At 35.4% G+C, this 115,343-nt stretch carries 104 protein-coding genes and 1 other annotated feature (2 of these 105 cut by a window edge); of the genes, 18 read left to right on the top strand and 86 right to left on the bottom strand.

Annotated elements, in window-relative coordinates:
- Together IGJ02_RS07695 and IGJ02_RS07690 are read left to right on the top strand one after the other, a co-directional pair.
- Nucleotides 1-35 carry the end of a hypothetical protein gene (locus IGJ02_RS07695; protein ID WP_430603954.1) on the top strand. Its footprint begins 289 nt before the window's first position, so 35 of the gene's 324 nt are visible here — the last part of the coding sequence; the start codon falls outside the window, past its left edge; it ends in the stop codon at nucleotides 33-35.
- A 227-nt stretch (nucleotides 36-262) separates the two neighbouring features.
- Entirely contained in the window at nucleotides 263-1,735 is a 1,473-nt protein-coding gene (locus IGJ02_RS07690) for a helix-turn-helix domain-containing protein (RefSeq protein ID WP_430603952.1), read from the top strand.
- Between the two features lie 178 nt (nucleotides 1,736-1,913).
- Here the strand turns inward: IGJ02_RS07690 and IGJ02_RS07685 are convergent, their stop codons facing one another.
- From IGJ02_RS07685 to gdhA, 3 genes are all read right to left on the bottom strand, one after another.
- Nucleotides 1,914-4,208: an Ig-like domain-containing protein gene (locus tag IGJ02_RS07685; RefSeq protein WP_430603950.1), complete on the bottom strand. Its 2,295-nt coding sequence runs from the start codon at nucleotides 4,206-4,208 to the stop codon at nucleotides 1,914-1,916.
- A gap of 394 nt (nucleotides 4,209-4,602) precedes the next feature.
- Nucleotides 4,603-5,952 carry a glucose-6-phosphate isomerase gene (locus tag IGJ02_RS07680; protein WP_010761252.1) on the bottom strand — a complete coding sequence of 450 codons (1,350 nt, stop codon included), beginning with the start codon at nucleotides 5,950-5,952 and terminating at the stop codon, nucleotides 4,603-4,605.
- Between the two features lie 236 nt (nucleotides 5,953-6,188).
- Entirely contained in the window at nucleotides 6,189-7,535 is a 1,347-nt protein-coding gene (gene gdhA / locus IGJ02_RS07675) for an NADP-specific glutamate dehydrogenase (RefSeq protein WP_010761251.1), read from the bottom strand.
- A 138-nt stretch (nucleotides 7,536-7,673) separates the two neighbouring features.
- Between gdhA and IGJ02_RS07670 the strand changes: the two genes are divergently transcribed.
- A complete protein-coding gene (locus IGJ02_RS07670; RefSeq protein WP_430603949.1) occupies nucleotides 7,674-8,963 on the top strand; it encodes an NAD(P)/FAD-dependent oxidoreductase in 1,290 nt (429 codons plus the stop codon).
- A gap of 172 nt (nucleotides 8,964-9,135) precedes the next feature.
- Nucleotides 9,136-9,561: a hypothetical protein gene (locus IGJ02_RS07665; RefSeq protein WP_430603947.1), complete on the top strand. Its 426-nt coding sequence runs from the start codon at nucleotides 9,136-9,138 to the stop codon at nucleotides 9,559-9,561.
- Nucleotides 9,562-9,661: 100 nt separating this feature from the next.
- On the opposite strand, the gene IGJ02_RS07660 is transcribed toward IGJ02_RS07665, so the two are convergent.
- The 11 genes from IGJ02_RS07660 to IGJ02_RS07610 all read right to left on the bottom strand — a co-directional run bounded on the left by IGJ02_RS07660 (nucleotide 9,662) and on the right by IGJ02_RS07610 (nucleotide 22,588).
- The gene (locus IGJ02_RS07660; protein ID WP_010761248.1) at nucleotides 9,662-10,357 is read right to left on the bottom strand and encodes a response regulator transcription factor; all 696 of its coding nucleotides are present in this window, start codon (nucleotides 10,355-10,357) and stop codon (nucleotides 9,662-9,664) included.
- Between the two features lie 55 nt (nucleotides 10,358-10,412).
- Nucleotides 10,413-11,525, bottom strand: a complete 1,113-nt coding sequence (locus IGJ02_RS07655; RefSeq protein WP_430603946.1) for a DUF916 and DUF3324 domain-containing protein — start codon at nucleotides 11,523-11,525, stop codon at nucleotides 10,413-10,415.
- 150 nt (nucleotides 11,526-11,675) lie between these two features.
- The gene (locus tag IGJ02_RS07650; protein ID WP_430603944.1) at nucleotides 11,676-14,036 is read right to left on the bottom strand and encodes an Ig-like domain-containing protein; all 2,361 of its coding nucleotides are present in this window, start codon (nucleotides 14,034-14,036) and stop codon (nucleotides 11,676-11,678) included.
- Nucleotides 14,037-14,153: 117 nt separating this feature from the next.
- Nucleotides 14,154-16,514, bottom strand: coding sequence for an Ig-like domain-containing protein (locus IGJ02_RS07645; RefSeq protein ID WP_430603942.1), 2,361 nt, complete (start codon nucleotides 16,512-16,514; stop codon nucleotides 14,154-14,156).
- Nucleotides 16,515-16,529: 15 nt separating this feature from the next.
- Nucleotides 16,530-16,940: an LPXTG cell wall anchor domain-containing protein gene (locus IGJ02_RS07640; RefSeq protein WP_010761243.1), complete on the bottom strand. Its 411-nt coding sequence runs from the start codon at nucleotides 16,938-16,940 to the stop codon at nucleotides 16,530-16,532.
- Between the two features lie 213 nt (nucleotides 16,941-17,153).
- A complete protein-coding gene (locus IGJ02_RS07635) occupies nucleotides 17,154-17,966 on the bottom strand; it encodes a WxL domain-containing protein (protein ID WP_010761242.1) in 813 nt (270 codons plus the stop codon).
- A gap of 54 nt (nucleotides 17,967-18,020) precedes the next feature.
- A complete protein-coding gene (locus IGJ02_RS07630; RefSeq protein WP_010761241.1) occupies nucleotides 18,021-18,836 on the bottom strand; it encodes a WxL domain-containing protein in 816 nt (271 codons plus the stop codon).
- Nucleotides 18,837-18,857: 21 nt separating this feature from the next.
- Nucleotides 18,858-19,592, bottom strand: a complete 735-nt coding sequence (locus IGJ02_RS07625) for a WxL domain-containing protein (RefSeq protein ID WP_430603941.1) — start codon at nucleotides 19,590-19,592, stop codon at nucleotides 18,858-18,860.
- A 17-nt stretch (nucleotides 19,593-19,609) separates the two neighbouring features.
- Nucleotides 19,610-21,988 (bottom strand): Ig-like domain-containing protein, encoded by a 2,379-nt coding sequence (locus tag IGJ02_RS07620; protein WP_430603939.1) that lies wholly within the window; start codon nucleotides 21,986-21,988, stop codon nucleotides 19,610-19,612.
- 238 nt (nucleotides 21,989-22,226) lie between these two features.
- Nucleotides 22,227-22,352, bottom strand: a complete 126-nt coding sequence (locus IGJ02_RS07615) for an LPXTG cell wall anchor domain-containing protein (protein WP_430603938.1) — start codon at nucleotides 22,350-22,352, stop codon at nucleotides 22,227-22,229.
- Nucleotides 22,349-22,588, bottom strand: coding sequence for a hypothetical protein (locus tag IGJ02_RS07610; RefSeq protein WP_430603935.1), 240 nt, complete (start codon nucleotides 22,586-22,588; stop codon nucleotides 22,349-22,351). Before IGJ02_RS07610 ends, IGJ02_RS07615 begins: the two co-directional genes overlap by 4 nt.
- 362 nt (nucleotides 22,589-22,950) lie before the next feature.
- Here IGJ02_RS07610 and IGJ02_RS07605 point away from each other — a divergent pair, with 362 nt between their 5' ends.
- Complete coding sequence (locus IGJ02_RS07605; protein WP_430603933.1) at nucleotides 22,951-24,423, top strand: helix-turn-helix domain-containing protein; 1,473 nt, start codon at nucleotides 22,951-22,953, stop codon at nucleotides 24,421-24,423.
- 82 nt (nucleotides 24,424-24,505) lie between these two features.
- On the opposite strand, the gene IGJ02_RS07600 is transcribed toward IGJ02_RS07605, so the two are convergent.
- On the bottom strand, nucleotides 24,506-25,900 hold the full coding sequence (locus IGJ02_RS07600; RefSeq protein WP_430603932.1) for a 6-phospho-beta-glucosidase: 1,395 nt from the start codon (nucleotides 25,898-25,900) through the stop codon (nucleotides 24,506-24,508).
- Between the two features lie 155 nt (nucleotides 25,901-26,055).
- On the opposite strand from IGJ02_RS07600, the gene IGJ02_RS07595 reads away from it, so the two are divergent.
- Nucleotides 26,056-27,051, top strand: a complete 996-nt coding sequence (locus tag IGJ02_RS07595) for a LacI family DNA-binding transcriptional regulator (protein WP_430603930.1) — start codon at nucleotides 26,056-26,058, stop codon at nucleotides 27,049-27,051.
- Nucleotides 27,052-27,084: 33 nt separating this feature from the next.
- On the opposite strand, the gene IGJ02_RS07590 is transcribed toward IGJ02_RS07595, so the two are convergent.
- The 22 genes from IGJ02_RS07590 to IGJ02_RS07485 all read right to left on the bottom strand — a co-directional run bounded on the left by IGJ02_RS07590 (nucleotide 27,085) and on the right by IGJ02_RS07485 (nucleotide 55,579).
- A complete protein-coding gene (locus IGJ02_RS07590) occupies nucleotides 27,085-28,344 on the bottom strand; it encodes an ABC transporter permease (RefSeq protein ID WP_430603928.1) in 1,260 nt (419 codons plus the stop codon).
- Complete coding sequence (locus IGJ02_RS07585; protein WP_010761232.1) at nucleotides 28,337-29,236, bottom strand: ABC transporter ATP-binding protein; 900 nt, start codon at nucleotides 29,234-29,236, stop codon at nucleotides 28,337-28,339. The genes IGJ02_RS07590 and IGJ02_RS07585 overlap by 8 nt, the downstream gene beginning before the upstream one ends.
- A gap of 250 nt (nucleotides 29,237-29,486) precedes the next feature.
- Complete coding sequence (gene uvrC, locus IGJ02_RS07580; protein ID WP_430603926.1) at nucleotides 29,487-31,289, bottom strand: excinuclease ABC subunit UvrC; 1,803 nt, start codon at nucleotides 31,287-31,289, stop codon at nucleotides 29,487-29,489.
- A 101-nt stretch (nucleotides 31,290-31,390) separates the two neighbouring features.
- The gene (trxA, locus tag IGJ02_RS07575) at nucleotides 31,391-31,705 is read right to left on the bottom strand and encodes a thioredoxin (RefSeq protein WP_430603924.1); all 315 of its coding nucleotides are present in this window, start codon (nucleotides 31,703-31,705) and stop codon (nucleotides 31,391-31,393) included.
- Between the two features lie 89 nt (nucleotides 31,706-31,794).
- Nucleotides 31,795-34,161, bottom strand: a complete 2,367-nt coding sequence (locus IGJ02_RS07570) for an endonuclease MutS2 (RefSeq protein WP_430603922.1) — start codon at nucleotides 34,159-34,161, stop codon at nucleotides 31,795-31,797.
- Between the two features lie 73 nt (nucleotides 34,162-34,234).
- Nucleotides 34,235-34,783 carry a CvpA family protein gene (locus IGJ02_RS07565; protein WP_010761228.1) on the bottom strand — a complete coding sequence of 183 codons (549 nt, stop codon included), beginning with the start codon at nucleotides 34,781-34,783 and terminating at the stop codon, nucleotides 34,235-34,237.
- Nucleotides 34,784-34,800: 17 nt separating this feature from the next.
- On the bottom strand, nucleotides 34,801-35,244 hold the full coding sequence (gene zapA, locus IGJ02_RS07560; protein ID WP_010761227.1) for a cell division protein ZapA: 444 nt from the start codon (nucleotides 35,242-35,244) through the stop codon (nucleotides 34,801-34,803).
- A 252-nt stretch (nucleotides 35,245-35,496) separates the two neighbouring features.
- Nucleotides 35,497-39,849, bottom strand: coding sequence for a PolC-type DNA polymerase III (locus IGJ02_RS07555; protein ID WP_010761226.1), 4,353 nt, complete (start codon nucleotides 39,847-39,849; stop codon nucleotides 35,497-35,499).
- A 314-nt stretch (nucleotides 39,850-40,163) separates the two neighbouring features.
- A complete protein-coding gene (locus tag IGJ02_RS07550) occupies nucleotides 40,164-41,876 on the bottom strand; it encodes a proline--tRNA ligase (protein WP_430603921.1) in 1,713 nt (570 codons plus the stop codon).
- A 75-nt stretch (nucleotides 41,877-41,951) separates the two neighbouring features.
- On the bottom strand, nucleotides 41,952-43,220 hold the full coding sequence (gene rseP / locus IGJ02_RS07545; protein WP_010761224.1) for an RIP metalloprotease RseP: 1,269 nt from the start codon (nucleotides 43,218-43,220) through the stop codon (nucleotides 41,952-41,954).
- Entirely contained in the window at nucleotides 43,217-44,377 is a 1,161-nt protein-coding gene (locus IGJ02_RS07540) for a 1-deoxy-D-xylulose-5-phosphate reductoisomerase (RefSeq protein WP_430603919.1), read from the bottom strand. Before IGJ02_RS07540 ends, rseP begins: the two co-directional genes overlap by 4 nt.
- A 58-nt stretch (nucleotides 44,378-44,435) precedes the next feature.
- Nucleotides 44,436-45,236, bottom strand: a complete 801-nt coding sequence (locus IGJ02_RS07535; RefSeq protein ID WP_010761222.1) for a phosphatidate cytidylyltransferase — start codon at nucleotides 45,234-45,236, stop codon at nucleotides 44,436-44,438.
- The gene (locus IGJ02_RS07530; protein WP_430603917.1) at nucleotides 45,233-46,036 is read right to left on the bottom strand and encodes an isoprenyl transferase; all 804 of its coding nucleotides are present in this window, start codon (nucleotides 46,034-46,036) and stop codon (nucleotides 45,233-45,235) included. The genes IGJ02_RS07535 and IGJ02_RS07530 overlap by 4 nt, the downstream gene beginning before the upstream one ends.
- Nucleotides 46,037-46,307: 271 nt before the next feature.
- Nucleotides 46,308-47,879 (bottom strand): PASTA domain-containing protein, encoded by a 1,572-nt coding sequence (locus IGJ02_RS07525; protein WP_430603915.1) that lies wholly within the window; start codon nucleotides 47,877-47,879, stop codon nucleotides 46,308-46,310.
- Nucleotides 47,872-48,546: an ABC transporter ATP-binding protein gene (locus tag IGJ02_RS07520; protein WP_010761219.1), complete on the bottom strand. Its 675-nt coding sequence runs from the start codon at nucleotides 48,544-48,546 to the stop codon at nucleotides 47,872-47,874. The genes IGJ02_RS07525 and IGJ02_RS07520 overlap by 8 nt, the downstream gene beginning before the upstream one ends.
- Before the next feature lie 12 nt (nucleotides 48,547-48,558).
- Nucleotides 48,559-50,028: an ABC transporter permease gene (locus IGJ02_RS07515; RefSeq protein ID WP_430603913.1), complete on the bottom strand. Its 1,470-nt coding sequence runs from the start codon at nucleotides 50,026-50,028 to the stop codon at nucleotides 48,559-48,561.
- Between the two features lie 229 nt (nucleotides 50,029-50,257).
- Complete coding sequence (gene frr / locus IGJ02_RS07510) at nucleotides 50,258-50,815, bottom strand: ribosome recycling factor (RefSeq protein ID WP_010761217.1); 558 nt, start codon at nucleotides 50,813-50,815, stop codon at nucleotides 50,258-50,260.
- 3 nt (nucleotides 50,816-50,818) lie between these two features.
- Complete coding sequence (gene pyrH, locus IGJ02_RS07505) at nucleotides 50,819-51,541, bottom strand: UMP kinase (protein WP_010761216.1); 723 nt, start codon at nucleotides 51,539-51,541, stop codon at nucleotides 50,819-50,821.
- Between the two features lie 135 nt (nucleotides 51,542-51,676).
- Nucleotides 51,677-52,558, bottom strand: coding sequence for a translation elongation factor Ts (tsf, locus tag IGJ02_RS07500; protein WP_010761215.1), 882 nt, complete (start codon nucleotides 52,556-52,558; stop codon nucleotides 51,677-51,679).
- A 305-nt stretch (nucleotides 52,559-52,863) separates the two neighbouring features.
- On the bottom strand, nucleotides 52,864-53,652 hold the full coding sequence (rpsB, locus tag IGJ02_RS07495; RefSeq protein ID WP_010761214.1) for a 30S ribosomal protein S2: 789 nt from the start codon (nucleotides 53,650-53,652) through the stop codon (nucleotides 52,864-52,866).
- Nucleotides 53,653-53,846: 194 nt separating this feature from the next.
- Nucleotides 53,847-54,602 (bottom strand): carbonic anhydrase, encoded by a 756-nt coding sequence (locus tag IGJ02_RS07490; RefSeq protein WP_430603911.1) that lies wholly within the window; start codon nucleotides 54,600-54,602, stop codon nucleotides 53,847-53,849.
- A gap of 203 nt (nucleotides 54,603-54,805) precedes the next feature.
- Nucleotides 54,806-55,579 (bottom strand): TrmH family RNA methyltransferase, encoded by a 774-nt coding sequence (locus tag IGJ02_RS07485; protein WP_430603910.1) that lies wholly within the window; start codon nucleotides 55,577-55,579, stop codon nucleotides 54,806-54,808.
- Between the two features lie 120 nt (nucleotides 55,580-55,699).
- On the opposite strand from IGJ02_RS07485, the gene IGJ02_RS07480 reads away from it, so the two are divergent.
- Nucleotides 55,700-55,975: an acylphosphatase gene (locus IGJ02_RS07480; protein ID WP_010761211.1), complete on the top strand. Its 276-nt coding sequence runs from the start codon at nucleotides 55,700-55,702 to the stop codon at nucleotides 55,973-55,975.
- A gap of 119 nt (nucleotides 55,976-56,094) precedes the next feature.
- Nucleotides 56,095-57,024, top strand: a complete 930-nt coding sequence (yidC, locus tag IGJ02_RS07475) for a membrane protein insertase YidC (RefSeq protein WP_010761210.1) — start codon at nucleotides 56,095-56,097, stop codon at nucleotides 57,022-57,024.
- A 46-nt stretch (nucleotides 57,025-57,070) separates the two neighbouring features.
- Here the strand turns inward: yidC and IGJ02_RS07470 are convergent, their stop codons facing one another.
- The 18 genes from IGJ02_RS07470 to IGJ02_RS07385 all read right to left on the bottom strand — a co-directional run bounded on the left by IGJ02_RS07470 (nucleotide 57,071) and on the right by IGJ02_RS07385 (nucleotide 75,837).
- Nucleotides 57,071-57,643 (bottom strand): TetR/AcrR family transcriptional regulator, encoded by a 573-nt coding sequence (locus tag IGJ02_RS07470; RefSeq protein ID WP_430603909.1) that lies wholly within the window; start codon nucleotides 57,641-57,643, stop codon nucleotides 57,071-57,073.
- A gap of 62 nt (nucleotides 57,644-57,705) precedes the next feature.
- Nucleotides 57,706-58,512: a hypothetical protein gene (locus IGJ02_RS07465; protein ID WP_010761208.1), complete on the bottom strand. Its 807-nt coding sequence runs from the start codon at nucleotides 58,510-58,512 to the stop codon at nucleotides 57,706-57,708.
- Nucleotides 58,513-58,525: 13 nt separating this feature from the next.
- Entirely contained in the window at nucleotides 58,526-59,299 is a 774-nt protein-coding gene (locus tag IGJ02_RS07460; RefSeq protein WP_010761207.1) for a DUF1295 domain-containing protein, read from the bottom strand.
- Nucleotides 59,296-61,110, bottom strand: coding sequence for a DegV family protein (locus tag IGJ02_RS07455; protein ID WP_430603907.1), 1,815 nt, complete (start codon nucleotides 61,108-61,110; stop codon nucleotides 59,296-59,298). The genes IGJ02_RS07460 and IGJ02_RS07455 overlap by 4 nt, the downstream gene beginning before the upstream one ends.
- Before the next feature lie 7 nt (nucleotides 61,111-61,117).
- Nucleotides 61,118-61,522 (bottom strand): DUF2177 family protein, encoded by a 405-nt coding sequence (locus tag IGJ02_RS07450; protein WP_430603905.1) that lies wholly within the window; start codon nucleotides 61,520-61,522, stop codon nucleotides 61,118-61,120.
- 181 nt (nucleotides 61,523-61,703) lie between these two features.
- Nucleotides 61,704-63,785, bottom strand: coding sequence for a glycine--tRNA ligase subunit beta (gene glyS / locus IGJ02_RS07445; RefSeq protein WP_430603903.1), 2,082 nt, complete (start codon nucleotides 63,783-63,785; stop codon nucleotides 61,704-61,706).
- A 1-nt stretch (nucleotide 63,786) separates the two neighbouring features.
- The gene (glyQ, locus tag IGJ02_RS07440) at nucleotides 63,787-64,695 is read right to left on the bottom strand and encodes a glycine--tRNA ligase subunit alpha (RefSeq protein ID WP_010761203.1); all 909 of its coding nucleotides are present in this window, start codon (nucleotides 64,693-64,695) and stop codon (nucleotides 63,787-63,789) included.
- A 162-nt stretch (nucleotides 64,696-64,857) separates the two neighbouring features.
- Nucleotides 64,858-65,025, bottom strand: a binding site (T-box leader).
- Nucleotides 65,026-65,075: 50 nt separating this feature from the next.
- Nucleotides 65,076-65,792, bottom strand: a complete 717-nt coding sequence (locus IGJ02_RS07435) for an AAA family ATPase (protein ID WP_430603901.1) — start codon at nucleotides 65,790-65,792, stop codon at nucleotides 65,076-65,078.
- Between the two features lie 4 nt (nucleotides 65,793-65,796).
- Complete coding sequence (gene recO / locus IGJ02_RS07430; RefSeq protein ID WP_430603900.1) at nucleotides 65,797-66,582, bottom strand: DNA repair protein RecO; 786 nt, start codon at nucleotides 66,580-66,582, stop codon at nucleotides 65,797-65,799.
- A gap of 93 nt (nucleotides 66,583-66,675) precedes the next feature.
- Nucleotides 66,676-67,578: a GTPase Era gene (era, locus tag IGJ02_RS07425; protein WP_010761200.1), complete on the bottom strand. Its 903-nt coding sequence runs from the start codon at nucleotides 67,576-67,578 to the stop codon at nucleotides 66,676-66,678.
- Nucleotides 67,579-67,590: 12 nt separating this feature from the next.
- The gene (locus IGJ02_RS07420) at nucleotides 67,591-67,992 is read right to left on the bottom strand and encodes a diacylglycerol kinase family protein (protein WP_430604087.1); all 402 of its coding nucleotides are present in this window, start codon (nucleotides 67,990-67,992) and stop codon (nucleotides 67,591-67,593) included.
- Nucleotides 67,976-68,452 carry an rRNA maturation RNase YbeY gene (gene ybeY / locus IGJ02_RS07415; protein WP_010761198.1) on the bottom strand — a complete coding sequence of 159 codons (477 nt, stop codon included), beginning with the start codon at nucleotides 68,450-68,452 and terminating at the stop codon, nucleotides 67,976-67,978. Before ybeY ends, IGJ02_RS07420 begins: the two co-directional genes overlap by 17 nt.
- Nucleotides 68,452-70,650 (bottom strand): HD family phosphohydrolase, encoded by a 2,199-nt coding sequence (locus tag IGJ02_RS07410; protein WP_010761197.1) that lies wholly within the window; start codon nucleotides 70,648-70,650, stop codon nucleotides 68,452-68,454. Before IGJ02_RS07410 ends, ybeY begins: the two co-directional genes overlap by 1 nt.
- A 33-nt stretch (nucleotides 70,651-70,683) precedes the next feature.
- Nucleotides 70,684-71,652, bottom strand: coding sequence for a PhoH family protein (locus IGJ02_RS07405; RefSeq protein ID WP_430603899.1), 969 nt, complete (start codon nucleotides 71,650-71,652; stop codon nucleotides 70,684-70,686).
- A 225-nt stretch (nucleotides 71,653-71,877) separates the two neighbouring features.
- Nucleotides 71,878-74,385, bottom strand: coding sequence for a hypothetical protein (locus IGJ02_RS07400; protein ID WP_430603897.1), 2,508 nt, complete (start codon nucleotides 74,383-74,385; stop codon nucleotides 71,878-71,880).
- 166 nt (nucleotides 74,386-74,551) lie between these two features.
- Nucleotides 74,552-75,001, bottom strand: coding sequence for a GatB/YqeY domain-containing protein (locus tag IGJ02_RS07395; protein ID WP_010761194.1), 450 nt, complete (start codon nucleotides 74,999-75,001; stop codon nucleotides 74,552-74,554).
- 25 nt (nucleotides 75,002-75,026) lie between these two features.
- Nucleotides 75,027-75,203 (bottom strand): 30S ribosomal protein S21, encoded by a 177-nt coding sequence (rpsU, locus tag IGJ02_RS07390; RefSeq protein WP_002356740.1) that lies wholly within the window; start codon nucleotides 75,201-75,203, stop codon nucleotides 75,027-75,029.
- A 208-nt stretch (nucleotides 75,204-75,411) separates the two neighbouring features.
- Entirely contained in the window at nucleotides 75,412-75,837 is a 426-nt protein-coding gene (locus tag IGJ02_RS07385; protein WP_430603896.1) for a Fur family transcriptional regulator, read from the bottom strand.
- A gap of 100 nt (nucleotides 75,838-75,937) precedes the next feature.
- Between IGJ02_RS07385 and IGJ02_RS07380 the strand changes: the two genes are divergently transcribed.
- Nucleotides 75,938-76,795, top strand: a complete 858-nt coding sequence (locus IGJ02_RS07380) for a pyruvate, water dikinase regulatory protein (RefSeq protein WP_010761192.1) — start codon at nucleotides 75,938-75,940, stop codon at nucleotides 76,793-76,795.
- Between the two features lie 53 nt (nucleotides 76,796-76,848).
- On the opposite strand, the gene thrB is transcribed toward IGJ02_RS07380, so the two are convergent.
- The 8 genes from thrB to IGJ02_RS07340 form a co-directional block, all read right to left on the bottom strand.
- Nucleotides 76,849-77,712 carry a homoserine kinase gene (gene thrB, locus IGJ02_RS07375; RefSeq protein WP_430603893.1) on the bottom strand — a complete coding sequence of 288 codons (864 nt, stop codon included), beginning with the start codon at nucleotides 77,710-77,712 and terminating at the stop codon, nucleotides 76,849-76,851.
- Entirely contained in the window at nucleotides 77,709-78,767 is a 1,059-nt protein-coding gene (thrC, locus tag IGJ02_RS07370) for a threonine synthase (RefSeq protein ID WP_430603891.1), read from the bottom strand. Before thrC ends, thrB begins: the two co-directional genes overlap by 4 nt.
- A gap of 3 nt (nucleotides 78,768-78,770) precedes the next feature.
- Nucleotides 78,771-80,060 carry a homoserine dehydrogenase gene (locus IGJ02_RS07365; protein ID WP_010761189.1) on the bottom strand — a complete coding sequence of 430 codons (1,290 nt, stop codon included), beginning with the start codon at nucleotides 80,058-80,060 and terminating at the stop codon, nucleotides 78,771-78,773.
- Nucleotides 80,061-80,193: 133 nt separating this feature from the next.
- On the bottom strand, nucleotides 80,194-80,499 hold the full coding sequence (locus IGJ02_RS07360; RefSeq protein ID WP_010761188.1) for an ArsR/SmtB family transcription factor: 306 nt from the start codon (nucleotides 80,497-80,499) through the stop codon (nucleotides 80,194-80,196).
- Nucleotides 80,500-80,631: 132 nt separating this feature from the next.
- Complete coding sequence (gene proC, locus IGJ02_RS07355; protein ID WP_010761187.1) at nucleotides 80,632-81,408, bottom strand: pyrroline-5-carboxylate reductase; 777 nt, start codon at nucleotides 81,406-81,408, stop codon at nucleotides 80,632-80,634.
- 78 nt (nucleotides 81,409-81,486) lie between these two features.
- On the bottom strand, nucleotides 81,487-83,211 hold the full coding sequence (locus tag IGJ02_RS07350; RefSeq protein ID WP_430603889.1) for a phospho-sugar mutase: 1,725 nt from the start codon (nucleotides 83,209-83,211) through the stop codon (nucleotides 81,487-81,489).
- Between the two features lie 115 nt (nucleotides 83,212-83,326).
- A complete protein-coding gene (locus IGJ02_RS07345; protein WP_010761185.1) occupies nucleotides 83,327-84,052 on the bottom strand; it encodes a nitroreductase family protein in 726 nt (241 codons plus the stop codon).
- Between the two features lie 29 nt (nucleotides 84,053-84,081).
- Nucleotides 84,082-85,524 carry a PLP-dependent aminotransferase family protein gene (locus IGJ02_RS07340; RefSeq protein WP_430603887.1) on the bottom strand — a complete coding sequence of 481 codons (1,443 nt, stop codon included), beginning with the start codon at nucleotides 85,522-85,524 and terminating at the stop codon, nucleotides 84,082-84,084.
- A gap of 310 nt (nucleotides 85,525-85,834) precedes the next feature.
- On the opposite strand from IGJ02_RS07340, the gene thiD reads away from it, so the two are divergent.
- Together thiD and IGJ02_RS07330 are read left to right on the top strand one after the other, a co-directional pair.
- Nucleotides 85,835-86,659 (top strand): bifunctional hydroxymethylpyrimidine kinase/phosphomethylpyrimidine kinase, encoded by an 825-nt coding sequence (thiD, locus tag IGJ02_RS07335; RefSeq protein WP_430603885.1) that lies wholly within the window; start codon nucleotides 85,835-85,837, stop codon nucleotides 86,657-86,659.
- 11 nt (nucleotides 86,660-86,670) lie between these two features.
- Entirely contained in the window at nucleotides 86,671-87,219 is a 549-nt protein-coding gene (locus IGJ02_RS07330; RefSeq protein ID WP_430603884.1) for an ECF transporter S component, read from the top strand.
- A 59-nt stretch (nucleotides 87,220-87,278) separates the two neighbouring features.
- Here IGJ02_RS07330 and IGJ02_RS07325 read toward each other — a convergent pair whose 3' ends face one another.
- From IGJ02_RS07325 to IGJ02_RS07300, 6 genes are all read right to left on the bottom strand, one after another.
- Nucleotides 87,279-88,253, bottom strand: coding sequence for a permease prefix domain 1-containing protein (locus IGJ02_RS07325; protein ID WP_430603883.1), 975 nt, complete (start codon nucleotides 88,251-88,253; stop codon nucleotides 87,279-87,281).
- Complete coding sequence (locus IGJ02_RS07320; protein WP_010761180.1) at nucleotides 88,253-88,582, bottom strand: PadR family transcriptional regulator; 330 nt, start codon at nucleotides 88,580-88,582, stop codon at nucleotides 88,253-88,255. Before IGJ02_RS07320 ends, IGJ02_RS07325 begins: the two co-directional genes overlap by 1 nt.
- A 138-nt stretch (nucleotides 88,583-88,720) precedes the next feature.
- Complete coding sequence (gene guaC / locus IGJ02_RS07315) at nucleotides 88,721-89,698, bottom strand: GMP reductase (RefSeq protein WP_010761179.1); 978 nt, start codon at nucleotides 89,696-89,698, stop codon at nucleotides 88,721-88,723.
- A 194-nt stretch (nucleotides 89,699-89,892) separates the two neighbouring features.
- Nucleotides 89,893-91,263 (bottom strand): uracil-xanthine permease family protein, encoded by a 1,371-nt coding sequence (locus IGJ02_RS07310; RefSeq protein WP_430603882.1) that lies wholly within the window; start codon nucleotides 91,261-91,263, stop codon nucleotides 89,893-89,895.
- 1 nt (nucleotide 91,264) lies between these two features.
- Nucleotides 91,265-92,641 carry a guanine deaminase gene (gene guaD / locus IGJ02_RS07305; protein ID WP_430603881.1) on the bottom strand — a complete coding sequence of 459 codons (1,377 nt, stop codon included), beginning with the start codon at nucleotides 92,639-92,641 and terminating at the stop codon, nucleotides 91,265-91,267.
- A gap of 276 nt (nucleotides 92,642-92,917) precedes the next feature.
- Nucleotides 92,918-93,190, bottom strand: a complete 273-nt coding sequence (locus tag IGJ02_RS07300; RefSeq protein WP_430603879.1) for a hypothetical protein — start codon at nucleotides 93,188-93,190, stop codon at nucleotides 92,918-92,920.
- 206 nt (nucleotides 93,191-93,396) lie between these two features.
- On the opposite strand from IGJ02_RS07300, the gene IGJ02_RS07295 reads away from it, so the two are divergent.
- Nucleotides 93,397-94,023 (top strand): MBL fold metallo-hydrolase, encoded by a 627-nt coding sequence (locus IGJ02_RS07295; protein WP_010761175.1) that lies wholly within the window; start codon nucleotides 93,397-93,399, stop codon nucleotides 94,021-94,023.
- A gap of 48 nt (nucleotides 94,024-94,071) precedes the next feature.
- On the top strand, nucleotides 94,072-94,773 hold the full coding sequence (locus IGJ02_RS07290; protein ID WP_010761174.1) for a histidine phosphatase family protein: 702 nt from the start codon (nucleotides 94,072-94,074) through the stop codon (nucleotides 94,771-94,773).
- Nucleotides 94,774-94,859: 86 nt separating this feature from the next.
- Here IGJ02_RS07290 and IGJ02_RS07285 read toward each other — a convergent pair whose 3' ends face one another.
- The 5 genes from IGJ02_RS07285 to IGJ02_RS07265 all read right to left on the bottom strand — a co-directional run bounded on the left by IGJ02_RS07285 (nucleotide 94,860) and on the right by IGJ02_RS07265 (nucleotide 100,065).
- Nucleotides 94,860-95,717 carry a MurR/RpiR family transcriptional regulator gene (locus IGJ02_RS07285; protein WP_430603878.1) on the bottom strand — a complete coding sequence of 286 codons (858 nt, stop codon included), beginning with the start codon at nucleotides 95,715-95,717 and terminating at the stop codon, nucleotides 94,860-94,862.
- Nucleotides 95,718-95,925: 208 nt separating this feature from the next.
- Nucleotides 95,926-97,371: a PTS transporter subunit EIIC gene (locus IGJ02_RS07280; protein ID WP_430603876.1), complete on the bottom strand. Its 1,446-nt coding sequence runs from the start codon at nucleotides 97,369-97,371 to the stop codon at nucleotides 95,926-95,928.
- Nucleotides 97,372-97,394: 23 nt separating this feature from the next.
- Complete coding sequence (murQ, locus tag IGJ02_RS07275) at nucleotides 97,395-98,282, bottom strand: N-acetylmuramic acid 6-phosphate etherase (protein WP_430603875.1); 888 nt, start codon at nucleotides 98,280-98,282, stop codon at nucleotides 97,395-97,397.
- A 1-nt stretch (nucleotide 98,283) separates the two neighbouring features.
- Nucleotides 98,284-99,348, bottom strand: coding sequence for a DUF871 domain-containing protein (locus IGJ02_RS07270; RefSeq protein ID WP_430604085.1), 1,065 nt, complete (start codon nucleotides 99,346-99,348; stop codon nucleotides 98,284-98,286).
- Between the two features lie 225 nt (nucleotides 99,349-99,573).
- Nucleotides 99,574-100,065 carry a PTS sugar transporter subunit IIA gene (locus tag IGJ02_RS07265; RefSeq protein ID WP_010761169.1) on the bottom strand — a complete coding sequence of 164 codons (492 nt, stop codon included), beginning with the start codon at nucleotides 100,063-100,065 and terminating at the stop codon, nucleotides 99,574-99,576.
- Between the two features lie 180 nt (nucleotides 100,066-100,245).
- Between IGJ02_RS07265 and IGJ02_RS07260 the strand changes: the two genes are divergently transcribed.
- Together IGJ02_RS07260 and IGJ02_RS07255 are read left to right on the top strand one after the other, a co-directional pair.
- A complete protein-coding gene (locus IGJ02_RS07260; protein WP_010761168.1) occupies nucleotides 100,246-101,076 on the top strand; it encodes an undecaprenyl-diphosphate phosphatase in 831 nt (276 codons plus the stop codon).
- Between the two features lie 279 nt (nucleotides 101,077-101,355).
- Complete coding sequence (locus IGJ02_RS07255) at nucleotides 101,356-103,269, top strand: heavy metal translocating P-type ATPase (protein ID WP_430603873.1); 1,914 nt, start codon at nucleotides 101,356-101,358, stop codon at nucleotides 103,267-103,269.
- A gap of 186 nt (nucleotides 103,270-103,455) precedes the next feature.
- Here the strand turns inward: IGJ02_RS07255 and IGJ02_RS07250 are convergent, their stop codons facing one another.
- From IGJ02_RS07250 to IGJ02_RS07240, 3 genes are all read right to left on the bottom strand, one after another.
- On the bottom strand, nucleotides 103,456-104,094 hold the full coding sequence (locus tag IGJ02_RS07250) for an HD domain-containing protein (RefSeq protein ID WP_430603872.1): 639 nt from the start codon (nucleotides 104,092-104,094) through the stop codon (nucleotides 103,456-103,458).
- Between the two features lie 71 nt (nucleotides 104,095-104,165).
- Nucleotides 104,166-104,789 carry a DUF47 domain-containing protein gene (locus IGJ02_RS07245; protein ID WP_010761165.1) on the bottom strand — a complete coding sequence of 208 codons (624 nt, stop codon included), beginning with the start codon at nucleotides 104,787-104,789 and terminating at the stop codon, nucleotides 104,166-104,168.
- 12 nt (nucleotides 104,790-104,801) lie between these two features.
- Complete coding sequence (locus tag IGJ02_RS07240; protein WP_143140010.1) at nucleotides 104,802-105,779, bottom strand: inorganic phosphate transporter; 978 nt, start codon at nucleotides 105,777-105,779, stop codon at nucleotides 104,802-104,804.
- A 279-nt stretch (nucleotides 105,780-106,058) separates the two neighbouring features.
- Between IGJ02_RS07240 and rpsT the strand changes: the two genes are divergently transcribed.
- Nucleotides 106,059-106,313, top strand: a complete 255-nt coding sequence (gene rpsT / locus IGJ02_RS07235; protein WP_010761163.1) for a 30S ribosomal protein S20 — start codon at nucleotides 106,059-106,061, stop codon at nucleotides 106,311-106,313.
- Between the two features lie 175 nt (nucleotides 106,314-106,488).
- Here rpsT and holA read toward each other — a convergent pair whose 3' ends face one another.
- From holA to IGJ02_RS07215, 4 genes are all read right to left on the bottom strand, one after another.
- Nucleotides 106,489-107,520, bottom strand: coding sequence for a DNA polymerase III subunit delta (gene holA / locus IGJ02_RS07230; protein WP_430603871.1), 1,032 nt, complete (start codon nucleotides 107,518-107,520; stop codon nucleotides 106,489-106,491).
- A 49-nt stretch (nucleotides 107,521-107,569) separates the two neighbouring features.
- The gene (locus tag IGJ02_RS07225) at nucleotides 107,570-109,846 is read right to left on the bottom strand and encodes a DNA internalization-related competence protein ComEC/Rec2 (RefSeq protein WP_430604084.1); all 2,277 of its coding nucleotides are present in this window, start codon (nucleotides 109,844-109,846) and stop codon (nucleotides 107,570-107,572) included.
- A 28-nt stretch (nucleotides 109,847-109,874) separates the two neighbouring features.
- A complete protein-coding gene (locus IGJ02_RS07220; RefSeq protein ID WP_430603869.1) occupies nucleotides 109,875-110,384 on the bottom strand; it encodes a ComE operon protein 2 in 510 nt (169 codons plus the stop codon).
- 168 nt (nucleotides 110,385-110,552) lie between these two features.
- Nucleotides 110,553-111,176: a helix-hairpin-helix domain-containing protein gene (locus IGJ02_RS07215; RefSeq protein ID WP_430603867.1), complete on the bottom strand. Its 624-nt coding sequence runs from the start codon at nucleotides 111,174-111,176 to the stop codon at nucleotides 110,553-110,555.
- Nucleotides 111,177-111,274: 98 nt separating this feature from the next.
- Here IGJ02_RS07215 and IGJ02_RS07210 point away from each other — a divergent pair, with 98 nt between their 5' ends.
- Nucleotides 111,275-111,799 (top strand): sigma-70 family RNA polymerase sigma factor, encoded by a 525-nt coding sequence (locus IGJ02_RS07210; protein WP_430603866.1) that lies wholly within the window; start codon nucleotides 111,275-111,277, stop codon nucleotides 111,797-111,799.
- A gap of 69 nt (nucleotides 111,800-111,868) precedes the next feature.
- Entirely contained in the window at nucleotides 111,869-112,690 is an 822-nt protein-coding gene (locus IGJ02_RS07205; RefSeq protein ID WP_430603864.1) for a PH domain-containing protein, read from the top strand.
- Between the two features lie 48 nt (nucleotides 112,691-112,738).
- Here IGJ02_RS07205 and IGJ02_RS07200 read toward each other — a convergent pair whose 3' ends face one another.
- From IGJ02_RS07200 to IGJ02_RS07180, 5 genes are all read right to left on the bottom strand, one after another.
- The gene (locus IGJ02_RS07200; RefSeq protein WP_430603863.1) at nucleotides 112,739-113,800 is read right to left on the bottom strand and encodes a SepM family pheromone-processing serine protease; all 1,062 of its coding nucleotides are present in this window, start codon (nucleotides 113,798-113,800) and stop codon (nucleotides 112,739-112,741) included.
- Complete coding sequence (gene coaD / locus IGJ02_RS07195) at nucleotides 113,790-114,293, bottom strand: pantetheine-phosphate adenylyltransferase (protein ID WP_430603862.1); 504 nt, start codon at nucleotides 114,291-114,293, stop codon at nucleotides 113,790-113,792. The genes IGJ02_RS07200 and coaD overlap by 11 nt, the downstream gene beginning before the upstream one ends.
- Nucleotides 114,286-114,849: a 16S rRNA (guanine(966)-N(2))-methyltransferase RsmD gene (gene rsmD, locus IGJ02_RS07190; protein WP_430603861.1), complete on the bottom strand. Its 564-nt coding sequence runs from the start codon at nucleotides 114,847-114,849 to the stop codon at nucleotides 114,286-114,288. The genes coaD and rsmD overlap by 8 nt, the downstream gene beginning before the upstream one ends.
- Before the next feature lie 111 nt (nucleotides 114,850-114,960).
- A complete protein-coding gene (locus IGJ02_RS07185) occupies nucleotides 114,961-115,311 on the bottom strand; it encodes a YlbG family protein (RefSeq protein WP_010761153.1) in 351 nt (116 codons plus the stop codon).
- A protein-coding gene (locus IGJ02_RS07180; protein ID WP_010761152.1) for a YlbF family regulator crosses the window boundary here: on the bottom strand, nucleotides 115,301-115,343 show its 3' portion. The gene runs 389 nt beyond the window's last position; only the last 43 of its 432 coding nucleotides appear in the window; the start codon falls outside the window, past its right edge — the gene reads right to left on this strand; its stop codon occupies nucleotides 115,301-115,303. The genes IGJ02_RS07185 and IGJ02_RS07180 overlap by 11 nt, the downstream gene beginning before the upstream one ends.

The raw sequence follows: 115,343 nt of genomic DNA, 5'->3' as shown, positions 1-115,343 counted from the left end.
TTTTACCTTATCCCAAAGACAACAAGTTTGAGTAAAAAATGGAACTAACGAGTATCAAGAATAAGTCTATACTGATTTCTATATTAAAGAGCTTGAAGAATAACTATTTTAGTTATTTCCCAAGCTCTTATTTTTTGAAAATAACTAAACTTATTTGTATTAAAAAAATAAATAATTTTAGTTATATGTGATAATACCCATTAAATTTGACTTTAAATCATTCTATTTCTATAATTTGGAAAAAGGTAACAGGAGTGATGAAATGGATATCTTATTAAATGAAAAAAGTAAAAAAAAAATCCAACTTTTTACGGAATTATTATATAGAGAGAATGAAGAAATATCTTTTTCCTATTTACAAAATTTCCTTGGTGTGTCCTTAAGTACCTTAAAACGATATTTCCAAGAACTATCAACTGATATTAAGAATAATAAATCCTTTACACAAATAGTATTAATACGTAATGTTGGAGGGTATGTCATTCAAAATCATTCAGCACATGCCATGGATTACCTTATTATTCAATTACGTCTAAGTTATTTTGAATCATCCTTACAATTTAAAATTATTTTAGAACTTCTTTTAAATCATTATAATTCTGTAGAAGATCTAGCTGAAAAATTATATATAAGTCCTCCTCACCTGTATAAAAATATTAATATTTTAAATATTGAACTAGAAAGATATCCTTTAAAAATTGTTTTCCATCCTACTACTAATTTCCAAGGAAAAGAAAAATACGTCCGTATGCTAAATTTTTATTTTTTTTGGAGTGTATATCGAGGAATTGCATGGCCATATGATTTTAAAAATATGAAAGACTTCTCGGCCAACGTTGACTTTGGAGAATTACAGAAAAACTACTCCGACTCAGTAATCAAACGTTTGGAGTTCATGGTTGGTCTTTTTATGGTCAGGCGACAAGACCACCCCATTCGTTTGCCCAAAAAAATTAAAGAGCTATCAAAACACTTTGCTACTACAAATGCCATTTCAAAACTTGTAGAGCCATTCCTAGTCACTGAGGATGAGATCTTATTTTTTAATTTACTAGCTAGATGTTATATTGCTGAAATTGATACACTACAAGATAAATATAGACTATATGATTCATTTCCGAGAAGCTTGCCTTTAATCAGCGCTTGTGACTTATTAATTGAAGAATATGAAAAATACTTTTATGGGGATTTTTCTATGAATAAGGAGCAAAAAACAACTGTCTTCTATTATTTGTTAATCGGGATGATTCAAGCAACTTATTTTTCAATTAGTCCTGTACAGTTTTTTAGAACTTCATTTACACAAAATACGCATACAAAACTTTCTATTAAGGATAATCCAAGAATTAATAATTTTTGTAAGAAGTTTCGAGAAGATCACCCAGACTTTCCAGTGCCTGCTCATTCTGATTTTGGCTTATGTATTTTGTTAACCATTTTAACAGAAACATTCTTATGTCCTTCTTTGTCTGTTTATATACAGTATTCTAAAAACAATTTAGGCACAGTCTATATAAAGAATAAATTACACATGCTTTTCAATCCAAGAGCTATTCACTATATTGATTGCTTCGAAGAGGCCGATCTTGTAATCATCGATTGCTTCGAACCACGTGTTAAAAAAAGCAAACAGAAAATTTTTTACATTTCAGATGTTTATAATGAACAAACCTGGCATGAGCTATTCACTTGTATTCAACTTTTATTTTTTAAAGCCAAATCAACTTTTTATTAATGTTTAACTCCTGTAGAAATGAACAGTATAAAAATCTATAACTATGTAAAATAATTTCTTTATTTAGATTTCAAGCCAGTGATAAAAACTGAAAATCAGTTTTATCGCTGGCTCCTCTATTTTATTGCTTGTTAGACCTCATTAACGCAACTAAATACAATTATACTGAGTCATGCTATTAAGGTGCGTTTTCTATTATCCAGATAATATTTGACGAATATTCTTTATTAGCAAGTACTGTTCCTGGTAGAACATTTAGTAAAATTTGTTGTTTTTCTGATTGACCTAACGGTAATGAAATTTGTCCATTTACCGCATTTTTATTGTAGTAAAATTCAGCAGTCTTTTCATCACTCAAGTGTTCTCTCATTTGTTTGCCCGAAGAATCTGTTGTTTGAAGTACTAACGTACTGGCTGTCTGATCACCTTGTTCCGATTGTAACGGCCGGCTTAGTTTCGTAACAATCCGCCAATTTTCCGTTACATACCGTGTGTCTTCAATTGTTAGGTTTAAGGTTTCTTCGGTCGGAACTAATCGTTCTTCCGAATTAATGGTCTGCTCCCCAAATGAGATATTCGCATCTACATGACTAAAGCCTAAAGCCCCCTCTAGTAATGTTGCTGTCATGGTTTTCTTAAGTGTTCCAATACTAAAAGTGATGTTATACACTCCTGGTTTCTTCATTATCGTTCCTTGATTAATCATAAGCTGATCAGTTTTATTTTCTCCGGTTTTGACATCCCAAAGTTCAGCTTTTGCATATTTTAATAAAAATTTTGGTTGTTCCTCTACTTTATCCGGAAAATCAATTGCTGCAGTTGAAAAATCTTCAGCACGAAATATATAATTGTTATCCGAAATGGTTTGAGAATCTTTTACAAAAAACAACACTTTAATAATTGTTTTATTTTTGGCCTTATCTGTGAATGTAATCTCTCCTTGAGACCCACCTACTTTAGAAATATCAGGTTGCTTGGTTAGGGCAACTTCTACCGAATCTGCCCCGGCATTATCATAAAGTTCTTTGTACATCTTAGAAATTTCTGGTAACGGATCCCCTAATTCTAGAAATTGATTGACTGCTTCGGCTTTTGGTGGAGTGGTATCTGCGACAGATTGGACCAGAGACTTTTCACTAGTATTCCCAGCAGCATCAGTAGCTGTAACGTAATAGCTTTTGTATGGTACCAAAGGTTGGTTTGTTGTTGGAATACTTAATGAATACGTATCATCTGCATTTGCTTTCCCTTCTAAAAACAAACTGTTTGTTTCGTTATCATAGATTTTGACCGTTGAATTCTTTTCTGCATTACCTGAAAATACGGTGCTTATGTCTTTTAGTTCGTTCAGACTTGGTTGCTCTGGTGGAATTTCATCTAAAACTGAAACTACTTTAGAAACAACTTTACCATGAATTGTACTTAAAATTGTTATCTTTTCTCCATAGGTAAAATAGCTTCCAGTTGGAAGAGCATAACTAAAATCCCCCTGATCATCTGCTTGAATATGGTATTTGGTAGCATCGCCTATTACCGGTGAAGCAATCTTCGCAGCAGGTATTTCTGTACTACCAGAAAATTTTAGAAAAGCATTGGGATATGTTTTACCGATGATTGTATTACTGTGATGATCTTCATGATCTGTTACCAATTTTTCTGGCGTTAAGCTTAGATTTACAGCATCTAAAAGCGATTGAGCTTTCTTTAAATTATTATCAAAGGTATCAGATTCAGTTGTTGAAAATGCGTCCTTAAGCTCATCGAATTTTGCACGTAACTCATCTATGCTTTTTTGCGTTACCTTTAGCTTAAGCGCTGTTTGAGTATCATCCGTAAATAAATCATTAATCAATGAAGTAAACTCATTTAATTCTTCTGTAGCATCATATACAGTTTGTCTTGTAAAAGTAACATTTCCAGTACCTTTTCCATATGGTTTTAAATCACCATAATGATAGAGACTTATTTTACTTTGAGTAGATCCTGCTTTAAAAAAGATACTAATACTTTTTTTGCCATCCATTGTAAAACGACCTAAAGGCTTTTCATTATTATTGATTTTTACCCCTGTCTCCATCCCTTCTAAAGTACTACTTACATTTATATCCGCCTTGAAAACATAGTAGTTGCCGGGAGTAGTTTGAACTGTCTGTTCAACATATATTGTTTCCTTTTCTCTTTGAGATTTTTTTAATGAAATCACACTATTTCCTAATGTAATCATTCCGTAACCGACATCTTTTACTATTATATCCTTTTCGGTCGCTAATTTGCCCATTGTAGATGTATTTCCACGGTATGTGTAGTAACCATACCAATCTTCTGGTGATAATAAATTGGTAGGATTGGCTTTTATACTACTACTAGCTTTTATTTCGTTTGTTTTTTTTAGAATGAACTGACTAATGAGCCCCCCAACTAACACTAGAAACAATAAAATTAGAACTATCATTTTCTTTTTTTTAATTTCCACCCACTCCTCATTCTTTTTTCAAAAATACGAAAAATGATATAATTTACATTTTGTTTGCAAATCAATAATTTCATTCTACATGGCTTATTTATAAAATCATAATCCATTTTTGATTCATATATTGTTCACAATGAGAGACTAACACATATACTACTATTAGATTAAAATACACATAGGTTTATCATCTATTGTCAAAAAATAACAATAGAAATTTTTCAACAACAAAAAGAACGAAACAAAACGTAAAATCAGTTTTGTTTCGTTCTCTAAATTTTACTATATGGAAAAGTATCAGCTACTGTTCACTTCTTCTATTGTAGCTAATTTTAGACGCTTAAACAATGAAAGTTGACTACTTATTAAAGTAGCACTATGGTCTCAATTTAAAGCTATCTCATAGACGTGCATTTAATTCTTTTGCTAAGTCTTCAAAACCAGGTTTGCCAAGTAGGGCAAACATGTTCTTTTTGTATGCTTCCACACCTTCTTGGTCAAATGGGTTCACGCCATTTAAATATCCAGAAATTCCAACAGCAATTTCAAAGAAGTACATAACATAACCCATTGAATAAGCATCCATTGCAGGAATTTTCACGATCATATTTGGTACACCACCATCTGTATGAGCAAGCAAAGTACCTTCAAAAGCTTTTGTATTTACAAAGTCAATTTCTTTCCCTTGTAAATAGCCCAATCCATCTAAATCTTCAGCAAGTTCAGGAATAGACAAAACATGACGCGGAGTGTCAACTTTAACGACTGTTTCAAACAAGTTACGCATACCATCTTGAACGTATTGTCCCATTGAGTGTAAGTCAGTAGAAAAGTCAGCTGCCGCTGGGAAAATACCTTTTTGATCTTTTCCTTCTGATTCACCAAATAGTTGTTTCCACCACTCAGAGAAGTAATGCATTCCTGGTTCATAGTTGATCAACATTTCTGTTGTCTTACCTTTACGGTATAAAATATTTCTTAATGCAGCATATTGGTATGCTTGATTTTTGTTTAAATCAGTTGTTGCAGCATACTCTTTACGCGCGTCATTCGCACCCGTCATTAAAGCATCGATATCGCCACCGCTAACAGCGATCGGTAATAAACCAACTGGAGTTAGGACTGTGAAACGTCCGCCAACATCATCAGGAATCACAAATGTTTCCCAACCTTCAGCATCTGCTTCCACTTTAACGGCGCCTTTAGCACGGTCAGTTGTAGCATAAATACGTTTATTTGCTTCTTCTTTGCCATATTTTTTAATCAATAATTCTTTAAATACTCTAAATGCAATTGCAGGTTCAGTTGTCGTACCTGATTTAGAGATCACATTTACTGAGAAGTCACGATCACCAATAACATTGATTAAATCAGCTAAATAAGTTGAGCTGATACTATTTCCAGCAAAGAAAATTTGCGGTGTTTTTCTTTCGTCTGCTGGTAATAAGTTATTAAATGAATGATGTAAAAATTCAATCGCTGCTCTCGCACCTAAGTAAGAACCACCAATACCAATTACAACTAATATTTCTGAATCAGATTGGATTTTTTCAGCCGCTTTTTTAATGCGGGCAAATTCATCTTTATCATAATTTTCTGGTAAATCGATCCAACCAGTAAAATCACTTCCAGCTCCAGTTCCTTCTCTTAATGCTTTGTCGACTGCAGTCACTTGTGCCTGCATGTATTCCAATTCATGATCAGCAACAAATGGTGCCAAATTGGAATAATCAAATTGAATGTGTGACATTCCTTCTCCTCCTTGAAATTAAACTTAGTACATACTCTACTTTACGTTCTTTTGATGCTTTTTTCAAGCAAATTATAACTGAGTGTACCAATTTTTATTTTAATACACTTAAACAAACCCAATTATACCACAAATCAAAATATTATTTAGGTCTAGCAATTATCCGATATGAAAAAACATCAAAAAATAAAGAATGATTAAGACAAAAATCATCTTTATTTTTTGATGTTTTTGGACTAGACCAACCCTTGGCTTAGCATAGCTCGCGCAACTTTTTCAAATCCTGCAATATTTGCTCCTAAGACAAAATTGTTCGCAGCATCATATTTATTTGCTGTATCACGACATGTTTCATAAATATTTTTCATAATATCATCCAACATACCATCGACTTTTTCAAATGACCAAGATAATCGCTCAGAGTTTTGGCTCATTTCTAACGCAGAAACCGCCACTCCACCAGCATTTGCCGCTTTTCCTGGACAATATAATACACCAGCTTTGTCAAGTACCGCTACTGCTTCTAAAGTACAAGGCATATTAGCTCCTTCAGCAACGACTTTTCCACCATTTTTCACTAAAAGTTCAGCTTGTTTTTCATTGATCTCATTTTGAGTGGCACATGGTAAAGCGATATCGTAAGCAACTTCAAAATCCCAAACGGATTGACCATCATAATACGTAGCATCTGAATGAGTTTCTACATATTTAGAAATACGTTCACGATTTTTCTCTTTTAATTCTTTAACTAATTCAACATCGATACCTTTCGGGTCGTAAATAAACCCAGTTGAATCAGAACAAGTTAGAACCGTTGCACCCAATTCTTTCGCCTTTTCCATTGCATAAATCGATACATTGCCGCTACCTGAAACAACAACTTTTTTTCCTTTGAATGAGTCATTTGAGTCATTCAAGAGATGTTTAACGAAGTAAACACAGCCATATCCAGTAGCTTCAGTTCTAGCCTCGCTCCCCCAATAACCTAAAGGTTTACCAGTTAGAACACCTGCATCATAGTTTCTCAAACGCTTATACATACCGAATAAGTAGCCGATCTCTCTTGCACCTACACCGATATCTCCAGCTGGCACATCTGTGCTTGGTCCAATATGTTTTTGTAACTCTGTCATGAAACTTTGACAAAAGCGCATCACTTCAGCATCTGATTTACCTTTAGGATCAAAGTCACTTCCGCCTTTTCCCCCACCAATTGGCAAACCGGTTAGGCTGTTTTTAAATATTTGCTCAAACGCTAAAAATTTCATCACACTTAAGTTCACGCTAGGATGAAAACGCAGGCCACCTTTATAAGGACCAATTGCAGAGTTATACTGCACTCGATAACCACGATTGACTTGCCAGTTGCCTTTGTCATCTTGCCACGGTACTCTAAATTGTAAGATTCTTTCTGGTTCAATCAGGACTCCTAAAATATTGGCTTCAATGAATGCAGGATTTTCTTTCAAAAATACTTCAACCGTTGGTAAAAATTCGTCGACAGCTTGCAAGTATTCTACTTGCCCCCGATCATTTTCATGAATCTTCTTTTGAATCTCTTCCACGTACTGTTTTGCTTCCATCTAATCACCCTCTCATCGTTATAATCCTATTTTAACTTAAATTCAGAAAATTTCCACAACTTTTTACTGTAAATTGAAAAAAACTTAGAAATATTTTTCAAAATTGTGTTAAACTACCATTGAACTGGAGGAGAATTTATGAAATTATTTGATGTTATTGTCGTCGGAGCAGGTACTAGCGGTATGATGGCAGCGATTGCCGCGGCGAAAGCGGGAAGTAATACCTTATTAATAGAAAAAAATAAACGCGTAGGTAAAAAACTTTTGATGACAGGTGGTGGTCGTTGTAATGTGACGAATAATCGTCCTGCAGATGAAATCATTGCGCATATACCAGGAAATGGAAAGTTTTTATATAGCGCCTTTTCACAGTTTAATAATTACGATATCATGGAGTTTTTTGAATCGAATGGAACTCATCTAAAAGAAGAAGATCACGGACGAATGTTTCCTGTGACCGACCGCTCAAAAACAATTGTCGAAACTTTATTCAATCAATTGGAACAACTTGGCGTAACGATATATACAGAAGCAAAAGTTGAAAAGGTACTACATAAGGATGAACAAGTCATCGGAGTCGCTTTAGAGCACGAAAAAATATATGCACCTTGTGTCATTTTGACAACTGGTGGACGTACCTATCCTTCCACAGGATCGACAGGTGACGGCTATAAACTTGCTAAACGATTAGGTCATACTATTAGCCCTTTATATGCAACTGAGTCTCCAATCATTTCTAATGACGATTTTATTACAGAAAAAACGTTACAAGGCCTTTCCTTACAGGACGTTGCACTTTCAGTTTTAAATAGTAAAGGGAAAGTAATTGTAACGCATCAGATGGATCTCCTTTTTACCCACTTTGGCGTTTCGGGTCCAGCTGCTTTGAGGTGTTCAAGTTTTATTAATCAAGAATTAGTTAAAAATGAGCAAAAATCAGTTACTTTACAACTGGATATCTTTCCTCAAAAAACAGCATTTGACCTAAAAAAAGAAATAAAGAGAAGACTTTTTGATCAACCCGAAAAATCACTAAAAAATGCTTTGAAAAATCTTGTTGCTGAACGTTTGTTAGATTTTGTCTTAAACGAAACTTCCCTTTCAGACTGTCAATCAAAACAAGTTTCGGAACAACAAATTGATGCTTTAGTCCAACACTTAAAGTCTTTTGAAATAAATGCAACAAAAACACTTCCCATAGAAAAGTCTTTTGTAACAGGTGGTGGAATTTCATTGAAAGAAATCCAACCCAAAACAATGGAAAGCAAAATAGTTAATGGTTTATTCTTTGCAGGAGAGTTACTTGATATCAATGGCTATACCGGTGGTTACAATGTTACTGCAGCTTTTGTCACTGGACATGTTGCAGGAACTCATGCCGCTAGCGTAGCCGACTATACTTATTTGCCAACTATAGATCAAGAATAAATAACTTTCTTATTATAAATGAATGAACAATCCAAGAATTGTATTCGTTCATTTTTTATCCTGCTAAAGTAGCTACGACTTTAGCAGGATAAAAATAGTAGAAAAAATAAGGCTTTTGAACGATTCTATCTTCTTCTAAATTATGTAAAAATAGTTTTAGGAGGTGATTATAATGAAGATTAGTTTAAAACGGAAAACCACATGGGGATGCGTACGTCATTTTGTTATTTATAAAAATGGCGTTAAACAAGGAAAGCTTTTTAACAATATTGTAACTGAAATTGATGTTGAAATCGGTGATATTCTTGATTTTAGAGAAAGCTTTTTCTATTTTTCTCAAAAAATAAATGTAACTTCGGAAACAAAAGAAATCATTATTGCCAACTCAAAACAAATCAGGCACTTATTCTCATTATGTATCATTTTATTTTTATCACTCTCTCTGCTTAGTCTTTCTATTGCATCTTTAAATTTATTCTTATTTACTGAAATTTCTTCTTTCCTTTTTTTAAACCTACTATTTCGTTATCATTCCTATCGTTTTAGCATTGAACCTTCTAATTCACTGAATGAACTTTCAGTAAGCGAATTAGGTTAAAAATACAAAAGTATCTGAGGTATAACTCTTTGAGTTATACCTCAGATACTTTTGATTCTTAATAAACAGTTATCCAATAAAATGCCGAGCACTCATAGACTTATACTTCTTTTTCAGAAAAAGAAGTATCTAAAATATAACCAATCGAACGTATTGTTTTCACTTGAACGGGCGAATTTTTTACATCAGCGAATTTCTTTCTCACATGAGAAACTAAATTACATACTCGATTTTTTTGAACTCCACTACTACTTTTAGACCAAACACCTTTGTAAATGTCTTCATACGTAACAGTTTGGTTCATATTTTTATACAAAATCGTCAATGCGATAAATTCTTGTCTTGTCAAATCAACTTCTTGATTTTTATTGACTAATACACATGATTTCTCTGGTATTATTTCGAAAGAAGATTTATTTTCACGTTTTTTAACTGTTTCTTTTTTTAAACGCTTCAAAATATTTTTCACAATCAAGTCCATCTCATCTGCTTCTTCAGTGAAAATACCATCTGCTCCTAATTTTAAATAAACCATACGGGAAGTAAAAACCATTTGATCCTCATCTGCAAGAATAAGAATGTAAATATCAGAGATTTTTCTTATTTCTAACAGTCCTTCACATATGTTTGTAAAATTAAGTTCTTTGCTTTCTTCTATTATAAGAATATCTAGTTCACCTAAATCATCGAAACAAATCTTATCCATTAATTCAAGTGAGCATTGCTGATCTAAATCCAATGTTTTATAGTAGTTATTTTGAGGGGTTCTTAATGAAAAATAACCTATCTTGTACATACACATTTCTCCTATATATTAAATTTGAAAATGCTCAATAAATTGCTTTATATAACTATTTCTTTTTATTATTACGCTTCTTATCGCCCTTTTTAGCTATAGATTTTTTTTTATTTTTCTTACTAGCTTGAGCTTTTAATTTTCTTCTTTTTTGCCGTCTTTTTTTACTGATATACTGACTTAATACAAAGGTAATGATTATTAATAATACTGCGCCACCTACACCGGCGATAATGTACCATTTTGTATGGTCAACTTCCAATTCAACTGCTTGTTCATTCAATTTTTCGGCTTCTTTTTTATCGATTTCAAAATCTTTAGACCATTTCCAGTCTTCTCCTGCACTATTCACTTTCATATGCAATGTATACTTTCCTGGTTTAAACTCTTGATTGGCCCAACTAATACCAAAATCAAAATTTGAATTAGGCGCCATTCGTACTCCAGGGTTACTCTGCTCAAATAAGTTTTCGTCCTTACCTTTTTTAGTGACACGCACATCAACTTTCATATCTTGTATAATCATAGGCTTCGTATTTTGAATATTGGCCTTTAAAACATTTCTATAATTGACCTGAGAGGGTTGAATCTTTCCTAATTTAAAATCTGGTTTAACTACATTATCATTTTCTCTAATTGATACACCAATAGCAAATGCAAAACGGTTCTTGATTTGTACTCCCGAACTATTCTGCTCTTCTTTTGTTTTATTTTCTTTTTCAGTGAAATGAAGTCCACCCAATACGATACCGTCTAATTCTTCATCAGGCATAGTTACCTTAACCTTTAATGTTTTTGAACTTTTGGCTGGAATCGTTATTTCTTTTTCTAATTCAGAGATTACTGAAAACGGTGCTTTTAGCGTTTTGTCTAACTTGGGATCTGAGTTGCTATAATCCACAATCCCATTATCGTTAGTAATAGCTGTATTGGCATGATTTTCTACTGTCACTTCTTCGTCTAAAGGATTGTTCATTAGAACTTCTAATTCTTGAACTTGACCTGGTTTCATTCTTAAATCAAAATAAGTTTTTGTTTTGTCAATTTGATTTTCAGGGATAACTGCTGTCACAGAAAAATTCATTTTTCCTTCTTCCGCAGAAGCTTTTATGGGAGCCACCCCTATCATTATAATCAAAAATAAAAGTGAGATTATTCGCTTATACATTACTAATTTCTCCTAACTTTCTTATGTTTGAATCTATGTTATTACTTTTTATGTAAGAATCAATTGGCACAAGCTCCTAAAGCTGTACCAATTGTTTACAATGTTGGCTAGATACCATTCCCTTATTCTTTCATTTTTTGTTTCTGTTTTTTATGGCGCATTCTCGAGTGTCCATACTATTTGAGTGGAGTATTCTTTACCTGATTGAACACTACCAGGAATGACATTCAACATCACTTCTTTGCCTTTCTCTTTCGTAAAGTCTACTTGAATGAGACCATTGTTTAACTTACTTGGTTCATACATTGGTGTATTTAGCTCGTTTAGTTTCTTATCCACAACTTTACCCGCTTCATACGAGCGATAGATTAATCTACTAGCTGAAGTCAGACCGTCTTTCGTCTTCAACGGATGAGCCACCTTTGCCAATAAACGCCATTTGTTCAGTTTAAACCGAGTATCATTTATAGACAGGCTCAACTTCTTTTCTGAAGGGACAAACTGCTCTTTCGATGCAATTGTTTGAGTGCCAAATGTTAATGTGTCCATTGTTTGATCAAACGCCAAACTTCCCTCTAGCAGCGTTACTTTAAATACTCTTGTCAAACTTCCAATCGTAACCGTGATCGAATACACGCCTGGTTCTTTTTTTAAGCTTCCTTGATTATAGACAAGTTTGTCGTTGATCAGTTCACCTTTCCCTAAGTCCCAAGCCTCGACCGCGCCATGTTTTAAAATAAACGCCTTTTGTTCTGCCGCCGTTTCCGGTAAATCAATCGCTAAGGCTGAAAAATCATCGGCTTTCAGTAGGTTATTACTATCCATCGCCGTTAATTTATCTTTTACTGTGATCGGCACAACAACAACGAGTGAATTTTTTGCTTTATCGGTCAATGTGATCTCAGCTGTCTTATATCCTGTCTTAGAAAGATCAGGAGTTTTGGTTAATTTGATGGTTAAGTCGGCCGTTCCAGCGTTATCTGAAATGTTTGTAAGCATTTTATCTATGGCTGGCAGCTTATCCCCTAGCGTTAATGCTTGTTTCACAGCCTCTGCTTTAGGGGCTGTGGTATCTACTACAACTTGGGAATCAGAGGCAACACTGACATTTCCAGCAGCATCGGTTGCGGTAACGTAATACGTTTTATAAGGAACCAGTGGTTTTTTAACTTCCGGTATAACCAATGAAAACTGACCATCCGTTCCGACTGTTCCTGTTAGGAATACAGTGTCATCCGATTTATCATACATCGTGACCGTAGTGCCTGCCTCCGCTGTGCCAGAGATCGTTCCCGCTTGGTCTTTGATTGTATTCAGCTTCGGTTTCTCTGGTGGTACGTCATCTTTCACTTGTCGTGTTTGAGAAGTGGTTTTCCCTCTTAGCATACTGGTCACCGTGACCTTCTCATTCCATTTAAAATACGTTCCTTCTGGCAGTGAGTAACTGAAGTTTCCTTCCCCATCTGCTCGTATCTGATATTTTTTTGAATCATCCGCAACTTCTGAGCTTAAGGTTCCTACTGGAAAGGCACTGCTTCCCGAAAAGTGGATAAAGGAATTAGGATAGGTTTTCCCTTTAATGGTATGACTTAGTTCGTTTTTCGGATCATTGACTAATTCAGTTGGAATGGTCAAGCTCATTGTGATTTTGTCCAGCAATGCTTGAGCTTTGGTAAGTTCCGTCGATAGTTCCTTTTTAGTCGTTGCATTAAGAATCGTTTCAATCGATTTTTTTACTTTATCAATTTTCGCTTGTGTCGCCGATAATTTTAATTCTGTATGTGTCTTATCTGTGAACAAGTCTTCAAGACCTTCATTTGATTCTGGAATTCCTTGACTCAAATCTACAACCGATAACTTCCGATAGTTAACAGCATTATTATTAGTCTCTTGATTTACAGTAAAAGTAACGGCCATTTCTTTTGTTGTGGCTTTAACGATGTGTCTAACCTCAATAATATTATTTGACCGATCATCAGTATCCTTATAGGTTGGAAAAACGGAAATGGGATTATCTACATCTGTATTTGATACCCAATTTAATGCATAAGTTGATTTACTAGCTCTCTCACCCTGCATCTCTGTAGAAAGTTGATAATAATGTCCTGGAATTGTTGGAAAGGTGCTCCTTACGTGGGCCTTTTGAATGTTATATTGAGTACTTATTCTCTCTAACCTTAAAGAAGAAGGCTTAACAGTAGCTGTTGCGACACCTGACACAATGGCGTTGTTGTTCACGCCATTCCAATCCGTACTCACGATCCATTTAGAACTAAAAACAGTATTGATGAAAGCTTGCCACTTACCTTTATTTAACAAATCGTATTTTGAAAGAATCGTTTGATCAGTTATTTCAGGAGGATTTGTCTCGGCTCTAGTTTGATTGTTGATTCCTCTAGGTTGTTCTTCAGCTTTCAAAACGACCTTTGTTTCTATATTAAGAGCAACAAAAATCACTAGACTACTTAGTAAAACTGTTGCTATAAGGAAAGAATATTTTTTCTTTTTCATTTTCTCATTTCCTATTCATCAGTATTTTTAGTAACTATCCTATAAAATTTAAAGATGAGTAACATGAAAATAATCAGTAACAGCAGCATGCCTAAACATTACTTTTCCTAACTCTCTTTATGGCCCATTCTCAAGTGTCCATACTATTTGAGTGGAGTATTCTTTATCAGATTGAACACTTCCAGGAAGGACATTCAACATCACTTCTTTGCTTTTCTCTTTCGTAAAGTCTACTTGAATGACACCATTGTTTAACTTACTTGGTTCATACATTGGTGTATTTAACTCGTTTAATTTCTTATCTACAACTTTACCCGCTTCATACGAGCGATAGATTAAACTACTAGCTGAAGTCAGACCGTCTTTCGTCTTCAACGGATGAGCCACCTTTGCCAATAAACGCCATTTGTTCAGTTTAAATCGAGTGTCATTTATAGACAGGCTCAACTTCTTTTTTGAAGGGACAAACTGCTCTTTCGATGCAATTGTTTGAGTGCCAAATGTTAATGTGTCCATTGTTTGATCAAACGCCAAACTTCCCTCTAGGAGCGTTACTTTGAATACTCTTGTCAAACTTCCAATCGTAACGGTGATCGAATACACACCAGGTTCTTTTTTTAAACTTCCTTGATTATAGACAAGTTTGTCGTTGATCAGTTCACCTTTTCCTAAGTCCCAAGCCTCGACCACGCCATGTTTTAAAATAAACGCCTTTTGTTCTGCCGCCGTTTCCGGTAAATCAATCGCTAAGGCTGAAAAATCATCGGCTTTCAGTAAGTTGTTACTATCCATCGCCGTTAATTTATCTTTTACTGTAATCGGCACAACAACAACGAGTGAATTTTTTGCTTTATCAGTCAATGTGATTTCAGCTGTCTTATATCCTGTCTTAGAAAGATCAGGAGTTTTCGTTAGTTCCATCGTTAAATCAGCCGTTCCAGCGTTATCTGAAATGTTTGTAAGCATTTTATCTATGGCTGGCAACTTATCGCCCAGCGTTAACGCTTGTTTCACCGCTTCTGCTTTAGGGGCTGTGGTATCTACTACAACTTGGTCATCCGAGGCATCACTGACATTCCCTGCGGCATCGGTTGCGGTAACATAATACGTTTTGTACGGAACCAACGGCTTTTTAGCTTCTGGTACAACCAATGAAAATTGACCATCCGCTCCGGCTGTTCCTGTTAGGAATACAGTGTCATCCGATTTATCATACATCGTGACCGTAGCGTCCGCTTCTGACTCACCAGAAATCGTTCCCGCTTGGTCTTTGATTGTATTCAGCTTCGGTTTCTCTGGTGGTACGTCATCTTTCACTTGTCGTGTTTGAGAAGTGGTTTTCCCTCGTAACATACTAGTCACCGTGACCTTCTCATTCCACTTAAAATACTTTCCTTCAGGTAGTGAGTAACTAAAATTACCTTCCTCATCCGCTCGTATCTGGTATTTTTTTGAATCATCCGCTACTTCCGAGCTTAAGATTCCTGCTGGAAAGGCACTGCTTCCAGAAAAATGGACAAAGGAATTGGGATAGGTCTTTCCTTTAATGGTATGACTTAGTTCATTTTTCGGATCATTGACTAATTCAGTTGGTATGGTCAAGCTCATTGTGATTTTGTCCAGCAATGCTTGAGCTTTGGTAAGTTCCGTCGATAGTTCCGTTTGGGTCGTTGCATTGACGATCGTCTCAATCGATTTTTTTACTTTATCAATTTTCGCTTGTGTCGCCGATAATTTTAATTTTGTATGTGTCTTATCTGTGAACAAGTCTTCAAGACCTTCATTTGATTCTGTTATTCCTTGATTCAAATCTACAACCGATAACTTCCGATAGTTAACAGCATTACGGGTACTCTCTGAATCTGCAGTAAAAGTAACAGCCATTTCTTTTGTTGTGGCCTTAACGATGTGTCTAACGTCAATAATATTATTAGATCGATTATCAATATCCTTATAGGTTGGAAAAACGGAAACGGGATTATTTATATCTGTATTTGATACCCAATTTAATGCATAAGTTGATGTATCAGCGTTTTCACCCTGCATCTCTGTAGAAAGTTGATAATAATGTCCTGGAATTGTTGGAAAAGTGCACGTTACGTGGGCCTTTAGAATGAAGTATTGAGAACCTCCTCTCTCTAGACTTAAAGAAGAAGGCTGAATAGCGGCTTTTGCGACACCTGATACAATATCTTTTTTGTCCACGCCATTCCACTCCTTCTTCTCGGACCAATTATAATCAAAAATACTATTGACGAAAGCTTGCCACTTACCTTTATTTAACAAATCATATTTCAAAAGAATCGTTTGATCAGTTATTTCAGGCGGTTCTGTCTCGGCTCTAGTTTGACTGTTTATTTCACTATTCTTTTCTTCTGCTTTCAAAACAGACTTCATTTCTATCTTAAGAGTAACAAGAATCACAAGACTACTTAGTAAAACTGTTACTATAAAGAAAGAATATTTTTTCTTTTTCATTTACTCATCACCTCTTTATCGGTATTTTTTAGTAACTACCTTATAAACTTTAAAGATGAGTAACACGAAAACGATCATTAACAGTAGTATACCCAACCCCATTAATAGAGTATTGCTTTGGGTGCCCGTACTAGGCAACAAACCAGACTTAGCTGTTTTTCTTCTACTCGTTTCTGGTAATTCCTCCATTTTATTTGACGTACCACTATTTGACGTACTGGTTTTCGTCTGGCTACTTTCTGATGTTTTATCTGTGCCACTCGGTACTGTTGTACTCGAACTAGAATCACCGCTAACAGATACATCACTATTAAAAGTTAAGCCGATTTCAGTATCATAGTTTACCGCTTCTGCTACTTTAGAAAACTGAAATAATGGTAGTGTTATAAATATAATGCTTAGCAAAATAAAATATTTTTTTTTCATAGTCCTTCTCCTTAGCTTACCTGTAAACAAATCAGCTATGATGCTTTCTTCGTTTTGTTTAAGCTGAAATTCCGTTTATCTATCAAGCTCCATAAACAGCTACTTCCACATCTTGTATAATTACAGGTTATGTACTTTAACTGTTGATTTTATGTAAAAAACAATTATTGCAGCAACTATCGGCCGCTGCAATAATTGATTACACCAAATTGTTTAGTTGCCTGCTGGAGGCGTTGTTGGTGTTGTTGACAAAGTCCAAGTTATTGTAGACTTATATTCTTCTTTTGCATCTTTCTTAGAGTCTGCAGGGACACTAAGCGTAACGTTAGGGTTTCTGTCAGTAGCTGTTAAACTAGCTGGTGTACCATTATTAAATACTGCTGCCCATGAACCCATTCCTTGATCTTTTTTAGCTACAATAAATGGCTTAGCTTCTGAAGTCAACGTGATTTCTGTATTCAAGGTAGATGGCTTAAAGTCTTTTCCATCAACTGGTTTTACTGCGGATGAAAATTCTGAATGACCTAAAGTTAAAGTAGCTTTTAAATCTGCATTTTTATCTACTACAGTTCCATTAAATGGAGTAGCTGAGACTGTCAATTCCCACCCATCATTTGTACCTCTATTATCTGTAACTTGTACATAATGCGGAACATATTTTGATTGCACAGGCTCTGTCACTTTACCAGTTTCGTCTAATAAATTAACTTTTGGATACAATGGATGATATTTTGCTGCATTCCCTGACATCATTACAGTTCCAAACTTAAAGTTCGGTGCAAAATCAACTCTTAAAGGACCTTTAGTCCCAACTGAACCTTCACCAGTTTCTGGCTTGATTCCATTACCATCAGGGTCCATTGGATCAATCGTATTTCCTTCGTTACTAGCATCTTCGGATTCTGATTGAAATTTAACTGTTGCGTCAGTTGTAGGCGCTGCAACTTGATCAGCGAACGCTGGTGATGCGGCTCCTAAAATAAATGTACTGATTAATAATGCAGATGTGATTGTTGTCTTTTTCATAGTAAACTTCCTCTTTCCTTTTTTAAACTTTTTTATTATTTGTTTATTCCCCTATTAAGGTGTAACTTCTGGTGTAACTTCTGATTTTTCTGGAGCATCCACTAATGTCCATGTTAATACCGTTTTATAAGCTACATTTGCTAATTTTGCAGTATCACCAGGGATAGTTAAAGAAACACTTTTTTCTGCTTGTTCATTAGTATCTCCCAATGAATAGTGCCAAGTTCCCATTCCCTTACCAGCAGCTGCATTCACAACTGTTACAGCTGCTGCACCTGGAGTAAGTTTTTGTTTAATACCTAGTGGAGCAAATTCTGATCCTTTTTGCGTAGACTTCAATGTAGGATTATCTAATGTAAGTTGTGCACCTGTAAGTTCTGTAACTTTATTATTTGCATCTTTGGCTTGGAATTGTGTATCTTGTTTAAGTTGCAACTGCCAACCTGCATTTGTTCCGCGGTTATCTGTAACTTGAACATAGTTTGGCACTTTTTTTGGTTCTACAATATCTTTTAACTTAAGTTCTGCTAATTTTGCATGATAAGTAGTTGTATTACCAGATACTTTAACAGCGCCAAAATTAAGCTTTGTAATATAGTCAATCGTTAAAGGACCAACCATTCCAGTTTCTCCTTCACCAGGCTTTTCAATTTCTTCACCACCAGGTCCAACGGGCGGTGTTACTTCTGTTTCATTTTGTTCGAATGAAATTTCTGCTTCCGAGTGTACTGGAGATTGAATCGTCACTGGCGGTTTAACTTCGTTTCCTCCAGTCTCTGTTTCTGCAAAAGCGGGTAATGTTCCTAGTAATAAACTAGCAAATGTTACTACACCTGTAGTAGTCAATACTGTATTCTTTTTCGATATCATGTTTTTTTCTCCTTTGAGTTTTTATATTGGTGTATCAATCAACTCCCAAGTTAAGGAAGTTGTATAGTTACCTTTCTTTTTTTCGGCCGACCCAGGAACTCTGACTTGTATGCTTTTTTTGCTTTCTTCTTTATCTTTACCAAACATAATCATCCATGTTCCTTTCCCCGTGGTTTCAGTTGACCGAGATACTTCTGTTGGTTCCATACTATCAGGATCCAATCGAACACTTTCTATGGCAATGGGTTCTTTTCCATTGTTTGGCGAAAATAGCGTAATATTGTTTAGTGATATTTCCGCACCTTTTAGTATATGTGTTCCATTTTTGAGTTGGCCATTTTGTTTGACTGTTAAACGCCATCCAGCATCTTTGCCTCGATTGTCAGTCAATTGTAGAAAATTAGGAACTTCTTCTTCCGAGCCATCTGCCTTTTTTTTAATCTTTGTTAGTTTTGCATAATAAGTATCATTTTCCTTTGATCCCTCATGTTCTCCAAAAATAACATGAGGAGCAAAATCAACACTTAGTGGACCCGATGTTCCTGGTTGAACAGGTATCGGTGAAACAATTTCAGTTGACTCATCAGGTTCTCTAGGATCTATAGGAGGGGTAATATCCGTATTCTCGGTATAAAAAATTTCTGCTTCCGATTTATTTCCTATACTGCTATCAGCAAAAACGGATGGCGTTTCAATACTGATCCCCCCCAGCAGTATAGACAGTAACACAATAAATTTTCTTCTTGTCTTTTTCATTTTTTCCTCCCCTCTCATTACGGTCCATTCTCAAGTGTCCAAACTATTTGAGTAGAATATTCCTTGTCTGATTGAACACTTCCAGGCAGAACATTCAACACCACTTCTTTGTTTTTCTCTTTCGTAAAGTCCACTTGAATGAGACCATTGTTTAATTTACTCGGTTCATACATCGGCGTATTTAACTCGTTTAGTTTCGTATCAACCACCTCATCTGTTTCATACGAGCGATAGACTAAACCACTAGCTGAAATCAGACCGTCTTTTGTTTGCAGTGGCTGGTCCACCTTTGCTAGTAAACGCCATTTATCTACATTAAACCGAGTATCATTTATAGACAGGCTCAACTTCTTTTCTGAAGGGACAAACTGCTCTTTCGATGCAATTGTTTGAGTGCCAAATGTTAATGTGTCCATTGTTTGATCAAACGCCAAACTTCCCTCTAGGAGCGTTACTTTGAATACTCTTGTCAAACTTCCAATCTTAACCGTGATCGAATACACGCCTGGTTCTTTTTTTAAGCTTCCTTGATTATAGACAAGTTTGTCGTTGATCAGTTCACCTTTCCCTAAGTCCCAAGCCTCGACCGCGCCATGTTTTAAAATAAACGCTTTTTGTTCTGCCGCCGTTTCCGGTAAATCAATCGCTAAGGCTGAAAAATCATCGGCTTTCAGTAAGTTGTTACTATCCATCGCCGTTAATTTATCTTTTACTGTGATCGGCACAACGACAACGAGTGAATTTTTTGCTTTATCAGTCAATGTGATTTCAGCTGTCTTATATCCTGTCTTAGAAAGATCAGGAGTTTTCGTTAGTTCCATCGTTAAATCAGCCGTTCCAGCGTTATCTGAAATGTTTGTAAGCATTTTATCTATGGCTGGCAACTTATCGCCCAGCGTTAACGCTTGTTTCACCGCTTCTGCTTTAGGGGCTGTGGTATCTACTACAACTTGGTCATCCGAGGCATCACTGACATTCCCTGCGGCATCGGTTGCGGTAACGTAATACGTTTTATAAGGAACAAGTGGTTTTTTAGCTTCCGGTATAACCAATGAAAACTGGCCATCCGTTCCGGCTGTTCCTGTTAGGAATACAGTGTCATCCGATTTATCATACATCGTGACCGTAGTGCCTGCCTCCGCTGCGCCAGAGATCGTTCCCGCTTGGTCTTTGATTGTATTCAACTTCGGTTTCTCTGGTGGGACTAGGTCTTTCACTTCTCGAGTTTGAGAAGTGGTTTTCCCTCTTAACATACTGGTCACCGTAACCTTCTCATCTTCTTTAAAGTACTTCCCTTCTGGCAATGAATAGCTGAAATTTCCTTCCCCATCTGCTCGAATTTGGTATTTTTTTAAATCATCCGCTACTTCCGAGCTTAAGGTTCCTACTGGAAAAGCACTACTTCCCGAAAAATGGACAAAGGAATTTGGATAGGTTTTTCCTTTAATGGTATGACTTAGTTCGTTTTTCGGATCATTGACTAATTCAGTTGGAATCGTCAAACTCATCGTAATTTTGTCCAGCAACGCTTGGGCTTTAGCAAGCTCTGTAAATAGTTCCTTTTTAGTCGCTGTATTCAGAATCGTTTCAATTGATTCTTTTACTTTATCAATTTCCGCTTGCGTCGATGATAGTTTTAATTCTGTATGCGTCGTATCTGTGAATAAAGCTTCAAGACCTTTAATTGATTCTCCAATTCCTTGATCTAAATCAACGAGGGATAGAGCCCAATTATCCAAGACTGATTTCGATCCGCTTAGACCCGAAAGGCTAAAAACAAGCGTCATTTCTTTGGTCGTTGCCTTAACAGTTTTTCTGATCGTTGTACCAATATTATCAGGACGTTTTTTTAATTCGCTGTAGTCTGAATAAACAGAGACCGGATTATTTACATCTGAATTTGATAGCCAATCTAAGGCATAGATTACTTCTTTACCCATTTCAGACGATGAACGCATTGTAGTTGAAAGTTGATAATAGTGTCCAGGAATTGTACTAATTGTAGTTTTTACAAGAGCAGACCAATCATGAGCACCACTGTTAGAACGAATCTCTACCCTACTACTTGCCGCATATGCATATATCAGATCATTCCCCCGTTCATCCTTAACAAGAGAAGTAGACGGTGTTCCATTCCAAGTACTGTTTAAACTCCAAGGTTCATCCTTAGACTTAGTATACCCTTCGAAATCTTTTATCAAATTGTACTTTGAGAGAATAGTTTGGTCTGTTATTGCTGGAGGAGATTCTTCTACTCTCGTTTGATAGTTGGCATTTTTCTTGTTTTCTTCTGCTTTCAAAACTGTTTTTACTTCCGTCTTTAAATTAAAGAAAATTGTAAAGACCGCAACCCCCATAATAAGTACTGAGAGAAAATACCATTTCTTTTTATTCATTATTTTTCCTCCTACTTTTTTTGCAATAGCTTATCGCATTATAGGATTTAAAACTGAGCATTTTTCTATTTATCTTCCCCTTTTCATTATTCTAGACAAATTTAACCTGAACTAATCCAGTTCCTATTTTTCTTGGATCATATTCATTTTTTACTTTTGTCTATTCCAGTTTTCAGAAAAAGAAATTAGATATATGCGCTTAATAAAACTGTTTAGACTGGTAACAGATACCATTTTTTTATTCTTCAACCATGAATAAACCTGTTAAAATTAGACAGCCCAAAATTAGGTATAAAAGATTCTTTATCGTTCCAGTATTAGGTAAAAACCTATCTAACCCAGACTTAGTTATTTTTTGTATCACTGTCTCTGGAAGTTCTTTCTTATTACTTGGTGGTTATTAGTACTAATCTGTGATGTTTCACTTGTGCTGCTTTCGATTTTTGAACTTGAAGTGGAATCACTTCCAGTAGCTACATCAGTATTAAAAGTCAAACCAATTTCTGTATCATAGTTTGCCGCTTCGGAAACCTTAGAAAACTGAAACAACGATATCACTATAAAAATGATACTTAGGAAAATCAAACCCTTTTTTTTCATAGCTCCCCCCTTTTACTCCCCGACATTCCCAACTCAAAAACATAATAAATAAATTTAAAAGATATTATTTATAGATATTAAATGCAATTCGGAGATTTCGATTAATTTTTTTCTCTTTCGTATTACTTTATTATCATAAAACATAAAGTTTTCTTTTGAAAATCCAAAACTGAACACATTTCAGTTCTTTTTTAGATAAAATAACATTCATTCCGTTCTATTAATAACAAAATCAAGATTTATGTTAATAAAAAATAACAAATATAAAACAAATACAAATGATTTTATTGCACCTGTAATTGACTTTGCTTTTTTTCTACTCTATAATTCCACGGAAAACTACTGGAAAAGGACGTACATGAATGGAATTTTTTTTAAATGATAAAAACAAGAAAAAATTAGAACTTTTTAAAGAATTAATTTTTAAAGATAGTGAAAAGGTTTCTTTCACTTACCTCCAACATTACTTAGATATCTCTTTAAGCACATTGAAGCGATATTTTAATGAATTAGAATCTGATATTCAAAAAAATGAAGATTTAAAAATGATTGATTTTGAAAGAAGCACCGGCAGCTTTCAATTAAACAATCATTCCCATTTTAAAATTGATTATCTAATAGTACATTTACGACTTCATTACTTAAATGAGTCTTTACAGTTTAAAATCATTTCTAGTATTCTTACCCGAAGTTATCTAACAGCAGATGAACTTGCGGATGATTTATTTGTAAGTATTCCTTATTTATACAAACAAATAAATGCTTTAAATGAACAACTTAAAAGTTTTCATATAAAAGTAGTTTTTCATTCAAATGAAAATTTATGTGGTGAAGAAAAGCAAATGAGAATGTTTTGTTTTTATTTTTACTGGAACGCCTATCGAGGTACTATTATTCCTTTTGAATTTGAACTTAGTTGTGTGTTCACCAGTCCAGAACTGATAGAAAGCTTGGAGAAACGCTACCCATCTTCTGTTATCAAACGAATAAAATTAATGTTAGGAATTACGATCATGAGACAGTATAAATTCCCGATAAAATTACCAGACGAAATAAAAAGTATACTCAAACCCTTTGAAGTAACCACGGAAATTTCAAGGCTTGTTAAAAGATACTTTATATCAGAAGATGAGCATTTATTTTTTAATTTAATGCTTCGAAGTTTCATTTCAGATATTGATTCTTCACAAGAAAAAATCAGTCTTTTTGATAAGTTTCCAAGATCTTCCTCTTTAGTATTCTCAAGTGAATTGCTAGTTAATGAATATGAAAAAAAATTTTCACCTTCAACTTCTATGACTCCTAAGCAAAAATCTAGTATTTTTTATTATGTACTAATTGGATTAGTTCATTCTACTTTTTTTGAAATCAATCCAATGTATTTTTTTAGACAAGTGATGATCAATGAACAAGATAATACAGAATTTTTAAAAAAGTATTTAAAACGACATCCAAATAATTTTCGTTTCTACAAGAAATTTAGAAAAGATCACCCTGAATTTACAATCGATTCTACCTTTAATTTTGGTATTTGCATGTTGCTTTCAATTTTGACGGATATGTTTTTGATTCCTACTATCTCTATTTACATTCAATACAGCAGTAACAATTTTGGCACAGTTTTTATAAAAAATAGGATTCTAACACTTTTTAATGCTGAATCAATTACTTTTACAAATCAAATAAGTGAATCGGATATAGCTATTATAGATAATTTTGAAGTTCACGCAGAAAAGGAACAACAGACTTTTTTCTTTGTGAACAGTTTTTTAGATGAGCGAATGTGGCTCGAATTGATTATGGTTATTCAAAAAAAATTATTGAATAGTGATTAATATGTGCGATCATTTCCTTTTGAAAAATAAAAAATAACGAAACTAAGCAGGTCTGCTTAGTTTCGTTATTTTTCTGTCATTTTTAATTACTTTTCATTAATTCAGTTACATACGCCACTGTATCAGGTTGTTCCGCCTCGATCTTAGTGATAGCCTGTGAAAAGTTCGGCAAATGGTCTTTATGTGCAATCAATAGTTCATCCAATAATGTTTTAGCCATTGTTCCTCCTGGAACTAATGGGTTAATTGTAAATGCATGTAATGCAGCGCCATAGTCTCCATCGATAGCTGCACGAATCACAGTTTCTTCCATGCCTTTCATCACTTGAATAATTCCACGCGCTGCTGGTGGGAAAGCTCCCCAGTTGTATGGTTCATGTCCATGTGCAGTTACAGGTCCTGACACCTCTACAACACAGTCATATGGCAAATCAGTGATTGTTCCGTTATTTTCAGTAGAAACAACCATATCTGTACGTTTATCATTGTGAATTGATGCAATTAGTTCACAAGCTGCATCACTGTAGTGAGTACCACCACGTTGTTCTAATTCTTTTGGTTTATAGTCTAAATTTGGATCTTTGTAAAGTTCAAACAAGCGAGCTTCAGTTTCTTTTACTACTTGTGCTCTTGTTTCCCCTTTTTCAAATTCTTCAATCGAATGTTTCAGCATCTCATCTTCGATATAATAATAACGATGGTAACCACAAGGTAACATGCCTAGATCTTTGATTTGTTCATAATGAAAAGGTGCATTATGAATATTTTTCAAATGACTTTCGGAATCTTCTTGCGGCCCATAAATCAAATCAATCAACTCTTGAGTCCGTTCATTTCCTTGTTTGTCCCAGACACGATGCCAATGGAAGTGATTGATACCAGCAAATTTGAAGAATAAATCATCTTCAGGAATACCTAATTTTTCAGCTGCTTGTTTTCTGTGACCAATCGGTACATTACATAACCCAGCTGTTTTTTTCCATCCGCCATGTTTGATAGCAGCTTCTGTAACCATGCCGGCAGGATTAGTAAAGTTTACAAGCCATGCATCGGGACATAATTCTTTCATATCTTCAATGATTCCAAGGATGACAGGAATCGTACGGAAGGCTTTAAACATCCCGCCTGCTCCATTTGTTTCTTGTCCTAAAATACCATGAGACAACGGAATTCTTTCATCTTTGATACGAGCATCAAGTAGTCCTACTCGGAATTGTGTTGATACAAAATCTGCATCTTTTAAGGCTGCACGTCGATCTAATGTTAAGTGAACTTCCCAATCTAGACCAGCCGCTTTGACCATTCTTTTAGCCATTGCACCAACTGTTTCTAATTTTTCTTTCCCTGCTTCAATGTCTACTAACCAAATTTCTTTAATTGGTAATTCATCTTTTCTTTTAATATATCCTTCGATCAATTCTGGTGTATAACTTGATCCCCCACCAATTGTTGCGATTTTCAATGCTTCTCTTGTCATGTATTTCCCTCCTGATTTTTTGTTCAGAATATGTTCTGACATCGTTTACATTTTTATCATAATATGTGGGAATGTTCCCATGTCAAGCTCTTTTTTCAATTATTTTATGTTATACTTAAAAGTGAAAGAACTTATTCAACTAGCGAGGTATTATAATGACCACAATTATTGATGTTGCAAAAAAAGCCCAAGTATCGAAGTCTACAGTTTCTAGAGTCATTTCTGGCAATGGATATGTCAGCCAAGAAAGTCGCAAAAAAGTTTTAGAAGCAATGGAAGCGTTATCCTACTCTCCTAATTTGATTGCACGAAATCTTCAAAGTGGTGAAACAAAAACAATTGGCTTTCTTGCTCATGGTTTTATTGATCCTTTAGGTGTTTTTCTTGAGAGTTTCATTTCTATTGCAAAAAAGTATAACTATTATGTAACACTCTACTTTACAGATGGGGACAGGAAAAAGGAAATCGATGCCTTAAACCAAATGAAATACAAGCAGCTAGATGGCGTTTTTATTTTAACTAGAGCAAATAAATGGGAATTTATCGAACCTTACAGCCTGTTTGGTCCAATCGCCACTTGGCATCGGATTGATTCTGAACGAATCTACTCGTCATATGTCGATCATTATTCTGGCTACTTGCGATCGCTGAAGTACCTTTATCAGCGAGGCTATCGATCCATTGGTCATGTGTTAGGGAATTCTGAAAATTTAAATACAAAAGCTCGTTTAAAAGCCATTGATGATTTTCACAAAGAAAAAGATATTCCTATCAAAAACGAATGGATTTTCCATGATAAAACAAGAATTGACAACGGACGAACTATTGCTCAGTTATGGCATGAAATGGCTAATAAAACGGATGCAATGGCTTTTTATACCGATTCAGTTGCAGCAGGCTTTATTTCTGAACTTCAAACATTAGGTTACTCTATCCCAAAAGATGTTGCTGTGATTGGTTTTGACAATAGTGAAATCAGTCGTTTGATGCACATTACAACAGTAGACTATTCCATCAAACGTCAAGCTGAAAATTCGTTTATTTATATTCATAATCAGTTAAACGCTGAGAAGATCCCAGAGCAAGAAATGAGTGTATCGTTAGTTGAAAGAAAGACTGTTCCAATTCGAATCCAAAGAAAAGAGCAATGAAGAAAACCTCACTGCTCTTTTTTGATTACTTAACTATTTTTTACGTTCGTTTCTTAAAATTGAAATCGATTGTTTTAGCGATTTCAATACACCGCCTTCGCTATAAACCAATACATTTGACTTGTAGAGTTTTGCTGAAAACATCGTTAATAGAACGCCGAAAACCACAAGAATCAAAACAGAAATCATAGCTCCTGTATTAGTTACAGTCTCACTCGCTAAACGAATTGGCATAATAAAGGATGAAATCAGCGGGATATATGAAGATACTTTGATCACAATATTTTGCGGATCAGTCGTTCCTAACGAAATCCCGATGAAATAGCCAATCATTGCGATATAGATAATAGGCTGAACCGCTTTAGCTGTATCTTCTGGTTTTGATACTAGCGAACCGCATAGAGCCGCTAATACTGAATAGACTAACACACCTAACACAAAGAAAGCGAGTGTGTAAAACAAGAAACTGCCAAAAATATTAGCTGAGGACAAGCCCTCTAAAAAACCTTTGACCATATCCAGATTTTTCAATTGTGAATAACCGATTCCGATAGCTGCAGCATAAATGACAATTTGTGTAAGAGCAACTAAGATAACTCCTGTCAATTTTCCATAAAAGTGAGTTTGAGCTTTCGTACTGGATAAAATAACTTCCATAATTCGAGTCCCTTTCTCAGAAGCGATTTCTTGTGCAATAATTGAAGCATATGTGATGATGATCACCCAAAGAATGATCGTTATGACGAATGACATCGCTGACTGGATGGCTGTATTGTCTTGCCCTGTTGTCATTTTGCCATTATCATCAAAACTAACTTTTGTCTTTTCAAAATTAGCTGGTTGGCTCAAACTTGCTAACTGTTCCGAGTTTAAATTCAATTTACTTGCATTCAACGAGGATTGAAGCCCATTGAGCATTTGTCCCATCATTAATTCGGTCGTTGTCCCCAAAGATGATTCTGCATATAATTTCCCTTGAATTTGCTCTGTCTTAGTCTCCAAGACAAGAAAAGCATCTAAATCTTTATTTTTTAATTGCTTTTCAGCATCTTTTTGCGACCCAACGACTTTAAATGTATAATCATCTGTCTTCGATTTAGCTAACTGTGTTGATAGTTCCTGATTATCTGAAACAAGTCCAACTTTTGTCTCTTCAGAAAAGCCACCTGCTAGTGAGCCAGCGATATAAATTATTCCCATAACAAGAAACGGAACCAAAATCATAATAACAAAAGAAGCAGATTTTACATTTTTTTTATAAACATCACTTGCTATAATCCAAAATTTACTCATTTGGTTCACCTGCTTTCATCTTGAATATCTCTTCCAAAGTTGGCGGCTGTTGATTAAACATTGGAATATAGCCAAATTGGGTAGCACGAGCAAAAATTTCTTGTCCAGCTTTTGGATCGTTCAAGGTTACTTCAACGACACCATCCCCTCTTCTTACTGCCGATTTTACGCCATCAATTGCTAAAACGTCTTCTGGATTCAAGGGGGATTCTAAAAAGACTTTCGTCCTACCGAAGCTTTCACGGATTTCATGAACTTTGCCATTTAGCACCATTTTTCCACTTCTTAACATTACAAGATGATCACATATTTTTTCAACATTATCCATATTGTGACTAGAGAAAATAACACAAGAACCTTTTTCTTTCAATGCAATAATCCCATCTTTTAAAAGTTCCGCATTGACTGGATCTAAGCCACTGAATGGTTCATCTAAAATAACCAACTTTGGTTCATGAATCAGTGTTGCAATCAGTTGGACTTTTTGTTGATTTCCTTTTGAAAGTGATTTTACCTTATCTGTCTTTTTTCCTTTGACTTTGAATTTTTCCATCCATTCGTCGATTTTAGGTTCAATTTCTTTTTTCGTTTTTCCTCTTAGCTCAGCAAAATAAATCAATTGTTCTTGAATGGAAACTTTAGGGTATAAGCCGCGTTCTTCTGGTAAATAGCCAATATCATTATAGTCTTTTCCACTCAATTGATGCCCATTCCAAAGTACGACACCACTGTCTTGCGTTAAAAAATCTAAAATCAAACGAAAGGTTGTTGTCTTCCCAGCACCATTTTGACCGATCAATCCAAGTATTTTTCCATCTGGAATTTCAAAAGAAATATTATCTACTGCTGTGTAGTCCCCAAATGTTTTAACCAAATTCTTTACTTCTAACATTACCCATCCTCCTATATTCAAATTAAATCGACTTTTTATAAAAAAGTAAATTAGCCGTTTTATTGGTAAAAAACGTAAATCCCCCTTTACAAAGTTTACCATGTGGTCGCACTTTTTAATATAGTATTACAAGTAACTTCCCTGTAAATCACTAAATATTCAGACAATTATTCTAAAAAGCTCTCCTTATAATTAGAAAAGAAAAGCTAAACTCACCTAAGTAAGTTTAGTCTTTCTGTTAATTAACCGACTATTGAGGTTCATCTTTCAAATCGGATGTTTCTTGATGCAAGTGATCATAAACATTTTTAGCAACATTTTTCGGTAAACCTGACGCATTTAATTCTTCAATCGAAGCAGCTGTAATATTTTTTAATGATTTAAATTGTTTTAATAACTCTTTTTTACGTTTTGGCCCTAATCCTTCAATATCGTCTAAACGTGAAGCAAAACTATTTTTACTTCGTAATTGCCGGTGAAACGTAATTGCAAAACGATGGACTTCATCTTGAATACGCTGTAACAAAAAGAACTCTTGTGAATTTCTTTCTAGAGGAACGATATCCAAATTAGGACCGAAAAGCAATTCACTGGTTTTATGCTTATCGTTTTTAGCCAATCCTGCTATTGGAATATCTAAGCCTAATTGATTATCCAACACTTCTTTTGCTGCATCGATTTGACCTTTTCCGCCATCAATCACAATCAAATCTGGAAATGGTAGATTCTCTTTTAAAACACGTGAATAACGGCGATAAATCACTTCACGCATCGAAGCATAATCATCTGGACCTTTAACTGTCTTGATTTTATATTTACGATATTCCTTTTTATCTGGGCGTCCATCGATAAAAACAACCATTGCAGAAACAGGGTTCGTTCCCATAATATTTGAGTTATCAAACGCTTCAATTCTCACAGGCGTCGGAATATTCATCGCATTCCCTAATTTTTCCACAGCACCAATTGTTCGTTCTTGTTTACGCACAATTAGATCAAATTTTTCCTGCAAAGCAACGGTAGCATTTTTACCAGCTAACCGAACTAATTTCTTTTTTTCTCCCCGTTGTGGCTGTAAAACCTTAGTTGAAAGCATTGCTTCCACACTAGCAACATCGATATTATCTGGAATCAAAACTTCTCTTGGGATAAAGTGTTCATTTTCTTGATAAAATTGTCCGATAAAGGTTAAGAAATCTTCTTCTTCTTCATTATAAAAAGGGAAAATTGAAACATCTCGTTCAATCAATTTACCTTGTCTGATAAAAAATACTTGGACACACATCCAACCTTTATCAACTGCATAACCAAAGACATCCCGATCAACTAAATCTGCATTTGTCATTTTTTGACGTGTCATGACCGTTTCGATTGCTTTGATTTGATCACGATATTCTGCAGCTTTTTCAAATTCCATATTTTCTGCAGCTTCATTCATTTTTCTTTGTATTTCTTCTTGAATAACTGGGTGCCCACCATTTAAAAAACTTTTGATTTCAGCAACCATTTCAGTGTAAGTGGATTTAGGTATATCAAAGACACATGGTGCTAAACATTGTCCCATATGGTAATAAAGACAAACCTCTTTCGGTAACACTCGGCATTTTCTCAGAGGAAAAAGACGATCCAGCAAACGTTTTGTCTCATTTGCTGCACCAACATCTGGGTAGGGACCAAAATATAGTGCTTTATCTTTTGAAACTTTTCTGGTGATCAACAATCGTGGATAATCTTCATTTGTGATCTTGATAAAAGGATAGCTTTTATCATCCTTCAACATGATATTATACTTAGGATCATTCTTATGAATCAAATTGATTTCGAGAAGTAGTGCTTCTATATTTGATTCGGTTACTATATATTCAAAATCTTCTATCTCACTAACTAGTCGCTCAGTTTTCGTATCATGGCTACCAGAAAAATAAGAGCGGACGCGGTTTTTTAACACTTTGGCTTTCCCGACATAAATGATTGTACCATTTTTATCTTTCATCAAGTAACAACCTGGTTGGTCAGGAAGTAATGCTAATTTATTTTTGATTCTTTCGTTCATAATACTTCCTTCCTTCTTTCTTGATACATTATATTATACCATTTTCTAAGAACTTAGGCATAAAAAATAGGATGAAGAAACTCTCCATCCTATTTTTAATTCTACAGATGTTTGTCAATCAATGTACGTAATTGTTCTTTAGAGTGAACACCTACAGCTTTTTCTACAACTTCACCATCTTTTTTCAAAAGTAATGTTGGAATACTCATGATTCCAAATGAAGCAGGTGTTTCTGGATTTTCATCTACATCCATTTTCGTGATTTTTACTTCACTTTCATCATATTCTTCACTTAATTGTTCTAAAATCGGTGATTGCATGCGACAAGGGCCACACCATGTTGCCCAAAAATCGATCAATACAAGACCGTTATCTGTTTCAGTTGAAAAATCTTTATCAGTAATTACTTGTGTCATATTGTAGACCTCCTACTTTTTATATCTGAATTAATTATAGCACTCGTTTACTCATTCTACTAATTTCCTGCTTACTAAAGGTAAGCATTCTATTTGAATTTTACAATCGTAGCGCCATTACCACCTTGATTCCCTGGCGCAAATTCATAACTACTCACACTACGATGATTTTTTAAGTAATCAGTTATTCCTGTACGTAAAGCACCAGTTCCTTTTCCGTGAACGATCGTGACCTGAGGATAACCTGCTAAAATTGCTGCATCTAAATATTGATCCACTTCTGCCAATGCTTCTTCATAGCGTTTCCCGCGTAAATCTAATTGATTTGCTACATGACTACTTTCACTTGAACGAACAGCCGTTACTCTTTGTGTTGGTTCTTTTTCCGGCGCAACAGGTGTCATATCACTTTCATCAACTGACATTTTCAAAATACCTAATTGAACTTGCCATTCATTCTCGCTAGACTTACGAATCAATGTCCCACGTTGTCCAAACGTATTGACGATGACTTCATCACCTGATTTTAATTTCTTTTGTTCTTTGGCTTTTTTAAGCACTTTATTTTTTTCCAAATGCGCTTCTTCTTGATGAAGTTGTGAAAGTTTTGACTTGGCATCAATCAACTGATGTTCTTTTACACCACCTTGGTTGGTACCGCTCAGCTGCATTTTGCGAATATCTGAAATAATAACGTTTGCTTCTTCTTCCGCTTGCGAAACAAGTTCGTTTGCTTTTTTTCGAGCTTTTGCCATTTCTTTCTCACGTTCGTCAAAAAAGTAACCATATGCTTCTTTCAATTCTCTGTGCAGCCGTTCTGCTTCTTCTACATAATGACGAACTTCCAGATACTCAGTTTCTGCCATTTTACGACGATTTTCTAAATCAGCAATCATTTCATTTAAATCTTGACTTTCACCATCCATGATGTGTTTTGCCTCATCAATGATTATCGTCTCTAATCCTAGTCGCTTTGAGATTTCAAATGCATTACTGCGTCCTGGAACACCGATTAATAAGCGGTAAGTTGGACTTAAGGTATCCACATCGAATTCCATACTAGCATTGATTGTACCTGCACGATTATAACCATACACTTTCAATTCAGGGTAATGGGTTGTCGCCATCACATAAGCACTTTTACTCCCTAACGCATCTAAGATCGAAATGGCTAGTGCTGCTCCTTCTTGAGGATCCGTTCCCGCACCTAATTCATCGAATAACACCAGACTATGACTATCTACTTTTTTCAACACATCAACGATGTTCGTCATATGAGAAGAAAATGTACTCAAGCTTTGTTCAATAGATTGTTCATCGCCAATGTCAGCAAAGACTTCATCGAAAATGCCCATTTGGCTTTCTTCACCCGCCGGAATCGGTAATCCGGATTGTCCCATTAATTGCAATAACCCTAATGTTTTAAGCGTAATTGTCTTACCACCCGTATTAGGACCAGTGATAACCACTGCCTGATAGTCTTTTCCAATAGTGATATCATTTGGAACAGCCTTTTCTTGATCCAGTAACGGATGTCTCGCTTGTTTGAAATAAATATGATTCTCTGCACTAATTTTTGGAACGATTGCTTTCAATTCTTTACCAAAACGAGCTTTGGCATTTACAAAGTCCAACTTACCGATAACGTAAGCATTATGCATAATATCATTTCGGTGTGGAACTAATTCAGCCGATAACTCTGATAAAATCCGTTCAATTTCATTGCGCTCTGCGATTTGATGTTGGCGCAAGCGATTATTCAGATCAACAATTTGTTTTGGTTCAACAAATAACGTTTGACCTGATGCACTTTGATCATGTACTACTCCGCCGAAAACACTTTTATATTCTTGTTTAACTGGAATTACATAGCGTTCGTTTCTCATCGTTACGATTGCATCGCTTAAATATTTGGCGTTTTTCCCTCTAACGATGCCATCTAATTGTTCACGAATCGTCTGTTCACTTCTACGAATATTATTTCGAATGATTTTTAACTCTGGCGATGCTTCATCCGTAACTCGTCCATCCTCATCAACCGACTCTTTCAGCCTACGACTCAATTCAGGCAAAACAATTAATTGCTCGATCCATGTATAAAGTCTCAGTAACTCGATTTCACTATCCTGTAAATCATTAAAGAAACGAATAACTTCAGACGTCGTTGACAATACTCGTCCAACTTGTGCTAATTCGAGGCCGTTCAAGTCAGCGCCAATTTCAATTCGTTTCATGTGAGGGCGAATATTCTCTAACTTGGGGATAGGGATTCCTCCACGTAAACGCTGAATTTTCATCCCATCTTCTGTTTCTTGTAACCAAGACTGAATGCTCGTTGCATCGTTTACTGGAACTAGAAGCTCTATTTCTTCTGCCCCTTGGGCTGTCACAACATATTGAGAAATCAACTGTTTGACCTTATCATAACCTAATGTTGCTAAAATTCGTGTATTCATTTTTTCACCTTCTGTTCTTGTAAGACTTATTACGAGTGTTTTAATGACCAACTCGTACCTGTTGCATGAATTTTTATTTGATCATCTGCTCGATCCACAAATGATAGATTTGCTTAGAAAAAATCGGTGTGTCTTTAATGATATACCTTGCTAATCCACTATTTTCAAATTGTTTTTGGACAGCATCAACTGGTAACATCGATAACGTACTTAATACTAAAAACACTCCGATATAAATAACAATTAAACTTATTAATCCGCCAGCTAGCCAATTAGCTTGTTTTAATACGGGTACAAAGACCAATCCATGAGCAAAGATAGCCAAAAATCGCACGACTAACCAACCTATTGCCAAAATAAGTAAAAAAGCTATCGCACCATAAAAAGCTTGATCAAGATCAAGTGTAAGTTCTTGATTGAAAAAAACTAATTTAGTATCAGCTGTTGGTGAAGGATACGGGATGAACAATTCTAGATGAGAGGCCAAACTCTTATAATACGTTTTAGCTATAAAATAAGAACAAAGATAACCAAATGTATATAAAGCTTGTAATATCAATCCGCGTCTTGCGCCTGTATAAAAGCCAATGGCTAATAGTAATAAAATGAATAAAGTTAACATCCTGTCATCCTCTCAGATTATTGGTCTTGAGTGCTTTTACTTTGGATCTGTTGTTTACGGTTTTCGTTTAAAATCTGTTGTGCTTCCATATGATTATGGATTTCTACATCTTCTTGGCCGTTCTTTTTTAAAACGCCTCTTGCTTCTTCTTCGATTGCTTCGATACGTTTGATACGATTTTCAAGTTCTGCTAATCTAATTGTCCGTTTTTTTAGTTCAGCTACTTCTTGTTCTAGGTTAAGCACTTTTTCTTGTTTTTTCAGCTGATCAGAAATTGCATTGATTGCTAACAAAACAGATGCTTGCTCATCGTTTGTTTGTGGTGAAATATGTTTGAGTTCAGCTAATTGTTCATTAACCAATTTCGTTACTAAATCCATATGTTGTTTGCTTTCTTGTCCGATGATCGTATACGTATGATCGGCAATCACAGCTTTATATCTTGTTTTTTCTTTGACCATGATAGTGTTCCCTCCTGTAGTGATCCATTACATGCTATTGTACCATGAAAGTTATCATTGTGTGTTCTCAAATAAACCCTTTCTTATTATATGCTACTAAATAGAAAAATTAAAGGTCTAGTGTTATTATTACAACTTTTATTAGATTTTTACTTAAAAAGACTTTTTTGAATGCAAATTATTACACTTAAAAAAACGATAAAAATAAACAAATGGAACACATAGATTTTACTCCATGCATTCCATTATTTTTTATAGCATATCAAACAATGATAGTTGATTTTCATCTGGCAAATCTTTCAATACACCATTTTCAGTCATATACTCAATCAATGTTTTTGATACTTTTCCTCGACTTGCAAGATCTTCTTTAGATAAGAACGGTTCATCTCTTGCTTCTACAATTGATTTCGCTACGTTTAGTCCCAAACTAGGAACAGCTCTAAATGGTGCAATCAATGTATCACCATCAATCACAAAATTCTCAGCATCTGATTTATATAAATCAATCATGCCAAATTTAAAACCACGTTCAATCATTTCGTTAGCAAGTTCTAAAACAGTTAATAAGTTTTTTTCTTTCGTAGAGGCTTCCAGACCTTTGTCTTGAATCTCTTTCATTCGGGCTTTCACTGCTTCTTTCCCTTGTGACATCGCGACTAAATCAAAATCGTCAGCACGAACTGAGAAATAAGCACAGTAGTATAAAATAGGGAAATATACTTTAAAGTACGCCACACGCAACGCCATTAAAACGTAAGCTGCCGCATGAGCTTTCGGGAACATATACTTGATTTTCGAACAAGAATCGATATACCAATCCGGTACATTATTTTCTTTCATCGCAGTCAAATATTCTTCTCTTAACTCATCTGGTATCTTATTCCAAAGCCCTTTACGCACTGTTTCCATAATTTTAAAGGCCATACCACTATCTAAACCTGCATGGATCAAGTAAACCATGATATCATCCCGACAACCAATAACTTCGGCTAGTGTCGCTTCCCCCCGGCGAATCAACTCTTCAGCATTCCCTAGCCAAACATCGGTACCATGAGACAGTCCAGATATTTGCAGTAACTCTGCAAAAGTTGATGGATGTGTCTCTTCTAGCATGCCTCGTACAAAACGAGTTCCAAACTCTGGAATACCTAAAGTACCTGTTTTCGAATATATTTGCTCTGGTGTCACGCCAAGGACTTCTGGTCCAGCAAAAATCCTCATCATTTCAGGGTCATCTGTTGGAATTGTTTTAGGGTCGATTCCAGATAAATCTTGCAGCATCCGAATAACGGTAGGATCATCATGTCCTAGAATATCGAGTTTCAAAATATTATCGTGGATTGAATGGAAATCAAAGTGAGTCGTTTTCCATTCAGAATTTTGGTCATCTGCTGGGTATTGGATCGGTGTAAAATCGTAAACATCCATATAATCAGGGATAACAATAATTCCCCCTGGATGTTGTCCAGTCGTTCGTTTAACACCAGTAGAACCTTTTGCTAAGCGATCCACTTCGGCTCCTCTAAAATGAAGATTATGGTCACGTTCATAGCCTTTCACAAATCCATAAGCAGTCTTATCTGCAACAGTACCAATCGTTCCAGCGCGATACACATATTCCTCACCAAACAAAACTTTCGTGTAATTATGCGCCTCAGCTTGATAATCTCCTGAAAAGTTCAAATCGATATCGGGTACTTTGTCTCCATGGAATCCTAAAAAGGTTTCAAACGGAATATCATGACCATCTTTAAATAATCGTTGGCCACAATTTGGACAATTTTTCTCAGGCATATCAAAACCAGAACCGTATGATCCGTCTTCAAAAAATTCAGAATGCTTACAGTTGATACAATGATAATGCGGCGCCAAAGGATTGACTTCTGTAATCCCTGTCATCGTGGCTACAAAACTGGAACCCACAGATCCACGGGAACCTACTAGATAGCCATCTTCCATACTTTTATGCACTAATTTTTGTGAAATTAAATAGATAACTGAAAACCCGTTTCCGATAATACTATCCAATTCCTTTTTCAACCGCTTCTCAACAATATCAGGCAATGGATCTCCATAAAGTTCTTTTGCACGAGTGTAACTTAAGTTTCTAATTTCATCTTCTGAACCTGGAATTTTTGGTGTGTATAAATCATCTTTGACGGGTGTGATTTCATCACACATATCAGCAATAGCATTAGGATTTTCTACAACGATTCGATGTGCTGTTTCTTCCCCTAAAAATTGGAAGGCTGTCAGCATTTCGTCTGTTGTTCTAAAATGAACTGCTGGTAAACTATGACGATTCAACGGATTAGCGCCACCCATAGAACCCACTAAAATTTTACGATAAATACTGTCTTCTTCATTTAAATAATGAACGTTTCCAGTAGCGACAACTGGTTTCTCTAACTCGTCTCCGATTTTTACTAAGTTACTAATGATTTCTTCTAAATCAGCTTCGCTCTTTACTAATTCCTGCTCAAGCAGTGGTGCGTAAACAGCTTTTGGCATGACCTCAATATAATCATAAAATTTGGCGCGATTTTTAGCTTCTTCTACCCCTTTTTGCATCATCGCTTCAAAAATCTCACCATTGGAGCAGGCTGAACCAATAATCAGTCCTTCCCGTAATTTACTTAGTTGAGAACGAGGGATTCGAGGGATTCTGAAGAAGTAATTGATATTAGACATTGAAATCAATTTAAAAAGATTTTTCAAACCAGCTTGAGACGTTGCCAAAATCGTTGCATGGAAGGGTCTAGCACGTTTATAAGAATCGCCTTCTCCAATATGCATGTTCAATTCATCATGATAATTCATATCATGATTTTCTTTAGCATCTTTTAAAAAGATCCAACATAAATGTCCAGTTGATTCCGAATCATAGATCGCACGGTGATGTTGTTCTAAGTTAACACCAAATTTCTTAGATAACGTATTTAACCGATGACTCTTAAATGTCGGATGTAAATAACGAGATAATTCCAATGTGTCAATAACAGGATTTTCTGCTTCTGGGATGTCATATTTTCCATAACTCGTATTTAAGAAGCCCATATCAAATGATGCATTGTGGGCAACAAGAATCGTATCTTTTGAAAACTCTCTGAATAAACGTAGAACTTCTTCCTCCGATTTTGATCCACGTACCATCTCATCTGTAATCCCAGTTAAATTAATTGTTGTTTGGGATAATGGATGCCCCGGATCAATAAATTGTTCAAACGTATCGATAATATTTCCTTTGTGCATTTTAACCGCTGCAAGCTCAATGATCGTATCATAGACAGCTGAAAGTCCAGTTGTTTCCACGTCAAATACGACATAAGTTGCTTCGCTTAATTCAATGTGCGCTTCGTTATACGCAATCGGTACTCCATCATCTACCACATTGGCTTCCACACCATATAAAATTTTAACTCCAGCTTTTTTTCCTGCACTATGCGCATCCGGAAAGCCTTGCGCTCCACCATGATCGGTAATTGCAATCGCTTTGTGTCCCCACTTTCCAGCTTGAGCAACATAATCAGCCACATTATTTGTTGCGTCCATTGTACTCATATTACTGTGTAAATGAAGTTCGACACGTTTATCGCCTTCTGGTGCATAATCTTTACGTGGTGCATGTTTGACTTCCATCAAATCTTGGCAGTTCATCACTAGATCACGCATAAAGGTATCTTCTTGAATACTGCCACGAACACGAACCCAACTATGTTTTTGAATTGCATCAAAGATTTGTTCATCTTTTTCACCATTTGAGAATTTTTTAACGATGAACGATGATGTGTAATCGGTAATCTTTAAAATCAAGATTTTTCGTTTAGAACGTAACTCTCTCACTTCTACATCAAAGACAAAACCTTCGATTGTAACTCTTCTTTCTTCTTCTAAAATATTGCCCATTGGCATGATTGGTTCATCATTTGGTATATTTCGCCCAAGACGAATCGGTCCTTCAAGCGCTGGTCCTTGTTGCTGTTGTTGTTTTTTCTTTTGTTCATGTTTGATTAGCGATTCGGCAGCTTGTTGTTGGAAAGCAGCGTCTTGTTCTTGTTTGCGTTCTTCAAATAACGCCAACACGCGTTTAGCTTGCTGTTCATCCATTTTAGGTTCGATATGAAATTTTTGAAAACCATAACGAATATACAACTCTTCAATAATCGGCAAATATTGCTGTTTTAAATAAGGAATAACCGCTTCATTGTCGACAGGCAAAATAATTTTTTTATCCTCAATAATTGGTGTTTGTGTCTTTATCACACGCTGAACGAGAGGTGTATCACATTGACCATTCAATAATGCTAGCTGCCAATAGTCTCTCAATTGCTCTTCTGTAAATTCGCTTTTATCAGCTGTAATTTTTACAGTTACACTTGCGATTTGCTGAAAAGAAAGTTCTAATTGTTGGATAAATGATTGATACAACATAACAGGTAAAATCTCAGTAAATCCTAGGTGAAATTCCCATAAGCGACTCTGTTGATGAACGACTACTTTGTCAATTCTTCCTTGTTGAATAAGTGGATGCTGCCGCTCTTGTTCATTTAATTGAATTTGATCAACTAATTTTGCAAATAACTCTTGTGCCTTTTCTTCCACTAATAAACCTCCTTATAGTAAAAGCGCAGCGAACTCATTTCGCTCAGACTGAACTAGTCCAATTCTAGTTTCCCTAATAATCTAGCTTTTATATTAAAAAACCACCCGCTTTTAACTGGGTATCTTGATAAGAAAGAGGCCCTTAAACATTTCTGCCAAGTGCCTCGCCACAGTTAAGTATACTATTTTTTTTGATGAAACACAATGTAAACAAAAACTCTACTGCGTCCCTTATACTCATTTTTCTTAGCTGCCAGCGAAAAGAAAATATCTACGAAATCTGATCTGTGATCAACTTCGTAGATATTTCAGATTTACTCTTTGTTTGTATTCAATAAAATAGATAATGTGCTTTCGAGTTCTTCTTTTCGAACCTCAACCATTTCTCCAGTTCGTTTAATTTTCACTTCTACCACGCCATCAACTGCTTTTTTACCAACAGTGATTCGAATTGGACAGCCAATCAAATCTGCATCAGCAAATTTTACACCAGCCCGCTCATTACGATCATCTACTAAAACTTCATAACCAGCCGCTGACATCACTTCTTCAACCTCTTGGGCTAATTTTATTTGATATTCGTCTTTTATATTCATTTGAACAACATGTAAATCAAATGGCGAAATACCTGCTGGCCAATTAATCCCATTTTCATCAATATTTTGTTCAACAATTGCTGAAAGTAAACGACTGACACCAATTCCATAACACCCCATGATAACATGCTTTTCTCTGCCGTTTTCATCTAAAACTGTTGCACCCATTGCTTCACTATAACGAGTTCCTAGTTTAAAGATATGACCAATTTCGATCCCTTTAGTAAATTCTAAAACGCCATTTCCATCTGGTGAAGGATCGCCTTCTTGAACAAAACGTAAATCTTCATAACTAGTTGGTGTGAAATCACGCCCTGGATTAACATTGCTTAAATGGTAACCTGTTTCATTCGCTCCAGTAATTGCATTGGCTAAATCTTGAACGTGAAGATCTGCAAACAATTTAACCTCTTCAGAAAGTTCAACTGGTCCGACTGAACCAAAATCTGCGCCTAAATAATTACGTGCATCTTCATCTGTTGCTTCTTCCAAGAAATCAACACCCAAGAAGTTTTTCAGCTTAACATCATTCACTTCATGATCTCCGCGAACTAAAACCAAGACAGGTTCACCATCAGCCATAAACAAGACAGACTTAATGATACGTTGAGGCTCAACATTGAAAAATGCCGCAACTTGTTCGATTGATCCAACATTTGGAGTTGCTACTTTTTCGATGTCTAATTGAGTTTCATGTGATTTTTTAGGAGTATATAAGCTTGTTGCCATTTCTAAGTTAGCAGCATAATCTCCATCAGTGGAAAAGCAAATCGTATCCTCACCAATGTCTGAAATCGCCATAAATTCTTTAGAATCTTTACCGCCCATAGCGCCACCATCTCCGATGATTGCTCTAAAGTTCAAGCCGCAACGTTCAAAAATTGCTGAGTAGGCTTTTTCATAATCACGGTATGATTGGTCTAAACTTTCTTCATCCGCATGGAACGAATAGCCATCTTTCATAATGAATTCTCGCCCTCGTAACAAACCAAATCGCGGACGTTTTTCATCACGGTATTTTGTTTGAATTTGATAAAGGTTAAGTGGTAAACGTTTATATGAATTTACCTCATCCCGAATTAATTCCGTAAACGTTTCTTCATGGGTTGGACCCAAAATATAATCACGCTCATTGCGATCTTTTAAACGATAAAGATTTGGTCCATATGTTTCATAACGTCCAGACTCTTTCCATAATTCTGCTGGTAGTAATGCTGGCATTAACATTTCTATTGCGTCGATCTTATCGAATTCTTCTCGCATGATTTTCTTTAATTTTTCAAGTACTCGATTCGCTAGTGGTAAATAAGAGTATATCCCCGCTGAGACTTGGCGAATATAACCTGCTCTCAGTAACATTTGATGACTTAATACCTCTGCATCATTTGGCACCTCACGTAAAGTTGGGATTAACATTTTTGACTGTTTCATTAGAACTCTCCTTTGTTTAAACGAATTGTGGTTGAATCTCCTCAAGTGATTCGTCTTAAAATCCAATAATTTACTTTAAAAGAAAAAGCGTTGAATATCGTTCCACGTCACTAGCACCATCAATAACATGATGAACCCAAAACCAATGAGTGTTAGCAGCCCTTCTTTTTCTTGACTTAAAGGCTTACCTCTAAGACCTTCTAAAATATTTAAGACGATTTTACCGCCATCTAATGCTGGAATCGGCAAAAGATTAATGATCCCAAGATTAACTGATAACATAGCCATTAACCAAATCACCGTATTTAATCCTGCTTTAGACGCTTCTGAAGACATCTGGAACATCATTACTGGGCCACCAAGTTTATCTAAACTAAATCCAGTAAACAATGATTTTAGTGCTTTGAAGATTTGCATAGAATTATTGATTGTTTCATGAACTCCACCAAGTAGTTTATCCGCTAATCCAGTTTTCTTCGGTGGCAAGATACCAATGACACCAATTTCTTGTTTGCCTGATTTTTGGCTCTTCGGGGTTATATCGACTTCTCTGGTTTTTCCACTTGATTCCACCATCAAATTCAATTCTTTTCCCGGACTATCTTGTATAATTTTTGTGAAATCGTTCCAATCATTGACTGACTTTCCGTCGATTGAAACAATTCGATCATCTGCTTTTAAACTAGCTTTTTCTGCTGGGCTATCTGCTTGAATACCACCGATTAGATTAGTATTTGTGTATGTTACACCACCTTGCATAAAGACATAGATCGTAAACAACACAAAGGCTAAAATAAAATTGTTCATAGGTCCAGCAAAATTCGTTAACATACGTTGCCAAAGTTTTGCTGATTGGAACTGCACATCAATCGGTGCAATACGAACTTCTGTACCATCTTGTTCAATGATCGTTGCATCATGGTTTACTTTATAAGTGATTTCTTCAGATTCATTACCATTGACATACCCTTTGATGAATAATTCTCTTTCCAGATCAGCTTCCAACATTTCCATTGGAATACTGTTAGTTAATTGAACTTTTTTACTTGTATTGATTTTTACGACTTCTTCCTGTTCATTTAACTCAACAGAAAGAGTCATTCCGGGGGCCAACTCTGTCTCGTCTTCCCCCATACCAGCCATTCTTACATAACCGCCAATTGGTAAGATTCGAATGGTATAAGCTGTTCCGTCTTTTCCTTGGTGAGCAAAAATTTTCGGCCCCATACCGATCGCAAATTCACGTACTAATATGCCAGAACGCTTTGCGAAGAAAAAATGTCCAAATTCATGCACTAAGACAAGAATTCCAAAGACAATAATAAATGTAATGATTGTTTTCATAACCGACCTTCTTCCTTTATCCATCTTTCTACGATAGTTCTTGTTTGTTTATCGATTTCGATCACTTCTTTCAAAGTGACTTCGGTAGTTTCTTGATAGTTTTCAACTGCTTGTTGAACAAAATGTTCGATTTGCAAATATGAAATTTTTCCGTCTATAAATGAATTTGCTGCAACTTCATTTGCCGCGTTATAGACAGTAGGATACGCTCCACCTTTTTTTCCAACATAAAAAGCTAATGCCAACATGGGAAAACGGTCATAATCCATTGGCTCAAAATTCAATTGACCAATCTGAGTTAAATCAAATGCTCGCTCATTTTTGATTGGTAAACGAGTTGGATACGTCAACGCGTATTGAATCGGTTCGCGCATGTCACTTGGTCCTAATTGGGCTAAGTAGGCACCATCTGTGAACACAATCATTGAATGTACGATACTTTCTTTATGTAAAACAACTTTTATTTTATCATAATCCGTCCCAAATAACCAATGGGCCTCGATAACTTCTAACCCTTTATTCATCATTGTAGAAGAATCTATCGTAATTTTCTTCCCCATTGACCAATTTGGATGATTCAATGCCTGTTCTAAAGTAACAGATTCTAACTCAACTCGTGTCAAATCTCTAAAGCTACCTCCGGATGCTGTGATCACCAACTCTTTTAAGTTCCCTTGTGCTTGACCATCAAGACATTGAAAAATCGCTGAATGTTCACTATCGACAGGCAATATACTGACATTATTTTTTTTGGCTGCTTCCATGACCCATTTACCTGCCATTACTAAGGTCTCTTTGTTTGCCAATGCGATGTCTTTACCTGCTTCAATAGCAGCCATTGTAGGATTTAACCCCACACTTCCAGTAACCGCCGTTAATATGACATCCACCTCTTCAAGAGTTGCCGCTTTTATCAGACCCTCTTCACCCACACCGAACTCGACTTCTGGAAAGCGGTCTACTAATTCTTTTTTTATTCGTTCTGAGCCCACACCTACATATCTTGGTTTCAATTGCTTTATCAAAGCTGCTCCTTTTTCACTGTTTGAATGAAATGTTAGCGAAACAATTTGAAATAGCTCTGGATATGCTGTAGCAACATCTACTGTGTTTGTACCAATTGAACCTGTGGCTCCTAATAATGCGATTTTTTTCATAGTAAAAAGAAAAACCCTGATCATTCAGAGTTTTTTACCTTCCCTTCTTGTTTAGAAATTAAAATAGTCCGAATAAATGCATAATTGGAAAAACAAAAAGTAAACTGTCAAAACGGTCTAATATGCCGCCATGACCTGGTAAGATAGTACCAGAATCTTTTACATCGTAATGACGTTTGATAGATGATTCAACTAAATCACCAAATTGTCCAACAATTGAAAAGACTACTGTTATGATCAACATAATTGGTAAGTTATAAACAAATAATTCTTTGTTAGGTGTTAACATCAAAAATACGAAAGCTACAACAACAGCACAAAGAATGCCGCCTAACGACCCTTCAATCGTTTTATTAGGTGATACTTCTGGCCATAATTTTCTTTTTCCAAAGCGTTTGCCTATGAAGTAGGCACCGATATCTGTCGCCCATACAACAAATAAAGCATATAACAAAACAACGAAACCAGCATCTCTAGCACTCACAAAATTTTGGAATCCAACACCCACATACAAACTAGTTATAACAGGAAATCCAGCTTGAGAGATGGTATACATATTCTTAGAAGCAACTAAACCACCTAATAAAATCATGACCGTTAGATAAAATAAAATAAAATTATCAGCTTTTTCAGGTAAAAAGAAAAACCAACGATCTTTTGGCAAAACTAATAGTACTGCTCCTAAAGCTGAAAGAACCCCTTCAAAACTAGCTATTTCCAGACCTTTCATTCTAAATAATTCATAAACTCCTACGACTGCCAGTATCGCTGCCGCTAACTCAATCACAAATCCCCCGTACCAAATAATTGGTATAAAAACGACTAATGCTACCGCTGCTGTAATAACGCGCTGTCTCATTTATCTTCCTCCTCTGTTTCCTTTAAGCCGCCAAAACGACGATTTCTATTTTGAAACGATGCTAAGGCAGTTTCTAATAATTGGTCATTAAAATCAGGCCACAAAGCTTCTGTAAAAAACAATTCACTGTAGGCAATCTGCCAAAGTAAAAAGTTGCTAATTCTTTCTTCCCCACTCGTTCGGATCAATAATTCTGGATCTCTTAATTCTTCTGTTAAAAAGCCTGTCATCAAATGATCTGCAATAGTCGATTCCGTAATGTCTTCTGGGGAAAGTTCACTGCTAGCTGTTTGTTCAGCAATTTCTCTGACCGCTGTAATGATTTCAGCTCGTGAACCATAGTTTAAAGCAAAATTTAAAACCATACCAGTATTCTCTTTTGTTTGTTCAATGGCACGTTCTACCGCATCTTGCGTATGAGCTGGCAAAAATTCTTTATAGCCCATAACATGGACTTTCACATTCTCTTTGATTAGTTCAGGTACAAATGTATCAAAAAAATCGACTGGCAACTGCATTAAAAAGCTAACTTCATCTGTTGGTCGCTTCCAGTTTTCGGTAGAAAATGCGTATAAAGTCAGGACTTTTATTCCTAATTTACTCGCATGTTTCGTGATTTTTTTTACCGTATTCATTCCTTCTTTATGGCCAGCAATTCTAGGTAAACGTCGATTTTGAGCCCATCGGCCATTACCATCCATAATTATTGCCACATGCTTTGGGATTGGCCCTTTACTATTAAAAGTAAAAGTCCCTTCTTCTTGTATGTATTTATTCTTTTGTGGAAAAAAACGTAACATATTTTTCCCTCCATTCCAAAAATCTGTCTAGACTATTATAACAATATCTTCCAAAAAAACCTATGCAAATAGAAAGATTTCGGTATTATTTAATAATTTTAATGTCTAAACTGTGTAATCCACATGCAAATCACGCTTAATCTATGCTATAAACTTTGTCATTTTCTGATATTATACCTCAAAGTCAAAAAAAGAGAGCGAAACAAAACTGGCTATCGTTTTGCTTCACTTTCTAAAAAGTAACTCTTTTTTAACGACTTTGGTAATCAGATTACTCTTCCTTTTGAGAAGGCTTGTTTTCTTCTGGCTTTAAATTCCCTTTACTAATGCCAATCTGAACAACTGAACTACTTGGAATAAATTCATTATATTGACTCATTTTAACAACGGTTCCTTTCGTTACTGTTGAATCAACATAATAAACTTGATAAGTGATGTTAGCTCCTTTAGATTGATATTCGTCATAGAAAATCTTTTGTAGATCACCTTCTAAAGTATTGTCCCGCAAATCTTTAATATAAGGTTTTCCAAATGAATACACAACTTGAATCACAGGTTTTTCGTCTTTTTCCGTATATTTTTTACCAATTTCTACCGATTGGCTAATAAATCTCCCATAAGGAACCTCGTCATTAAATAGTTGTTTCACTTGTACTTGTAATCCATTCGCTTTTGACTCTGCTTCTTCTGCTGTAAACTGTGAAAAATCAGGTACTATCAACGCTTTCCCTGTTGAAACTGTAATCGTCATTGACTCTCTTTTTGCTACTTTCGTATCTTTTCCAATACTTTGTGAAATAATTTTTCCGTTCTCAACTTTATCAGAATCGGATTCTTCAATTTTTACTGTAATGTCATTTTTCTTAGCCCATTCAGTTGCTTCTTCTTTTGTCTTTCCAGCAAAATCAGGCATTGGAATATCTTTTTCAAAGACTTCTTTTCCTTTGGAGTAATAAAGTTTAGCTTTGTCTTTACGTTTGTAATTTTCAGCCTTTACATCTTTATTTGTTATTTCAAACTTTATATAATCTCCCGCTGGTATTGTATCGCTGTATTCCTCGATTATCGCTAAATTGTCAGCTTTTTGTTCACTTATCCAGCCTTTCGCCTCTTTAAGTTTCATTGGTTTGAAGTCTGGTAATGAAACAGCTTCTTCTGGATCTGCTCCTAAGCTAGCATCTACAACTAGCTCTTTCCCTTTTTTGATTTTCTTGTTTTTAACGGTTTGATGTATGATTACATTTGCCTCTTTCGCAAAATCATATTTTTGCTCAACTTGAAGTTTCACACCATTTTCTGTCGTCCATTGGCGAACCTCTGACAGCTCTTTCCCTTCAAAATCTGGTACTTTTACATGAGTCAGTTGATAATACCCAAAGTAGAATAATGATATGGCTACTATACAACCTAATCCAATATAACCAAATTTCTTTATTTTTTTCTTTTTGTAAGTTGGGTCAGTTTCAATCACTTCTTCAAGATTTTTTGACTGATTCACTGGTATTTCGACAACAGGTTCTTCTGTTTTGACTGATTCATTTTTTTTCTTTTTATTACGTTTTTTTGTGTAGATTAACTCTTCTGAATTCTCTATTTCAGAAACACTTTTAGAGTTCGTTTTCCCCTCTTGAATAGATTGAGTTACGTTTTCTGAATTATTTTTGGGGCCGTATGAAACATTACTATTTATCTCTTTAATTGATTGTTCTTTACTTGCTAATTGCTCCCCTGATTTTTTGGTCTTTGTTGGTTCTTTTTTATCTACTTTATGCTTTTGTTCCATTTTTTCTTGGCGAGTTTTTTCGTAATTATCCCCGCTGAAATTTGATAGAAAATCACTCATACTTTTTTAACACACCTTTTTTCAGGTAATAGGTCTCATCAGATTGCTCAGCGATATCATTTGAGTGAGTCACAACAATGACACACTTGTTATGCACTTTGGCAAGGTTTTGAAAAATATCGACAATCTCTTGTTCCATTCCTTCATCTAAATTCCCAGTCGGTTCATCAGCTAAGATAATATCGACATTTGTTGCCAAAGCTCGAGCAATCGCAACACGTTGCTGCTCACCACCAGAAAGCTGATTCACAAGTCGATCTGCTTTTTCACTTGTAATCCCAATATAATCTAAAAGGTTATAGGCAACTTCTTTTTGATTAGGCGGAAGTTCGTTGTCTGTAATTGACATTGCAACTAAAACATTTTCTAGCGCTGTCAGATAAGGAACTAAGTTATAGCTCTGAAAAATAATACTGATTTCATCACGACGGTACTTTTCATAACCGATTGTTTTAATATCTTTTCCATTCAATAAAACTTCGCCTTCCTTTGGCGTGTCCAAAGCACTAATCAAGGAAAGAAAAGTGGTTTTTCCTGAACCAGATTGTCCTAAAATAGTATAAAATTTTCCTTGTTCAAAAGAAACATTTGTATTTTTTAAAATGAAGCGACGCTGATCACCATCTTGGTAAAAATAACTAAGATTTTTAGTTTCTAAAATTGCCATTTCTCTTCCCCCTTACATCATAATTTTCTTTGGATTTAAACGAACGATATACAACAATGGCAAAATTGCTGCTAACAATACCGTTCCTAATCCAACAACTAAATACGTAACGATATAGCCCAATGAAAACTTCACTTCATAGGCATTCATAATGTCATCCGTTGTAAGCTCGGTTGAACCTAACCCGTCAAATCCCATAAACATATTCATTTGATCATTTGTATTGTTTAAAATATCACTATTCAATAGTGATTCTGATACCATTTTTCCTAAGAAATTACCCGTGATCAATGACAGAATCAACGCAATTCCACTTATTATCAACATTTCAATGATGATTTGTCCCATAACATGGCTACGTTTATCTCCCAATGACAGGTAAATACCTAGTTCGTGTTTACGGTCACGCATAAATAATAGAACAACAAGTGAAATAATCAGTAATGTTGCTATAACGGCAATCATGACCACATACCCAGAAATTTGAGACATTTTTTTCATGCTTCCGCCAATTTGTTCGTATTGATCCGTTGAAGCTTTTACCGTATATAATTTAGGTAACAGAGGTTGTGTTTCTTCTTTAAATGCGTCTACATCATCAGGCGTTTTCAATACGTAGATTGGTGTATAATATTCACCACTGTTCTCTTCTGATCCTTCAAAGTAATGACTATCTGGCGCTACTTTTTTCATTTCTTCAAGATAATTTTTACTTATTTCCAATACTGTTTTATTTGGTAGATATATCGTATTGATTTGCTGCATTGACATAAATTGTTGATTCATGTTTTGTTCTTCTGATTTTTTATTCTCTTTATCTTTTATTTCAACTGTTGTCGGTTCAAAAATTCCGATAATTTGAATAGGAACATCTATCTTAAATAACTCTTTATTATTACCATCTTCACTAAAATCATTTCCTCGCATATCCATAACCATTTGGTCTCCAACTGACAACCCATTTTCTTCTGCAACTTTCGAAGAAATCAATCCGACATTCTTTCCATTGTCGATATCTTCTTGGGTGAACACCTTGCCGTTGACTAGTTTAATTTTGCTTTCCTCTACATCTAATATTTTAGAATAGTTTGAGCCTTTTAAAGAAAATCCTTCCATGCCACCAAATTGCTCTGAATCTGCAACGACACTCTTTAACTCTTTTGTATCAGCCCAAGTACTAGCATTATAATCATAATATTTTACGTAAGGAGACTCACCAACTTTTTTGATTAAGTCCACTTTTAATTGTTCAATATCACTACCTGCTTTCATGACTTCTTCTTGATTATTTTCATAATCAATTTCTAGTGTTGCCATACCACCTAATTGCTTTTTCACGCTTTTTTCAACATTTTGTGTAGATTGCTGTATCGCGATTGATCCTGCGATAACATTTCCCAATACAAATATCACTGCAAATAAAATGAGTGACTTCCCTTTTTTTCTAGTAACACTGCATAATGCACGTTTAATAAAATTCACGTTCTCATCCCCCTTTAATAAAAATATAGCTAATATCATTATTCCATAACGTTTAAGGTTTAACAAGTTGTTTTTTAGCACTCTCGGCTAAACTTACAATTTCTATAGATTATATCTTTATATTCAAAGTTCTTTATATCGTTAAAATAACAATTATTTATAAAAAATAAAAAAACAAGAAATCTAACTAATGAAAGTTTTGATTTCCTGCTTCTTTATTTTATTATTTTTAAACTTCTAAAAGTTCTTTTTCTTTTTCTGATGTGATCGTATCGATATTTTTCACACTATCATCAGTTAATTTTTGAGCTTCTTTTTCTAAATTACGTAACTCATCTTCAGTGATATCATTGTTTTTTTGTTGTTTCTTTAATTCATCGATAGCATCACGACGAATGTTACGAACAGCAATTTTCGCATTTTCAGCGGCTTTTTTTACATCTTTCGCTAATTCTTTACGGCGTTCTTCCGTTAATTGTGGAATCACCAAACGGATTACAGTACCATCATTTGTCGGACTAATTCCGATATCACTAGCTTGAATCGCTTTTTCGATATCTTCAAGTGAATTTTTATCAAAAGGTGTAATCATTAAAACCCGGGCTTCTGGAATATTGATTCCAGCAAGTTGGTTAACTGGTGTAAGTGCACCATAATAATCTACTTGAATCCGATCCAAAAGACTCGCATTAGCTCGTCCTGCACGAATTTGACCAAGTTCACGTTGTAAACTTTGTTCTGCTTTACTCATTTTTTCTTTTGCTGTTGCTAATACAGTTCCACTCATTTTTTATTTCCCCCTTACGGTTGTTCCAATATTTTCACCAAGACATGCACGACGAATATTACCTGTTTCGTTTAAGTTGAAAACGACTAGTGGAATATCATTATCCATGCTAAGTGAGCTTGCTGTTGAATCCATTACTTGCAAACCTTTTGATATCACATCCAAATGTGTCAATTCTTCAAATTTGACCGCATTTGCATCTAATTTAGGATCAGCAGAATACACTCCATCAACATTGTTCTTAGCCATTAAGATCACATCTGCATCGATTTCAGCCGCGCGTAAAGCTGCGGTTGTATCAGTTGAGAAATACGGATTTCCTGTTCCGCCGGCAAAAATAACAATACGACCTTTTTCCAAATGTCGCTCTGCACGACGGCGAATATATGGTTCTGCGATTTGACGCATCTCGATAGATGTTTGGACGCGTGTTGGAACTCCCAAATTTTCTAATGTATCTTGTAAAGCTAAAGCGTTCATCACTGTTGCTAGCATTCCCATATAATCAGCTTGGGCACGTTCCATCCCCATTTGAGCACCGATTTGTCCACGCCAGATGTTTCCGCCGCCAACAACAATTGCCATTTCAATCCCTAATTCATGAACTTCTTTTATTTCTTCTACAATCTCTTTGATTGTTGGAGGTTTAATTCCAAACCCTTCTTCTCCGGCCAAAGCTTCGCCACTTAACTTTAATACAACACGTTGATATTTAGGTTTTACCATTTTTAATTTCCCTCCACCATTTGTCTAAGAACATTTTAACATACTCTGAACATTCTGCCAGTGTATTTCTTTTGATTTGCTTAAAAAAAGGGAGCGCATCTCAATGCGTTCCCAACTGTTACATAAGCAACAGATTTATTTTTTAATTTGGCTCATTACTTCGTCTGCGAAGTTGTCTTCACGTTTTTCGATTCCTTCGCCAACTTCAAAGCGGATGAATGATTTAACTGTTGCGCCTTTAGAAGACACGTATTTTTCAACTGTCATATCTGGATCTTTAACGAATGGTTGATCCACTAATGAAATTTCAGCTTTAAATTTATTTAGACGTCCAACAACCATTTTTTCAACGATATTTGCTGGTTTGCCTTCGTTTAATGCTTGTTCAGAAAGAATAGCTTTCTCGTGCTCTAATTCTTCTTGAGGAATTTGTGACTCATTTACATAACGAGGATTAATTGCTGCTACATGCATCGCAACGTCTTTAGCAACTTCTTCGTCAGTTGTACCTTCAAGTACAGTTAATACAGCAATACGTCCACCCATGTGTAAATAAGCACCGAATGCAGCGTTATCGTCTTTTTCTACTAATTCGAAACGACGGAAGCTGATCTTTTCACCGATAACAGTTGTTGCTTCAATCAATTCAGTTTCCAAAGTTCCTTTATCTGTTTTAAGAGCTAAAGCTTCTTCCATGTTAGCTGGTTTGTTTGTCGCAATTTCAGTAGCGATTTTTTTAACTAAATCTTGGAACATTTCGTTTTTAGAAACGAAGTCAGTTTCAGAGTTTACCTCAACGATTGCTGCAAAGTTCCCGTTTGAAGCAACGTTTGCTAAACCTTCAGCTGCAACACGGTCATTTTTCTTAGCTGCTTTAGCCATACCTTTTTCACGTAAGTAATCAACAGCTGCTTCCATGTTACCTTCTACTTCTACTAACGCTCTTTTTGCGTCCATCATACCGACACCTGTCATGTCGCGTAGTTCTTTAACTAATTTTGCTGAAATATCTGCCATTTTTTGTTCCTCCTAAGTTTTGAAAGCGTAGCAGGCTCGTTTAACCTTGACTGAAAAGGAAAAATTGATTGAGACACTTTTTGTCTCACTCCATTTTTATCTTTTTTCCGAAAGGTTACCCTACATAGCTATATAATTTTAAAAGCTGAATGAGCTCGATTAGACTCTATTGAAAAATAGAGAAATATGAATGTGATGCTTTTAATCACAGATAGTTTAATTGTAAAATTCGTTTTAAAAAAGCTATCTCAAAGGAGAATCAGGCTTTTTTCGCCTAGCCTTCGAGACAGCTCCGTTATTTCATATTATTCTGCTGAATCGTTTGTGCCTTCAACAACATCAACGATTTCTTCGATTGAAGTTGCCGCTTCTGGTGCTGCTTCAACAAAGATTTCTTCTACAGCTTGATCTTCACCTTGGTTTCCTTCGATGAAAGCATCAGCCATTTTAGCAGTGATTAATTTAACCGCACGAATTGCATCATCATTTGATGGAATCACTACGTCGATTTCATCTGGATCACAGTTCGTATCAACCATCGCTACGATTGGGATGTTCAATTTTTGTGCTTCTTGAACAGCAATACGTTCTTTACGAGGATCAACAATGTACATTACATCTGGAATTCTAGGCATATCAGCGATACCACCTAAGAATTTTTCAAGACGTTCACGTTGTTTGTTTAAACCAACAACTTCTTTTTTAGGAAGAACTTCGAAAGTACCATCTTCTTCCATTTTATTGATATCTTTCAAACGTTTGATACGTTTTTGGATAGTATCCCAGTTAGTTAAAGTTCCACCTAACCAACGGTGATTTACAAAGTATTGACCTGAACGAATTGCTTCGTCTTTGATCGCTTCTTGTGCTTGTTTTTTAGTTCCTACGAATAATGCAACGCCGCCATCTTCAGCAACATTTTTCATGTAATCGTAAGCAGCATCTACTAATTTAACTGTTTTTTGCAAGTCAATGATGTAGATTCCGTTTCTTTCTGTGAAGATGTATTTCTTCATTTTTGGGTTCCAGCGACGAGTTTGGTGTCCAAAATGTACGCCGGCTTCTAGTAATTGTTTCATAGAAATTACTGCCATGGGTTGTTTCCTCCAATTTGGTTTTTATTTGTTCCCTCTCCAGTTCTCATTTTCATAAGGAACTACTAAAAGTAGCACCGCCTTATAAATCGAATCCGGATGTGGATTTAGTGTTTTAGCACCGTTGTCTATTATACAATACTATCTAAATGATTTCAACATAATTAAATACTTTTTTTGTTATTTTTATTTGATTATTCATCGTGCTCAAGAATAACCCGATCATTCAATGATTGAGTATTTCTATTATTATGTTCATAAAACCTTTGAAATTTTTTTATTTGGTCTTTTGATGCTTGTACAGGTTCTTTAAAAATATACCACTCAACATTTTCAGTTAACGGGGGCGTTGTTAATGAACCTAAATAATGATAATAACTTCTATTTTCAGGAAACATTGATTGAATGTCTAAAATCGCTGTTTTTTTGCCATCGGACACATCATCAAGCACTTCTTGAAATCCTTTATTCTCACTGCCCTCTTCAAAAAATACAGCAATAACAGCCATCCTTCCATCTTGTGCTTGATTCACGAAATGTGCTTCTAGCGGATAGTGTTTTCCGTCTATCGTATGTTCGCTTTCAGCATGGAAATGAAATTGTGTCAATGAAAAGATTCTTTGATTGATTGTCGCGGTACCCGAATCTGTTACTTGAATACTATGCCCGTTGTTTTCAGCATTAGTGATTTTGGAACTATAGTCTAACTTAATAGTACCGCCATCATTCATTTTTTCAACTGAAGAAAGAGCGATATCAATTGGTGATTGCATCTTTCCAGATATTTGTTGCCAACTTTCTTGTGTGTCGTATTGAAAATGACCTGCTTCTTTTTGGTGAGTACTCTCTTTGCTATGTATAGAGCTTTCACTAGTTCTAGCTTGTTGTGTGCAAGCTGTTACAAATAATAATGATGAAAACACCACTGGTATAAGTAACTTCTTATTCATATTGTCGTAACCTTCTTTCAACTCTGTCTTGCTAAAGCTTATGTTAAGATACAAAAGTAGATATTGTCCGTATCAATGCCGTTGCAAGCTCAATCATTATATCGTATATCGGAGTGGTATAGTATATAATTTTAAATACAATCGCAAAAAAACTGAAACACATGCGTACAGATTCAAGCATTGTCTCAGTCTTCCTTTTTTATTCAGTCATTATTTTGTAAATGGTACATTAAAATTCCCGCTGCAATTGCTACATTTAAAGATTCAGCTGCTCCTTTGATCGGAATATATATATTCTTGTCAGTCTTCTCTAAAAATTTAGCAGCAACACCTTGTCCTTCATTCCCCATAATCAACGCATACTGTTCGCTCTTCGTTATTTGCTGATAAGCAACAGCCTCTGGATTTAACTCCGTTCCATAAACTGGCACCTTCGCCTCTTTAAATCTGTCAATAACTTCTGCTAATGGTTTTCGTATGACAGGTAAATGGTAATTACTTCCTTGCATAGCCCGCAATACCTTCGTACTATAAATATCTGAGCTCCCCTCACCTAGGATCACACCAGAAAGTCCCGCAGCATCAGCAGTTCGGATCATCGTCCCTACATTTCCTGGATCTTGCACATTATCTAAAAGCAACCAGCCACCTGATAAATCTATTTTTTTCTTATCGTCTGGCATTTTAACGATCGCAATCATCCCTTGCGGCGTTGGTAATTCTGACAATGATTCAAGGACCTCTTCTGAAACATAGATAAACAAATTCTCAGGTTGTGTCTCCAACCAGTCAGACCATTCTGTCTTTCCACGTTGGTTAAAAAGAATCCACTCAATTTTAGCCCCAGCCCTAGCAGCTTCTTCGATTAAATGAAACCCTTCGATCATATACTGCTGATTTTCCTCTCGATACTTTTTTTTATGTAATTTTTTAAATTCTTTGATTGTTGTGTTTTTTGTTGATAAAATTTCTTTCATTTTTACACCTCGCTTGATTATTATACCATGATTTTTTCTAATCAAACAATCACTACTTTACTTGCCAGATGATGTAAAAATCGCTATCATTAATTTAATTAAAAGTGAGGTGGAATAACGATGAGAAAAGTGCGTATGAATGTACAAGGTAGAGTTCAAGGTGTTGGCTTTCGTTATATGACTAAAATGGTTGCTGATGAACTAGGGGTACATGGCACTGTCAGAAATGAAGATGACGGTTCAGTCTCAATTGAATCTGTAGGAGACGATCAAGTAATCCAGCAATTTATCCAAAAAATCAAAGATTCTCCCAGTCCAGCTGGGCGAGTGACGTATGTCGATATTCAAGAAGATCCTCTTATAGAAGAATATACTAGCTTCAAAGTTACAAATTAATTTATATAGGAAGAATCTTACTCAGTCTTGAGTCGGATTCTTCTAATTTTCATTGAAAAAAAACGCTTTTTCAAGTATAGTTAACATTGTGCAAATTTTTTAGAAAAGGAAAGAATAGAATGAGAAAATTAAATAAGTGGCTGCTGAGTTCTGGCCTATTCACCCTAGTCCTATTTTTATCTGGATGTGTAAAAACAGGATCAGATGGTCAACCTACTGGCGAAGGTATCATCTATAATTTATTAGTAAAACCAATGAGCAGTGCCATTACATACCTTGTTGATAATTTCGATTGGAATTATGGCTGGGCAATCATTTTTATCACGATCATTGTTCGACTGATCATCATGCCATTGGGCTTGAATCAATCGAAAAAAAGCATGATTCAAACAGAAAAAATGCAAGCTATCAAGCCTCAAATTGACGCCGCTCAAGCAAAAGTCAAAGAAGCTACAACGCGTGAAGAACAAATGCAAGCCCAAGCTGAAATGCAACAAGTCTACAAGGAAAATAATATGAGCATGATGGGCGGTATCGGCTGTTTACCGTTATTGATCCAAATGCCAATTTTCTCTGCCTTATTCTTTGCTGCTCGTTATACAAAAGGAATCGGCGATGCATCGTTTTTCGGTGTCAACCTCGGACAACCCAGCATCATATTTGTTGTGTTAGCTGGTGTGGCTTATTTACTTCAAGGTTATCTTTCTACTATTGGGATTCCGGAAGAACAAAAGAAAACAATGAAATCAATGTTGATCGTATCACCTTTGATGATCGTATTCATGTCAATCAGCTCTCCAGCTGGTGTAACACTCTATTGGGTAGTCGGCGGGATCTTTAGTAGCATCCAAACATTGATCACAAATCAATTCTTAAAACCAAGAATCAAAGCCCAAGTAGCAGAAGAATTAAAACAAAATCCACCAAAACAAGTTATTACGCCACGTAAAGATGTAACACCTACAGCAGAGAAGACTACACAAAAAGCATCCATTACAAAAAATGCTTCTAACAAAGGTAGAAATGCTGGGAAACAAAACAGAAATTAACGACTAAAAAGAACCAATGCACTGTGATAGTTGCATTGGTTCTTTTTTAATTTTTATTCGCTAAAATCCCGAAGGCAAAAAAATCGACAACTTGAGTAATGCTAATAGCCGTACTTCTTTGCTCCGTTTTTATATATGGAGATAACGTGTTGAGAAAGTGTGTAGTTGCAATCTCAGCTGTCACCCCCGTACGCAAAGAAAAATCACTTTCTTCGAAGATCTTTAGTAATGGTGCTTTATATGACTGATTCCACAGTGAAAATAATTTCAATTGTGTCTCTTTGGTCAACTTGGTTCTGAAATCAAGCATCATCAAATCAAAATCAAACGGATGTTTTGTTTTCAGACACTCAGCAAATTTTTGTAACTTACTGATCGTTTCAAGCGTTTCATCTTCAACAATTTTAACTAGTTCTTCGTTTACATCACTTAACAAACTTTCAATAACACCAACATATACTTCTTCTTTATTCTTAAAATGGTGATATAAATTAGGTTGGGTCACCTCAGCCAGCTGCGCGATTTGTCTTGTTGAAGTACTTTGATACCCATTATCCATGAATAATCTTGTCGCCACTTGAATGATCTTAGCCCTTGTATTTTTCATTTCTTTATCCATTACTTAGCCACCTATAGTTGATTTCGTTACTATTTTAACAGATGCAGACAAAGAAACATATACTAGATAACATTCTTTTTTCTTTTAGATAGTAAAACTACTTCGTATAGACAAACAATTACGAGAATGACTAAGCATATCATCACTGTCATGACGATGCTAGGATAAGCGTTATTCCAACCATCTTGTGCTTGATGCTTGTTCAAAATACCATAATATGCCCATACCGTTGCTAAACCATATGCACTATCATGGTTACGAATGATCGTTAAACTAATAATCATTACTCCAATAACTAATATGACAATCGTCCATAAAACTTGATTATTTTGAAGAAAAGCAATATTTTTATCAACTAAAAATGCTGTTATGTTGGCAATTGTCGCAATTGTGATCCAGCCAAAATAAATGCTGAAAGGTAACCTTATAAAGATATACTCTTTTTTGGTCAATGGTGTGTTCGCTAAAATACGATTGATATAAATCAGTACAGACAGCAAAGCTAGCATGATCACAACTGATAAATCAATATAAAGATACTGCCATGCTACTAACCAAATGCTATTCAATATTGAAGAAATGATAAAAGTCATTCTTAACTTTTTACTAATTTGCTGATTAATTAAAACAGAATCTTTTCCTGGTTTAAGCCATTGATAAACAACAAAACCAGCCAATAGCAAATAAATTACTGACCAAATTGCAAACGTCAAACCAGCTGGGGCAAATAAGTTGGGATAAGTATCAGAAACTTCTTGCGTTGTCATTCCGTTTAGCGGCAACAAAACAGCTGCCGCATTCGTGCCAATCATTACAATATAGATAATTGTAACGACCCACTTTGACCAAATAGATTGATTTTTATCCATCTTAATCTCTCCTTTATAATCCTTTTTTCCCAATAAAAGGGGTAAATTTTGGTGTTTTCTTTGCGTAAACAATAAAATCTGGTCGCTCTCTGTATTTCTTCTCAAGCAAAGGGACACCTGATACAAATAAAAGCAACAAGGTAATTGTTATTGGACCAATAATACCCCAAATATTTCGTGTGTCATTCAAACTTACAAGAAATATCCCCCACCAACTAAGTGCTTCACCAAAATAGTTTGGGTGTCTTGTCGTTGACCATAAACCAGTTGTTAACAGCTTTCCATGATTGGCGCTTTCACTTTTAAATTTTGTCAGTTGATGATCGCCAATCGTTTCATAGCCAAATCCAATTAACCAAATTAAAACTCCTACTCCATTCCACCAATAAAAAGCATTGGTAGAACTTGTCATCACAAAAAGAATCGGCATTGAAACAACTAACAAAAGAACACCTTGTAAAATAAAGACGTTTAAGTAAGCTTTTAATCTTGCAAATCGGTTGCCCCAACGTTTTCTCATGTTCACATAACGATAATCTTCCGGTTTCCCGATATTTCGTTTAGCTAAATGGAAAAACAATCGAAGTCCCCAAATTGTTACTAATAAAAGAATTATTGTACTGACCTTTGTTTTTTCAGGCATAACGAGATACCCTGTAACTGCCACCAGTACAAATCCAATTCCCCAAGCTAAATCAACAATAGAATTATTGTGAAGATATTGCGCTAAAAAGAATAACACAGTAAAGTATAAAAATATTACACTACTAACAATTAAAATAGTCATATTAAATCCGCCCCTTCTCCTAATTCAACAGCCACAGCTACACTTCCTTGACCAGCACTCATTGCAATAACAGTTGAAATATCCATAATATAACTTGGTTGAAATCCAAGGTGTTTTATTAATTCATTTTTCCATACCAACGCTCTTTTTTCCGAATTGGCATGAATGACAGCATAACGCTTTATTGTGCTGCTCTTATGCATTTTTTTAAGTTGCTTGATAATTTTCTTTTCATTTCCTTCCAAGCTAAAAGTAAAAGCACTCAAAGTCCCTTCACCTGCCTCGTTTAAACTAACAATCGGTTTCAAATTAACCTTCTTAGCAATTTTCCCAGCAAATTGAGGTATCCTGCCAGAGTCAATCATAGGATTTAAATCATCTACGCTAACCAAGATTTTAAGCTGACTCCTTTTACGCCTTGTTCGTTCAACTAATTCAGTAAATCCAATTCCTGATTGAATCCATTCATTAGCACACATTACGAGCAATCCTTGCGCTGCAGAGTTTTGCTTGGAGTCAATAACTTCAATCCTAGTATTAGGAGAGCTTATATGCTTTGCAGCTTCTTTCACGGTATAGAAAGTCCCACTAAGTTTTCCAGCAACCGTAATAACTAAAATTGCTTCATATTTAGTTTCTAAAAACGAAAAAAGATTTTTAACCGTTTTTAATGTCGGTTGTGAGCTAGTAGCTCGTTCGCTCTGTTTTTTATTCAACTCAAAAAACTGATTGCTTTGAATTGTTATTTTATCAATATAGCTAGTATTGCCAATCAATATATTCATAGGCAATACATGAATCTGATTATCTAATACATAGTCAGCAGGTAAATCAGCGATCGAGTCTGTCACTAAGGCAATTGGCGTTCTTTTTTGCGTATTTACTCGATATTGCAACAACATATCATCAACCTTTTGTTGAATTGGTTGACCTACCGTGTTTAAATAATCCAAGACTTGATCTGGCTGATTAGAATGAATATGGATTCTCGCTTTTCCACGATTTATAGAGACAATTAAAGAATCACCATATGCGCTTAATTTTGTCTGGATAGCTTCTTTTGTCTGCGTTACCTGATCTATTAATATTTCAGTACAATATCTATATTTTGGTTCTGAAGAGTTTCTATGCAAAGTTTCAGAAATTTCGATTTTTACAGACTCATTTAAACGCTCCCTTGGTTTGTCCACAGCTTGTTTATTTATAAAAGCTTTAGTAAAACCTTCTATGAATAAATAGAAGCCTTTCGCTCCTGCATCGACTACTTGGTTTTTTTGCAGTATCTTTAACTGTCTAGTTGTATTATCTAATGCTTGCTTTGTCTCAATAAGCGCTTGCGGTAAAAGATTTTCCAAACTATGGATCTGATCCCCTTTATTAAGAGCTTCTGCCCAAGATCTAATAACCGTGATGATCGTTCCTTCTACTGGGTTTTCAATAGCCTGATATGCTTCACTGATCGCTAACTTTACACTTGTTACAAAACTCTTAACAGAGCTTTTTTCCTCCTGAAGCAATAGATTATTATAAATACCATTAAAATATTGTGCAAAAATAATCCCAGAATTTCCTCTTGCTCCTAACAAAGAAGCTTCTGCTATATTCTCAAAGACTTCGATGACAGAAGTTGATTCATCATTTGTCTCTTCAAGTATCGTCTCCATCAACGAGGCTAAATTACTTCCCGTATCTCCATCCGACACAGGAAAAACATTAATTTGATTCAGCTCTTGTTTCTCGTTTATCAATTGAATAGCTCCTTGTCGAAATGCAAATAGCAACTCTTGATAATCAATCGACTGACTTGTCATACGCTACTCACCTCCAATTGAAATGCTGAGCTATAAAGACAGTAACACCACAAGTCATTGCAGTAACAAATCCTCCCCAGACTAAATCTATCATTGTAACCAACGAAGGCCAATCTTTAATTGTAGCTAGATTTGTTAAATCATATGTTCCATAGCATAGCACTCCTAGAAAAGCACCTGCTGAAATAGCGTAGATCAAACTATCTTTTTCAATTGCTGGATAAATAACAAAAAATAGAATACCAATAAGATATAATACATAAAAAACAACTGCTGGAATTATTTTAGTGGGGCCTAACAAACTACCTAACTGATCTTGATAGATTTTTTTAGCAATTAATAGTAGCCAGATAAAATCTAGAACTAGAAATATAACCGCTGCACTACTAAATAATTTTATAAACTGATTCATTTTAATTCCTCCTAATAAAAAATAGCACGATCACCTTATCAATCGATAAGTTTATCGTACCACGCTCTATTGTTTTATGAAAAAATTTTGCTTGGGAAATTTTTCTAACTCTTCAATTCCAATAGTTTACGGAAAAAAGAGGAGTCCGTTTTGTTCAAGCCTCCTCATCTTTTTTCATATCTTATTTTACGATCAATAAATCTAAACTAGCCAATGATAAAGACATTTTAGCAATACGGTTAAGTTCTTGCAAACGGTTTGCTTTAACTTTTTCATCTTCTACCATAACCATTGTTTCTTCAAAATATTGTTCGATCAATGGTCGTAAATTGACTAATGCTTGATAATTTTCTGACATAGTATTTTCATCAAACTTCTCTTCAATTTCATTTACTGCTTTGTGTAATGCTTTTTCTGCATTATTTTCAAATAAAGTCGCATCAACCTGACTATCTTGTTTTAATAGCTCGCGACCTTTTTTAGCTAAGTTAATCACTCGTGTCAATGCTTCCATTGAAGGTTTGAAATCATTATCCAGTAAATGTTTTTTCAGGATTGCTGCAGATGAAAACAGTTTGGCTAAGTCCTTTTGTTCAGATGAGATTACAGCATCAATCACATCATGACGTACATCTTTTGTCATCAATAATTGGCGTAGGCGCGCTTTCACAAACTCAATGACTTCTTCTTGACCTGTTGTCAATTGGATGCCAAATTTTTGACTATCCGCATTAACAGCTGCATCGATTTCCATCTGAAGTTGAACTAAGGGGAACTGCCACCCTTTATTTTCAACAATACGAATTACTCCATATGTTTGACGGCGTAACGCATAGGGATCATTAGAGCCGCTAGGGATCATCCCTACCGCAAAGAATGAAAATACACTATCAAGTTTATCAGCAATTGCTAAAACAGCACCCATTGCAGAAACAGGAAGTTCTCCTTCACTCGATGTTGGTAAATAATGCTCACGGATTGCCTGAGCTACTGCTGGTTTTTCTCCCTGAAGCAATGCGTATTTTTCTCCCATGATTCCTTGTAATTCTGGGAATTCACCGACCATATTTGTCACTAAGTCAAATTTGTAAATTTCAGAAGCACGTTTTAAATCAGCCAATTCTGCTTCTGATAGACCGACTTCTTTACCAATGATTTGTCCAATAACAGCCACGCGTTGCATTTTTTCGTAGATAGTTCCAATTTTTTCATGGAAAGTGACATTTTTTAATTTATTGACACATTCCTCAATTGACAACTTTTTATCTTCATTATAAAAGAATTCAGCATCTTCTAAACGAGCAATCAACACTTTTTCATTTCCCTTGATTACATTTTCAATATGAACATTATCCCCATTTCTAACAGAAATAAAGTGAGGTAATAATAATCCTTGATCATTACGAACATCAAAATAGCGTTGATGCTCTTTCATTGACGTAACTAATACTTCATCTGGAACAGAAAGGTATTTTTCATCAAAAGCACCCACAAAAGCTGTTGGGTATTCAACTAAATTATTAACTTCTTCCAGCAAATTCTCATCTAGATCCAGCTTCCAGCTGTTTTTTTCAGCTAATTGGTTCGCTTGATCAACGATCATTTTTTTTCTTTCATTAGGATCAACGATCACAAACTGTGCTTTCAGTTTTTCTTCGTACTCTTTTGAATGATCAAACGTCACATCGTCACCTAAGAAACGATGTCCGCGAGAGCGGTTCCCAGTGGTTACATCTAGAACAGAGAACGGAATCACTTCATCATCTAGTAAAGCTACGATCCAATGAATTGGACGGATATACTCAAAATCATAATTTGCCCAGTGCATTGTCACTGGAAAAGTTAAACTTGTAATAACATCTTTCAATCCTGCTAGCACATCAATCGTTTTTTGTCCTTGATTATGTTTCGTTACATAAACATATTCTACACCGTTCAATTCTTTAAAAGTGATTGCCTCTGTAGTTAAACCTTGACCTCTAACAAATCCTTCTGCAGCTTTGCTCCAATTTCCTTCGGCATCTTGAGCAATTTTTTTAGCAGGTCCTTTAATCTCTTCTTGCGTATCTTCTTGTTGTTCTGGCAATCCTGTCACACGTATGGCTAATCGGCGAGGCGTCGAAAAGCTTTGGACTGTTTCATAAGTTAATTTGTTTTCATCTAAAAACTTCACTATTTTATTTTCTAATTGTAAACGACTTGGGCTGACAATATGCGCTGGCATTTCTTCCAAGCCGATTTCAAGTAATAGGTCTTTTGCCATGTTATTTAGCCTCCTTACTAGTTTGATTGTCTTTGTTTAAAAGTGGAAATCCTAATTTTTCACGTTCTGCAACGAATATTTTCGCTACAGCTTTTGCTAGGTTTCTAATGCGAGCTAAATATCCAGCACGCTCTGTTACAGATACTGCACCACGAGCATCCAACAAGTTAAATGTATGGCTGCATTTTAAAATATAGTCATAAGCTGGATGTACAAGACTTTCATCAATACAGCGTTTTGCTTCTTTTTCAAATTTATCAAAGTTTTCTAAAAGCATCTCTTGATCACTGATTTCAAATGAATACTTAGAATGTTCATATTCTGGTTGATTGAAGATTTCACCGTATTTTACGCCTTCAGTCCATTCTAAATCATATACACTTTCTACTTCTTGAATGTATGAAGCAAGTCGTTCAAGTCCGTAGGTGATTTCAGAGGTTACAGGATGACAAGCTAATCCGCCCACCTGCTGGAAATACGTAAATTGAGTGATTTCCATGCCATCAAGCCAGACTTCCCAACCTAATCCCGCGCATCCCATAGAAGGATTTTCCCAATTATCTTCAACAAAACGAATGTCATGCGCCAACGGATCGATTCCTAACAACTCTAAACTTTCTAAATATAATTCTTGAATATTCTCTGGTGATGGTTTCATAACTACTTGAAATTGATGATGTTGATACAGACGGTTTGGATTTTCCCCATAACGACCATCTGCTGGTCTTCTTGAAGGTTCTACATAAGCCGCATTCCAAGGTTCAGGTCCGATTGCTCGCAAAAATGTATAAGGACTCATTGTCCCTGCTCCTTTTTCCGTATCATAAGCTTGCATTAGCATACAACCCTTTGATGACCAAAATTTTTGCAAGGTTAAAATCATTTCTTGTACAGTAAGTTTCTTTTCCATTGTGATCCTCCTAATTTAAATGTATAATCCGTTTTTTTCTGATACAATAAAAAACAATCGAGTAACGCTCAATTTTCATCACTGTGCGTTACCTATTACACAATAATTTTTTATAAAAATCTTAAGCAAAAAAAACAAAAAAGTCCCTATGCCTCTTAGAGACATAGGGACGAATAATCGCGGTTCCACCCTACTTCCGATAGTAACTATCGGCAGCTTCGTTTTAGTATACTCAAAAGCGCCCTTCAAAAGTTGCTTGTATCTGGCTCACACTTTCCCAGACTCGCTATAACAGCAGTTCTTCTTACTCTTCTTTTTCAACGTATATATTTAATTACTCTTTATGATAATCTTTGATCACTGAGATGTCAAATTATTTTTTAAGATTCAAACAGATTTTGAAAAAAATGCTCTTTTCTTTCAAAAATCATTAACCATTCTTGATATATTTTCGTTTCTTCTAGTGCGCGTTTGACGATTTTTCCATCAGTGAATTCATAGATTCTAGCATTTGGGAAAAATAATAACACTGGCGAATGAGTAGCAATAACAAACTGTGAATCAGCTTTGATTAACTCTTGCATCAAAACCATCAATTGTAATTGTGTACTGAGAGATAATCCAGTCTCTGGCTCATCTAATAGATAAAAACCTTGTCCAAAAAAGCGGCTTGAGACTAACTCATAAAAAGATTCTCCTCTTGAATAGGTATGAAGTTCGCGCTGGAAAACACCTTCACCTTGGTCGATCATTTCAATATCCGTCATTAAATTATAATAGGATTCTGCTCGATAAAAATAACTGTCTTTTGGATAATTTGGATACTTTATTGGTCGGCTTGCTTCTACTAGCAAAGATTGCTCTTCGTAAGAAACAAAACAATTATTTTTTGAACCACCTTCAAGATTCAAATCCATTAAGCCAGCTATGGTCTCTATTATCGTTGATTTCCCAGAACCATTTTCCCCTATCAAAAATGTAACTGGCTTATCGAAAATAAGTTGATTCAAATCATTTAGAATTGGTAAATTGAACGGAAATCGGGTTAAAGTTGTTACTTTATCGTATTTCAATCCTTTAAGATACAGTTTTGTCATCCTCTTAATCCTTTTTTTCCCGCTTAGGCAACTTCAATGTGTCTTCCCAACTTTTCATTTGATCGATAAACTTCTTACTCTTTAAATTAATTCCAACATATTCGTCGTACAGTTCGTCAATAGTTTTTCTAATAGCTGTTTTTGTCTCTGATTTAACATTGATATCCTGGACTTTATCATAAGAAACTGTTGAGAAAAGTCGAATAAAATGAATTGCTCTAGGATCTGCATGATATCGATGATCATCAAGATGCCAATGACGTTCACATAAAACGCCACTATATTTTGATGAATAATCAAATTTTCCACGAGTTTCTTGACAAACACTACAATGCTTCCACTCTGGAGTGATACCGAATCGACTTAGTAATTGAATTTCAAATATATTAGTAATAATTTCAGCGTCCTTATTTTCATTCAATAATTTCAAAGCTTGTTGTACAAAGTGATACAGATTAGGATCGTACGTCCGATCTTCAATGGCTGCATCAACTAAATTCAAAATATAAGTTGCATATGCATTCACAAAAATATCTTCCTGAATAACTCGAAGTGGATAAACATCTTTACTTCCATTTAAAAAAGATAACCCTTCTTCTCTAAAATCACCAATATATATAGCTTCTGTAAAAGGCAAAATAGCAGGACCAATTGGATTATTTTTGCGATGTGCTCCTTTTACGAAAAACATCAACTTACCAAAGGATTCTGTAAAAATTTTGACTAACTTATCTTTTTCTTTGTAATCTTTGGTAAATAAAATAATTCCTTTTGTTTCTCCTAAAGCCATACTTTCGCCTCCTTTGTATTCTAGTCTATTTTAGCAGAGATACAAGTAAAAGAACAATCCTGTAATAATACAGAATTGTTCTTTCATTTCTCATTAATAATCGTCTTTGCGATACCCGAAATCTTGTAAATGAACTTTTTTATCACGCCAGTCTTTTTGCACTTTTACCCAAAGTTCTAAGTAAACTTTGTCATCTAGTAAATGTTCAATATCTTGTCTGGCTTTTGTTCCGATCTGTTTAAGCATTTTTCCGCCTTTACCAATAATGATTCCTTTTTGGCTATCACGTTCAACGATAATCGTTGCTTGAATACGTACTTTATCATTCTCATCGCGTTTCATCGAATCAACTACAACTGCTACTGAATGAGGAATTTCATCTCTTGTAAGCAATAATACTTTTTCACGAACTAATTCAGAAACAATAAAATATTCAGGGTGATCTGTTACTTGGTCATCTGGAAAATACTGTGGGCCTTCTGGCATTTGATCTACTAAAACATCCATCAAACGATCCACATTATTTCCTTCTGTTGCTGAAATCGGTACAACTTCTGCAAATTCCATTTGGTTCGAATAATCTTCAATGATTCCCAAAAGTTGATCCGGATGAACCGTATCGATTTTGTTAATCACAAGATAAACGGGGCTAGTCATTGTCTTGAGGCGCTCAATGATGAAATCATCCCCTTTACCTCTTTTTTGATCCGCGCTAATCATAAATAACGTTGCATCAACTTCACGTAAAGCACTATAAGCTGTTTCAACCATGAAATCACCTAAGCGATGTTTTGGTTTGTGAATACCTGGTGTATCAATAAAAACAATTTGCGCTTCCGGAACTGTATAAATTCCTTGTATCTTATTTCTAGTTGTTTGAGCTTTATCACTCATAATCGCTATTTTTTGTCCGACAATTCGGTTCAATAAAGTAGATTTACCAACATTAGGTCTGCCTACAATTGCTACAAATCCGGATTTATGTGCTTCAGTCATTGTTTCTCTCCTCTATAAAAAATCTTGTAGTATCTGCCATATTTTTGGGACAAACAACAGCACTGCAATAACCACAGCAAATCCTGCTGTTAAAAGAACTGCGCCTGCGGCCATGTCTTTGATTTTTTTACCAATTGGATGAAAATGGAAATCGGTTACCATATCAACCACATTTTCAAACGCTGTATTAATAATTTCCATCACTAAAACAAGAAAAATCGCGAGTAACAACCACAACCATTCTGAGATAGCTAACTGAAAAACGAAACCAGCAATAATTGCTGCAACGCCCATCAAAAGATGCGTTCGCATGTTTCGCTCTTCCTTAAATACTGTTTTAATCCCTTGAAGAGCGAACTCTAAAGAAGCTATAAAATGTTTATTTTTCTCTGTCCGCTTATCTTTTGAGTCCATAGGCATCTAAAATCTCTTTCTGTAAACCAAACATTTCTTTCTCATCATCAGCTTCCATATGATCATACCCATTTAAATGTAAAAAACCATGTACCGCCAAAAAGCCTAATTCACGTTCAAAAGAATGACCATATTCTGCAGCTTGTTCCGCTGCTCGTTCGGTTGATATCATAATATCACCAAGATTTCTTGGAAAAGCTTCTGCTGCATCTTCAAAAATAATAGGCAGTTCATCTTCACCTTCTTCTTCCAATGCAAAACTAATAACATCTGTGGGAACATCTTTCCCACGATAATCTCTATTTATTACCTGAATACCTGAATTATCCATAAATGACACGGACATTTCAGTATCTTCAGATATTTTCAGAAAATCAGCTGCAAACTGCAACAGATTTTCTACTTCTTCTAGATTTTCTTTTGATAGATTCATTGTTTCATCAATGAATGAAATATCCATTAGTCATCTCTCTTTTCTTGTTCTTCTTTCATTTCTTCTGCTTCTGATTTCATTTTTGGATACTTGATCCTTGAATGGAAAGTACTACATAAACCATTTACCAGAGATTTTTCAACAATCCGAATTTCTTTCATTGTTAAACCACAATCATCCAACTGTCCATCTGAAATCCGATCTTGAATAACATTATGAACAAACGCTTGAATTTTATCATTTGTCGGATGATCCATTGCCCGAACAGCAGCCTCACAAGTATCCGCAATACTAACGATCCCTGCTTCTCTGGTTTGAGGTTTAGGACCCGGATAACGGAAATCTGCTTCAGAAATATCTGGATTTCGTTCTTTCGCTTTAATATAGAAAAACTTCATTAGAGTCGTTCCATGATGTTGATGACAAATATCAATCACCATTTCAGGCATATGATAGTCTTCTAAAATTTTTGCACCATCAATAACATGACCGAAAATAATTTGTTTACTATCTTCTGGTAACAAGAAATTATGTGGATTTTCTGCACCAGCTGGTAAGTTTTCTACAAAGAAGTTCGCATGCTTGATTTTTCCAATATCATGATAATAACAAGCAACTCGCGTCAATAATGAACGTCCGCCAATTTCAGCAACCGCATTCGCACTTAAACTAGCGACCATCATACTGTGATGGTAAGTCCCAGGTGCTTCTTCAAGTAATTGCTTCAATAACGGATGATTTGGATTACTTAATTCATTTAAAACAATCACACTGTCATCTGTTACAAGTAATTCAATATATGGATGAAGTCCCATTGTCGCAAGAAAAGACAATACAGTTCCAGCTAAAGCACAAATCATCATCGTCCACGATTTACCATCAAAAAAGCTCATACCTTGATAGACCATTAAAATAAAGTCCACACAAACAGGAAAAATAATGACCCAAAATACTGCAACTAATCCTTGTTCGCCAATGCGTGTCCTTTTTACTACAGTTGCCAACAGTCCAGAAAACATATAACTCACTATGATAATCGTCAATGAGTTTGTTCCTATAGAATTATAAAATACAAAAAGTGAAAAAATCACTTGGAAAACAGCTGCCAAAACACCGGCTCTTCGACTTACAAAATAATTTAATACAAGAGGAGTAAACGCTGCTGGGAAAAACAATGAGATATACATCATTTGTTCTGTTTGGAAAATCTGGAAAAATTTCATCAAGAGAACGCTTAAAGACATTGCGCCTACATAAAATAAGATAAAATGTCTACGTTTGCCTTCCTCTGTCACTTGTTTAGTAAAAAATAATAAAACAAAAACCTGCAAGACAATCGCTAAAGCTAGTGCTGCCATTGGGAATAACGAAGTACTTTGATTTGTCAACCCTAGCAGTTCAAGCTTTTCCATCGCTTTACTATCGATTTGAGTCCCTTCACGAACAATAATTTCCCCCTGATAAATCATAGCTGGAGGAACTGCATCCATTGCATTTTGACGCATTTCTTTAGTCTTTTTATCATTAGCAAAATCATTCGCTACAATACCTTCATTTACAATATAACGAATTTCTTGTTGCATTGTACTGGTAACATCAAGAAATTGAATCTTCTCAATTGCATTTTGTCGTATGCTATCCAAATCAGCTTCACGTACATGATCTTTCATCTTTTCATCTACGATTTTTAAGCTTTCAGTTTTTACTTGTTGAATCTGATTAGCATCTAATGAAAATATATTTTGATAAAATACAGTAGGAAATTTTTGGTAAAAAGCGACTTCATCTTGATCTAACGATTCGAATTGCGCTTTTAAGTTGGCTACTCTTTCTTCGATTGTTGGTTTGGGAATCGTTTCATCTTTTTTAGCCTTCGCTTTTCTCTCTTCATACTCTTTTTCTGTTTTTTCGTTTGCTGTAATGATCAGTTTAAATAATTTTTCAATTCGCTTATGCTGAATATCTGCTGTTTCTTCCTGATAAATATATTCAGGAGTAACTGCTTCAGCAGCTAATTTTTTCTTTTGTGCTGTTTCATACGTATTTTCAACATTTTTATTCGCACGAATTGTATTTTCAGCTAGTTGACCTTCTTTTATTTCTACTTTTTTCTGATGGACACTACCGAACATAATGATAAATAAAAAGCATGAAAAAATAAGTAAAAGTATTGGTATATAAGCTTTTCCAAGTTTATCACGTAATTTTAATAACGAGTATTTCAACGGAATTTTTCACTCCTTTCCGCAGGTTTAAAACTATTTTTGACTCTCTTTTTCATATGCTCTAATGATTTGAGCAACAACTGGATGTCTAACAACATCTCCAGCATCAAAATGAACAAATGAAATTTTATCGATCGACTTTAAGGTTCTTTCGGCATGAATCAAACCACTAGCGACGCCTTTAGGCAAATCGATTTGGCTTGTATCGCCATTGACGATCATACGAGAGTTAAAACCAAGTCTTGTTAAAAACATTTTCATTTGAGCAACGGTCGTATTTTGCGCTTCATCTAAAATAACAAAAGCATCATCTAATGTCCGACCTCTCATATAAGCTAACGGTGCAATTTCGATTACACCTCTCTCCATTAAGCGATTTGTGTGGTCCATACCAAAAACTTGGTATAACGCATCGTATACTGGGCGGAGATATGGATCAACTTTTTCTTTTAAATCACCTGGTAAAAAACCCAAACTTTCACCCGCTTCAACGGCAGGGCGCGTTAAAATAATTTTTTGGACTTCACCTTTTTTTAATGCTGACACAGCCATGACAACTGCTAAAAACGTTTTACCCGTTCCAGCAGGGCCGACGCCAAAAATAATATCACGTTTTCTAATCGCATCAATGTATTTTTTTTGTCCAATATTCTTGACTCTTATTGCTCTGCCATGGTGGTCTTTTAAAATTTCTTCTTCATACATTGTAACAAACTTATCTAATTCTCCGCTTTTCGCCATTTTTAAAGCTGAAACAACATCTGGCGTACTGACTTTGATTCCACGTTGAATCAAAACTTGCAAAGTTTTGATAACAGAAGCAACCAATTGCACTTCGGCTTCTTCTCCTAGTAATTGAATCATTTCTCCACGTGTGTTGATTGTCACAGCTGTATTTTCTTCTAAATACTTTATATGTTTATCATGGGTTCCTAAAAGCATACTCACATCATCAGAATCATTTAACTTTAATTCCAAAGATATTGACTGATTTTCTGTCAAAAAATACCCATCTCCTTTATTTTTTCATTCTCTACAATCATACCATAATATTTATTTATAAAAAAGAAGTAGGTTAAGATTAAAAACCTTAGAAATGATTCTTTTAATATGATTGCACCATTATTGTTTATTCCAACTCAAAAAAGCTGCTTAAAACTAGAAACGTTTTAAGCAGCTCTCTACTCTTCATGTAATTCTGATTAGTAATCATTCACTTAATTCTTCTTATGGAGCATCTTCCAAAGTAAATTCTAGTGTCGCTTGATAATCACCATTTCTGGCAACGGCTGATTTCGATTGATCTAATTCTAATAGCATACCTGTATCCTTTGACCAACTCTTTGTTGTTTCATTAGGTAAATCTGTAGAACTTTTTAAAATAGGATAGTTTTCTCCGTTTATAAAAACAGGCTCACTTGTGGTTGTATCTTTAAAAATTAGAATGCCTTTTAATATGTGTTTTTGACCATCTTGTTCTAAAGAAAAATCGTCTTTAATCCGCATCGAAAGTTGCCAGTCTGCTCGCACAGTATTATTTCTTTGATCGTCGACTGTTATATCCCATTGATTGTTTTTTCTAGGAATTATTTGTGTTTTCTTTGATTGTATAGGTACATTATCAAATTCTAACAGTTTAGGGACAGTAACTGACAAATTCCCACTAGGTATATAATTTACTTTTACTGAAATTGTTTCAGATACACTTCCACTAGTCACTTTAATTTTATAGCTCTTCTCCTCGACTTTAGCACTATCCCATGTGTCTAACAATTCAACAGTATAATCCTCGTCTATACCCTTCCCGTCAATCTGGACATTTTTCACCCATTTTTTTATCTTTGCAGCACTTGGCTGATTATCCCCTATATAATTTGTTTGATCAATAGCAGTCGCACTTAATACTGAAAAAAATGTAGTATTCAGTTTCCCATATACAGTATCATTATCACCTAATCCTGGATACTTCGTATTAAGATCAGTTTTTGATTTAAACTTCACTTTGAAAGACTTTGATCCTGGAGCACTACTATCATAATCCTCAATAGTCGCATCATACTGGGTTGAGTCAATGGCTTCTATTTTGGTATCCCCATCATACACATAGACCTTGTTATCAAACAACTTAGCTGTTGGTGCCACCGTATTTACTGGCTGATTTTCCCAAGTAACATCATCAGCAACTAACTTATACTTCGCTTTTCTATAATAATATTTAACTGTTTGAGCGGAACTTTTAAAAATACCTTTAACTGGATTAGTCGTAACTTTTTTTCCGTCTAATGTAGCATAATCTAAAACATAACCATCTGAGTATGTTTTTAGCGGTGCAGACCAAGAACGGCCTAAACTAGTAGCTGGGATGTCCACTGTACCATCTTTCGTCTGATCTTTATAATATTCTACTGCCACTGACTTTGGTTCTCCAGTGTTCTCAGTAATTGCTCCGCTATCATCAATTGCTCCTGGTTCTACCCAGGGAGCTTTTATTTCTGCCCAACTTTTTTTTTCTTTAGGTAGCTTTATCCGCAAGCTCAGAGTCAATAATTCAGCTGAGCTTCCAGTTTTCCGTTCAACGTAAATATCTTTCCACTCTGTATTGTCTGAAGTCCCAGTCTGAAATACCCCTCCACTTCCAGAAATTTGTTTTCCTTTATATACACGTGCTTCAATTAGTTCAGCGTTAGCTCCATTTCCAGGTAACCGGTAAGACATACCAAATCTGAATAATGTATTCGGTTTTATCATTACATTTTGTGCGATTACAATACCGAAATCTGATTTCCTGTTTGCGTTTGTCCCATCGTAATCAAAACGTAATGTTTTGGTATTCTCATCATACTTAGGACTGATTAATTCCCCTAAATCTACTTGATTGGTAGGATCATTTACAGTATATACGCTGGCTATAATACTATTTGTATAGGCCCATTCGTTAATCTTATTATTCAGCTCAAAGGGTATAGCCTTCCACTTTTGCATAGTACCAGAAATTTGAGGTGTTGGACCAATTGGAGTTACTCCACCTGGAAATCCCCACATCCCAATGAACATAGACCATCCTGGAATATTAGTTGTATTATTTCCATAATAAAAGTACGGATTGTTAAGGAAATTTTCGCTACTCTTCAGGTTACTATACATTCTTACATGATAATCAGTTGTCGTATCAGAAGTAATAGTCATTACGTCAGATATATGCTCATACAACACTCCCCCTTTACTAGCTGCCGTTTCCTTGTCTGTTCCACTATAAGCCGGTGGCTCAACATAACCTGTTGGTACAGAAACCACTCTAAAACGAAAAGCTAAATTATCCTCTTTTCCACCTTTTTCCTTAATTAATTTCACTAGAGATTCCGGCAATACAATTTGCCCATTCGAATCCGTTTTTCGAATATTTTCATTATTAAATGTTGTCCATGTACCATTGTTCATCTTCTTCTGCAATATAACACCAACGTCTGCCAGTGGTTTTCCATAATTATCTGTTTCAGTTAAAGTTATTGCAATCTCATTTCCAGTTGTACTCCTATTTCCTATGTTTTGTTCTTTTTGTTGTTTATCATCGGTTATGTATTGAATATTATTACTTTTTACAATAGATGTTTCCTTATTTTCAGGTTCTTTCTGCGCTACTATTCTTGTCATTTTCGCATTTAAAACCATAGTTAACATTAATAAAAATATACTCGACACGATAATTTTGACAAACATTTTTCTTTTGCTTTTCATTTCTTCCTCCAAATTTAAATAAAAATTTAACGAAATAATTGTAACATGTTCTTCATTATTATACCATATTTATTTCACTTTAATTTAAAAAATATTTCGAAAAGCCGAATTAGAAACCTACTCAGATAATAAAAAAAACAGCAGATAAAATCTGCTGTTTTTTTTATTATCTGTCTTGTAATAACTCTTTTACAATTGCATTGACTTGATTTCCGTCTGCTTTGCCTTTGACTTCAGGCATCACAGCACTCATAACTTTACCAAATTCTTTTGGCGAAGTCGCACCAGTCTGATTAATTGCCATTTGAACTACCTGACGAATCTCTTCTTCTGAAAGTTGCTTTGGCATATATTTTTCAACAATTGTGATTTCGATTTTCACTTTGTCAGCAAGATCGTCACGTCCCGCTTTTTCAAACTCTGATAAAGAGTCTCTGCGTTGTTTCATCTCACGAGACAAAACTGTTAACTCTTCTTCTCCGTCCAAATCACGGCTAGTTTTAATCTGCTCATTTTGAATGGCTGCTTTCAGCATACGAAGTACAGATAACGTATCTTTATCTTTTGACTTCATAGCTGTTTTGATATCGTCATTCAATGTTGTTAGTAATGACATACAACCAACTCCAATTCATCGAAAACTAGAATTTTTTACGTTTTCTAGCTGCTTCAGATTTTTTCTTACGCTTTACACTTGGTTTTTCGTAGAATTCACGTTTACGAGATTCTTGTAAAGTACCCGCTTTTGAAACGGAACGTTTGAAGCGACGAAGAGCATCGTCAAGAGATTCGTTTTTACGAACGACAGTTTTTGACATGTTAATTCCCTCCCTCCGAGCTTAAAAAGTAACCGTTTTTTATATTTATGAATTGTTTGCACAAAAATAAAATACCGTTCTTTTTACATTATATCGAATCGTTATTTTAACGTCAACCTTTGTATTGAAAAAATACATAAAAAAGTGCCAAAATGAGTAAAGTTTTACACACATTTGAAATATTCAGATCTTTTTCAGAAAAAAATGATCAGAGACACTCTTCACAGCGACCAAAAATCTCAAATCGATGGCCTTCTATTTCACATCCACTTAATTGTTCTTTAAAAAAGTCCATCGGGCACATATGAATTTCTTTTGTCTTTCCACAAACTGTACAAATAAAATGATGGTGATGTCCTACTTCTTGGCAACAATGAAAACGAAACTTCTTTTCTCCGTTCAAGTCAGTTGTTTCTAGCAAATTAAATGTTTCAAAATCATGTAAGTTCCGATAGATAGTATCGTAGCTGACTCCCTTATATTCTTGGTTCATAAATTCATAAACTTCTTTAGCTGAAATATAGCGATTTCTTCTAATTAGATATGTGATCATTGCTTCTCTTTTTTTTGTATATTTCAAGCCATGCTCTTTCATCACTGCAAGCGACTGCTCTACTTTAGAATTTGATTGCATTTTTTGCTGACCTCCCGTTTTAAATCAGAATCATTACGAATAAGATTCATGAAGGTATGGTATAATAAATTTATAAAAAAAGCAAGAGAGGAATCATACTATGACAACAAATGAACAAAAAAAATGCGTGACAATCTTTGTTATTTCTGATTCAGCAGGTGAAACTGCTTCGAAATTAGCAGCAGCTTCTATGGCTCAGTATCCCACTGTTGATTTTTCACTATTCAGGAGAACTTTCGCAAAAGAAGAAGACAAGCTAAGAAAAGCATTGGAAGATGCAAAACGTGAGAACGCCATGGTTCTACATACGATAGTTAACGACCACCTCGTAAAAATTGCCAATGATTTTTTTGAAGAACACAATTTATATCACTTCGATATATTAACGCCACCTGTGGCAGAAATCGAACGCCTTACTGGCATTGCACCTACCAGAGAACCTGGAGCTTTGCATCATTTGAATGAAAATTATTTTAAACGAATCGAAGCCATGGAATTTGCCGTAAAATATGATGATGGCAAAGATCCTAGAGGTTTCTTGGAAGCAGATGTGTTGTTATTAGGCGTTTCTAGAACCTCAAAAACTCCACTTAGTTTATTTTTAGCAAATAAAAATTTGAAAGTAGCAAACTTGCCGCTGATTCCTGAGGCTCATTTACCAAAACAATTATGGGAAACAAACCCTAAAAAAATTGTGGGATTAACAAATGATCCAGACATCTTAAATGGTATTCGTAAAGAACGGATGAGAACTTATGGATTGCCTGCTGATACTTCCTATTCGGATATTGAAAAAATCAGAAAAGAGTTAAGCTTTGCAAATGACTTATATGAAAAACTAGGCTGTGTGGTTATCAATGTCGCGTCCTTATCTATAGAAGAAACGGCTTCAATGATTTTAAATGCTTTGAATTTGGAAGACCATAGTTATTATGCAACCGAAAGTCCAGAAGCTTAAACAAAAAAAACGAAGAGTCGTGAGGTTTATATTCCACACTACTCTTCATTTTTTTAAAACACTTGTATTCCTTCTTGGTCTATTGATAACACATTGATAGCAGCTGAAAGAGGTAACTTTTCTAATTCATGAACCATTTGATTCGTTTTTTCCTCAGGAGATAAAATCAAAACTGTTGGACCTGCTCCACTTAAAAATGCGCCGTAAGCTCCAACTTTATGACTAAGAGATCTGATTTGATCCAAATGAGGAACTAATTTTTTACGATAAGCTTCATGCCACCGATCTTTTTCCATCATTAATCCTGCTAATGGTAAATTACCATTCAAAATTGCCGCAATCATTACATTCGCAATCGAACTCGCTTGTACTGCTTCTTTATAAGGAATGGAAGTCGGAAGTACACTGCGGCTTTCAGAGGTTAACAAATGCGCTTCTGGGATGTAAGCAATGACATCACACATTGGAAAATGGTGTTTCACTGAGTGAACTTCTCCATCAACATAACTTGCAACGACAAAATCTCCACAGATAGCAGGAGCAACGTTATCCGGATGCCCTTCCATCTCTGTTGCTATCTGCACTTTTTCTTTTTGAGATAGATTCAGATTGCCTAAACGATTGGCAAGCTCAATCCCACCCACGATCACACTAGAACTACTACCTAACCCTCTAGCTAAAGGGATATCTGAGGTCATTTTCAACACTTTTGGTGAAAGGTTCGGCGCAACTTTTAATGCTGTTTGAATCAATAAATTCGTTGCATCGTTTGGGATATCAGAACCTAGCGAATGCATAATTTTCCAATCTTGAGCATTTTCCAAGACTTCAATATTCAGATAGTGTGATAAGGCAATACCACAGGAGTCAAACCCCGGACCTAGATTTGCACTGGTTGCGGGAATTCTTATTTTCATAGTTCTGACACTCCATTACGTAAATGCATGCGCATTTCTTCTAAATCACTCATTTTAGATATTTCTACATCTGTTGCGTTGATTGCTGTATCAGGATCTTTAAGACCATTCCCAGTGAAAACAGCTACTACCGTCTCACCTGGTTTGATTTTCCCGCTTTTCACATGTTGGATCACACCAGCTAGAGAAGCAGCCGATCCTGGTTCAACAAATACACCATCTTGTGCAGCAACTTTACGATAAGCATTCAGAATTTCTTCATCAGTTACAGAATCGATATGTCCTTTTGATTCATCACGTGCAGCTTCTGCTAATTTCCAACTTGCAGGGTTACCGATACGAATCGCTGTTGCAATGGTTTCAGGTTGTTCAATCACTTCTCCTTTGACGATTGCAGCCGCACCTTCTGCTTCAAAACCATGCATTCTTGGTAAATCTGTGCCTTTTTTGTCATGCCATTCTTTAAAGCCTTTCCAATAAGCTGAAATGTTCCCAGCGTTACCCACTGGAATTGCTAAGACATCAGGTGCTTGGCCTAATTGTTCACAGACTTCAAAAGCAGCTGTCTTTTGGCCTTCTAAACGATAAGGATTTACAGAATTTACTAAAGCTACAGCTTCTGTTTTAGCAATATCACGTACGGCTTTTAATGCCTCATCAAAATTTCCCGGAATCGAAATGATATCTGCCCCATAAATAATTGCTTGAGCTAGTTTGCCCATTGCTATTTTCCCATCTGGAATAACAACATACGCTTTAACACCGGCTCTTGTAGCATAAGCAGCTGCAGCCGCACTCGTATTCCCAGTTGAGGCACAAACGATTGCTTTGGCTCCTTCTTCAACAGCCTTAGCAACAGCCATGACCATTCCTCGATCTTTAAATGAACCAGTTGGATTCAATCCTTCATATTTCCCATATAAATTGATTCCTAGCTCTTTTGATAAACTATGCAATGGAATCAACGGAGTATTTCCTTCAGCCAGTGAAATCATAGGCGTTTTATCTGTGATTGGTAAATAGTCTTTGTATTGTTTTAGTAATCCTTCGTACATTGTTTAATCCTCCAATACTTTAAATGTGTTTAATAGTTCGAATTCTTCAGTGGATTCGATTTCTTTGGTCACTTGCTTCATTTGCTCTTTTGTAATTGTATGTGTAATCGCAACGATTCTAGCTCTAGTACCATCAGATTTTTGCTGAACTAATTGATCAAAACTAACATTTGCTTCCGTCATTACCTGTGTTAATTTTAAAATTTGACCGCGACGATCTGGTACTTCAATTGAAAAATAATACTTTCCTGAAATCGTTGCATCTGCAGCTAATTTTGTATCATGTTGATAGGAGTTAAACATATGACCAGTTGTTCCCAAACGGATATTTTTGGCAATCGTGATGATATCACTGACAACGCTTGTTGCAGTAGGTTTTGCTCCTGCACCTGGACCATAATACATTGATTCACCTACACCAGAACTTTCAATAAAAACAGCATTAAATTCATTACGAACAGAAGCAATTGGATGCGATTTTGCCACAAGCATCGGACCTACTTCAACAGCGATACTTCCCTCTTGATTTTCAGAAGAACCAATCAACTTCACTTCATACCCTAATTGAGCGGCCATTTCAACATCATCTAAAGATAAGCCACGAATACCACGCGTATCAACTTGATCTAGTCTAATATTCATTCCAAAAGCAAACTGGCTTAAAATCACCATTTTATATGCTGCATCGATACCATCCACATCATTTGTTGGATCAGATTCGGCAAAACCTAATTCTTGAGCTTCTTTTAATGCTTGCTCGTAAGATTTCTTCTCAGATACCATTTGTGTCAGCATATAGTTCGTCGTTCCATTTACGATGCCTAACACTTTTTGGATATTGTCAGCTGCTAAACTATTAGCAATCGTCCGCAAAATCGGGATACCACCTGCAACACTTGCCTCATAATAAAGGTCGCAATGATTTTTTTGCGCTAACGCAACAAGTTCACTACCGTGTTGTGCTAAAAGATCTTTGTTTGCAGTTACGATATGTTTACCATTTTCTAGTGCTTTGGTAATGAAGGTTTTTGCTGGTTCTATTTTTCCGATTAATTCTACAATAATCTTGATTTCATCATCATTGATAATATCTTCAATATTTGTCGTGAGCTGAATATCAAATTTCTCAGCCAGACGCCTTTTTTCTTCTTCGTCTCGGACTAATGCTTTTGAAATAGCGATTTCCATCCCCGTAACTTGCGAAATCTTTTCTCGATGTTCTTGTAAAATTGTTGGTACACCAGATCCGACTGTTCCCAATCCCAGTAAACCAACTTTCAGTTTTTCCTTCATTCTTCTTCCTCCAACTATAAAATTAGAAACGTTTCATTTTTTTCTAATAAAACATGTTTCTAGTATACCCAACTGACGTAAAAAAAACTACCCTTTTCTTTGAATTTCCCAAGGGAATCCTAGAAAAGGTGAGCTATTGGTGTTTGATGTGTTCAAATGTTTGGTTAAGAATATCAATTACATGATGATCATCTAACGTATAATAAATTGTTTTACCTTCACGTCTGGATCTTACTACGTGGCTATCTCGTAATAGTTTTAATTGATGAGAAACGGCCGATTGTTCCATCGATAGCTGTTCTCCGATCGCCGTAACATTCAATTCTCCTTTTTTTAACAAAAGTAAAATTCGCAACCTTGTTGGATCACTCAACACTTTATATAATTGACTTACTTTTTGAATCTCTTCTATTTCTTTCATCGCTGAGCTTCCTTTCATCTTTTCCTCTTGCTTATTATAACAAACTTTTTTCAAAAGAGGATAGATTTTTCCTTTCATTCATTAAAGGTTAAAAAAACGGGGTTGGGTCATAATCCTGTGAGTCCCAACCCTATCTTTCGTATTCATTTTTTAACTATTCGCTTGTTTAACTGCGTCAATCACCGCATATCTAAAGCCATTTTTCTCTAATGCTGTGACACCTTTAATCGTACTACCACCAGGTGATGTTACACCGTCTTTTAATTCTCCTGGGTGTTTTTTTGTTTCGAGCGCTAACTTAGCAGAACCTAACATCATTTGAGCTATAATTTCATATGAAAGAGAACGAGGCATACCTTCTAGAACAGCCCCATCTGCTAATGCTTCCATAAATATATCAACAAATGCCGGGCTGCATCCAGCAACTGTTCCAAAAGTTCCTAAGATATTCTCATTGACTTCTTCAACTTTTCCTAACGATTCCAGTATACGAGTTGCCTCAGCTTTCACTTTAGCAGGCATATTTTCAGCAAAAACCGTACCGATCATCCCTGCGTTGACACTAACAGGTGTGTTTGGAATGGCGTGTACAACATGGACTTGTTCACCCAACACGGCTTGAGCTTCTTTGACAGTATGACCTGTCGCAACTGAAATCAAAATTGTATCTTTCGTCATACTCGGTGCTGCTTGTTTTAAAATATCTAATACGATTTTAGCCCCTGTCGCTATAAAAATCACTTGACATTCTTTCAAAGTCTCATAGTCTTTGATCAATTGAAATCCAAGTTTTTCTTGTAACGTTTCAGCTGTACCACTTGAACCGCCCTTTACAAATAAATTTTCCGGTGCTACCATTTTAGCTTTTAGCAGACCTTCAATCATAGCACTTCCCATGTGACCTGCGCCAATAAATCCAATGTTCATCTCTACCACTCCTTATACTATTACAATGAAAGGACTGAAACAAAACTTTTTTCCAGTCTTTTTTCAGCCCCAATCATTTTATTCTGTTAACGCATTAACTGCTTGTTCAAAATTCTTGATCTTTTGATCAGCTTCTTTTTGAGAAGCAGCTTTCGTTGCCAAATAAAATTTAATCTTGGGTTCAGTTCCAGATGGACGAATCGCAATCCAACTACCATCTTCCAAGAAATATTTTAGCACATCAGATGGAGGTGTCGTTAATGCTTCGACTTTTCCATCAGCGAAAGTTCTTGTTAATTCTTTGAAATCTTCCGTTTGTTTCACCTTGATATCAGCAAATGAAGTTGGCGCTTCCTCACGGAATTTTTTCATTAGAGCTTTGATCTTTTCGCTGCCTTCGATCCCACTTAAGGTTACTGAAATTGTTTTTTCTTCAAAATAACCATACTCTTTAAAAATGTCTTGCAAACCATCATAAAGTGTCTTGCCTTGTTTTTTATAGAAAGCTGCAACTTCCGCTAGTAAAACGAGTGCTTGAATTGCATCTTTATCACGAACGAAGGATTTCACTAAATAACCATAGCTCTCTTCAAAACCAAACATAAAGGTTTGTGAATGATCTTCTTCATATTGTTCGATTTTTTCTGCGATAAACTTAAATCCAGTTAAAACATCTACCATTTTTGTATTGTATTTTGCTGTGATCGCAGTAGCTAGTTCACTAGACACGATCGATTTCAAGACAACAGCATTTTCCGGTAATGTTCCAGCTTGTTTATGTGCTTCTAAAATATATTGGATCATGATCGAGCCTAATTGGTTACCTGTTAACACTTGATAAGTTCCATTAGGTAATCGAACTGCTGCACCTAAGCGGTCAGCATCAGGATCTGTTGCAATCAATAAATCGGCATCTTCTTTTTCTCCTAAGCGAATTGCATATTCAAAAGCAGAATGTTCTTCTGGATTTGGAGATTTGACTGTTGTAAAATCTGGATCAGCAATTGCTTGTTCTGGAACTAGCATGAATTTTTCAAAGCCTGCTTGTTTCAACGCTTTTTCACCAAGCATTTTTCCTGTACCATGCAATGGTGTGTATACAAGTTTCAACTCTTTGCCCATTTCATTGATTAATCCTTGGTTGATCGTAACTGTCTTAACTTCTTTTAAGTATGCCGCATCGACTTCTTCACCAATGATTGTGATCAAATCGCTCTCTTTGGCTTGATCATCTGCTAAAACTTCTACTTTTAATGGGTTCTCGACCTCACGAACGTATTTAGTGAGAGCATCAGCATCAGCTGGCGGCATTTGTCCACCATCTGCCCCGTAAACTTTATATCCATTATAAGCTGCTGGATTGTGAGATGCAGTGATCATAATCCCTGAAAATGCGTTCAAATAGCGAACAGCAAAAGATAACTCGGGCGTTGGCCTTAAACTTTCAAAAACAAATGCAGGAATATCATGTTGCGCTAAGGTTTTGGCTGCTTCCATTGCAAATTCTGGTGACATGTGTCGAGAATCATAAGCGATTGCAACGCCACGACGCTTAGTCTCAATTCCTTCAGCATCCATGAAACGAGCTAACCCTTCCGTTGCTTGACGAATCGTAAAAATATTCATTCGATTGATGCCGGCACCTAAAATCCCACGCATACCTGCTGTTCCAAATTCTAATGGCGCATAAAAAGCATCCTCACATTTTTCTGGATCTGCTTTTAAATCTTTCAATTCTTTTTTTAAGTTTTCTGGTATATTTTCTTCATTTACCCATTGTTCATAGACTTGTTCCCAAGACATGTCAGCACCTCTTTTATCTTTTGTTTTCTTATCCACTAGTAAGTATATCATTCTACAAGCTTTGAGGAAAGTAATGCCTGCCTGAAATGGCTTGTATGTTATTTGATTGAACTAATTATTTTAACAACCCTCGCATTCGCAATAGTTGATCTGTGATCATTTGTGGTTTCGCTGCAAAGTAATCAGAAAATTTCTGACTCCAGCGTTTTGTTTCTCTCGCTTCACCAAACGCTTCCATGGTCTGATTGTATTGTTCAATCAAGGTATATGCGTAAGGCTGATATTTGTCATAATGAATAACGGCAGGTTCAGGCAAACGGGGTTTGACTTTCATCTCAACGATTGGTTTGCCAATACTCAAACCAAACAGTGGAAATGTCTTCTCAGGCAAATCTAGTAATTGACTGATTTCTTTTCCATGTTTGCGGATGCTTCCAACAACAACTGAACCCAATCCTAAACTTTCTGCAGCAATCACAGCATTTTCAAGCGCTAAAGCGGCGTCTGTTGTAGCTAAAATAATTGGTTCGATACTTTCATCGATCGAATATGAACTTTCATGCGCTGAGCTAACCATTTTTGTACGATAAAGGTCTCCAACGAATAGTAAAAAAACAGAGCCTTTCATCATATGTGCATTGCCGGGATTCCACTTAACCAATTGTTCTCGAATCTTCTCATCTTGGATGACGATAATGCTGTAAAATTGTCCATTCATCCAACTTGGCGCTTGGCGAGCCGCATCTAATATCGCTTGAAGTTCTTCTTTTGATAATCTATGATTCTCGTCAAAATCACGATGACTGCGGCGAGTTTGTAAGATCTCGATTGTTTTATTCATATTGATTTCCTCCTTTTATCTTCATTTTATCATAGTGTTGACGAATCCAAAGTTATTTTTTTGGTGACTTTGAGTAATTTTGTTTCAAATAGCAACAATTTTTCTTCATTCACTCTAGTAAAATTGATTCGTATGCTGTCTTGATTTTCACCAAAAAAGAAACTCGGTGCAATCAGCAAGCCTTCTTGTAAAAAATACGTCCAATCTTTTTGCTGTAATTTCCCATGTTTCCATTTTGCCCATATATAAAAACCACCTTTAGGCATACTTACTTCCCATTCATCCATTTTATTCAAAACATCAAACACTGCTTTCCCTCTTTGCTCTACATTTTGCCTCAAATGAGAAACTTTATCTGAAAAGTCTTTGTCTGTTAATGCCAAATTAGCTAAGAGTTGAGGGAAAATGCTTAAAGAAAAATCCATCATTTTTCTTGCTTCTGCTAATTGCTGATTCACTGACGTTGGCGCACTCAACCAGCCGATTTTAGTTGTTGAACCAAGTATTTTGGAAAGAGAACCGATATATAGAACATTTTCGGGATCTAGTTTTTTTAACGGCTGGATTTGGTCTGAAGAAACAAAATTTAATTTAGCAAAAACATCGTCTTCTAAAATCGGAATTTGGTAATTTTGGCATAGTTTAACTAAGGCTTTTCGGCGATCCATCGACATTGTTGTCCCTGTGGGATTTTGAAATGATGGATTCACCATGACCATTTTGACGCGGTGTTGACGAATCACTTTTTCAAGAGAATCAAGACAAATGCCATCTTGATCTGTTTTCACACCATAGAGACGGATGCCGGCTGCTTGGAAAATTGGAAGTGCGTAAAGAAAAGATGGATCTTCAATAGCAACACTATCCCCAGAATGCAATAATACTTGTAAAATCAAAAATAAAGCTTGTTGTGCACCCGATGTAATTAGTAGACTTTCTGAAGGAAGAGAAAAGCCATACTCTTTTTCAGTTTCGCGGCTGATGGATTGTCTTAACGGCAGATAACCTAAGTCGTCTTGCTGTTCTTCTTCCAAAAAATGTTTCCATGTCAATAGCGGAAATGAGAAACTTGGAATTAGATCTAACGGCAATTCTCCCGTGTATAAATCTAAGACGTCCGCATCAGAGTGCTTTATCAGCCATTCGATTTGTTCCGTGAATGGATCGATTTTAGCGAAAGCATTTTGTTCTAGGTAACGACGCCAATCTGTTCTCGGTGTTGTGCTGATTCCCCACTTTCCTTCGTTGACGATAGTTCCGCTTCCTTGTTTCCTAATGATCCAACCTAAAGCAACAAGCTCATCTAAAGCATGTACCACTGTAGATCTATTTACTTGAAAATAATTTGCTAGTTTTCTTTCTGAGGGTAATCGTTCACCTGGGAGAAGATCGCCATTTTTTATGTAAGAGAGAATTAATTCAATGATACTTACGTATATTGGAACACCTTTTTCTTTATTTAGTGACCACATTTTTTTGCCTCCAATTTGTTGTTAAGTAACTATTGTTTGTGGATAAGATGTTATTCTTTTTTGATTAATGAAGATTATTATGAGCTCAATCTCTTGTACTGCTCATCATCGGTTCACTTCGTTCTCCGTGATTCAATACGAAGGAGCAACTCTCCCTTTGGTCGTCTTGTACTGCTCATCATCGGTTCACTTCGTTCTCCGTGATTCGCAGCAATTGGATGACCTGAAAATAACCCAATTGGCTGTTTTTGTCAACTTATGTTTGTTTTACAATACTTGTATCAAAATATTTCTGAATAGAGGTTGGACAATGATCAAAAAAGTATTAACAGTAGCTGGTTCTGATTCTAGCGGTGGTGCAGGTATTCAAGCGGATTTAAAAACGTTTGAAGAATATGGAACATTTGGTTTTTCAGCTTTGACTAGTATTGTGACGATGGATCCTGATGAAGGCTGGAGTCATTTGGTTACCCCAATTGATCCAGAGTTAGTAGATAAACAATTAAAGACAATATTTGCAGGTGGTGCTCTTGATGCCATGAAAACTGGGATGCTTGGTACAGTTGAAGCAATTGAGATTACTCGACATTACATCGATAAATTTGCAATGGAAAATATTGTGATCGACCCTGTTATGGCATGCAAAGGAACTAGCGAGTTATTACAACCAGAAAATGTAGCTACCATGACTCGTTTACTTTTACCTAAAGCAACGATCACTACACCTAATCTAGTTGAAGCTGGAATTTTATCTGGATTGGGCGATTTAACTTCAATTGATCAAATGAAAGAAGCGGCAAAAAAAATCCTTGACTTAGGCCCTAAAAATGTTGTGATAAAAGGTGGACATCGTTTGAAATCTGATAAAGCAATTGATCTTTTTTATGATGGAAATGATTTTACCATCTTTGAAAATGAACTCTTCCGAACAGATTATAACCATGGAGCTGGCTGTACATTTGCTGCAGCTGTAACTGCTGGTCTTGCAAAAGGCTATTCAGTTGCTGATGCTGTATCTTTGGCTAAAAAATTTGTAGCTGCCGCTATCAAAAATGGGCAAAAAATCAATCCTTTTCTTGGACACGTTTGGCATGGCGCATATAATCAAGCGCAAAATAGAATGACAAAAAATTAAGGAGTGAAAGAATGAATCAAAAAAGTTCAACAACTTCTATCGTACTTGTCGGCTTATTTGCTGCCTTGACTATTCTTGGAACGATGATTAAAATTCCTATGCCGACTGGTGCGTTTGTTCATTTAGGTAATTCTGTCTCATTGCTAGCAGTACTTTTAATTGGATACAAAAAAGGAGCTTTAGCTGGTGGGTTAGGGTTTGCTATATTTGATGTCTTAAATGGATTTGCAGCTGAAGCACCTTACTTTATTTTAGAAAGTTTTATTGTTGGTGGTGCAGCTACTTTGATGATTTTATTTTTCCATAAAAATATTGATACTATTTGGAAAATCATTGCGGTTGCAGCTATAACTGGAATTGCCAAAATTATTATGACGCAACTAAAAAACACTGTAATGGGCCTTCTTGCAGGTGCAGATTTTAATGTAGCTTTTGCAAGTGCCTTATCTAAATTACCAGCAACCTTCATTAATGTTGCTACGACCATCGTTATTGTGACACTCGCTTATTTCCCATTAAAGAAAGCAATGAACGTCATTTTTACAAGGCAATCATTTTAATTATTTACAAAAAGACTCCGCTTTTCTTGGAAATTTTCCAAAAATAAGCGGAGTTTCATTTATTCATTTTTACTGAAAATACTTTCTAATATCCCAAAGATGATCCCTGCTACAGGAAAAATAATCCAATTTGATCCCCAATTTCCTAACAAAAAACCTTGGCATAGAAAAACTGCAACAATAATTGGCCAATAAATTTTTTCAATTGTTTGGAACCAAACTGGTCTTTTACTATCTCTTTCAGCTTTTGCTCTGGGTCCTAGTTCTCCTTCATCTGAAATAAAATAGGTTTGTTCAAGCATCTTGGTGAAACTTCCCATGATCACACCACCAAAAATGAAGAAGAAAACACCAAATGAAGCAAGAATTAATAGACAAGCCATACCAAAAAATACTTCCCCATATATCGTTCCAAAAAAGACCACAGGTATGATAGATAAGATGCACAATACGACCCCAGCCACCATGCAAAAAATAAACGAACGCTGAAAAGCATCCTTTCTTTTTTTGATCTCATTCTTTACTTGAATTGAAATAAAGCGATCATCCAATTTTTTGTTAGTATTAGATAGGCTCGTTCCAGCGATAATAAATAGCGGCACGCCCACTGCAGCTCCTAAGAAAACAAATAATAAGCCTAGTCCTTCAGCGACACCTTCGCCATACAATGCCATACTGACAAAAAGTGCAGCTACTCCTAAAATGATAACCATTACGCCTAAACCAATCAGTGTAGCCGCTCTGTGGCAAACTTTAAGAAAATCGAATGATTCTTCGATCGTAATTTCGTCTAACTCATATCCTTTTTCCTCAATGAATTCTTGCTTAATATTCATTTCTTCTAGCAATTCATCGATCGAGCCAAATTCTGAAATTACACCTCCAATTGCTTCGTTTTCAGACTTCCCTTGACTTTTTAAATCTTCATATCGATCTTCCGCACTTGCTAATAAGTCTTGTTTTAATTGTTTTGTTTGATTTGTTTCAGCTATCCCTAAAAATAAGCTATCAATATAATCCTGGATCGTTTTCATTATTTTTCCTCCTTGATAAAGCGTTCAACGACTTTTTTAGTTAATACCCACTCTGCAATTTTTTCTTCTAAATATTCTTTCCCTGACAATGTTATTTTATAATATGTTCTTTTTTTACCATGTGTAATTTGTCCAGGAAACGATTCAATAAATCCGTTTTTTTCTAAACGGTTAAACGCAGAATACAATGTTGTTTCCTTGATTGAATAATTATTTTCTGAAATTTCCGTGATTCTTTTAGAGATCGCATATCCGTATGAATCACCTTCCTGCAATACAGATAAAATAAATGTATCATTATACCCTCTGATTGCATCACTGCCAATCATTGAATCACCTCCAATTACTCTACCTGACGTACTACGTCTGTCGTTGTAATTATCATAGCACGATTACTACGACAGGTAAAGTAAAAATAATCAAAATAAAAAAGAAGCGCAAAATACGCTCCTTTTTTAATTCTTTAATTAAATAGTATCACCATTAAAAATAGAATTTTTTACAATTACATAATCTACTTTACGAATGGCTTCAAGATCACGACCACCAGCATAAGAAATGGATGATTGTAAATCTTGTTGCATTTCTACTAGCGTATCCGCTAAACTTCCTTTATGTTGAATCCAAATCTTTTTGCCCTCAACATTCTTCTTCTCACCTTTTTGAAATTCAGAAGCACTGCCGAAATATTCTTTATAAACAACGCCATTTTCGACTTTTGTTTCACCTGGAGATTCTTCATGACCCGCAAATAGTGAGCCGATCATCACCATTGTTGCACCAAAACGAACTGATTTCGCAACGTCTCCCGGTGTACGAATCCCACCGTCAGCGATAATAGGTTTTCTAGCAGCTTTTGCACACCAACGTAGTGCAGCCAATTGCCAGCCGCCTGTTCCAAATCCAGTTTTGATTTTCGTTATACAAACTTTACCAGGACCAATTCCAACTTTTGTTGCATCCGCTCCAGCATTTTCTAATTCCCGAACTGCTTCAGGTGTTCCAACATTTCCAGCGATAACAAATGTGTCAGGTAAATGTTTTTTTAAATGTTGAATCATGTTGATCACGGCATTAGAGTGTCCATGTGCAATGTCAATTGTTACGTAATCGGGAACCAAATTCCGCTCCGCTAATTCCTCTACAAAACCATATTCAGCTTCTTTTACACCAACACTAATTGATGTAATCAAGCCTTTAGCGTTCATTTTTTCAATAAATGGAATTCGAGCATTTTCATCAAAACGATGCATGATATAAAAGTAATCATTTTTTGCTAGAAACTCCGCAATTTCTTCATCAATAATCGTCTGCATATTAGCAGGTACGACTGGCATTTTAAAGGTATGCTTCCCTAATTTCACAACTGTATCACATTCAGAACGACTATTCACGATACATTTGTTTGGAATCAACTGGACATCTTCGTAATCAAAAACTTTCATACTGTATTGCCTCCTAGTAAGTTCAATTAAAAACACGCAAAAACACGAACATTAAACTAATAATAGTTCGCATTTTCAAGCACCTATGCTAATTTACACTATCTATTTATAAATGTCAAAGGTAAATGACGAAAAATATATAATACATTTACCTATTGTTCGTGTTTTGAGCGGATAATTATTTTCCAAATTTTTTATACAGCATTTATCTCCTTATGTTCAACACTTTGTTCTTCGACTTTTTCTGCAGGTAAGATACGGTTTAAAAGTATTGCAGCTATTGAGGCAGTTGCTACAGATGAACCAAAGAAATATTGTAGAAGTTGTGGCAAGGATTGAATAAAGTCCTTTGGTATCAACGTTAACGCAAGGGTTAAAATCATCGGGATCGCAATGACGTACATTTCCTTTTCGCTAATCTCAACTTCTTTGATCACTTTGATTCCACTGATTGAAATAATTCCACATACAATAACAAAAACGCCACCAATTACAGGTGAAGGAATTGACGAAATTAAGGTTGATAACTTACCAGACAAACCAAAAACAACGAACCAAGCGCCAGCTGTCACAAATACTTTTTTACTTGCAACTCCTGTAATCGAGATGATTCCTGCATTTGTTGAGTAGCCAGTAACAGGTGTTGTCCCAAGCAATGATGAAATAAGACACCCGATTCCCTCGCCCACAACTCCTCTATTGATATTTTCATCCGTAAGCGGTGCTTCGCAAACATTGCTAACTGCAAACCAAGTCCCAGTTGTTTCAGCCATCAGTACAACATAAATAATCACCATTGTTATAATAGAGGACAAATCAAACGAAAAATGAAAATCTACGAATGGTAATTGCGGAATGCTTATTAGTGATGCATTCCCAACTTGAGATAAATCAAGAATCCCCATCGATTGAGCTGCTAAACTTCCAATAACTAAGGCTAAAATAACAGAAGAAACTCTAAAAATTCGACCTTTCCCTGGAAAACGTGATCCAATCATCGCAAACAAAACAAGCGATGTTGCCGCAATTACTGCTAGCAAAATATTTTGACCTAAATCTCCTGTAGCTTTAAAAACATTGTCATTTAAGGCGACTGGCATTAATGATAAACCCACAATAAAAATAATTGTGCCGCCAACAATTGGTGGTACAAAGGCTTTGATCAAACGATTAAAAATGCCTGTTACCCCTAAAATAATCACTAAAACGGCACCAATCAAACTAGCACCTAAAACCGTACCCCAACCATTACCACTTTGACTATTCGCAAAGTAAATACCGGCAACAGCCCCAATCGGAATAAACGATGGTCCTTGTGCAACAGGGAGTTTCATACAAAAGTAGGATTGAATAATTGTCGCTATTCCTGCTGCAATAAAAGTAGATTGGATCAACGCTGAAGATTCTTTTGTCGACAATCCAATAATGGATGCGATAATAAATGGCACCACATAGACATCCATCGCTAAAACATGTTGAATTCCTAAAAGAGCTGATTGCCCGATTGATAGATCATCATTTGGTCCTACCGTTAATTTTGATTTATTTATTTGAGTTTCAGTCATTTTAAACTTGCACCTCTTGTTCTTTCGTATTATTATCATGAACTTTTCTTCCTTGAACCCAAACTTCAGTGATATCCTCAGGTCGTAACAGGTAGAGAATTTTTTGAAAAATTTCCATCAAGGGCTCTGACTCAGAAAAAATTGGTAACTTTTTACTATCAACAATTTGAACATCCCAAGCATAATCGACCGCTAATTTTCCAATTGGTAAGCTCAATGATTCTCCACCGCCAGCCGTTGCTAGATAAAATGCTTCGTTTAAGGTAATACTTGATCCTGAAATCCCACGTTTTTCACTACAGCAATCTTTATCAACGCCATCTGCTAGCATTCGCGATGATATAACTGCTTGTCTGATATTATCAAATAAACTTGGGGAAAAACCACCAGAAATATCGCTACCTAAACCCGTTTCTACTTGATATTCATTCAATAATTTGGCAATTGGTGTCACCGCATTCCCGAAATAGGCATTAGAAATTGGACAATGAGCTACTGCTGTTCCATTTTCAGCAAACAATTCCATATCTTCATCTGACAGAAAACCACAATGCGCCATAATAGCTTTTTCTGTAAGTAATCCAAAATCATTTAACGCAAAAGCATCATTTTTGCCAAAACGCTCTTGAACAAATTCGTGTGCCCAATCACTTTCACTACAGTGGGATTGGATATGAACATCATACTTAGCAGCCAAAGCACCTAATCCTTTTAAAGAATCATCTGTACAACTTGGAATAAAACGAGGTGTTACAACTGGATAAACGCCTTGAGGTGTTTCCTTGTTTAATTTTAGTACTTCTTGAATAAATAATTCTGTTTCTGCGAGTGCTTCATCCGTTGTAGCATCTCGATAATAATCAGGATTTTGCTCTTGATCGTCCATTACGACTTTACCAACTAAACCTCTTTGACCTTTTTCACTACAGATTTCTGCTAAGCGCAGACTAGACTGACGATGAACTGTTGCAAAATACAGTGCTGTCGTTGTTCCGTTTTTTATTAATTGTGAAACTAAGTCTGAATACACATTCTCCGCAAAATGCTCATCAGAAAATTTAGCTTCCAGCGGAAAAGTATACGTATTAAGCCATTCATATAATGGGAGATCAAGTGCTGTCCCAGCTTGTGCCCATTGAGGTGCATGAACATGAAGATCAATAAAACCTGGAAGAATATATTGTCCTTGAGGTAATTCTTGAAGTTTATTTTTTTCCGAATATTCTTGAATAATAGCTTCATAATTTTTTTCTTCTGGAGAAATAATAGCACCGATCTTCCCTGTTTCTGTAATGCCAAATAGTGAATTCTCTAAAACTTTTACATTTTTTGAATCAATACTTGAAAATGCTGTTCCTTTAACGACAAATTTAAACAATATAAACGCTCCTCTCATAACGATACAAGCATCATTATATATAATGATTCGCATTTATTCCACTTTTTCTCTTTTCTAGTTCTTAAAAACTCTCCTAAAAACAGCAAAAAACGAACAATAGTGAATTTCAAGCAAAAAAAGTAAAACAAAACATACAGCGTCTTGTTTTACAGCATAAAATCTGTTTCATCATTTTGTTTGTTTTTTTCTTCTTCTAACCGATCGATTTTATCATGAAGATCAGCAATCGTCTTTTGTAATTCATCATGCATATTATCATGTTTTTTTATGTAATGTTGATAAGCTATGGTGGATAAGCGTACCACTTCCTGCTGCCAAAGAGGCGCCTAAGGTACTCAAGACATTCGTATAATTCCCTAAAATCAACTGAACTCTAGCGGATGGTTGTAGATTTTTCAACAAAGGAATCCACATAGTTAAAACAGCAAAAACAACTAAATAGAAAAAAAGAAATAGATAGATAAAAAGGGACACTTTACTAGATAATAATGCTGGAATTTGTTCTAAAGACCGCTTCTCTCGTTTCATTTCTTGTCGACTCCTTTTCTGGCTATCACTTTTAAGTAACTATCTTTATTATGATAGATAGTAAAACAAAAGTAAATTATCGACCCCTTCATTATTTTTTGACCTAATCTATAACAATCAGTTAAAAGAACAGCACTGCCTTTTGATTCTAGCTAAAATTGAGTTATACTTAAAGATGAACCATACTTACTAGGAGGCAAATGACTATGCTGAAAATCGAACGAATCCAAACTGGTGTTATCCAAGAAAATTGTTACTTAATTTATAATGAAACAAACTTATTAATCATCGATCCAGGTGCTGAAGCAGAAAAAATAGCCGCTTTGATTGAAAAAACAGGTAAAAAACCGATTGCTATTTTACTAACACATACACATTATGATCATATCGGCGCAGTTGAAGAGCTTCGCCATCAATACAACATTCCTGTTTATGTTAGTCCATTAGAACAAGAATGGCTGTCAAACCCAGTGCTCAACTTATCTGGATTAGGTCGTCATAATGATATTGCTGATATTATTGTTCAACCTGCTGAGGAAGAATTTGAACTGACCGATTATGATTTGGGTGGAATGAAGTTTTCTGTTGTTCCAACACCTGGCCATTCGATTGGCAGTGTAAGTTTTGTCTTCGATGACTTCGTTGTCACAGGAGACGCATTATTTAAAGGAAGTATCGGTAGAACTGACTTACACACAGGAGATATGCAACAGTTACTTCACAGTATCAACACCTATCTTTTCACATTGCCTGATGAATTTCCAGCCTACCCTGGACATGGTGATGCTACAACGATCGAACATGAGAAAAAAACAAATCCATTTTTCAACTAAAGAAGAAACAAAACCTTATTATATAGCTATTAAAGGAGGAATTAAGGTATGAATGAACCGACAACGCTATACATTATCCGTCATGGGAAAACCATGTTCAATACAATAGGTAGAACTCAGGGATGGTCAGATACGCCGTTGACGAAAGAGGGAGAAAAGACAATTCATTATTTAGGCCTTGGTTTGCAAGAGACTAATTTTAAAGAGGCATACTCCAGTGACAGCGGACGTGCGATGCAGACCGCACGCATTATTTTACAAGAACATCCAAACGGGGCTGATATTCCTTATGCTACAGATAGTCGTATTCGCGAATGGTGTTTTGGCTCTTTAGATGGTGGGTATGATGGCGAGCTTTGGGGTGTGGTCCCTAGGATTTTAGCTTTTAAAAACTATGATGACATGATGACCAATAGAATCAGTTATAAAGATTTGGCTGACGCTATCATCGCTGCTGACACAGCAAATTGGGCCGAACCTTATGAAAAAATTCGTGAACGAGTTTGGAGCGGGTTTGAAGATATTGCTCACTATCGAGAAAAAAATGGTGGCGGTAATGTGATGATTGTCTCTCATGGATTGACGATTTCATTTTTAATGTCATTGATCGATAATAGTTTGCCTATGCAAATTGGCCTTGAAAATGGCAGTGTGACTAAACTTATCTATGAGAATGGTAAATTTACGATTGACACCGTCAATGATACCCACTATATTGAGAATGGTCGTGAGATTGCATCAAATAATTAAACGTTCAAAAATAAGAGTATGGGAGAACACAAGTTTTGTTTTCTCTCATACTCTTATTTCTATCGCTTATTTAATGACTTTTTTTCTTAATTTAAATCCTTCTTTACGATTTCAACTGCTTCCTTAGAATCTTGGATTTTTTCTAAAGTCTCATTATAGTTTTTGGCCGCATAGGCAAAAAATAAAACATCAACTACATAAAGTTGAGCTGTTAGTGAAACAGTTGCAGCACTTCTTAATGGAGCTTCTCCTCCAATTGGCGTCAATAACAAAATAGAACTTTTTTGTGCCAAAGCTGAATCAGAATTAGCAGTCAAACCGATTACTGTCAATCCTTTTTCAATCGCAAGATCTGCGAGTGCATTCGTTTCCTGATTTGTACCTGAATGTGAGATTCCGATAAAAATTCCTTTTAGTCTATTTGTCCCGATTGCAGATGCAAACAAATGATGATCCATTGTAAAAAATACACTTAACCCTAGACGAGTAAATTTTTGATAAATATCTTGTGCAACTAATGATGATGCACCTAAACCGTAAACAAAGATAATTTCTGCCGTCTCCAGTTCTCTAACTGCCTGATCAATTGCTTGGTCTTCTAAATGTTCATTCGTCCGTTCTAGAACATGGATCAGACGGTGCTGTAGTTTTTCTTTGATTGCAGCTGTTGTTTCACCGTTTTCGACCTCTGTATACATTTGTGTATCAACAGTTCCCAGATTAGCCGAAAGTAACAATTTTAAATCAGTGAAACCACTAACCTCAATTGATCGGCAGAAACGAATAATTGCTGCTGGACTGGAACCAGATTTCTTAGCAAGTTCTTTAGCACTCAAATTAATCACTGCATTAGTATTTTCTAAAATATATTCTGCCACTTTTTGCTCAGAACCAGGCAAGTGTTTAAGATGATCCTGAATCGTTAAAATTATATTTTGCTGCATTCCCTACACATCCTTTTTTCTGCCGAAGTCAAACATATTTAGCGAATGTTTCAACAGCTTACTATATTATTATAACGAAAATGAAACAGAAAAGAAATGTATTCGCTAAATAATGAATTCTTTTTTCTCATAAAAAAACTGACTTCAATTAGCTTGGCACTCTACTAAGAAATCAGTTTTTTAATCATTACTAGCTGAAATTACTTTTTTATTTTTCTTGAAGATCTTTTGGAATTCCAAAGAAAAATGTTGCAACAAAACCTCCAGCATACGCTGCTAATAAGCCTAACACATAAGCTAGCCATTGATTGTTCGCAATTAACGGAATCAAAGCCACGCCACTTGGTCCAATTGCAATCGAGCCAACATTACCAAGAGCACCAATCACAGCGCCACCGATACCACCGCCAATACACGCTGTAACAAAAGGACGCCCAAGTGGTAATGTTACCCCATAAATAAGAGGTTCACCAATTCCTAAAATCCCCACAGGCAATGCACCTTTGATCATTTCGACAAGTTTAGTAGCGTTTTTACAGCGAATCCATAGCGCCAATGCTGCACCTACTTGTCCTGCGCCAGCCATTGCTAGAATCGGTAATAATAACGTCATACCCGTTTGAGTGATCATTTCAATGTGGATCGGTGTCAATATTTGATGAAGTCCAAACATGACCATTGGCAAGAAAGTAGCGCCTAAAGTAAACCCAGCTAACATTCCGCCTTTTTCCAATACAATATTGATTACCCCAACAAGACTATTTGAAATAAATCCTGCAACTGGCATGATTAAGAATATTGTAATCAAGCCAATCACAAGTAAAGAAACAGTCGGTGTTATAATAATATCAATTGAATCTGGAATTACTTTATGCAATTGTTTTTCTATTAAAGAAAGTAACCAAACTGCAAAGATGACTCCAATAATACCGCCTTGACCAGCTGATAAAGTACCGCCAGTCAAAATATTAGGTAATGGTGCCTCTGGGTTCATTCCAGTCAGCATTGTCACCGCACCAATTACACCACCAAGAGCTGGCGTTGCACCGAATTCACTGGCACTATTGATCCCTGTATATAACGCTAGATAAGCAAAAATTCCATTTTTAATAATGTTTAGAACATCGATATATTGTTGCCAAGAATCACCGATTGTTCCCGCAACTAGTAGATTGGACATAACGGCAGCAATCCCACCAATAATCCCAGCACCAACAAAGGCTGGAATCATTGGAACAAAAATATTAGAAATCGATTTCAAAACTGCTTTAAAACCAGAGTTATTTTTATTTTTTTCCTTTTGTGCAGCTTTGACTTGTGCAGCTTTTTCTTCAACTAATTGCTTTCCTGAAAGCTCAGTTTGTTTTTCATCTGGGTTAGGAAATGCTTCTCCCAGCTTGACACCCGCCATATCAACCATTTCTTGTGCCACCTTATTGACAGTTCCAGGTCCGATCACGACTTGCAAGGTATCGTCTTCTACAACCCCCATTACACCATCAATTTTTTTTAATTCTTCTAATTTTACTTTATCATAATCACGAATATCCATACGAACACGTGTCATACAATGGCGTAACTTTTCTACATTTCCCTGACCGCCTACTTCTTCATAAATTTCCCTAGCCAAACGTTTGATTTTATCTTCTGCCATGATGTTTTCCTCCTTTAAACTTTTTAAATTGTATTTTTTATGAAATTATTACCTTGTCTTAATTTTTCCGCCGCTTCTTCTTTTGTGGCTTTTGTCAGCAACATAACAATAGCGAGTTTTACATTTTCATCGGCTTTTACAAAATAGGCTGTAGCTGTCTCATAATCACAGTTCGTTGCTTCCATAATAATTCGTTTTGATCGTTCCACTAGCTTCTCATTTGTTGGTTTTACATCTACCATCAAATTATTGTATACCTTACCGATTCCAATCATTGAAATAGTTGATAACATGTTTAAAATCATTTTTTGTGCTGTCCCTGATTTCAAGCGTGTTGACCCCGTCAAAAATTCTGGTCCTGCATCAACTTCGATCGGCATCTTAGCATATTGACTGATTTCAGCTTCTTTATTACATGAAATCGAAGCAGTCGCAGCACCAATTGAGTTAGCGTAAGACAAACCACCAATCACATAAGGCGTTCGCCCACTTGCAGCAATTCCGATCACAACATCTTTATTTGTTAGTGCAATGTCCACTAAATCTTGCTGCCCTAAATCTTTTGAGTCTTCTGCTCCTTCAACAGCTACAGTGATTGCTTTTTGGCCTCCAGCAATTAACCCCTGAACCATAGTAGGATCAACTCCGAAAGTTGGGACACACTCTGCAGCATCTAGCACACCTAAACGACCGCTTGTTCCAGCGCCCATATAGATTAGTCTACCGCCTTCGTTAAATGATTTGATGATTGCTTGTATAGCTAGTTCGATTTCAGGAAGTGCTTCTCTAACTGCTAAAGCGACTTTCTGGTCTTCTTGATTCATTTTATCTAATGCTTCTTTTATCGTTAGTTGATCTAGGTTCATAGTTTCTTGATTTCTACGTTCTGTAGTTAATTTTTCTAAATTCATTTTATAAAGTTCCCTTCTCTATCAAATTAAACACTCTGCCTGCTTTTATTAACTTTAGTAAGGAGATGTCGTCTGTCACGATTTGTGCTGCAATATTGGTTTTTTTGTTTGCTGGCAAATCGTTTTTTGTTATTTGTATTTCGCCCATGTATCTTCCATAAAGATGATTATCAATCGTTACACTTCCTGTTTTACGTTCCAGTAAGACTTCAGGTTCGACCGTTACTATTTTATTGAATCGTGCATCTGCACTACGTATTACATCACGAGCATCATCTTGTCTATTCTTATGTTCTCCTAAAATTTTCGAATAATAATTACTTCCAATATCAGCCACTTCTAACTGAAGAATTTGATCACGACTATATGCTTCAAATTGACGTATCGTACGTTTGGAAATTTTAGGGTCCCCAACATAAATACCGTCGACTTGATAATTCTCGTTCAAGTCTAATGCCGCTGAAAAGGGATTGTCATACCGATGTTTTTCAAGTGTTGGTAGACCTTCCTGTAACGGTCCTCTCAATTGCTTATTTCCTGGAACAAAAGCGAATACTCGAAACCCAGATTGCTTCAACCACTGATTCTTTTCGTTGAAAAATTGACTAGATAAACCAGTTTCAGGTCTAGGATAATAATTATGCCAAGCTTCAAAATTTGTAAAATCTGCGTTAAATGTCTGTAATTCTTCCACATCCTCTGCTGAAATGGTACTAGCATTCAGACCAATCGTTAAATACTGAGAAGCTTCAGCGATTGCTTGATTTGAAATAGCATAATCCATACGTAAACCAGTAACGCCCAAAGTTAAAATCTCATCTAAACGTTCAAAAGAAAAACCTGCGCGTTTTAAAGCTTCGCCTGAAATATCTACCATTAATTTCATATCCAACTTTTGGGCAATTTGACCTAGTTCTTTCAATCTTTTTGCATATAATGTCGCATCATCTTCTGGAATATGTAACGAAGTAAAGATGCCTTTAAAACCAATGTTACTCATTTCTTGAATATATGTACGTGTTTCATCCGTTATCTCTTCACTCAAAAAAATCGAAATACCATACATTTTCATTCGCTCCTTCCTAATACGCTTTCATTATAATTCAAATGAAATATAATTTCAACTATTAATTTTAATATACATATATAATGAAACTTTTTTTCATTAAAGGTAAAAAAAGAGCGCTGAACAAAACGAATCGTTAGTTTTGTTTAATGCTCTAAATCTGAATAAACGCCGAGATAAAACCAACACATTTATCTCGGCACCTAATCTTAGTATATTTTTACATTATGCTTTAGCAGTACCAACTTCATCCCCAGTGTTAACTTGTCCAATTCGACTAAGATCAAAGCTTTTTACCGCGTCCATATTGGTAATCACAACAACCATATCAGTTGCTTTCCCTGCAGACTTAATTGCCTCTAAATCAACATTTGCAACCAATGTCCCTTGCGATACTTTAGCCCCTTCACTAACTTTTATATCAAATGGTTCGCCATTAAGTTCCACAGTATCGATTCCCATATGAAGTAAAATTTCAAGTCCATTTGCCATTTTCATCCCAATAGCATGTTTCGTTTGAAAAACACTTAAAATTTCTCCCGCAATCGGTGCATAAATCTCTCCTGATTCTGGAATAACAGCAAAGCCGTCTCCCATCATTTTTTGTGAAAAAACAGGATCATTGACTTCACTAATTGGAATTAGCTTACCTGTTGTTATTGCATATAACGTTTCATTTAATTGAACTGGTTCTTTCTTTTTCAAAAATCCAAACATTTGTTTTCTCCTCCACTTTTCATGAATAGTAATAGTATAGAAAATTCTCTGAATAATTACAACAATGAATGTGTTTGATTCGAAATTTTTCTAATCCTACACAAAAGTTAGTTGGTTTTTCCAATTTTAAAAGGTATACTATTAGTGATTTAATATTTTATACTGGAAAGGATTGAATCTATGCTTTTATCAAATTTATGGAAAGCAATTATTCTAGGTATTATCGAAGGAGTAACGGAGTGGCTGCCGATCAGTAGTACTGGCCATTTAATTTTAGTGGATGAATTCATTAAAATGAATCTCAGTAAAGACTTTATGGAAATGTTCAACGTTGTCATTCAGCTTGGTGCAATTATGGCTGTCGTCGTTCTTTATTTTCACAAGCTAAACCCTTTTTCGCCGCAAAAAAATGAGACAGAGAAGAAAGATACTTGGATTCTTTGGTCAAAGGTTGTTGTGGCCTGTGCACCTGCTGCAATAATTGGTATTCCTTTGGACGATTGGCTCGAAGCAAAATTTCATAATTTCTTTACAGTTGCATTGATGCTGATTATTTACGGGGTAGCTTTTGTTGTAATTGAAAAAAGAAATCGTGACCGTAAACCAAAGTGTACTGATCTAAGAGACTTCACGTATAAAGCCGCAGCAATTGTCGGTTTTTTCCAAGTATTATCGCTGATCCCTGGTACATCACGCTCAGGTGCGACGATTCTTGGGGCAATCATTATTGGCGCATCGCGATTTGTTGCGACAGAATTTTCATTTTTCCTTGGAATTCCTGTTATGTTCGGCGCAAGCTTTTTGAAGATTGCAAAGTTTGTTATGAAAGGAAATTCATTTGGATTCACCGAAACATTCATTTTATTAACTGGATCGATTGTAGCTTTTGTTGTGTCAATCGTAGTAATCAAGTTCTTATTGAACTACCTTAAACGTAACGATTTTACCGCTTTTGGATGGTATCGAATTGTCCTAGGTGTTCTGTTAATCAGTTATTGGTTATTTTCATAATTATTTTGGAACCGATTTTTGAATCGGTTCTTTTTTTGTTTGTATAACTATCTTTAAACGTCAAAAATAGACTTTACTAAGTAAATAGACACGATACTTTTTTTATTTTCTGATGATAATGATTATCACTATTAATTAGAATAACTATCTTTATAAAATAATAAAAAACCCCTACATAACAACAAACAAGTGAATGAGAATCACTATCGTTCTCATTTAGATATTTCTATTATCATTTACAAATTAAGTATGCTATGCTCTTTATAAGGAGTGATAATCGTGAAATTGACAGAAGAGAAAAAATCTATTCTTTCGACAATTCTATGTTTGATATTTATGATCTTAGGTTTCATTTTTGAAAAAAACGGACTAACCTTTTATCCAATCATTTTTATTTTAGCTATTTTTTTTGGTGGATTTAAGCAAACGAAAGACGGGTTAATTGAGACATTGGAAAATAAACATCTAAACGTCGATTTACTAATGGCTTTAGCTGCAGTCGGCGCATGCATCATCGGTAATTGGTTTGAAGGTGCTATGCTGACATTTATCTTCTGTCTTAGTGGTGCTTTGGAAGAATATACAACAAATAAAAGCAAAAACGAAATCGCTAATTTGATGAATATACAACCAGAAACTGCCCTTTTACTTAATGAGCAAGGGAAAACAATAGAAACAGCTGTCAATGAATTGCAGATTGGGGATTTGATATTGGTTCCTAAAGGAGCAAGTATTCCGATAGACGGTACTCTATCAGCTGGCGTTTCAACTATCGATGAAGCTGCAATCACAGGAGAATCAGTTCCAGTTGAAAAAACAAAAAATGATCCTTTATTTGGTGGAACGATTAATTTAGGGGATGCAATCACGATGACAGTTACCACCAACAGTGAGAATACTCTTTTCTCAAAAATTATCCGTCTTGTAGATGAAGCACAAAATACACCATCAAAAACAGCTAGTTTCATTGAGAAATTAGAAAATCGCTACGTAAAAATCGTTTTAATTGCTATCCCTTTGATGATTTTAATTCCCTATTTACTTTTTAGTTGGTCATGGAATGAGAGTTTTTATAGAGGCATGGTCTTACTAGTTGTTGCTTCACCATGTGCACTAGTAGCTTCCGCTACACCAGCTACTTTAGCTGCTATTTCCAATGGAGCGAGAAATGGTGTCTTATTTAAAGGTGGCGTTTATTTAGAAAACTTAGCCTCATTAAAGGCAATCGCTTTTGATAAAACAGGAACATTAACACATGGTGCACCTGTTGTTACAGATGCAGTATTTTTAACTAATAAGCAAAAAGCAATCAATAGCCTTGTTGCAATGGAGATGCACTCCACCCACCCTTTAGCTCAAGCAATCATTAATCGCTTTAATAACGAAACTACTGTCAGCTACAACCAAATAGACGTTAAAAATATTATCGGCTTTGGTATGGAAACAATAATTGATACTAGCATTTGGCGTGTTGGAAAAAAATCATTTAATGATCAGATCAAGCTCAACAAAGATATACAAAATAAAAATGAGCAATTGCAAAATAATGGAAAAACAGTGATTTACCTCTTTGAAAATCAAGAATTAGTAGCTTATTTTGGATTGCTAGACATCCCTAAGCAAGAAGCAAAAAGTGTAATTCACTACTTTAAAGAAAATGGGATCCTTACAACAATGATTACGGGCGATCATGACAAAACAGCTGAAACTATTGCAATTGAACTCGAAATTGATCAAGTTTATGCAAATTGTTTACCGGAAGATAAAACCCTTCTGATCAAAGAACAAAAAGAAAAATACGGCATAAATGCAATGGTTGGTGATGGTATCAATGACGCTCCAGCTTTAGCAAACGCAGCGATTGGTGTTGCCATGGGGGAAGGAACTGATATTGCGATGGATGTAGCTGATATGGTACTCATGCAAAATGATTTGGAAAAATTGCAAATGAGTCATCAACTTTCCAAAAAATTAAAACGGATTGTTACTCAAAATATTGTCTTTTCATCTGGAATTATCCTTTTATTGGTCTTATCGAACTTTTTCCAAATTATTAATTTACCTCTGGGAGTTATAGGACATGAAGGTAGTACAATTCTTGTTATTTTAAATGGATTAAGGATGTTAAAAACAATTCCTCTAGAGAAACCTTCTAAAATAAAGTATCCATCACAAACAGCAAAGCTTGTTTAATTGAGAAATAGAGCGCACATCAAAACTAGAAAAACAGTTTTGTTTCGCGCTCTAAATCCGAATAAACGGCGAGAAAAAAGCAGCTCCTTCGGAAATAAGCTGAAATTCACAAAAATTTGAAAAGCAATTTTCGTGAATTCCCTCTTATTTCTCGGAGCTAAACGCTTTTGTCTCGGCCTCATTTAACTAATCCCACTCCTCAAAAAATTCTTCTAAAAAATCTTCCAAGAATTTTTGACGTTTCGCGCCAATTTCTTTAGCATATTTCGTATTTAAACGATCGTTTAGTAAAAGTATTTTTTCATAGAAATGATTGATGATGGTACTTTCTTCACGATACTCACTTTTTGATTGTAGCGTTCTAGGTTTTATATTAGGATCATAAATTGGATTGCCTTTATACCCTCCATAATAAATCGTTCGTGTAATACCGATTGCTCCCATAGCATCTAAGCGATCAGCATCTTGGACAATTTGGCCTTCGATCGTAAGCCTTTCCGTTGTTCCATTAAGCTGTTGACTGAACGAAAGATTTTTGATTATATGAATGATTTTATCGATTTGAAAAGTAGAAATATTAATTCCATTTAGAAAATCGTTTAACTGTTGATATGCTCGTTCTGAATCAGAAACAAGTTTTTCATCTATAGTATCATGAAGATACGCTGCAGCTGTAACAATAAAATGATCGCATGTTTCAGTTTCTGCAATTTTATTTGCTAAACGTACTACCCTATTTATATGATCCATGCCATGACCAGATTGGTCTTTTTCCATTATCGACTGTGTGAAATCTTTGATTGCTTTCATTTTTTGATGCTCCATAAAACCCCTCCAATTCAGCGAACAACAATGCGGTTGGGACAAGCTTACTCATTTATTTAATAAAAAAATCATTAACTATTTTTTATTACTAATCCACCAATTACATCAACAACTGATTCACAAGCATTTAAGAATTCTTCTAATTGATCGTAGACATTCTTCCAACGAATAACCTCAATCGGATTTTTCTCAAGCGTAAATAAATTTTTCAAAGCATCACTGTATAGTTTATCAGCTTTCCCTTCGATATCACTTACTTCATCAATCATTGCATGTAATGTTTTTGAATTCTTGAATTTTGCAAATTCTTTTGTTGCGGTCAAAACACCAGCAGTAGCTTCTACTCCGTATGTGATAAAAACCATGGCGTTATCATTCAGTTCTTTTACAACTAAACTACTTAATAAATAAGCAATACTATTGATTGTATCTAATACGTCATCTAATCGTTGAGTAATTTCAACAATGTCTTCCCGATCAATTGGCGTGATAAAAGAAATATATAATTCACTCATAATTTTTTGAACGATTTTATCTCCTTCACGTTCCAATACGTGAATCTTCTCTGCTTCGTTCTCCAATTTTTCAAGTGAATAATCAATTGCAATCATTTCTAAAATTTCTGCTGCTTGATGTGCATTTTTTGCTAAATGCTCCAATTCACCAAAATAATCAAATTGCTTTTTTCTAGCCATTTTATTCTCTCCTTAAAATACTGCTATAAATAGTTTTGCCATTACAAAGGCAATGATTCCGCAACCTGGAAATGTTAAAATCCAAGCAATCAGCATGTCTTTTACAATACGCCAATCAACGCTAGAAACACGTTTTGAAGCGCCTACACCCATAATTGCAGTTGTTTTTGTATGTGTAGTTGAAACAGGAATACCAAAAATAGAAGCGGCAAATAAGCAAATTGCTGTGCTCAAATCAGCAGCAAAACCTTGATACCGTTCTAACTTTACCATATCCATGCCGACCGATTTGATGATTCTCATACCACCTACAGACGTTCCAAATCCCATTGTTACAGAGCAAAGAGCCATGACCCAAATAGGAATTATAAATCCCGATCCTGATTTTTCTGCTAAATTATTATAATAAAGTCCCAACATAAATACGCCCATAAATTTTTGACCATCCTGAGCACCGTGTAAAAAAGCATTCGCAGCAGCACCAAATGCTTGTCCGTATGTAAAAACTTTATTCGCGGTTCTTCTGGCTACATTTTTGAAAAGGATTACAATTAGCTTTGTAACAAGAAAACCACCGCCAAATCCCATGACAGTAGACACCACTAGACCGACAAGGACTTTTGTCCACTCTGTACCATTGACTGCTCCAAGCCCACCTAGAGCCATTGCAGATCCTGTCAGACCAGCGATTAGCGCATGACTTTCACTTGTTGGAATCCCAAAATACCAAGCAGCTACAGACCAAACCACAATTGAAAACAACGCTGCTGCTAACGCAACTTGCGATGCATTTCCTTGTGCATCAAAACTAACGATGTTACTGATCGTTTCAGCTACTTGAGCATTGAAAAAAGTCATTACTAACGCACCCAAAAAGTTCATCACAACTGCCATCCAAATCGCAACATTTGGTTTTAAAACACGAGTTGAGACAGCGGTTGCAATTGCATTTGGCGCATCTGTCCAACCATTGACAAAAATAACACCCATTACAAGAGTAACTGTTACAATTAAAGCAATATTCACATTGACACCACCATTTCATTTTTCCCCTGTTATGATAGCATATTTTTTATAAAAAGTATCTATTTTTCCTATTTACCTTATCTACAAATTCATTTTTACATGATGAAATCAATAATTTCACTGTTAAGGAAAAAAACTTGTCATCTTTTATTGCAATGCCTGTTTGGATTAGGTATAATGATTAGTGTTGAATTACATATGGATTTTCCTGTGTAAGACCTTAATTTATCGGAGGTGAAAGAAATGCCAAATATTGAATCTGCAATTAAACGTGTACGTACTAATGCTAATAAGAATGTTCAAAATTCATCTCAAAAAAATGCAATGCGTACAGCTATCAAGAAATTTGAAGATGCTGTAGCTGCTGGCGCTGACAATGTTGATGCGTTATATACAGAAGCTATTAAAGCTGTTGATATGGCTGAAACAAAAGGATTAATCCATAAAAACAAAGCTGGCCGTGACAAGTCTCGTCTAAGCAAAAAATTAGCAAAATAATGATTTTGTAGAAGCTGACCATGTGTTGGCTTCTTTTTTATTAAAAAAACGGGATTAAAATCGAAACGATTTTAATCCCGTACTCATTCATTTTAGCTGGTCCATTTCAATTTTTTCACAACGAACGCCATTGAAAGTAACTTCAACTATTTTTTGGATCATTCGCAAAAATTCCTTATCTGTTCACTTGTTCAGATAGTTTGAGAATAAATAATTCAAAAAGTAGCTCCTTGTCCATCTTACCTGTTTTCATTTTAAAATCATTCTCTACTAATTCATCATAAATTGCTTCCAAACGATCCAGCTCAAATCGTCTAACTTGTTGCAAAGCTAGTTTTACACGATACGGATGAATCTTCAATGTTTCAGCAATATTTGCTTGCTGATAGCCTAATTTGGCAAGGATTTTTGTTTGTAAAAATAAACGAATTTGATTTAACAAAATCGCATTCAATTTAATCGTTTCTTCACCTTGGAGTAGTAGGTCTTCATATAATTGAATTGCTTTTTCACCATTGCCAGATAAAACATCATTAGTCAAATCAAATACATTATGTTCTAATGATTTCGGTACAAGTTCTTTGACCGCATTTAGTGAGATAATTTTGTTGTCAGAAGAATACAAAAATAGTTTTTGTAGTTCCCCCATCACTTTTGATAAATTCAAATCCGTTAATTGTAACAATAAATCAAATGCTTCTGGGCGAATCTCGTACCCTTCACTTTGAATCGTCTGTTCCACATATTGTCTTACTTCACGTTCCCCCATTGGATTAACATCAATGACTTCAGCTTGCTTTTTTATAGCTTTGGTTACCTTTTTTCGTTCATCTAATTTTTCAACATTTGCAATAAATACTAAAATTGTCGTCGGTGATGGTTGCTCTAAATAATTTAATAAACTATCAATATCATGGTCCAATCCATTCGTTTTTCTTTCTGCCGTTAGAAAATAAGGATTTTCTATAAAAACTAACCGATAATCCCCAAAAAAAGGAATTGTTTCTGCTTCTTCCATTGCTACAGATAGTGGCGTTTCTTCCATATCAAAAGAAGAATAATTAAATTGATCATCTTCTGTTTTTATCAATTGACTCATCAATTCTGTTTTAAATAGTTCGCCTAAATATCCTTCTGTTCCTTGAATTAAATAAACAGAAGCAAAGTGTTGCTGCCTCACTTGTTTTAATGCCTCTTGTAAGTTCATAAATTCCCTCATTTCTCTTTTCCATCCTATCATGGCACTTCAAGAAATGCTAGTCTTCTTCCATGATTATTTTAGCTCGAGACATTTTTGAAAATGGTGTCCATTCATAATAAATCATTCCATTTTTATCTGTTTGAAATTGAGTTACCCCCTCTTGTTTTAAGGTAGTTACTGTTTCTTCATGTGGATGATTGAATCGATTATTACGCCCACAAGAAATGATACCATCTGTCGGAGCAATCGTTTGAATAAATAAAGAATCAGATGACGTTTTGCTCCCATGATGACCTACTTTTAATACATCTACTTTCAATGTTGGAAATTGTTTTATCATTTGTTGTTCCCCTTCTTTTTCCAAATCACCTGTAAATAAAAAGCTACGGCCGGATACCTTCGTATAAACCACCATTGAATCTTTATTTTCACCCGTTCCTGGAACAATTGGAGCAAGTATTTTTAAAGAAATCGAACGACTGATCGATGCGCCAGCTAAGATTGGATAGCTTCTTGTTCCCTTGAGTTTTAATCGCTCTAGTATCTGTCGAAAAGCAGGTTTGTTTTCTGTCCCTACAGGGAAATAAAGTGAACGAATCGGAATTTTTTCATTGAGTGCAAGCAAATCACCGCAGTGATCCATATCTCCATGACTAATCAAAACTTTGTCAAGATACTTTACCCCTTTACTTTTCAAATAAGGAATCACCGAATAATCAGCATTCGCTGTTTGCTTTGTTTTAACAGCCCATTTTTCTTTTTCAAAATTAACCTTTCCACCCGTATCAATCAAAATATTTTCTTGATGAAATGGCGTTTGAATAAAGATACTGTCTCCTTGTCCAACATCGATAAAAGCAATCGTCCCCTTAGGAGAAAAATACTTATTGTTCATCAACAACAATAGCCCTGCTCCTATTAAATAGGCTTTTTTTGAACGTATATATATCAAGTGAAGGAAGAAGAAAAGGAAAATACAAATCAACAGAAAAAGCACTGGTGAAAATGCTCCCGTAATCAATGTAAGCGTGCTGTAACGACTTAGCCATTCAAAAATGGATTGTTGAATCACAAAATACAATTCTAAACCATCAATCCATAACTTGATTTTGCAGACAAATGAACTTAACAAACTAATGGTTAACATCGGCAAGATTGCTTTTTCAAAAATTGGTAATAATAAAAAGGTAAAAAGACTACTTGTTAACTGCCATTCAAAAAATGTTAGCCCTATCAAAGGAATCATCGTAATGTTTAACAACAGAGAAAAACAATACATCTGAATATAATGATTCTTTATTCTTGCTACAATAGGATGCACATATAAAATAAAAAAAGATAAACCGTAACTTAACTGGCCACCTGCAGAAAATAATAAATACGGTTGAAAAATCAAGCTGACCATTAATGACACACTCCAACAATCTAACCCAGATAAACACCATTTAAATTTGCGATTTGTAAGTGAAATCATACTTTGCATCAACGCACGAACAACACTGATGGAAAAGCCAGTTAATCCTGCGTAAGCAATTGAAAACAATAGCTGCATCCAAAATAGCCTTTCGCTGGTGATCCCACATCGTAAAAATAAATACCTAAAGCATCCAACAAAAAATGTCACATGCATTCCAGATAAACTAAATAAATGAAGAATACCTAAATTTGCTAACATGCCTTCTTTTTGATAAAACTCACTAGATTTAAACCCAAAAATCAACGTTTTAAGATGCATTGCTGTTTCTTTCAAAAATTTATCGTCACAGTAATCAATAGCTTTTTTTCTGTAACGACTTAACCAGGCTAAACCATCATAAAGTTTTGAACTTTCAGTTTCAATTTTATAGATACTACTAATCGATAATGTTTGATATATTCCATTTTCTTTTAAATACTTTCGATAATCAAACCCATTGAGATTGGTTTGTGCTAATGGTGTTTCAAATTCACCTGATAGTTTAATTTTTATTGGTCGAGTCTCTTTTTGCCAGCTCAGTTTTTCCTGTTCAGATGTAAGTCGATAAAAGGCCACTACTTTACGTTTTTCTTTTTTTAGTGTAAAGAAACTTCCCTCTAATTGAAGACGATCACCATCGATTTTAAATTTATCAGGTAATACAGATAAGTGTCCTTTCATTTCAGTTGCTTCTGGAAGCTTTTCTTGTTGTTCTTTATCTATGGTTTTAAAGCAAGAAATCGTCAGAATGAATATACACAAAAAACTAATGCTGATAATCGCCTTGTTTCCCGTCCAAAGAACTCGACTAATAAAATAAAACCAAATAGTACCTGTTAGAATGCTTGGTTCTAAAACTAAAAAAACTGTTCCTATAGCTAATAATACTGGAAAAATCCAGTAATTATTGACCTGTTTGAGGTGCTTCTTCCACTGAAGCAGTCTCTTCTTCCCCTAATTGTAATTCAGCAAAGTATTTCTTTGATAGTGTGACTTGATCTACAGTTGCGCCAACTTGCTTGATCAAAGCCATAGCATATTCGTTATTCCGATAATCTTTTAGATAATGTATTTTTTTGATTCCTGCTTGTAAGATCATCTTAGTGCATTGCAAACATGGAAAATGGGTCACATAAATTTCAGCACCTTCCGTCGGAATACCAAACTTAGCACACTGTAAGATGGCATTCATTTCAGCATGGATCGTTCGAACACAGTGACCGTCGACCATATAACAACCGTCATCAATACAATGAACATCTCCGCTAACTGATCCATTATAACCACCAGCAATGATGCGTTTGTCTCTAACTACCGTTGCACCAACTTCTAGACGAGTACAAGTACTTCTTAATGATAATAATACACTTTGTGCCATAAAATATTGATCCCAAGGAATTCGTTCTAATGTCATATTCTGCTCCTTTTTTTGTAAGTATTTATTGTAAAAACTATTTTTGCTGATTTTCAAATTATTAATAGGATATACAAATAGTAAATTATAGAAAAAGTCTCGTCAAGAACCTGCATAAGATATTTGTAAAATAGTTAGACTTCCATCCCTTTAGCTCAAGTAATATGTTTACGTAGTAATTGACTCTTTTAATTTATCAAAAGTTTTTTCACCAAAACCTGAAATATTCTTTAAATCTTCAATGCTTTTAAACCCATCGTTTTCTTCCCTATAACGAATGATTTCTTGTGCTTTCTTTTGACCAACGCCTGGTAAAGTTTGTAATTCAGTCTCACTGGCTTGATTAAGATTGATTTTGCTTGTATCTTTACTTTGGCTTTCTTGTGATGCACTACTTTTCTCAGGCACCTCTACTTCTTCACCTATCTTAGGAACATAAATGATCATCTGATCTACAATTCGCTCAGAAAAGTTGACTTGTTTTGTATCTGCCGTATCGCTTACCCCTCCAGCAAGCATCACAGCGTCCCAGACACGCATATTCGCATTTCCTTCATACATTCCTGGTTTTACCACAGCACCCTTTATATCCACGTATATTTGCTGAGAGTATGATTCTGTCTCGTTTGACTGAGACGAACTGAATAAAGGTATAGCCAACTCATCATCAGGCTGCTTATTAGAAGTGGCATTCACTAAAAAAAAGACAATAATACTACAAGCCACGATAAGCAAAATTATACCGCCGAATATATACTGCTTGTATTTCTTTAACAACATACGATAATCCATGATTTTCCCCCTTCTAAATAAAGGTACGCATTCTTTTTATTTTTTCATGATAGAAAATAAAAAAGTTCATCGTATAATAGAGTAAGAAGGTGATAAAGATGGAGAAGGAAATTATTTTGTTATTACAAAAGAAAGATTTTTTGGGGTTAGAAAAGTTCATTGATTTTCTTGGTACAGATATCGTTAAATGTATCCGGGCAATCTTAAATCATCCAGAGGAAATAACCTTTCGAAAAGAAACAGAAAATGAGGTTTTTTATCGTATTTGGCAGAAAATTTCTAGTTATGATGCAGATAAGAGTAGTTTGAAGACGTGGAGTTTAACGATTACACGTAATATTTGTTTGGATAAAAAACGCTCGATCATTCGTGAACAAAATATTATTCCAATGGCGCAACTACCTGAGCATGCTTCAGAAGATAAATATTTTGAAAAAGAAAACTTCTTGGATTTGTTGAACTATTTAACTGAAGAAGATCAATTGATTTTCCTAAAATACTACTATTATCAAGATACACCAAGTGACATAGCAAAAGAATTAAAGATGGATGTTTCACAGGTTTATAATCATCTATCCAGAGGACGGAAAAAAATTAAACAACAATTCGATTTGAATGTATAAAAGAGCCTGTTACGCCCTTATATATCTTGTTTTGCGGGCTACACTTTTTAAACTAAGGAGGAATTCCAAATGGCAAATCCATTCAAAGCAGTGATTAATCAACTTAATAACGAAATAGACAAAAATTCAAAAAACGAATTGAATCAACAACAGAAACAGAATCTATTCAATCAAACAAAAATGTATATATTTTTACAAGACTTTATCGAAAAAGTGAAGCCGTACTTAGAAGAAGGAGAAGAAATCCATGCCTATCTCCCTATGACAAATGACGGCCAAAATGCTTCTGCTGTTGGTCTTGGTCTTTTGGGTATGTATCACCCTGAATCAGAAGAAGCAAAAGCTTATGTTAAAAATTTCAATGATCTTAGGGGAAATCGGATTCTGATTTTCACCAATCAACGAATGATTTTTACAACAATCATAGAATTTTTAGATCAAAAAAAATTTTTTAGTTATCCTTATACAACAATCAAGGCAATCACATTAAAAGAAAATAAAATGAACTATTTTGATTGGGATGACTCTTTTCCACCTAAACGAGTAGCACTTTACACGTATACTTTTGATTTTGAATCGGAAAATCATATTTTTTCAGAATTATTAGGGCAACGAGATGCTGATATTTTAAAGAGGCAATTATCAGAAATCCCAGCATTGCAAGATATTCTTGTTACGAGAAACATTTACCGAAAACATAGATTTGATCGAGTTGTAAATAATCCTGTATTGGCTTATAAAATTATGTATTCTTTACCCCTTGCAGTTGCTGTGATTTTTCTTATCCTCTTAGCTTTGGGAGGCTTCTTTCACATCGGACCAACGAAATCATTGTTTGATTTTACTACAGAACCTGCTTTGCAAATGATTTCCATGTGGCTTTTATACTAAAATAAGTAAAAGAACAACGAAGTAAAAAAGTCTTCGTTGTTCTTTTGTTTATTTTTCTTTCAATGTTTCAAGATAATCCAATGCATCCTGCACATTCTTAACAGGTATGATTTTCATCTTTGTTCCAATTTTTTCAGCAGCGGCTTTTGCTTCTTCATAATTGGTTTTGAGATCTGGTTCAGCTTTTTTCATTTCCTTAGTGATCTCGTCATCAGGTGCAAAGAAGATTTCGGTTTCGTTTTTGCTAGCTGTGACAACCTTTTTGTCAATACCGCCGATCCGGCCAACGACTCCTTGAGTATTGATCGTACCTGTTCCGGCGATTTTATGCCCTCTGCGAATTCCTTTTTGCGTTAATTGCTCATAGGTCTCCAAGGTGAACATCAAACCTGCTGATGGTCCTCCAATATCTCCTGCATCAATTTCAACCGGAACTGAAGACTCGATTTCTGTATGATCAGTTAAGCCAATTCCAATACCTGCTTTTTTATCTGTGGGCAATTCAATCAATTTACCTTCTGCCTCTTTTGACTTACCATCTTGTAAATAGCTTACAGTAACTTTTTGTCCAACCTTTTGATTTTTTACATAATTCACAAATTCTTCACTGCTTTTGAACGTTTTCCCGTCGATGCCTGTAACAGTATCTCCAACAGAAATTTTTCCTTTAAAACTTGAATTATCTTCTATTGCTAAAACATATACACCTTTAAAATTCATTTTATAGGGTACATCAGCGAGTTTTAACGCTTGCTCAATAGCAGCATTTTTTGAAGAATCCATATAATATTGCTGAATTCGATCGTATTCGCTGCTTGTGCTTGATCCCATCAACTCTTCTTTACTAACCAATTCTTCAAAATTCGAAAATTTTGCTTTTAGCGCTGAAGCTAATGTTGCTTTACGAACGCCCACTGTTGTTAAATAAAAGGCACCTGGATCTGAATCCTTTTTATTGTTCACTGTTACAAATTCTTTTAAATTCTCAGTTGTTCCGGGACCTTCGATGTAATATGGAATAGGGAAAATCATTAGAATGATCAATAATATGATTACTGCAAAAGGCAGCATCGATTTGATCGAAATTTTTTCTTCATGCTCATTCTTCATTTGGCTTCATCTCACGATTCTTTTGGTTTAGTGCTTGACTGACACTCTTTGGTAAATAATGGGAAACATCTCCACCAAATTTCAGCACTTCTTTTAATAAACTCGAACTAATATGCGCATATTTTTCATCTGCTAACAAAAAAATGGTTTCTAATTCAGGTGCTAGGTGATGGTTCATCATCGCAATATCTTTTTCGTACTCGTAGTCTTTTACATTTCTTATTCCTCGAATTAAAAAGTTAGCACCTAAATCTGACGCACTTTCAACGGTAAGCTTTGTTTCTTGAATGATTATTTCCACATTTTCTAAATGTGCGACCGCTTTTTTAATTAAAACAAGTTTTTCTTCAACAGTAAAAAGAGCTTTTTTGTTGGTATTCACAAAAACCCCTACAATGACTTTATCAAATAGTTTCGTGCTCCGTTCAATCAGATCTAAATGACCATTTGTTAAAGGATCGAAACTTCCAGGAAAAAGAGCAATTTTAGTCATTACTTACCTCCTGTCTATAAATTGTTATTTGCGTGATACCATACGTTGTTTCACGAGTTTTTACACATGTACCAATATTTTCGGGAAGTTTGACAGATTTATCCGTTTCACAAACAATAACTCCGTCTTCACTTAGTAAATCATACACAAGCATTCGCTCTATTTGCTTTTCAATTTCCTGTTTAGCATACGGTGGATCAAGCAAAACTAAATCGACTTTTGTTTTTTCTTCTTTCAAAAATTCCAATGCTTTATTGGCATCCATTTTCTTGATGATAAACTTGGCTGGTTCTTTTGTTATGTCAATATTTTCTTTAATAATTTTAACGGCAGAGAAGTTTTTTTCAATACAAATCCCTAAATCCATACCTCTAGACACAGCTTCAATTGCAAGACCACCGCTGCCTGCATATAAATCTAATGCCGTTCCTCCATCAAAATATGGACCGATCATATTAAAAATCGATTCTTTTACCTTATCAGTAGTAGGTCGAGTATTATCGCCATCTAGTGCTTTTAAACGCCGTCCCCCATATTCTCCTGAAATAACTCGCATCTTTTTAACGCTCCTTTACATAATCGTCCAATATATGTTAATAGTATATCAAATATACAGAAAAAAAGATGAAAAATGTTTGAAGTTCGTTCACATTTTCCATCTTAATTTTTACACATTTTCAGCTAAACGAATTTGAGTACTTAATTCCTCAACTTCAAAGCCTTCTTCTTTTTCATACTGGTAAGCAGCTTTAGTACCGATTTTTTCAGCAAAATTCATTTCTACATCAGGACGATATGATCGTTCCACTTTACGGACAAAATGCAACCCATTGATTTTAGCTTCTGAACTTTCAATATCTTCTTCATTCATATAGATAACAACGTATTTCATCCGACGAGATACATAGTGAATCAGTCCGAAACGCTTCAATGTTTTCAATTGCTTTAAGCTGTATACCCATACAACCAAACAGCGTCGTTTTTGTATTACAAATTCTTTTTCTTCATTAACTTGCATGACAATTACCTCCACAACCTGAATGGCTCCCT

It is taken from the genome of Enterococcus sp. DIV0724b (assembly GCF_050531475.1).
In the GTDB taxonomy this organism is placed as follows: domain Bacteria; phylum Bacillota; class Bacilli; order Lactobacillales; family Enterococcaceae; genus Enterococcus_L; species Enterococcus_L haemoperoxidus.
The sequence above is the reverse complement of the archived record's forward strand: the minus strand, read 5'-3'. Positions and strand labels throughout refer to the sequence as shown.

Excerpts from the sequence above, each read along its gene's own strand:
- IGJ02_RS07690 (WP_430603952.1), top strand. The coding sequence starts at position 263 with ATGGATATCTTATTAAATGAAAAAAGTAAAAAAAAAATCCAACTTTTT.
- IGJ02_RS07680 (WP_010761252.1), bottom strand. The coding sequence starts at position 5,952 with ATGTCACACATTCAATTTGATTATTCCAATTTGGCACCATTTGTTGCT.
- gdhA (WP_010761251.1), bottom strand. The coding sequence starts at position 7,535 with ATGGAAGCAAAACAGTACGTGGAAGAGATTCAAAAGAAGATTCATGAA.
- IGJ02_RS07670 (WP_430603949.1), top strand. The coding sequence starts at position 7,674 with ATGAAATTATTTGATGTTATTGTCGTCGGAGCAGGTACTAGCGGTATG.
- IGJ02_RS07665 (WP_430603947.1), top strand. The coding sequence starts at position 9,136 with ATGAAGATTAGTTTAAAACGGAAAACCACATGGGGATGCGTACGTCAT.
- IGJ02_RS07660 (WP_010761248.1), bottom strand. The coding sequence starts at position 10,357 with ATGTACAAGATAGGTTATTTTTCATTAAGAACCCCTCAAAATAACTAC.
- IGJ02_RS07655 (WP_430603946.1), bottom strand. The coding sequence starts at position 11,525 with ATGTATAAGCGAATAATCTCACTTTTATTTTTGATTATAATGATAGGG.
- IGJ02_RS07650 (WP_430603944.1), bottom strand. The coding sequence starts at position 14,036 with ATGAAAAAGAAAAAATATTCTTTCCTTATAGCAACAGTTTTACTAAGT.
- IGJ02_RS07645 (WP_430603942.1), bottom strand. The coding sequence starts at position 16,514 with ATGAAAAAGAAAAAATATTCTTTCTTTATAGTAACAGTTTTACTAAGT.
- IGJ02_RS07640 (WP_010761243.1), bottom strand. The coding sequence starts at position 16,940 with ATGAAAAAAAAATATTTTATTTTGCTAAGCATTATATTTATAACACTA.
- IGJ02_RS07635 (WP_010761242.1), bottom strand. The coding sequence starts at position 17,966 with ATGAAAAAGACAACAATCACATCTGCATTATTAATCAGTACATTTATT.
- IGJ02_RS07630 (WP_010761241.1), bottom strand. The coding sequence starts at position 18,836 with ATGATATCGAAAAAGAATACAGTATTGACTACTACAGGTGTAGTAACA.
- IGJ02_RS07625 (WP_430603941.1), bottom strand. The coding sequence starts at position 19,592 with ATGAAAAAGACAAGAAGAAAATTTATTGTGTTACTGTCTATACTGCTG.
- IGJ02_RS07620 (WP_430603939.1), bottom strand. The coding sequence starts at position 21,988 with ATGAATAAAAAGAAATGGTATTTTCTCTCAGTACTTATTATGGGGGTT.
- IGJ02_RS07610 (WP_430603935.1), bottom strand. The coding sequence starts at position 22,588 with ATGAAAAAAAAGGGTTTGATTTTCCTAAGTATCATTTTTATAGTGATA.
- IGJ02_RS07605 (WP_430603933.1), top strand. The coding sequence starts at position 22,951 with ATGGAATTTTTTTTAAATGATAAAAACAAGAAAAAATTAGAACTTTTT.
- IGJ02_RS07600 (WP_430603932.1), bottom strand. The coding sequence starts at position 25,900 with ATGACAAGAGAAGCATTGAAAATCGCAACAATTGGTGGGGGATCAAGT.
- IGJ02_RS07595 (WP_430603930.1), top strand. The coding sequence starts at position 26,056 with ATGACCACAATTATTGATGTTGCAAAAAAAGCCCAAGTATCGAAGTCT.
- IGJ02_RS07590 (WP_430603928.1), bottom strand. The coding sequence starts at position 28,344 with ATGAGTAAATTTTGGATTATAGCAAGTGATGTTTATAAAAAAAATGTA.
- IGJ02_RS07585 (WP_010761232.1), bottom strand. The coding sequence starts at position 29,236 with ATGTTAGAAGTAAAGAATTTGGTTAAAACATTTGGGGACTACACAGCA.
- uvrC (WP_430603926.1), bottom strand. The coding sequence starts at position 31,289 with ATGAACGAAAGAATCAAAAATAAATTAGCATTACTTCCTGACCAACCA.
- trxA (WP_430603924.1), bottom strand. The coding sequence starts at position 31,705 with ATGACACAAGTAATTACTGATAAAGATTTTTCAACTGAAACAGATAAC.
- IGJ02_RS07570 (WP_430603922.1), bottom strand. The coding sequence starts at position 34,161 with ATGAATACACGAATTTTAGCAACATTAGGTTATGATAAGGTCAAACAG.
- IGJ02_RS07565 (WP_010761228.1), bottom strand. The coding sequence starts at position 34,783 with ATGTTAACTTTATTCATTTTATTACTATTAGCCATTGGCTTTTATACA.
- zapA (WP_010761227.1), bottom strand. The coding sequence starts at position 35,244 with ATGGTCAAAGAAAAAACAAGATATAAAGCTGTGATTGCCGATCATACG.
- IGJ02_RS07550 (WP_430603921.1), bottom strand. The coding sequence starts at position 41,876 with ATGAAACAGTCAAAAATGTTAATCCCAACTTTACGTGAGGTGCCAAAT.
- rseP (WP_010761224.1), bottom strand. The coding sequence starts at position 43,220 with ATGAAAACAATCATTACATTTATTATTGTCTTTGGAATTCTTGTCTTA.
- IGJ02_RS07540 (WP_430603919.1), bottom strand. The coding sequence starts at position 44,377 with ATGAAAAAAATCGCATTATTAGGAGCCACAGGTTCAATTGGTACAAAC.
- IGJ02_RS07535 (WP_010761222.1), bottom strand. The coding sequence starts at position 45,236 with ATGAGACAGCGCGTTATTACAGCAGCGGTAGCATTAGTCGTTTTTATA.
- IGJ02_RS07530 (WP_430603917.1), bottom strand. The coding sequence starts at position 46,036 with ATGTTACGTTTTTTTCCACAAAAGAATAAATACATACAAGAAGAAGGG.
- IGJ02_RS07525 (WP_430603915.1), bottom strand. The coding sequence starts at position 47,879 with ATGAGTGATTTTCTATCAAATTTCAGCGGGGATAATTACGAAAAAACT.
- IGJ02_RS07520 (WP_010761219.1), bottom strand. The coding sequence starts at position 48,546 with ATGGCAATTTTAGAAACTAAAAATCTTAGTTATTTTTACCAAGATGGT.
- frr (WP_010761217.1), bottom strand. The coding sequence starts at position 50,815 with ATGAGTGGAACTGTATTAGCAACAGCAAAAGAAAAAATGAGTAAAGCA.
- pyrH (WP_010761216.1), bottom strand. The coding sequence starts at position 51,541 with ATGGTAAAACCTAAATATCAACGTGTTGTATTAAAGTTAAGTGGCGAA.
- tsf (WP_010761215.1), bottom strand. The coding sequence starts at position 52,558 with ATGGCAGATATTTCAGCAAAATTAGTTAAAGAACTACGCGACATGACA.
- rpsB (WP_010761214.1), bottom strand. The coding sequence starts at position 53,652 with ATGGCAGTAATTTCTATGAAACAATTACTAGAAGCCGGCGTACATTTT.
- IGJ02_RS07490 (WP_430603911.1), bottom strand. The coding sequence starts at position 54,602 with ATGAATAAGAAGTTACTTATACCAGTGGTGTTTTCATCATTATTATTT.
- IGJ02_RS07485 (WP_430603910.1), bottom strand. The coding sequence starts at position 55,579 with ATGAAAGAAATTTTATCAACAAAAAACACAACAATCAAAGAATTTAAA.
- IGJ02_RS07480 (WP_010761211.1), top strand. The coding sequence starts at position 55,700 with ATGAGAAAAGTGCGTATGAATGTACAAGGTAGAGTTCAAGGTGTTGGC.
- yidC (WP_010761210.1), top strand. The coding sequence starts at position 56,095 with ATGAGAAAATTAAATAAGTGGCTGCTGAGTTCTGGCCTATTCACCCTA.
- IGJ02_RS07470 (WP_430603909.1), bottom strand. The coding sequence starts at position 57,643 with ATGGATAAAGAAATGAAAAATACAAGGGCTAAGATCATTCAAGTGGCG.
- IGJ02_RS07465 (WP_010761208.1), bottom strand. The coding sequence starts at position 58,512 with ATGGATAAAAATCAATCTATTTGGTCAAAGTGGGTCGTTACAATTATC.
- IGJ02_RS07460 (WP_010761207.1), bottom strand. The coding sequence starts at position 59,299 with ATGACTATTTTAATTGTTAGTAGTGTAATATTTTTATACTTTACTGTG.
- IGJ02_RS07455 (WP_430603907.1), bottom strand. The coding sequence starts at position 61,110 with ATGACAAGTCAGTCGATTGATTATCAAGAGTTGCTATTTGCATTTCGA.
- IGJ02_RS07450 (WP_430603905.1), bottom strand. The coding sequence starts at position 61,522 with ATGAATCAGTTTATAAAATTATTTAGTAGTGCAGCGGTTATATTTCTA.
- glyS (WP_430603903.1), bottom strand. The coding sequence starts at position 63,785 with ATGGCAAAAGACCTATTACTTGAAATCGGCTTGGAAGAAATGCCAGCG.
- glyQ (WP_010761203.1), bottom strand. The coding sequence starts at position 64,695 with ATGGAAAAGAAACTTACTGTACAAGAAATGATTTTAACCTTGCAAAAA.
- IGJ02_RS07435 (WP_430603901.1), bottom strand. The coding sequence starts at position 65,792 with ATGACAAAACTGTATCTTAAAGGATTGAAATACGATAAAGTAACAACT.
- recO (WP_430603900.1), bottom strand. The coding sequence starts at position 66,582 with ATGGCTTTAGGAGAAACAAAAGGAATTATTTTATTTACCAAAGATTAC.
- era (WP_010761200.1), bottom strand. The coding sequence starts at position 67,578 with ATGACTGAAGCACATAAATCCGGATTTGTAGCAATTGTAGGCAGACCT.
- IGJ02_RS07420 (WP_430604087.1), bottom strand. The coding sequence starts at position 67,992 with ATGGACTCAAAAGATAAGCGGACAGAGAAAAATAAACATTTTATAGCT.
- ybeY (WP_010761198.1), bottom strand. The coding sequence starts at position 68,452 with ATGGATATTTCATTCATTGATGAAACAATGAATCTATCAAAAGAAAAT.
- IGJ02_RS07400 (WP_430603897.1), bottom strand. The coding sequence starts at position 74,385 with ATGAAAAGCAAAAGAAAAATGTTTGTCAAAATTATCGTGTCGAGTATA.
- IGJ02_RS07395 (WP_010761194.1), bottom strand. The coding sequence starts at position 75,001 with ATGTCATTACTAACAACATTGAATGACGATATCAAAACAGCTATGAAG.
- rpsU (WP_002356740.1), bottom strand. The coding sequence starts at position 75,203 with ATGTCAAAAACTGTCGTTCGTAAAAACGAATCTCTTGACGATGCTCTT.
- IGJ02_RS07385 (WP_430603896.1), bottom strand. The coding sequence starts at position 75,837 with ATGCAATCAAATTCTAAAGTAGAGCAGTCGCTTGCAGTGATGAAAGAG.
- IGJ02_RS07380 (WP_010761192.1), top strand. The coding sequence starts at position 75,938 with ATGACAACAAATGAACAAAAAAAATGCGTGACAATCTTTGTTATTTCT.
- thrB (WP_430603893.1), bottom strand. The coding sequence starts at position 77,712 with ATGAAAATAAGAATTCCCGCAACCAGTGCAAATCTAGGTCCGGGGTTT.
- thrC (WP_430603891.1), bottom strand. The coding sequence starts at position 78,767 with ATGTACGAAGGATTACTAAAACAATACAAAGACTATTTACCAATCACA.
- IGJ02_RS07365 (WP_010761189.1), bottom strand. The coding sequence starts at position 80,060 with ATGAAGGAAAAACTGAAAGTTGGTTTACTGGGATTGGGAACAGTCGGA.
- IGJ02_RS07360 (WP_010761188.1), bottom strand. The coding sequence starts at position 80,499 with ATGAAAGGAAGCTCAGCGATGAAAGAAATAGAAGAGATTCAAAAAGTA.
- proC (WP_010761187.1), bottom strand. The coding sequence starts at position 81,408 with ATGAACATTGGATTTATTGGCGCAGGTCACATGGGAAGTGCTATGATT.
- IGJ02_RS07350 (WP_430603889.1), bottom strand. The coding sequence starts at position 83,211 with ATGTCTTGGGAACAAGTCTATGAACAATGGGTAAATGAAGAAAATATA.
- IGJ02_RS07345 (WP_010761185.1), bottom strand. The coding sequence starts at position 84,052 with ATGAATAAAACAATCGAGATCTTACAAACTCGCCGCAGTCATCGTGAT.
- IGJ02_RS07340 (WP_430603887.1), bottom strand. The coding sequence starts at position 85,524 with ATGTGGTCACTAAATAAAGAAAAAGGTGTTCCAATATACGTAAGTATC.
- thiD (WP_430603885.1), top strand. The coding sequence starts at position 85,835 with ATGATCAAAAAAGTATTAACAGTAGCTGGTTCTGATTCTAGCGGTGGT.
- IGJ02_RS07330 (WP_430603884.1), top strand. The coding sequence starts at position 86,671 with ATGAATCAAAAAAGTTCAACAACTTCTATCGTACTTGTCGGCTTATTT.
- IGJ02_RS07325 (WP_430603883.1), bottom strand. The coding sequence starts at position 88,253 with ATGAAAACGATCCAGGATTATATTGATAGCTTATTTTTAGGGATAGCT.
- IGJ02_RS07320 (WP_010761180.1), bottom strand. The coding sequence starts at position 88,582 with ATGATTGGCAGTGATGCAATCAGAGGGTATAATGATACATTTATTTTA.
- guaC (WP_010761179.1), bottom strand. The coding sequence starts at position 89,698 with ATGAAAGTTTTTGATTACGAAGATGTCCAGTTGATTCCAAACAAATGT.
- IGJ02_RS07310 (WP_430603882.1), bottom strand. The coding sequence starts at position 91,263 with ATGACTGAAACTCAAATAAATAAATCAAAATTAACGGTAGGACCAAAT.
- IGJ02_RS07300 (WP_430603879.1), bottom strand. The coding sequence starts at position 93,190 with ATGAAACGAGAGAAGCGGTCTTTAGAACAAATTCCAGCATTATTATCT.
- IGJ02_RS07295 (WP_010761175.1), top strand. The coding sequence starts at position 93,397 with ATGCTGAAAATCGAACGAATCCAAACTGGTGTTATCCAAGAAAATTGT.
- IGJ02_RS07290 (WP_010761174.1), top strand. The coding sequence starts at position 94,072 with ATGAATGAACCGACAACGCTATACATTATCCGTCATGGGAAAACCATG.
- IGJ02_RS07285 (WP_430603878.1), bottom strand. The coding sequence starts at position 95,717 with ATGCAGCAAAATATAATTTTAACGATTCAGGATCATCTTAAACACTTG.
- IGJ02_RS07280 (WP_430603876.1), bottom strand. The coding sequence starts at position 97,371 with ATGGCAGAAGATAAAATCAAACGTTTGGCTAGGGAAATTTATGAAGAA.
- murQ (WP_430603875.1), bottom strand. The coding sequence starts at position 98,282 with ATGAATTTAGAAAAATTAACTACAGAACGTAGAAATCAAGAAACTATG.
- IGJ02_RS07270 (WP_430604085.1), bottom strand. The coding sequence starts at position 99,348 with ATGTATGGTATTTCGATTTTTTTGAGTGAAGAGATAACGGATGAAACA.
- IGJ02_RS07265 (WP_010761169.1), bottom strand. The coding sequence starts at position 100,065 with ATGTTTGGATTTTTGAAAAAGAAAGAACCAGTTCAATTAAATGAAACG.
- IGJ02_RS07260 (WP_010761168.1), top strand. The coding sequence starts at position 100,246 with ATGCTTTTATCAAATTTATGGAAAGCAATTATTCTAGGTATTATCGAA.
- IGJ02_RS07250 (WP_430603872.1), bottom strand. The coding sequence starts at position 104,094 with ATGGAGCATCAAAAAATGAAAGCAATCAAAGATTTCACACAGTCGATA.
- IGJ02_RS07245 (WP_010761165.1), bottom strand. The coding sequence starts at position 104,789 with ATGGCTAGAAAAAAGCAATTTGATTATTTTGGTGAATTGGAGCATTTA.
- IGJ02_RS07240 (WP_143140010.1), bottom strand. The coding sequence starts at position 105,779 with ATGGGTGTTATTTTTGTCAATGGTTGGACAGATGCGCCAAATGCAATT.
- rpsT (WP_010761163.1), top strand. The coding sequence starts at position 106,059 with ATGCCAAATATTGAATCTGCAATTAAACGTGTACGTACTAATGCTAAT.
- holA (WP_430603871.1), bottom strand. The coding sequence starts at position 107,520 with ATGAACTTACAAGAGGCATTAAAACAAGTGAGGCAGCAACACTTTGCT.
- IGJ02_RS07220 (WP_430603869.1), bottom strand. The coding sequence starts at position 110,384 with ATGACATTAGAACGAATTCCTTGGGATCAATATTTTATGGCACAAAGT.
- IGJ02_RS07215 (WP_430603867.1), bottom strand. The coding sequence starts at position 111,176 with ATGGATTATCGTATGTTGTTAAAGAAATACAAGCAGTATATATTCGGC.
- IGJ02_RS07210 (WP_430603866.1), top strand. The coding sequence starts at position 111,275 with ATGGAGAAGGAAATTATTTTGTTATTACAAAAGAAAGATTTTTTGGGG.
- IGJ02_RS07205 (WP_430603864.1), top strand. The coding sequence starts at position 111,869 with ATGGCAAATCCATTCAAAGCAGTGATTAATCAACTTAATAACGAAATA.
- IGJ02_RS07200 (WP_430603863.1), bottom strand. The coding sequence starts at position 113,800 with ATGAAGAATGAGCATGAAGAAAAAATTTCGATCAAATCGATGCTGCCT.
- coaD (WP_430603862.1), bottom strand. The coding sequence starts at position 114,293 with ATGACTAAAATTGCTCTTTTTCCTGGAAGTTTCGATCCTTTAACAAAT.
- rsmD (WP_430603861.1), bottom strand. The coding sequence starts at position 114,849 with ATGCGAGTTATTTCAGGAGAATATGGGGGACGGCGTTTAAAAGCACTA.
- IGJ02_RS07185 (WP_010761153.1), bottom strand. The coding sequence starts at position 115,311 with ATGCAAGTTAATGAAGAAAAAGAATTTGTAATACAAAAACGACGCTGT.